Source organism: Mycobacterium sp. RTGN6 (assembly GCF_033804605.1).
Classification (GTDB): domain Bacteria; phylum Actinomycetota; class Actinomycetes; order Mycobacteriales; family Mycobacteriaceae; genus Mycobacterium.
In genome coordinates this window covers 339,269-425,402 of record NZ_JAPZKZ010000006.1, presented here as the reverse complement: position 1 = coordinate 425,402, position 86,134 = coordinate 339,269, and the positions used below count along the sequence as shown (strand labels likewise).

Annotated in this window: 100 protein-coding genes, 28 tRNA genes and 1 pseudogene (1 of these 129 only partly in view); 49 read left to right on the top strand and 80 right to left on the bottom strand. The window is 66.8% G+C overall.

The annotated features are described in order from the left end of the window. From SLQ33_RS17760 to SLQ33_RS17735, 6 genes are all read right to left on the bottom strand, one after another. Window positions 1-223: hypothetical protein (locus SLQ33_RS17760; protein WP_319455146.1), on the bottom strand; the 223-nt coding region annotated here is incomplete at its 3' end. Beyond that, window positions 220-435, bottom strand: a complete 216-nt coding sequence (locus SLQ33_RS17755; protein ID WP_319455145.1) for a hypothetical protein — start codon at window positions 433-435, stop codon at window positions 220-222. The genes SLQ33_RS17760 and SLQ33_RS17755, both read right to left, overlap by 4 nt. Next, window positions 417-767 (bottom strand): hypothetical protein, encoded by a 351-nt coding sequence (locus SLQ33_RS17750; protein WP_319455144.1) that lies wholly within the window; start codon window positions 765-767, stop codon window positions 417-419. The genes SLQ33_RS17755 and SLQ33_RS17750 overlap by 19 nt, the downstream gene beginning before the upstream one ends. Then, entirely contained in the window at window positions 742-867 is a 126-nt protein-coding gene (locus SLQ33_RS17745; RefSeq protein ID WP_319455143.1) for a hypothetical protein, read from the bottom strand. Before SLQ33_RS17745 ends, SLQ33_RS17750 begins: the two co-directional genes overlap by 26 nt. A gap of 204 nt (window positions 868-1,071) precedes the next feature. After that, entirely contained in the window at window positions 1,072-1,353 is a 282-nt protein-coding gene (locus tag SLQ33_RS17740; RefSeq protein WP_319455142.1) for a hypothetical protein, read from the bottom strand. Then, a complete protein-coding gene (locus SLQ33_RS17735; RefSeq protein WP_319455141.1) occupies window positions 1,346-1,519 on the bottom strand; it encodes a hypothetical protein in 174 nt (57 codons plus the stop codon). Before SLQ33_RS17735 ends, SLQ33_RS17740 begins: the two co-directional genes overlap by 8 nt. Window positions 1,520-1,756: 237 nt before the next feature. Between SLQ33_RS17735 and SLQ33_RS17730 the strand changes: the two genes are divergently transcribed. From SLQ33_RS17730 to SLQ33_RS17715, 4 genes are all read left to right on the top strand, one after another. Beyond that, window positions 1,757-1,987, top strand: a complete 231-nt coding sequence (locus tag SLQ33_RS17730) for a hypothetical protein (RefSeq protein ID WP_319455140.1) — start codon at window positions 1,757-1,759, stop codon at window positions 1,985-1,987. A 9-nt stretch (window positions 1,988-1,996) separates the two neighbouring features. Continuing rightward, window positions 1,997-2,281 (top strand): hypothetical protein, encoded by a 285-nt coding sequence (locus SLQ33_RS17725; protein ID WP_319455139.1) that lies wholly within the window; start codon window positions 1,997-1,999, stop codon window positions 2,279-2,281. Next, a complete protein-coding gene (locus SLQ33_RS17720) occupies window positions 2,278-2,601 on the top strand; it encodes a hypothetical protein (RefSeq protein ID WP_319455138.1) in 324 nt (107 codons plus the stop codon). The genes SLQ33_RS17725 and SLQ33_RS17720 overlap by 4 nt, the downstream gene beginning before the upstream one ends. Before the next feature lie 122 nt (window positions 2,602-2,723). Next, complete coding sequence (locus SLQ33_RS17715; protein WP_319455137.1) at window positions 2,724-3,491, top strand: class I SAM-dependent methyltransferase; 768 nt, start codon at window positions 2,724-2,726, stop codon at window positions 3,489-3,491. Here the strand turns inward: SLQ33_RS17715 and SLQ33_RS17710 are convergent. Next, the gene (locus SLQ33_RS17710) at window positions 3,462-4,058 is read right to left on the bottom strand and encodes a tyrosine-type recombinase/integrase (RefSeq protein WP_319455136.1); all 597 of its coding nucleotides are present in this window, start codon (window positions 4,056-4,058) and stop codon (window positions 3,462-3,464) included. The two genes, SLQ33_RS17715 and SLQ33_RS17710, sit on opposite strands and share 30 nt — an antisense overlap. A 632-nt stretch (window positions 4,059-4,690) precedes the next feature. Between SLQ33_RS17710 and SLQ33_RS17705 the strand changes: the two genes are divergently transcribed. The 5 genes and pseudogenes from SLQ33_RS17705 to SLQ33_RS17685 all read left to right on the top strand — a co-directional run bounded on the left by SLQ33_RS17705 (window position 4,691) and on the right by SLQ33_RS17685 (window position 8,131). Next, window positions 4,691-4,942: a DNA-binding protein gene (locus tag SLQ33_RS17705; protein WP_319455135.1), complete on the top strand. Its 252-nt coding sequence runs from the start codon at window positions 4,691-4,693 to the stop codon at window positions 4,940-4,942. Window positions 4,943-4,964: 22 nt separating this feature from the next. Further along, window positions 4,965-5,207 (top strand): annotated as a pseudogene (locus tag SLQ33_RS17700) (type II toxin-antitoxin system death-on-curing family toxin); the annotation flags it as partial. 3 nt (window positions 5,208-5,210) lie between these two features. Next, a complete protein-coding gene (locus SLQ33_RS17695) occupies window positions 5,211-5,369 on the top strand; it encodes a hypothetical protein (protein WP_319455133.1) in 159 nt (52 codons plus the stop codon). Window positions 5,370-5,868: 499 nt separating this feature from the next. Beyond that, window positions 5,869-7,173 (top strand): diiron oxygenase, encoded by a 1,305-nt coding sequence (locus SLQ33_RS17690; RefSeq protein WP_319455132.1) that lies wholly within the window; start codon window positions 5,869-5,871, stop codon window positions 7,171-7,173. 124 nt (window positions 7,174-7,297) lie between these two features. Next, entirely contained in the window at window positions 7,298-8,131 is an 834-nt protein-coding gene (locus tag SLQ33_RS17685) for a class I SAM-dependent methyltransferase (protein ID WP_319455131.1), read from the top strand. Window positions 8,132-8,146: 15 nt separating this feature from the next. On the opposite strand, the gene SLQ33_RS17680 is transcribed toward SLQ33_RS17685, so the two are convergent. Next, window positions 8,147-9,013, bottom strand: a complete 867-nt coding sequence (locus tag SLQ33_RS17680; RefSeq protein ID WP_319455130.1) for an SPFH domain-containing protein — start codon at window positions 9,011-9,013, stop codon at window positions 8,147-8,149. Window positions 9,014-9,092: 79 nt separating this feature from the next. Here SLQ33_RS17680 and SLQ33_RS17675 point away from each other — a divergent pair, with 79 nt between their 5' ends. Further along, window positions 9,093-9,443, top strand: coding sequence for a DUF2510 domain-containing protein (locus SLQ33_RS17675; protein ID WP_319455129.1), 351 nt, complete (start codon window positions 9,093-9,095; stop codon window positions 9,441-9,443). Here the strand turns inward: SLQ33_RS17675 and SLQ33_RS17670 are convergent, their stop codons facing one another. After that, window positions 9,444-10,460, bottom strand: coding sequence for an oxygenase MpaB family protein (locus tag SLQ33_RS17670; RefSeq protein ID WP_413467717.1), 1,017 nt, complete (start codon window positions 10,458-10,460; stop codon window positions 9,444-9,446). 70 nt (window positions 10,461-10,530) lie between these two features. Between SLQ33_RS17670 and SLQ33_RS17665 the strand changes: the two genes are divergently transcribed. Continuing rightward, the gene (locus SLQ33_RS17665; RefSeq protein ID WP_319455128.1) at window positions 10,531-11,115 is read left to right on the top strand and encodes a TetR/AcrR family transcriptional regulator; all 585 of its coding nucleotides are present in this window, start codon (window positions 10,531-10,533) and stop codon (window positions 11,113-11,115) included. A 4-nt stretch (window positions 11,116-11,119) separates the two neighbouring features. Here SLQ33_RS17665 and SLQ33_RS17660 read toward each other — a convergent pair whose 3' ends face one another. Then, window positions 11,120-11,662, bottom strand: coding sequence for a hypothetical protein (locus SLQ33_RS17660; protein WP_319455127.1), 543 nt, complete (start codon window positions 11,660-11,662; stop codon window positions 11,120-11,122). Between the two features lie 51 nt (window positions 11,663-11,713). Continuing rightward, on the bottom strand, window positions 11,714-12,178 hold the full coding sequence (locus tag SLQ33_RS17655) for a hypothetical protein (RefSeq protein WP_319455126.1): 465 nt from the start codon (window positions 12,176-12,178) through the stop codon (window positions 11,714-11,716). 202 nt (window positions 12,179-12,380) lie between these two features. On the opposite strand from SLQ33_RS17655, the gene SLQ33_RS17650 reads away from it, so the two are divergent. The 4 genes from SLQ33_RS17650 to phoU all read left to right on the top strand — a co-directional run bounded on the left by SLQ33_RS17650 (window position 12,381) and on the right by phoU (window position 17,540). Further along, window positions 12,381-13,385, top strand: coding sequence for an acyl-ACP desaturase (locus SLQ33_RS17650; protein ID WP_319455125.1), 1,005 nt, complete (start codon window positions 12,381-12,383; stop codon window positions 13,383-13,385). Further along, a complete protein-coding gene (gene dusB, locus SLQ33_RS17645) occupies window positions 13,370-14,548 on the top strand; it encodes a tRNA dihydrouridine synthase DusB (protein ID WP_319455180.1) in 1,179 nt (392 codons plus the stop codon). The genes SLQ33_RS17650 and dusB overlap by 16 nt, the downstream gene beginning before the upstream one ends. A gap of 209 nt (window positions 14,549-14,757) precedes the next feature. Beyond that, window positions 14,758-16,779: an LCP family protein gene (locus tag SLQ33_RS17640; protein ID WP_319455124.1), complete on the top strand. Its 2,022-nt coding sequence runs from the start codon at window positions 14,758-14,760 to the stop codon at window positions 16,777-16,779. Window positions 16,780-16,871: 92 nt separating this feature from the next. Next, the gene (gene phoU / locus SLQ33_RS17635; protein WP_319455123.1) at window positions 16,872-17,540 is read left to right on the top strand and encodes a phosphate signaling complex protein PhoU; all 669 of its coding nucleotides are present in this window, start codon (window positions 16,872-16,874) and stop codon (window positions 17,538-17,540) included. Here phoU and SLQ33_RS17630 read toward each other — a convergent pair. Next, a complete protein-coding gene (locus SLQ33_RS17630) occupies window positions 17,537-18,046 on the bottom strand; it encodes a MarR family winged helix-turn-helix transcriptional regulator (protein ID WP_319455179.1) in 510 nt (169 codons plus the stop codon). The two genes, phoU and SLQ33_RS17630, sit on opposite strands and share 4 nt — an antisense overlap. Before the next feature lie 78 nt (window positions 18,047-18,124). On the opposite strand from SLQ33_RS17630, the gene SLQ33_RS17625 reads away from it, so the two are divergent. Then, window positions 18,125-19,099 carry a zinc-binding alcohol dehydrogenase family protein gene (locus SLQ33_RS17625; RefSeq protein ID WP_319455122.1) on the top strand — a complete coding sequence of 325 codons (975 nt, stop codon included), beginning with the start codon at window positions 18,125-18,127 and terminating at the stop codon, window positions 19,097-19,099. Between the two features lie 52 nt (window positions 19,100-19,151). On the opposite strand, the gene pstB is transcribed toward SLQ33_RS17625, so the two are convergent. From pstB to SLQ33_RS17595, 6 genes are all read right to left on the bottom strand, one after another. Next, window positions 19,152-19,928 (bottom strand): phosphate ABC transporter ATP-binding protein PstB, encoded by a 777-nt coding sequence (gene pstB / locus SLQ33_RS17620; RefSeq protein ID WP_319455121.1) that lies wholly within the window; start codon window positions 19,926-19,928, stop codon window positions 19,152-19,154. A 9-nt stretch (window positions 19,929-19,937) separates the two neighbouring features. Further along, complete coding sequence (gene pstA, locus SLQ33_RS17615) at window positions 19,938-20,852, bottom strand: phosphate ABC transporter permease PstA (RefSeq protein ID WP_319455120.1); 915 nt, start codon at window positions 20,850-20,852, stop codon at window positions 19,938-19,940. Next, window positions 20,849-21,907, bottom strand: coding sequence for a phosphate ABC transporter permease subunit PstC (gene pstC / locus SLQ33_RS17610; protein ID WP_319455119.1), 1,059 nt, complete (start codon window positions 21,905-21,907; stop codon window positions 20,849-20,851). The genes pstA and pstC overlap by 4 nt, the downstream gene beginning before the upstream one ends. Window positions 21,908-21,955: 48 nt before the next feature. Further along, window positions 21,956-23,086 (bottom strand): phosphate ABC transporter substrate-binding protein PstS, encoded by a 1,131-nt coding sequence (gene pstS / locus SLQ33_RS17605; RefSeq protein ID WP_319455118.1) that lies wholly within the window; start codon window positions 23,084-23,086, stop codon window positions 21,956-21,958. 121 nt (window positions 23,087-23,207) lie between these two features. Then, entirely contained in the window at window positions 23,208-24,092 is an 885-nt protein-coding gene (gene mshD, locus SLQ33_RS17600; protein WP_319455117.1) for a mycothiol synthase, read from the bottom strand. Next, complete coding sequence (locus tag SLQ33_RS17595) at window positions 24,089-24,871, bottom strand: response regulator transcription factor (protein WP_319455116.1); 783 nt, start codon at window positions 24,869-24,871, stop codon at window positions 24,089-24,091. Before SLQ33_RS17595 ends, mshD begins: the two co-directional genes overlap by 4 nt. A 162-nt stretch (window positions 24,872-25,033) precedes the next feature. Between SLQ33_RS17595 and lmeA the strand changes: the two genes are divergently transcribed. From lmeA to SLQ33_RS17560, 8 genes are all read left to right on the top strand, one after another. Then, a complete protein-coding gene (gene lmeA, locus SLQ33_RS17590) occupies window positions 25,034-25,849 on the top strand; it encodes a mannan chain length control protein LmeA (protein ID WP_319455115.1) in 816 nt (271 codons plus the stop codon). After that, window positions 25,846-26,271 carry a thioredoxin family protein gene (locus SLQ33_RS17585; RefSeq protein WP_319455114.1) on the top strand — a complete coding sequence of 142 codons (426 nt, stop codon included), beginning with the start codon at window positions 25,846-25,848 and terminating at the stop codon, window positions 26,269-26,271. The genes lmeA and SLQ33_RS17585 overlap by 4 nt, the downstream gene beginning before the upstream one ends. 2 nt (window positions 26,272-26,273) lie before the next feature. Further along, window positions 26,274-26,390, top strand: a complete 117-nt coding sequence (locus SLQ33_RS33600) for an Ms5788A family Cys-rich leader peptide (protein ID WP_413467716.1) — start codon at window positions 26,274-26,276, stop codon at window positions 26,388-26,390. An 87-nt stretch (window positions 26,391-26,477) separates the two neighbouring features. Continuing rightward, window positions 26,478-26,942 (top strand): DUF4395 domain-containing protein, encoded by a 465-nt coding sequence (locus SLQ33_RS17580; RefSeq protein WP_319455113.1) that lies wholly within the window; start codon window positions 26,478-26,480, stop codon window positions 26,940-26,942. Window positions 26,943-26,977: 35 nt separating this feature from the next. Next, entirely contained in the window at window positions 26,978-27,811 is an 834-nt protein-coding gene (locus tag SLQ33_RS17575) for a sulfurtransferase (protein ID WP_319455112.1), read from the top strand. 2 nt (window positions 27,812-27,813) lie between these two features. Continuing rightward, window positions 27,814-28,116: a DUF1416 domain-containing protein gene (locus SLQ33_RS17570; RefSeq protein ID WP_319455111.1), complete on the top strand. Its 303-nt coding sequence runs from the start codon at window positions 27,814-27,816 to the stop codon at window positions 28,114-28,116. Window positions 28,117-28,238: 122 nt separating this feature from the next. Then, complete coding sequence (locus SLQ33_RS17565) at window positions 28,239-28,904, top strand: FABP family protein (RefSeq protein WP_319455110.1); 666 nt, start codon at window positions 28,239-28,241, stop codon at window positions 28,902-28,904. Next, window positions 28,904-29,152, top strand: a complete 249-nt coding sequence (locus tag SLQ33_RS17560) for a hypothetical protein (RefSeq protein ID WP_319455109.1) — start codon at window positions 28,904-28,906, stop codon at window positions 29,150-29,152. Before SLQ33_RS17565 ends, SLQ33_RS17560 begins: the two co-directional genes overlap by 1 nt. A gap of 265 nt (window positions 29,153-29,417) precedes the next feature. On the opposite strand, the gene SLQ33_RS17555 is transcribed toward SLQ33_RS17560, so the two are convergent. Beyond that, window positions 29,418-30,263 carry an aminodeoxychorismate lyase gene (locus SLQ33_RS17555; RefSeq protein WP_319455108.1) on the bottom strand — a complete coding sequence of 282 codons (846 nt, stop codon included), beginning with the start codon at window positions 30,261-30,263 and terminating at the stop codon, window positions 29,418-29,420. A gap of 42 nt (window positions 30,264-30,305) precedes the next feature. Between SLQ33_RS17555 and SLQ33_RS17550 the strand changes: the two genes are divergently transcribed. Then, on the top strand, window positions 30,306-31,385 hold the full coding sequence (locus SLQ33_RS17550; protein ID WP_319455107.1) for a folate-binding protein YgfZ: 1,080 nt from the start codon (window positions 30,306-30,308) through the stop codon (window positions 31,383-31,385). A gap of 142 nt (window positions 31,386-31,527) precedes the next feature. After that, on the top strand, window positions 31,528-31,710 hold the full coding sequence (locus SLQ33_RS17545) for a DUF3073 domain-containing protein (RefSeq protein ID WP_319455106.1): 183 nt from the start codon (window positions 31,528-31,530) through the stop codon (window positions 31,708-31,710). Between the two features lie 42 nt (window positions 31,711-31,752). On the opposite strand, the gene purM is transcribed toward SLQ33_RS17545, so the two are convergent. Next, entirely contained in the window at window positions 31,753-32,832 is a 1,080-nt protein-coding gene (purM, locus tag SLQ33_RS17540) for a phosphoribosylformylglycinamidine cyclo-ligase (RefSeq protein WP_319455105.1), read from the bottom strand. 107 nt (window positions 32,833-32,939) lie between these two features. Between purM and SLQ33_RS17535 the strand changes: the two genes are divergently transcribed. Beyond that, window positions 32,940-33,374 (top strand): cupin, encoded by a 435-nt coding sequence (locus SLQ33_RS17535; RefSeq protein WP_319455104.1) that lies wholly within the window; start codon window positions 32,940-32,942, stop codon window positions 33,372-33,374. Window positions 33,375-33,377: 3 nt separating this feature from the next. On the opposite strand, the gene purF is transcribed toward SLQ33_RS17535, so the two are convergent. After that, window positions 33,378-34,907: an amidophosphoribosyltransferase gene (gene purF, locus SLQ33_RS17530; RefSeq protein WP_319455103.1), complete on the bottom strand. Its 1,530-nt coding sequence runs from the start codon at window positions 34,905-34,907 to the stop codon at window positions 33,378-33,380. A 114-nt stretch (window positions 34,908-35,021) separates the two neighbouring features. Then, entirely contained in the window at window positions 35,022-35,414 is a 393-nt protein-coding gene (locus SLQ33_RS17525; protein ID WP_319455102.1) for a sterol carrier family protein, read from the bottom strand. Between the two features lie 18 nt (window positions 35,415-35,432). Between SLQ33_RS17525 and SLQ33_RS17520 the strand changes: the two genes are divergently transcribed. Further along, window positions 35,433-36,653: an MCE family protein gene (locus SLQ33_RS17520; protein WP_319455101.1), complete on the top strand. Its 1,221-nt coding sequence runs from the start codon at window positions 35,433-35,435 to the stop codon at window positions 36,651-36,653. A 41-nt stretch (window positions 36,654-36,694) separates the two neighbouring features. Next, on the top strand, window positions 36,695-37,117 hold the full coding sequence (locus SLQ33_RS17515) for a PPOX class F420-dependent oxidoreductase (protein ID WP_319455100.1): 423 nt from the start codon (window positions 36,695-36,697) through the stop codon (window positions 37,115-37,117). Here SLQ33_RS17515 and SLQ33_RS17510 read toward each other — a convergent pair. From SLQ33_RS17510 to SLQ33_RS17475, 8 genes are all read right to left on the bottom strand, one after another. After that, window positions 37,093-37,740: a CPBP family intramembrane glutamic endopeptidase gene (locus SLQ33_RS17510; protein WP_319455099.1), complete on the bottom strand. Its 648-nt coding sequence runs from the start codon at window positions 37,738-37,740 to the stop codon at window positions 37,093-37,095. The genes SLQ33_RS17515 and SLQ33_RS17510 overlap by 25 nt on opposite strands. Then, window positions 37,740-39,464, bottom strand: coding sequence for an alpha/beta hydrolase (locus SLQ33_RS17505; protein ID WP_319455098.1), 1,725 nt, complete (start codon window positions 39,462-39,464; stop codon window positions 37,740-37,742). The genes SLQ33_RS17510 and SLQ33_RS17505 overlap by 1 nt, the downstream gene beginning before the upstream one ends. Next, a complete protein-coding gene (gene purL, locus SLQ33_RS17500) occupies window positions 39,461-41,758 on the bottom strand; it encodes a phosphoribosylformylglycinamidine synthase subunit PurL (RefSeq protein ID WP_319455097.1) in 2,298 nt (765 codons plus the stop codon). Before purL ends, SLQ33_RS17505 begins: the two co-directional genes overlap by 4 nt. A gap of 63 nt (window positions 41,759-41,821) precedes the next feature. Then, a complete protein-coding gene (locus tag SLQ33_RS17495) occupies window positions 41,822-42,781 on the bottom strand; it encodes a GNAT family N-acetyltransferase (RefSeq protein ID WP_319455096.1) in 960 nt (319 codons plus the stop codon). Further along, window positions 42,778-43,389 carry a TetR/AcrR family transcriptional regulator gene (locus SLQ33_RS17490; protein ID WP_319455095.1) on the bottom strand — a complete coding sequence of 204 codons (612 nt, stop codon included), beginning with the start codon at window positions 43,387-43,389 and terminating at the stop codon, window positions 42,778-42,780. Before SLQ33_RS17490 ends, SLQ33_RS17495 begins: the two co-directional genes overlap by 4 nt. A 4-nt stretch (window positions 43,390-43,393) precedes the next feature. Further along, on the bottom strand, window positions 43,394-43,816 hold the full coding sequence (locus SLQ33_RS17485; protein ID WP_319455094.1) for an ester cyclase: 423 nt from the start codon (window positions 43,814-43,816) through the stop codon (window positions 43,394-43,396). Window positions 43,817-43,920: 104 nt separating this feature from the next. Beyond that, window positions 43,921-44,271 (bottom strand): VOC family protein, encoded by a 351-nt coding sequence (locus SLQ33_RS17480; RefSeq protein ID WP_319455093.1) that lies wholly within the window; start codon window positions 44,269-44,271, stop codon window positions 43,921-43,923. Between the two features lie 15 nt (window positions 44,272-44,286). Then, window positions 44,287-45,543 (bottom strand): M18 family aminopeptidase, encoded by a 1,257-nt coding sequence (locus SLQ33_RS17475; RefSeq protein ID WP_319455092.1) that lies wholly within the window; start codon window positions 45,541-45,543, stop codon window positions 44,287-44,289. Between the two features lie 50 nt (window positions 45,544-45,593). Here SLQ33_RS17475 and SLQ33_RS17470 point away from each other — a divergent pair, with 50 nt between their 5' ends. The 3 genes from SLQ33_RS17470 (at window position 45,594) to SLQ33_RS17460 (ending at window position 48,310) form a co-directional block, all read left to right on the top strand. Continuing rightward, a complete protein-coding gene (locus SLQ33_RS17470) occupies window positions 45,594-46,616 on the top strand; it encodes a Dyp-type peroxidase (RefSeq protein WP_319455091.1) in 1,023 nt (340 codons plus the stop codon). Then, complete coding sequence (locus SLQ33_RS17465; protein WP_319455090.1) at window positions 46,613-47,410, top strand: family 1 encapsulin nanocompartment shell protein; 798 nt, start codon at window positions 46,613-46,615, stop codon at window positions 47,408-47,410. Before SLQ33_RS17470 ends, SLQ33_RS17465 begins: the two co-directional genes overlap by 4 nt. 150 nt (window positions 47,411-47,560) lie before the next feature. Continuing rightward, window positions 47,561-48,310 (top strand): glucose 1-dehydrogenase, encoded by a 750-nt coding sequence (locus tag SLQ33_RS17460; protein ID WP_319455089.1) that lies wholly within the window; start codon window positions 47,561-47,563, stop codon window positions 48,308-48,310. Between the two features lie 5 nt (window positions 48,311-48,315). Here SLQ33_RS17460 and purQ read toward each other — a convergent pair whose 3' ends face one another. Both purQ and purS read right to left on the bottom strand, forming a co-directional pair. Continuing rightward, window positions 48,316-48,990 carry a phosphoribosylformylglycinamidine synthase subunit PurQ gene (gene purQ, locus SLQ33_RS17455; RefSeq protein ID WP_319455088.1) on the bottom strand — a complete coding sequence of 225 codons (675 nt, stop codon included), beginning with the start codon at window positions 48,988-48,990 and terminating at the stop codon, window positions 48,316-48,318. Next, complete coding sequence (purS, locus tag SLQ33_RS17450; RefSeq protein ID WP_319455087.1) at window positions 48,987-49,226, bottom strand: phosphoribosylformylglycinamidine synthase subunit PurS; 240 nt, start codon at window positions 49,224-49,226, stop codon at window positions 48,987-48,989. Before purS ends, purQ begins: the two co-directional genes overlap by 4 nt. 75 nt (window positions 49,227-49,301) lie before the next feature. Here purS and SLQ33_RS17445 point away from each other — a divergent pair, with 75 nt between their 5' ends. Further along, complete coding sequence (locus tag SLQ33_RS17445; RefSeq protein WP_319455086.1) at window positions 49,302-49,955, top strand: MBL fold metallo-hydrolase; 654 nt, start codon at window positions 49,302-49,304, stop codon at window positions 49,953-49,955. Here SLQ33_RS17445 and SLQ33_RS17440 read toward each other — a convergent pair. The 4 genes from SLQ33_RS17440 to SLQ33_RS17425 form a co-directional block, all read right to left on the bottom strand. Beyond that, window positions 49,952-51,595 carry an FAD-binding dehydrogenase gene (locus SLQ33_RS17440; RefSeq protein WP_319455085.1) on the bottom strand — a complete coding sequence of 548 codons (1,644 nt, stop codon included), beginning with the start codon at window positions 51,593-51,595 and terminating at the stop codon, window positions 49,952-49,954. The genes SLQ33_RS17445 and SLQ33_RS17440 overlap by 4 nt on opposite strands. Before the next feature lie 24 nt (window positions 51,596-51,619). Beyond that, window positions 51,620-52,321, bottom strand: coding sequence for a DUF2334 domain-containing protein (locus SLQ33_RS17435; RefSeq protein ID WP_319455084.1), 702 nt, complete (start codon window positions 52,319-52,321; stop codon window positions 51,620-51,622). A gap of 75 nt (window positions 52,322-52,396) precedes the next feature. Further along, window positions 52,397-52,885 carry a glutathione peroxidase gene (locus SLQ33_RS17430; protein ID WP_319455083.1) on the bottom strand — a complete coding sequence of 163 codons (489 nt, stop codon included), beginning with the start codon at window positions 52,883-52,885 and terminating at the stop codon, window positions 52,397-52,399. A 15-nt stretch (window positions 52,886-52,900) separates the two neighbouring features. After that, a complete protein-coding gene (locus SLQ33_RS17425) occupies window positions 52,901-53,455 on the bottom strand; it encodes a TetR/AcrR family transcriptional regulator (RefSeq protein ID WP_319455082.1) in 555 nt (184 codons plus the stop codon). 82 nt (window positions 53,456-53,537) lie between these two features. Between SLQ33_RS17425 and SLQ33_RS17420 the strand changes: the two genes are divergently transcribed. Beyond that, the gene (locus tag SLQ33_RS17420; protein ID WP_319455081.1) at window positions 53,538-53,981 is read left to right on the top strand and encodes a DoxX family protein; all 444 of its coding nucleotides are present in this window, start codon (window positions 53,538-53,540) and stop codon (window positions 53,979-53,981) included. On the opposite strand, the gene SLQ33_RS17415 is transcribed toward SLQ33_RS17420, so the two are convergent. Both SLQ33_RS17415 and SLQ33_RS17410 read right to left on the bottom strand, forming a co-directional pair. Then, complete coding sequence (locus SLQ33_RS17415; protein WP_319455080.1) at window positions 53,910-56,054, bottom strand: S9 family peptidase; 2,145 nt, start codon at window positions 56,052-56,054, stop codon at window positions 53,910-53,912. The two genes, SLQ33_RS17420 and SLQ33_RS17415, sit on opposite strands and share 72 nt — an antisense overlap. Beyond that, window positions 56,051-56,950 (bottom strand): phosphoribosylaminoimidazolesuccinocarboxamide synthase, encoded by a 900-nt coding sequence (locus tag SLQ33_RS17410; protein ID WP_319455079.1) that lies wholly within the window; start codon window positions 56,948-56,950, stop codon window positions 56,051-56,053. Before SLQ33_RS17410 ends, SLQ33_RS17415 begins: the two co-directional genes overlap by 4 nt. 30 nt (window positions 56,951-56,980) lie before the next feature. Here SLQ33_RS17410 and SLQ33_RS17405 point away from each other — a divergent pair, with 30 nt between their 5' ends. Together SLQ33_RS17405 and SLQ33_RS17400 are read left to right on the top strand one after the other, a co-directional pair. Continuing rightward, entirely contained in the window at window positions 56,981-57,598 is a 618-nt protein-coding gene (locus tag SLQ33_RS17405; RefSeq protein WP_319455078.1) for a hypothetical protein, read from the top strand. Between the two features lie 101 nt (window positions 57,599-57,699). Further along, the gene (locus SLQ33_RS17400) at window positions 57,700-58,560 is read left to right on the top strand and encodes a DUF559 domain-containing protein (RefSeq protein WP_319455077.1); all 861 of its coding nucleotides are present in this window, start codon (window positions 57,700-57,702) and stop codon (window positions 58,558-58,560) included. A 31-nt stretch (window positions 58,561-58,591) separates the two neighbouring features. Here SLQ33_RS17400 and SLQ33_RS17395 read toward each other — a convergent pair whose 3' ends face one another. Together SLQ33_RS17395 and purB are read right to left on the bottom strand one after the other, a co-directional pair. Continuing rightward, on the bottom strand, window positions 58,592-59,821 hold the full coding sequence (locus tag SLQ33_RS17395; RefSeq protein WP_319455076.1) for a cytochrome P450: 1,230 nt from the start codon (window positions 59,819-59,821) through the stop codon (window positions 58,592-58,594). Continuing rightward, window positions 59,818-61,236, bottom strand: a complete 1,419-nt coding sequence (purB, locus tag SLQ33_RS17390) for an adenylosuccinate lyase (protein WP_319455075.1) — start codon at window positions 61,234-61,236, stop codon at window positions 59,818-59,820. Before purB ends, SLQ33_RS17395 begins: the two co-directional genes overlap by 4 nt. 41 nt (window positions 61,237-61,277) lie before the next feature. Between purB and relZ the strand changes: the two genes are divergently transcribed. Next, complete coding sequence (gene relZ / locus SLQ33_RS17385) at window positions 61,278-63,023, top strand: bifunctional ribonuclease/(p)ppGpp synthase (protein ID WP_319455074.1); 1,746 nt, start codon at window positions 61,278-61,280, stop codon at window positions 63,021-63,023. A gap of 1 nt (window position 63,024) precedes the next feature. Here relZ and purU read toward each other — a convergent pair whose 3' ends face one another. Then, on the bottom strand, window positions 63,025-63,873 hold the full coding sequence (purU, locus tag SLQ33_RS17380) for a formyltetrahydrofolate deformylase (protein WP_319455073.1): 849 nt from the start codon (window positions 63,871-63,873) through the stop codon (window positions 63,025-63,027). Between the two features lie 20 nt (window positions 63,874-63,893). Beyond that, window positions 63,894-64,544 (bottom strand): TetR/AcrR family transcriptional regulator, encoded by a 651-nt coding sequence (locus tag SLQ33_RS17375; RefSeq protein WP_319455072.1) that lies wholly within the window; start codon window positions 64,542-64,544, stop codon window positions 63,894-63,896. Window positions 64,545-64,648: 104 nt separating this feature from the next. On the opposite strand from SLQ33_RS17375, the gene SLQ33_RS17370 reads away from it, so the two are divergent. Then, entirely contained in the window at window positions 64,649-65,557 is a 909-nt protein-coding gene (locus SLQ33_RS17370; protein WP_319455178.1) for an alpha/beta hydrolase, read from the top strand. Between the two features lie 3 nt (window positions 65,558-65,560). Here the strand turns inward: SLQ33_RS17370 and purD are convergent, their stop codons facing one another. Next, window positions 65,561-66,829, bottom strand: coding sequence for a phosphoribosylamine--glycine ligase (purD, locus tag SLQ33_RS17365; protein ID WP_319455071.1), 1,269 nt, complete (start codon window positions 66,827-66,829; stop codon window positions 65,561-65,563). 13 nt (window positions 66,830-66,842) lie between these two features. Then, window positions 66,843-67,613 (bottom strand): dimethylargininase, encoded by a 771-nt coding sequence (gene ddaH, locus SLQ33_RS17360; protein WP_319455070.1) that lies wholly within the window; start codon window positions 67,611-67,613, stop codon window positions 66,843-66,845. A gap of 69 nt (window positions 67,614-67,682) precedes the next feature. On the opposite strand from ddaH, the gene SLQ33_RS17355 reads away from it, so the two are divergent. Next, window positions 67,683-68,912 carry a cytochrome P450 gene (locus SLQ33_RS17355; RefSeq protein WP_319455069.1) on the top strand — a complete coding sequence of 410 codons (1,230 nt, stop codon included), beginning with the start codon at window positions 67,683-67,685 and terminating at the stop codon, window positions 68,910-68,912. 15 nt (window positions 68,913-68,927) lie between these two features. Further along, window positions 68,928-69,539, top strand: coding sequence for a TetR/AcrR family transcriptional regulator (locus SLQ33_RS17350; protein WP_319455068.1), 612 nt, complete (start codon window positions 68,928-68,930; stop codon window positions 69,537-69,539). 4 nt (window positions 69,540-69,543) lie between these two features. On the opposite strand, the gene SLQ33_RS17345 is transcribed toward SLQ33_RS17350, so the two are convergent. From SLQ33_RS17345 to SLQ33_RS17180, 34 genes are all read right to left on the bottom strand, one after another. Then, window positions 69,544-69,615, bottom strand: a tRNA-Arg gene (locus SLQ33_RS17345). A 12-nt stretch (window positions 69,616-69,627) separates the two neighbouring features. Beyond that, a tRNA-OTHER gene (locus SLQ33_RS17340) sits at window positions 69,628-69,715 on the bottom strand. Window positions 69,716-69,727: 12 nt separating this feature from the next. Next, window positions 69,728-69,805: transfer RNA gene (locus tag SLQ33_RS17335), tRNA-Thr, on the bottom strand. A 15-nt stretch (window positions 69,806-69,820) separates the two neighbouring features. Further along, window positions 69,821-69,894: transfer RNA gene (locus SLQ33_RS17330), tRNA-Ile, on the bottom strand. A gap of 33 nt (window positions 69,895-69,927) precedes the next feature. Further along, a tRNA-Arg gene (locus SLQ33_RS17325) sits at window positions 69,928-70,001 on the bottom strand. A gap of 2 nt (window positions 70,002-70,003) precedes the next feature. After that, window positions 70,004-70,075 (bottom strand) — tRNA-Arg (locus tag SLQ33_RS17320). A 16-nt stretch (window positions 70,076-70,091) separates the two neighbouring features. Beyond that, window positions 70,092-70,164 (bottom strand) — tRNA-Arg (locus SLQ33_RS17315). 1 nt (window position 70,165) lies between these two features. After that, a tRNA-His gene (locus SLQ33_RS17310) sits at window positions 70,166-70,240 on the bottom strand. Between the two features lie 70 nt (window positions 70,241-70,310). Further along, window positions 70,311-70,399: transfer RNA gene (locus SLQ33_RS17305), tRNA-Ser, on the bottom strand. Between the two features lie 16 nt (window positions 70,400-70,415). Then, window positions 70,416-70,488 (bottom strand) — tRNA-Ala (locus SLQ33_RS17300). A gap of 2 nt (window positions 70,489-70,490) precedes the next feature. Continuing rightward, window positions 70,491-70,566: transfer RNA gene (locus SLQ33_RS17295), tRNA-Asp, on the bottom strand. A gap of 12 nt (window positions 70,567-70,578) precedes the next feature. Further along, window positions 70,579-70,656, bottom strand: a tRNA-Ile gene (locus SLQ33_RS17290). 5 nt (window positions 70,657-70,661) lie between these two features. Further along, window positions 70,662-70,733 (bottom strand) — tRNA-Glu (locus SLQ33_RS17285). A 5-nt stretch (window positions 70,734-70,738) separates the two neighbouring features. Then, a tRNA-Phe gene (locus SLQ33_RS17280) sits at window positions 70,739-70,817 on the bottom strand. Between the two features lies 1 nt (window position 70,818). Further along, window positions 70,819-70,892, bottom strand: a tRNA-Glu gene (locus tag SLQ33_RS17275). 16 nt (window positions 70,893-70,908) lie between these two features. Further along, a tRNA-Gln gene (locus SLQ33_RS17270) sits at window positions 70,909-70,982 on the bottom strand. Window positions 70,983-70,997: 15 nt separating this feature from the next. Then, window positions 70,998-71,070, bottom strand: a tRNA-Gln gene (locus SLQ33_RS17265). Between the two features lie 9 nt (window positions 71,071-71,079). Continuing rightward, window positions 71,080-71,164: transfer RNA gene (locus SLQ33_RS17260), tRNA-Tyr, on the bottom strand. 12 nt (window positions 71,165-71,176) lie between these two features. Next, window positions 71,177-71,251, bottom strand: a tRNA-Asn gene (locus SLQ33_RS17255). A gap of 63 nt (window positions 71,252-71,314) precedes the next feature. Further along, window positions 71,315-71,812: an HNH endonuclease gene (locus SLQ33_RS17250; RefSeq protein ID WP_319455067.1), complete on the bottom strand. Its 498-nt coding sequence runs from the start codon at window positions 71,810-71,812 to the stop codon at window positions 71,315-71,317. 43 nt (window positions 71,813-71,855) lie between these two features. Beyond that, a tRNA-Met gene (locus SLQ33_RS17245) sits at window positions 71,856-71,932 on the bottom strand. A gap of 12 nt (window positions 71,933-71,944) precedes the next feature. Continuing rightward, window positions 71,945-72,016 (bottom strand) — tRNA-Val (locus tag SLQ33_RS17240). 13 nt (window positions 72,017-72,029) lie between these two features. Next, window positions 72,030-72,106 (bottom strand) — tRNA-Pro (locus SLQ33_RS17235). A gap of 1 nt (window position 72,107) precedes the next feature. Then, window positions 72,108-72,185: transfer RNA gene (locus SLQ33_RS17230), tRNA-Trp, on the bottom strand. 30 nt (window positions 72,186-72,215) lie between these two features. Beyond that, a tRNA-Gly gene (locus SLQ33_RS17225) sits at window positions 72,216-72,287 on the bottom strand. A 22-nt stretch (window positions 72,288-72,309) separates the two neighbouring features. Then, window positions 72,310-72,381, bottom strand: a tRNA-Lys gene (locus tag SLQ33_RS17220). 8 nt (window positions 72,382-72,389) lie between these two features. Next, a tRNA-Lys gene (locus SLQ33_RS17215) sits at window positions 72,390-72,465 on the bottom strand. Window positions 72,466-72,474: 9 nt separating this feature from the next. Next, window positions 72,475-72,564 (bottom strand) — tRNA-Leu (locus SLQ33_RS17210). A 14-nt stretch (window positions 72,565-72,578) separates the two neighbouring features. Continuing rightward, a tRNA-Leu gene (locus tag SLQ33_RS17205) sits at window positions 72,579-72,664 on the bottom strand. Window positions 72,665-73,263: 599 nt separating this feature from the next. Beyond that, a complete protein-coding gene (locus tag SLQ33_RS17200; RefSeq protein ID WP_319455066.1) occupies window positions 73,264-74,490 on the bottom strand; it encodes a hypothetical protein in 1,227 nt (408 codons plus the stop codon). Next, a complete protein-coding gene (locus SLQ33_RS17195) occupies window positions 74,480-74,923 on the bottom strand; it encodes a carboxymuconolactone decarboxylase family protein (protein ID WP_319455065.1) in 444 nt (147 codons plus the stop codon). Before SLQ33_RS17195 ends, SLQ33_RS17200 begins: the two co-directional genes overlap by 11 nt. Window positions 74,924-74,925: 2 nt before the next feature. Next, window positions 74,926-75,786 (bottom strand): NAD(P)-dependent oxidoreductase, encoded by an 861-nt coding sequence (locus SLQ33_RS17190; RefSeq protein WP_319455064.1) that lies wholly within the window; start codon window positions 75,784-75,786, stop codon window positions 74,926-74,928. Then, window positions 75,783-76,547 carry an SDR family oxidoreductase gene (locus SLQ33_RS17185; protein ID WP_319455063.1) on the bottom strand — a complete coding sequence of 255 codons (765 nt, stop codon included), beginning with the start codon at window positions 76,545-76,547 and terminating at the stop codon, window positions 75,783-75,785. Before SLQ33_RS17185 ends, SLQ33_RS17190 begins: the two co-directional genes overlap by 4 nt. Before the next feature lie 10 nt (window positions 76,548-76,557). Further along, entirely contained in the window at window positions 76,558-78,027 is a 1,470-nt protein-coding gene (locus SLQ33_RS17180) for an aldehyde dehydrogenase (protein ID WP_319455062.1), read from the bottom strand. A gap of 200 nt (window positions 78,028-78,227) precedes the next feature. Between SLQ33_RS17180 and SLQ33_RS17175 the strand changes: the two genes are divergently transcribed. The 9 genes from SLQ33_RS17175 (at window position 78,228) to SLQ33_RS17135 (ending at window position 85,509) form a co-directional block, all read left to right on the top strand. Beyond that, window positions 78,228-78,836 (top strand): TetR/AcrR family transcriptional regulator, encoded by a 609-nt coding sequence (locus SLQ33_RS17175; RefSeq protein ID WP_319455061.1) that lies wholly within the window; start codon window positions 78,228-78,230, stop codon window positions 78,834-78,836. Further along, window positions 78,833-80,038, top strand: coding sequence for a cytochrome P450 (locus tag SLQ33_RS17170; protein WP_319455060.1), 1,206 nt, complete (start codon window positions 78,833-78,835; stop codon window positions 80,036-80,038). Before SLQ33_RS17175 ends, SLQ33_RS17170 begins: the two co-directional genes overlap by 4 nt. Then, on the top strand, window positions 80,039-80,866 hold the full coding sequence (locus SLQ33_RS17165) for an SDR family oxidoreductase (RefSeq protein ID WP_319455059.1): 828 nt from the start codon (window positions 80,039-80,041) through the stop codon (window positions 80,864-80,866). It abuts the gene before it with no gap. Next, window positions 80,863-82,215 carry a cytochrome P450 gene (locus tag SLQ33_RS17160; RefSeq protein ID WP_319455058.1) on the top strand — a complete coding sequence of 451 codons (1,353 nt, stop codon included), beginning with the start codon at window positions 80,863-80,865 and terminating at the stop codon, window positions 82,213-82,215. The genes SLQ33_RS17165 and SLQ33_RS17160 overlap by 4 nt, the downstream gene beginning before the upstream one ends. Window positions 82,216-82,224: 9 nt before the next feature. After that, a complete protein-coding gene (locus tag SLQ33_RS17155) occupies window positions 82,225-82,446 on the top strand; it encodes a ferredoxin (RefSeq protein WP_319455057.1) in 222 nt (73 codons plus the stop codon). A gap of 3 nt (window positions 82,447-82,449) precedes the next feature. Next, window positions 82,450-83,004, top strand: coding sequence for a nuclear transport factor 2 family protein (locus tag SLQ33_RS17150; protein ID WP_319455056.1), 555 nt, complete (start codon window positions 82,450-82,452; stop codon window positions 83,002-83,004). Between the two features lie 93 nt (window positions 83,005-83,097). Further along, the gene (locus SLQ33_RS17145; RefSeq protein ID WP_319455055.1) at window positions 83,098-84,225 is read left to right on the top strand and encodes an NDMA-dependent alcohol dehydrogenase; all 1,128 of its coding nucleotides are present in this window, start codon (window positions 83,098-83,100) and stop codon (window positions 84,223-84,225) included. Window positions 84,226-84,235: 10 nt separating this feature from the next. Continuing rightward, window positions 84,236-84,667, top strand: coding sequence for a nuclear transport factor 2 family protein (locus SLQ33_RS17140; RefSeq protein WP_319455054.1), 432 nt, complete (start codon window positions 84,236-84,238; stop codon window positions 84,665-84,667). Then, entirely contained in the window at window positions 84,664-85,509 is an 846-nt protein-coding gene (locus SLQ33_RS17135; protein ID WP_319455177.1) for an SDR family oxidoreductase, read from the top strand. Before SLQ33_RS17140 ends, SLQ33_RS17135 begins: the two co-directional genes overlap by 4 nt. A 4-nt stretch (window positions 85,510-85,513) precedes the next feature. On the opposite strand, the gene SLQ33_RS17130 is transcribed toward SLQ33_RS17135, so the two are convergent. Beyond that, a complete protein-coding gene (locus tag SLQ33_RS17130) occupies window positions 85,514-85,942 on the bottom strand; it encodes an ester cyclase (RefSeq protein WP_319455053.1) in 429 nt (142 codons plus the stop codon). A 51-nt stretch (window positions 85,943-85,993) separates the two neighbouring features. After that, window positions 85,994-86,134, bottom strand: the 3' portion of a protein-coding gene (locus SLQ33_RS17125; RefSeq protein ID WP_319455052.1) for an FAD-dependent oxidoreductase. The gene runs 1,068 nt beyond the window's last position; the window shows 141 of its 1,209 coding nt (coding positions 1,069-1,209); its start codon lies beyond the right edge, outside the window; it ends in the stop codon at window positions 85,994-85,996.

Below are 86,134 nucleotides of genomic sequence, written 5' to 3'. Positions count from 1 at the left end.
CGAGCTCTATGTCGTCCTCGCCGCGGTCGACGATCACCCATTCGCCGACGGGTTCGCGGCGGCCCTCGACGGGCACCCGCCGGTCGGCCTCGGCCAACAGCACCGCGTCGGACGTCTCACACCACACCTGCAGCTCGCCCGCGTTGGGCCCATCGGTGTAGCGGCGACCATCGGAATAGGTGACCCGCCACCAACGCCCCGGCACCCACTCGCCCGCGGTCACGGCTCGTCCCCGTCGTCGTCCCCTTCGCCGACGATGAACAACTCGCCGGCCATGAGCAAGACGATCGCCACCCAACGATCGTCGGCGATGACGTTGAGCTCGCCGACTGGTGACCGCTCAAGTACGGCATCCGGCCACCGATCAATTACCTGTTGCAGGACTGCCGCCAGGGCAGCCGGGGTCACGCTCGGGTTCATTGCTTGCCTCTCCATCGTCGGATGGTCATGCGGTCCACGCCGAGCATCGAAGCGAGCTCGGCCTCACTGCGGGTGCGGTCCTCGGCGGTGGCCACGACGAGCGCCTTGGCCCGGTCCTCGGCGCGTTTCGCCGCAGCCTTGGCGTCGCGGAACGCGGCCGCGGCGAGCTCTATGTCGTCCTCGCCGCGGTCGACGATCACCCATTCGCCGACGGGTTCGCGGCGGCCCTCGACGGGCACCCGCCGGTCGGCCTCGGCCAACAGCACCGCGTCGGTCCCGGCCCGCAGTTCGTCGGGTACCTCGTAGACCTCGACGACCCGCTCAGTCCGTTCGGTCGTGATCTTCATAGGCGGCGTTCTCCTGCGGGTCGGGGCGGTGCGGGTTGTCGATCCAATCCGCCGGATTGAGGTGAGACCAGTCGCCTTCGGTTTCCGTCTCGGCGACCATGGCGGCCTCGTCAGCGAGCGGCTTCGGATAGAACCGAAGCTCACCGTGGCATGTCCCGCAAGTGGCGGAGCGTTGGCGTCGGTTGTAGTCGGGCACGGTGGGGCCTCTCAGATCGTCTCGTCGGTCAGGCCGACGAGGACTATCGCGGCGGGCACGAGCACCCACCATAGGAATTCGATCACGGTGTTCGTTCTCTCTTTCGGGTCAGGTGAATCGGTAGGGCTCAGCGGTCAGACAGTTGGCGAGGACTGCGGCGCGATCGCCGACGCGCACCCCGAGACCGACGTCGTTGCCGGCCGCCCAGAATCGGGTAGGCCGACCGTGCACGCCGCCGTGAGCGGACAGCACTCGATCGCCGGCGGCGTCAGTCCCGAGGTGCGCGTACTCGGGGCCACGGGCGAACCACACCGTGCCGACGTGGCGGTTGTCGGTGACGGTCCAGCCGTGCTCGCGGCCGAGCTCGACGAGCCGGTCGGTGTCAGGCATTGGGCTCGACCTCTTCGGCCGACTCGTCGGCGTCGCGTTCGTCGGCCCACCGGGACAGCACCCGCACTTGCCACCGCGCGAGGAGCACGTGGGCGGCGTCGGGGCCCCAGCTTGCGGCGATCCGCATGGCCAGTCCTCCCCGTGCCGGGTAGCGAGCGCTACTCAATGATGCTCCTCACGCTACAGGCGGATATGCGGCATACGCAACGCGATTAATGTAGCGACCCCTACCGACGAGCGTCAGGATCGAACCGTCGGCAACGGATCGACGTCGCTCTTGCGGCAGAACGAAACTCGGCGAATTACGCCCTGACCGCCGCCAATCGACGCGATAGTGGTATCTGCTACCGATCTGCTGTAGTAGGTGTTGACAGATGCGCCGCGTAAACGTACCATTTACACTATGGAGATCACGAACAGCGCCCGCAAGCACGGCATCGAAGATGCCGACATGCTGCACGCGGTCGCCAACGCGATCCGCATCATCGAGCAGGAGTACGACGCCGAGGTCCGCTCACTCGTCATCGGTGCCGACCGCGCCGCCCGCCTGCTCGAACTGGTCGTCGTCAACGATGAGCCCGCGCGCATCATCCACGCCGACGTCCTCCGTCCGAAGTTCTACGACTACCTCTGAGGTGATGCCATGAAGAATGACCAGACCACCAGCACTCCCACCGACACCGAGGCCTGGCTCGACAGCCTCGACGTCGACCCGGCCAAGGCCCGCGACGGCCGCCACATGCGCCGGATCGCCGCCGCCGCCGCCGCACTCGGCGACGCAATGCACGTCGCCGGCGAGCGCCAAGCCGAGCTCGACGCCGCGGTCGCCGCAGCGCGCGAGGCCGGCGACAGCTGGGCCATGATCGGCATGGCCCTTGGCATCAGCCGCCAGGGCGCATACCAGCGATTCGGCAAGGTCGCACCGTGAAGCGCATCGACCTGGCCGACAGCGGCGGCGAGACGGCTGCGGTGTCGGCGATCGCGCAAGGCGAAGGCACCGCAGTCGCCCGCTCTGAGGTCAACGTCTACGTCGTCGAGCTCAACCTCGTCGAGGGGGCCGGCTACATCAGCGCTCACCGCACCAAGCCCAAGGCCGAGGCCAAGCTCGTCGAGTTCGCCCGACGCGCGGGACTGATCTATGCCGCGGCGGATGACTTCGACGACAACATGGAGCAGATCGGGGAGTTCCTCGACGATCACCCCGACGTCGAGAGCTACGCCGTGATGACCCTCCCTGTCGAGGACTAGCGGCGCACCGATCCGGCGGTTTCATAGGTCGAATCAAGACCATGAGGTAAGTTGCATCAGCAAACAAAAGCTACGGGGGGAACGGTATGTTTGGGCGGTATCAACGGGGCGGCTACCGGCGCGTGAAGGGCTACACCGAGGGGCCGGTGTTCGGCCTGCTGGCAATGCTAAACCAGGCGCAGCGAGCCCGCGATATCAGCGGATCGGTGGTCGAGATCGGCGTGCACCACGGTCGCCTGTTCATCGGAATGTGCCTGTTGCAGCGCGCCGATGAGCCGTCGGTCGCCGTCGACCTGTTCGACGACCAGGAGCGCAACGTCGACAACTCGGGCCGCGGCGACCTGGCCCAGTTCCGGCGCAACGTGGCCCGCTGGGGCTGCTCGCTGCCGGTCGTGCACGCGGGCGACTCGACTCAGCTGAAGGCCGGCGACGTGCCGGAAATGTCGGGCGCGCGACTGTTCTCCGTCGACGGCGGCCACACCGCGTCGATCGTGCGCAGCGACATGAACCTCGCCACCAACTGCCTGACGCCCGGCGGCATCGTCATCGCCGACGACGTGTTCAATCCGCAGTGGCCCGACGTCTGCGTGGGCACGCTCGATTACCTGCGTGAGGGCGACCTGGTGCCGTTCGCCGTCGGGTTCAACAAGACACTGTTCGCGCATCCCGAGTACGCCGGGGCCTACCGCGCCGAGCTCATCGAGGCCTACCGACGCCGCTACCTGACGGTGCCCCTGGACGACAAGACGTTCGCCGGGCACCCGGTCGTCGTGCTGGTGTCCGTTCCGCGTACTCCGGTGATGCTGGCCCGGCGCAGCGAGACCGCCCGCCGCGTGGTCCAGGCAGCCAGGCGGGTGGCGTTACGCGGCAGCGCCGCGGAACGGGTCTAGCCGGTTGATCGCATCGACGCGGCGGTCATCGGAGACCTTCGTGTAAATCTGCGTCGTCGCCAGCGACTTGTGCCGAAGCAGCGTTTGAATCGTCCTGATGTCCGCGCCGTCGTCCAGGAGCGTGGTGCCGAACCAATGCCGCAGCTTGTGCGGCGTCCCGGCGACCCCGGCCCGGCGCATCGCGTTGCCGATGATGTCCGAGACACCCTTGCTGCGAACGTGGTGGCCCGGCCGCATCGTGTTCGACGGGAACCACCACCCTCTCGTCGGCATGGTGTGGGCGGCGTCGATAAGCAGCGGGTGCAACGGGAGCAGGTGACGGCTGCCGCCCTTGCCGTGGACGTAGAGCTGTCGCGAGCTGAGGTCGACGTCTTCGCCGCCGATCTTGGCGACCTCGTGCACACGTAGGCCAGCGAGGCTGGCGAGCAGGATCATCACGCGGGTTCGGTGGTGCATCCGCGTGAGCAGCAGACGAACGAGGCTGTCGTCGCTGACGGGCCGCGGAATCCTATCGGGGTATCGCGGTGCACCAACCTTGACCATCGGATTGTCCTCGCGGTGATCCATCAGGCACAACCATTTGAACCACGAACGGAGGTAGCTGTGATACGTTGCCGCCGTCGAATCAGACCATTCCGGATGGGTCCCTAGCCACCGAATAATTTGCATCGGCTGAGCGGTCACAGGCGAATATCCCGACTCCCGAGCGAACAGGTTCATCACTCGAACCCGTTCGGATACGGTACGTTCGGAGCGACGTATGGCCAGCTGGGATAGTTCCCAATCGATTATCAACGGGTGCGCGGTCTGTGATGGCATGGCGACCACTACAGCATTGTTAGCCAACGTACAGACCCGTTTCTGAGTCACGTTCGGGCCGCACTCATGCAACATCTCGGCCAAGATCAAAATTGAGATCCGCAATTTGCTGCGCAATCTGCTCTCTCATAATCCGCAGGTCCCAGGTTCGAGCCCTGGTGGGGGCACCACATTACGAGGCGGCTCAACGCTTATTCATCGGTTGTGGCCGTCGAGAAACTCGGCCACCGCGATGTGAGTCCGGCTGCGGCTCTTAGATCGGTCCTGCCACCCGAAAATTGCCCCTAGCCCAGCGATGTGTCATGTCATGACGGTGGACAGGCATTGATACACCATGACATCATGGTGTCACAATCACGGAGCGACCAGGAGTCACTCAAATGACCACCAACGCGAGCACCAACACCGACACCAACCAGAAGACCATCGGCGTCACGGTGCGTTTGCCTGCCGAGCTGGCAGACGCACTGAAGAACTATGCCTTTGTCACCGAAACCTCCGGGAACGATGTGATCAAGCGTGCGCTCATCGATTATCTGCGGGTAAATGGCCGTACAGACATGGTTCGTGACGCCTTCGAGAAGGTCCTCACCCGACATGCCGTGGCATTCGACAAGTTAGCGGACCTGTAGTCAGAGCCCCCATGAGGAAGCGATGACCCACTATCTGAGCACCGACGATGTACAGGCGTTCAACGAGCGGTTCGTGGGTCCGGGCCAACCGCGCGATTTCGGGCTGTTGGACTCGGCCACGACCCGCCCGCAGGCCACTGTGTTCGGCGAAGACGCGTACCCGACCGTCCATGAGAAGGCTGCCGCGGTGCTTCACAGTCTCGCGCGCAACCACCCGTTCATCGATGGCAACAAGCGCACCGCTTGGGCCGCGACCACAGTGTTCTAGATGATGAACTTCCAGATTCTCGTTGAGGATGGCCAGGTCATCGCGCTCGTCGTGGACGTCGCCGAGGGGCAGGTCGGTGTTCAGGACATCGCACATAGGTTGAAGGCTTGGGCTGAGCCGTTCCCAATAGTCGATGACTGGATGGGATTATCTGACTAGCCATTTCGGACACGGGATTCGGCCTGTACTGCGGAGTGGTGCCCCGCGGACCTTGCACCACTACTTGGTGAAGCCGCGTGCCCGCCGCCGACGTAGAGGTCACTGGCTGCTCCCGCCGAAAGGCTCACGATCGGTGCTCGGCCAGCACTGTGGCCGGCGCGACAGGCGCACGGCAGATTGCGAGCGCCCGCCCCGGCAACGCCGAGCGGGCTAGTCACATGTACATAACGTCCGCGTGGCTATCCAAGCGCGCGCGCATGACATGCCCAAAATCGAGAACGCCGCTCCCGTTCGGCGCTCAAGGAAGAGTCCGGGGCCGAGGAGCCGGGCTCGGAGATGAGGAGCGCAGTTGAACTCGTGTATCGGAGTCATCGAGCCGCAGCCCAAAGCGGTCGATCGATTCGGCGTCGCTGGATCCCGCCGTGCATGACCTGCGGCGGACCCCTGGCGCCAACGAGCAGCTGGGCGCGCAACTCGTCGTAGCTCAACGGATTGAGAAATGACAGAGGTCAGCGATGCAAATGGCGCGTCGGTGGAGCTCTACGCCGACAGGGTGCAGGCACTCTCCGATGCGACGACTCGGCTGAGTTTCGATCCGTACGTTGACATCGACTGGGACTCACCCGAGAACGCGTTGGACGAGAACGATCCGCGTTGGCAACTGGATCCAGCAACCGCTCCGCTCGCGGCTACGGATTGGTATGCCGAGCAGTCGCTACAGCGGCGCATTGACATCGGCCGCTGGATTACCGCGAACACGCTCAAGGCCACGATCCAATTCGAGACGACGTTGATCCGCGGAGTGGTGCATTACGCGGGCAAATTGCCGAATGGTTCCTCGGTGTTTCGGTATCTCCTCCACGAACTGATCGAAGAATCCAAGCACGTCCAAATGTTCCAGGAATTCATCAACCGCACCGGCGAGGATGTTCCCGGAATGAGGCGCGGCTCCCGGATAATCGCGCCGCTCCTCGGCTTCATTGGCGGATATGCCAACGTCTTCCTTTTCATCGGGGTGCTTTGTGGCGAACAGCCCCTGCACCATCAGCAGACGCTGCAGCATCGTGGCGCGGCTCAGGTGCCCCCGCTGCTGAACAAGATCACCTACATTCACTTGGCGGAAGAAGCGCGTCACATCACGTTTGCCGACGACTACCTGGCTGAGCGGATGCGAGATGCTGGGCGCTTAAGGCGAGCGACGTATGCGATTGCCTTCCCGTTCTATCTCCGTTGGTTGATCGGGGAGTCGGTCGGACCACCGCGCACTTTCGCCCGCCAGTTCGGGATTCCACGACGGGTGTTCAAGGCCGCCTACTGGAGGAGCGCCCAGTCGCGCCGGATAATGGCGGAATCGGCCGTCGACGTGCGGCGAGTTGCTGAGGACCTAGGTCTGCGAACGGTGTGGTCGCGCTGGATTTGGCGACTGTTGGGCGTCGAGGGGCGGGTACCGCGCTACCGCGGTGAGCCGGATCGCAGCCCTGCTACTGCGCGCGTGGCGAGGCTTCGAACGGTGGGGTGGAGTCGCATTGGGGCCGTCGCGATCATGGCGAGCGTCGCGCTAGCCGCGACACCGGTCGGATTGCGGATCATCGCGGTTGCCGCGGCCGGGGCGGGCGTGTGGGCGATCTACCACGTCCTCCGGGAACATCGTGGAGGCGTAGTCGGGAACCAGCCATTTGAATGGTCGCGGCTTCTCGTCTGGGTGGCGGTGTGCGTGGTCATGATTCCCGTCGGCGGGCTGATTGGGCTCGCCTTGGTGGTGTTCATGATCCTTGCGCTTGCCGAATTCATGCCCACCCTCTAAACCCGGGGCGGCAATCACACAAATCGTGGGCTCAATCGGGACCGATAGCAACGAGCCAAATTTCGGCACCGAACCGGCGGCCAGCCTCACCGGAACAAAAGCCGGATCGTGGTAACGTCCGCGAATGCTCGACCTCCCCTACTTTGACCTGCTCATCGACGAACGGCAGGACGGGGGCGAAACAGGTCAGCTGTGGGAAAACCAAGTGCACTGGGGTTATTGGGACGACCCCAAGGCTGCCGACGGCACCCGGGCCGACTACGTAGCTGCCATGGAGCAAATGAACGGCGTGCTGCTGGAGGCCGGAAAGGTCGCCAACGGGCAGAAGCTGCTGGATGTTGGCTGCGGGTTCGGCGGAACCATCCAACAGATCAATGCCGCACATTCCGATATGGACCTCACTGGCCTGAACATCGACCCGCGCCAACTCGCAGCCGCCGACGCCCAGACCAACCCCACCCACGGCAACAAGATCGGCTGGATCGAAGCCGACGCATGTCAGCTGCCGTTCGAGGACGACTCCTTCGACCGCGTCCTGGCCGTCGAATGCATTTTCCACTTCCCATCGCGTGAGAAGTTCATCGCCGAAGCAGCACGGGTACTCAAACCGGGCGGCTACCTGGCGGTGTCCGACTTCGTTCCCACCATGGCATTCTTCGGCAAGACCCCCATCTGGATGGCGATTCGCTCCCAGATCGCGAAGTCATACGGAACTCTCGGAGATGTACCCCTTCGGTCCTACAAGGTCATGGGCAAACGTGCGGGTCTCGAAGTCGTCGCGAACCGCAACATCCGGAAGAACACGTTGCCGACGTACCCGTTCCTGATCAAATTCTTCCGCGATCAAGGGTCAGCGGACGCCCAGAAAACAATGATCGTCGGAACCCGATGGATCAAGTGGCTGACCAAGACCGGACTCCTTCAGTACCGGGTCTACACGTTCCACAAATCTGCCTGACCTGGGTCACCACGTCTAACCCACCGGCACCGTCGGCACCGCAGGCGACCCGGGCCAGCACCCCAACGGGCTGAGCCCGCTCTCGCGCACCGCGTCGAGGCACTTGCTGACCAACACGTTCGGATCGTTCGAGACAGACTTCGACAGGATCTCGTTGGCCTTCGCCTCGGCCTCCGCCGTCTTAGCGCGCTGCTCGGCGATCCGGGTGTTGGCCTTCTCGACGTTCAGCGCGTTGATCCGGTCCTGCGTCGCCTGGTCGTAGTTCACCAACGGCACGATGACGTTGATGATCTCGATCTGGGTGCCGACCTTCTGGCGCAGCTTCCCGGCGACCTCGTCACCGAGCGCCTGGACGCTCGCACCGTCGGAGTTCGACGGGTTCAGCGGATCAAAGCTGGCGAACACCTCGTTGAGCGCGGCCTTCAGTTCGCGCGTGACCAGGTTGTCGCGGACGTTGTCGAAGTCGCGGTAGTCCAAGAACAGCTCGTCGGCAGCATCCGGCTGGATGCGCCACCGCACGCTGTTGTCGACGTAGGCGGTCGAATTGTTGCCCACCCGAACGGTAGTGGCGTTGTCGCCGGTGTGGTTGTCGATCTGGATGGTGCCGTTCATCTCAGTGACCGACTGCCACGGCGCCTTGAGGTGCAGCCCATTGCTCAACGTGCCGCTGGGGCGCCCGAACGTGGTGACGACGCCGACGTTGCGCGGCGACACCACCGTCGTCGAGCCCAGGATGATCACCAGGAGGGCCAGCCCACCGGCGATCACCGCGATGCGGAGGTTGCGCGTCCGGCCTGCCGGGTTCTTGGCCCACGTGCGGGCGAGCAGCGCTGCGACTGTGATCACCAGCAGCACCATCGCTACGAACACTTGCCACGTCATCTGGGTTCATCCTTCGGTCGGTCGGGACCCACAACGGATTCACAGCTTGGGACTCCGGCGAATCGTAGAATCATCAGCGATGCTTTACCACGCCCAGCTCCCGTTCTGGCGCCGTCATCCGGTCGTCACGAGCGTCGCCGTGTTCCTCGCGGGCTGGCTGCTCGTGGACGGCTGGTACCTGACAGTGGCACTCGCGGCGGGCGCCGTGCTGCTGCTCGCCATCCGTCGGACCAGACGCGCGCGACGGTTCCGGCACGCGGGGCTGCGTGCTCGCGCCGAGTTCGAGCACCGGCTCGCCCAATGGGGCGACCAGCGTGGCGTATTCGGACGGTATCCCCCGGTTCAGGCCGGCTGGTTTCCCGATCCCGCGAACCGTTGGCAGTGGCGGTACTTCGACGGTTCCATGTGGACCAACCACGCCGCTCGTTAGTCAGCCCGCCGGGCAGTAGTGCATGGGGTTGTCCCGCTCGTCGAGTGGCGGCAGATTGCGGGCCGGAGTCTCGGGCAGGGCCGAATCAGCGGGGATGCGACCCGTCGCCCTATCCCAGCCCGCCCTGGCCCGCGGATGCATGCGGGCCCGCTTGGGCAGCACGGCGAAGCCGGCGCCGACCAATCGACCGAACCGTCGGTGCAACCACTCGTCGCGCGCCGACCACGTATGGCCCATCAGTTCGCGGACGGCGGGGTCGTAGAGGCCCACGGTGAACCACACGAAGAAGCGCGACACGAACGCGCGCTGCACGCGCCAGGTCCATTCGGGCATCTTCTCGGCGAACGGCGGCCTGGGCAGCTCGCTGAGATCCAGCACCGAGCGAGCAGCGTAGTTGTTCTCGAGTACGTTGCGGCACATGTGATCCCAATACTCCTGGAAGTCCTCCCAGGTCTTCGGCACCGGTCGCATGCTCATGCCGTACATCGAGTACCACTGGACGTGTTCGTCGAACAGTTGTCGCTTCTCGGCCTCGGTGATGCCGCCGCACAGTCGCTCCGCCACGATCAACGTCCCGACGAAGAACGTCGAGTGCGCCCAGTAGAAGACGTCCGGATTCAGCGCGTGATACCGCCGGCCCTGCGCATCGACGCCCTTGATGGTGACGTGATAGTCGCGGACCTCGGCGCCGGTCCGCGGGGCCCGGTCGGTGTCGAACACGACGCCGCCGATCGGGTACAGCGACCGCAACAGCCGCGGCCACCGCTCGCGGAAGAACGTTGAGTGCTCCTCGACCGCGGCGCCCAGTTGCGGGTGCATGTTCTGCATCGAACCGGCCCACGGACCCTGGAGCATGCCGCGCCAGTCACCGAAGTACTTCCACGTGAGCGAGTCCGGGCCCAGCGGAATCGGCGGCACGTCGTAGCCGCCGGGGGCGACCGGACAACCCGCCGCTGTCACGTCGTCACCACCCGATCCGCTGGTCACCGGACACACCTCAGAAGTATCTTGAGTCACTGGTGAACTTCCCTTGAGTGTCAGAAGTTATTCTGACTACGAGCGTTGTCACTGTGAGCTTAGGAGTCATGTGTCTTCCGGTCAACGACGGGGCCGCTGGTCGGGCGTGCCACTGCAGGACCGCCAGACCCTGCGCAGGGACGAACTCGTCGCAGCGGGCGTCGACCTACTCGGCGGAGCGGCCGGGCCCGCGCTGACCGTACGCGCGGTGTGCAAGGCCGCGGGCCTCACCGAACGCTACTTCTACGAAAGCTTCACCGACCGCGACGAATTCGTGCGCGCCGTGTACGACAACGTGTGCAGCACGGCCATGTCCGCGCTCGAGACCTCGACCAATCCGCGGGACGCCGTCGAACGGTTCGTCACGCTGATGGTCGACCACCCCGCGCGTGGGCGCGTGCTGCTGATCGCGCCCCAGCGAGAGCCAGTGCTGACGCAGTCGGGCTCCGAGTGGATTCCGACCTTCATCGAACTGGTGGAGCACAAGCTCACCCGCCACACCGACCCCACCGCCCAGGCGATGGCGGCGACGGGTCTGGTCGGAGCACTGACGGCGCTGTTCACCGCCTACTTGAACGGAACGCTGGACGCGACCCGCGGGCAGTTCATCGACTATTGCGTCGACATGCTGCTCAGCAGGGTCGCGAGCAGCTAGCGAACTATCCGGTGGGGAGCTTCTCGGTCTCGCCGGGGGTGTCGCCGGCCGCAGCCAGCTCGTCCGCTTCGTTCTGCTGTGCCGCGGCCTCTTCCTCGGCCGCCTTCTCGTCTGCCGCCGCCTTGGCCGCGGCGCCTGCCGGGCTGGCCAACGAGGGGCCGGGCGTCGTTGCGGTCGCATAGCCGCCGTTGCAGTTCAAGTAGAACTGCACGGTGTCGGAGACGTGGATGCCGTCGTTCGCGCTCGCGAAGGGAGCGTTCTGCGAGCGGACGACCATGCAGTCGCCCTCGTCGACCTTGTCGCCAACCCGGGACGCCACGACCACCGACGCACCGGCGTCGCTAGCCGCCGACGACGCGTCCGAGTACGTCTGACCGGCATAGTCATCCGCCGCGGCAACGCCACCCCCAAGCAGGGTTGACAACGCCAGCGCACCAATGGCGCCGGAACCAACAACGATGAGCTTCTTCACGTATGGCCCTATCTGTCCGCGGGTCGAGAATGCCTCGCTCGCGGGGATAGTACCGCCGTCCAGACGACGGCGCATCACTCCTGTGACTCGCTCACAGGAGGAGGAAAGGTCTAGTTAATCCGCTGGTTACTCGCCAGCTTGCTGAGCGTCGGTTGCAGCAAGCGCATCTTCTTCGGCCTGGGCCTTGGCGGCGGCTGCTTCGGCTTCGCGCTGCTTCTTCGCAGCCAGGTCTGCCTGGTAGATCTTCTGGCCCTCGGGGCTGGCCATCGAGAAGCCCGGCCACACCTTCGTGGCGTACTTCGCGTAGCAGTTCAGGTTCACCAACATGTTGTTGCCGGTGGAGTTGCCCGACGAATCGTTGAACGAGGCCCTCGAGGCGCTGGTGACGATGCAGTTGTCCCAGTCCTTGCGGTCGCCGACGGTCGTGGCGACGACCACGCCCATGCCCTGCTGAGCCAACGCGGACTTCGCATCCTTGAACGTCTGGCCCACTACCTGGTCATCTGCACTCGCGGTTGCCGCACCCAGCAGGGAAAGCGCCACCGCCCCCGCGCCCATCGCACCAACACCGAGCACCAAGAGTTTCTTCACGACTGTGCGTCCTTCCCGGGCGCTAGGCGCCGACGGTTTGCTGGGCGGGCGTTTGCCTACGTGGATAGTAGCGGTAACTGGGCATGAAATTTCACTGTTGAGACGTGAATGAGACGTGACACGCTCCGTCCAGACTTGAATGTCACCGAGGTACACAGATATATTGCGTGCAACCACCAGGCACAGATAACTCGGAGGGTCCATGTCGTCCGACTTGACCGACATACAGCTCCTGCGCGAACTGGAGCCCGTCGTCGAACAGAACATCAACCGGCACTTGTCAATGCGCAAGGACTGGAATCCGCACGACTACATCCCGTGGTCCGACGGCAAGAACTTCTATGCCCTCGGCGGCCAGGACTGGGATCCCGAGCAGTCGAAGCTGTCGGAAGTCGCCCAGGTGGCCATGCTGCAGAACCTGCTCACCGAGGACAACCTGCCGTCGTATCACCGCGAGATCGCGATGAACTTCGGCATGGACGGCCCGTGGGGCTGGTGGGTCAACCGCTGGACGGCCGAGGAGAACCGGCACGGTATCGCGCTGCGCGACTATCTCCTCGTCACCCGCTCCATCGACCCCATCGAGCTCGAGGAGCTCCGCGTCGAGCAGGTGACCCGCGGCTTCTCGCCGGGTCAGAACCAGCAGGGCGACATGTTCGCCGAGAGCCTGTTCGACTCCGTCATCTACGTGACGTTCCAGGAGCTCGCCACGCGTGTCTCGCACCGCAACACCGGCAAGGCCTGCAACGAAACCGTCGCCGACCAGCTCCTCGGCCGCGTCTCGGCCGACGAGAACCTGCACATGATCTTCTACCGCGACGTCAGCGCCGCCGGCATTGACATCGCCCCCAACCAGGCGATGCAGTCGCTGCACCGCGTGCTGCGCAACTTCAAGATGCCCGGCTACACGGTGCCCGAGTTCCGCCGCAAGGCAGTCATCATCGCCGTCGGCGGCGTCTACGACCCCCGGATCCACCTCGACGACGTCGTGATGCCGGTGCTGAAGAAGTGGCGCATCTTCGAGCGCGAGGACTTCACCGGCGAGGCCGCCGAGATGCGCGACGACCTCGGCAAGCTGGTCGAGGAGCTCGAGGACACCTGCGAGAAGTTCGAGATCGCCAAGGTGCGTCGCCTCGAACGCGAGAAGAAGGTGGCCGAGAAGAAGGCCATGAAGAACCTGTTGGTGTCGTCATCGGCACCGTCCTAGCCCCAGCCCCAAGCGAGACGGCCCGATCCCTGAGGATCGGGCCGATCGCGTTGCGCAGCCCGGTCGTGCTGGCGCCCATGGCGGGCGTGACGAACGTCGCGTTCCGGACGTTGTGCCGCGAGCTCGAGCTGGCCCGCGCTGGCACCATCAGCGGGCTGTACGTCTGCGAAATGGTCACGGCCCGAGCGCTTGTCGAGCGCCACCCGGTCACCATGCACATGACCACGTTCGCGGCCGACGAGTCGCCGCGCTCGCTGCAGCTGTATACCGTCGATCCCGAGACCACGTTCGCCGCGGCTCGGATGATCGCCGACGAGGGCATGGCCGACCACATCGACATGAACTTCGGCTGCCCGGTGCCCAAGGTGACCCGGCGCGGCGGCGGTGCCGCGATCCCGTTCAAGCGGCGCCTGTTCGGCCAAATCGTGGAGGCCGCCGTGCGCGGCGTCGAGGGCACCGCGATCCCCGTGACGGTCAAGTTCCGCATCGGCATCGACGACGCCCACCACACCCACCTCGACGCGGGCCACATCGCCGAACAGGAAGGCGCCGCGGCCGTCGCATTGCACGCCCGCACCGCAGCGCAGCGGTACTCCGGCAAGGCCGACTGGGACCAGATCGCGCGCTTGAAGCAACACGTCACGACCATCCCCGTGCTCGGAAACGGCGACATCTTCGACGCCGACGACGCACGGGCCATGATGAAAGCCACCGGGTGTGACGGAGTCGTCATTGGCCGCGGCTGCCTGGGCAGGCCGTGGCTGTTCGCCGAGTTGTCGGCGGCGTTCTCCGGTAGCGAGCCCGCGACCCCCCCGACCCTGGGCGAGGTCGCCGACATCATCCGACGACACGGCGAGTTGCTCGCCGGCCACTTCGGCGAGGACAAGGGCATGCGCGAGATGCGCAAGCACGTCGCCTGGTACCTGCACGGCTTTCCTGCCGGCGCCGACCTGCGCAGGGCGTTAGCCCTGGTCAAGACACTCGCGGAGCTCGACCAGTTGCTGGTCCAGCTGGACGGCGACGTGCCCTTTCCCCGCGCCGCCGAGGGGCCGCGGGGACGTCAGGGATCGCCCGCGTCGGTGGCGTTGCCCGACGGCTGGCTGAGCGATCCGGACGACTGCACGGTCCCCGCCGGGGCCGACGTCATGCACTCCGGGGGCTAATTCGTCGCGATACCGATATGCCTCTGACGCTTCCCTGGACTGGAAGCTTCTCAGGAAGGCTCAGTACGATGAAGCTCCATCGAACGGGCTTCGAGTAGCGGAGTCACGCCGCGTGCTGCTACAAGAACAGGTAGCACGCTATCCATCCCGTGCCGGGGATGCCCATCCCCCGGTGCACGACAGCCCCTCGAGTCGGAGGCCGGTAGGAAATGAGTGACGGCGATAACGCCACTCCCGGCCGTCGACCGCCTCGTCCGCCGGGTGACGGTGACGACAATCACTGGCTTACCCGATCACCGGCGCCGATGCCAGCCGCCGCGCCGTGGGAACGGCGACCCGACCACGAACGTCCCGCACCGACCGACGCAGAGCCATCAGGCAGCCACGCCGACGGCATCACCGTCGCCGACCTGATCGCCAAGGTCTCGGGCGTCCCGCCGCAGGACAAGCGGCCCCCCGAGCCGTCGCACGAACCGGCGCAACACCGGGTTCCCCCGCCACGCCCTCCGGCCACGCCAGCCCCCTCCGCGGCCGACTACGACCACGACCCCGCCACCGACGTCATGCTGGCGCTGCCCGCGCACGCGTCCGACGTACCGGACCTTTCGGCGGCCAGGCGGCCTCCCACGCGGCCAGCCAGGATCGCGGGCGCGCCGGAGCACCATCAGGAGCCGCACCGCAGCCGCCACACCGCCGTGATCATCGGGCGGGTGGCCGCAGCCCTGCTCGCCGTGCTCGCGGTCGCCATGACCGGCTCGGCCTGGCAGTGGCAGTCGATGAAGAACCGGAGCCTGAACAAGGTCTCCGCGCTTGACCTCAACTCGCGCGACATCCTCGACCCCAACGCCCAGTTCGGCGACGAGAACTTCCTCATCGTCGGCGTCGACAGCCGGATCGGCCAGAACGCCGACATGGGTGCCGGAACCACCGACGACGCCGCGGGCGCGCGGTCGGACACCATCATGCTCGTCAACATCCCGGCGAACCGGAAACGCGTTGTGGCAGTGTCATTTCCGCGCGACCTGGCCATCACGCCCATCGAGTGCGAGCCGTGGGATCCGACGACGGGCGCGTACGGGCCCATCACCGACGAGGAGTCCGCGAGCTACGGGCTGGACGAGGTATACACCGAGACCAAGCTGAACTCCGCGTACGCCGTCGGCGGGCCGAAGTGTCTGGTGAAGGTGATCCAGAAGATGTCGGGACTTTCGATCAATCGGTTCATGGCGGTCGACTTCGCCGGTTTCGCCACGATGGTCGACGCGCTTGGCGGCGTCGAGGTCTGCAGCACGACACCGCTCGAGGACTACGAGCTGGGCACGGTGCTGCCCAACGCGGGCAGGCAGACCATCGACGGCCACACGGCATTGCAGTACGTGCGCGCCAGGCAGGTCACCACCGAGACCAACGGCGACTATGGCCGCATCAAGCGCCAGCAGCTGTTCCTCTCGTCGCTGCTGCGGTCGCTGATCTCCAAGGACACCTTCTTCTCGCTCAGCAAGCTGAACAACGTCGTCAACATGTTCATCAACGACAGCTACGTCGACAACATCCAGACGAAGGACCTCGTCGACCTCGGACAGTCCGTCCAGGGCGTCAACGCGGGCCGCATCACGTTCGTGACGGTGCCCACCGTCGGGTACGCCGACGAGTACGGCAACGAGACGCCCCGCACCGAAGACATGCGCGGGCTTTTCGACGCGATCATCAACGACGACCCGCTGCCCGAGGAGAAGAACGCGGACAACACCCCGGTCCCCGGGACGCCCGAGTCCACCACCTCCCAACCGGCTCCCGTCGACGCGAACGGCGAGTTGGTGGATGCGGTCACCACCGACCCCGGCGCCGTCACCGTGCGCGTGTCGAACTCGACGGGCGAGGACGGCTTGGCGTCGACCGCCGCGAGCGAACTGCAGAACCACGGCTTCAACGTCGTCGAGCCCGACGACTACCCCGGCCCGCTGGACTCCACGACCGTGTTCTTCACCGCGGGCAATGAGGAGGCCGCCGCCACCGTGGCGTCGGCGTTCACCAACCCGACCATCGAGCGGATCACGGGGCTGGGCGACGAGGTCCGGGTGGTGCTCGGTTCCGACTTCTACTCGGTCGGGTCACCATCGCCGAGCGGTTCGCCGATCCAGGTTCACGTGGTGAAGGGCACCAGCAGCGAGCCGACGCACCTGCCGGAGGATCTGACCGTCACCAACGCCGCCGACACCACCTGCGAGTAGCGCCTCCGACCGCCATCGTGGCAGGTGGCATTCACCTTTCGTTCACCCGTGACGTCGTGACGATCTTGATCACCACCCCGTAGGCTTGGCCCATGCGAACCGCTTACCACGAGCAACTGGCTGCTCTCAACGACCAGCTTGGCGACATGTGCGGACTCGCCGGGGTCGCCATGGAGCGCGCGACTCAGGCGCTGCTGCAGGCCGATCTGGTGCTCGCCGAACAGGTCATCACCGACCACGAGCAGATCGCGGCGGCAAGCGCCCGCGCCGAGGAGGCCGCGTTCGTCCTGCTGGCACTCCAGGCCCCGGTGGCCGGCGACCTGCGCGCCATCGTCAGCTCGATCCAGATCGTCGCCGACGTCGACCGGATGGGCGCGCTCGCGCTGCACGTCGCCAAGATCGCGCGGCGGCGTCACCCACAGCACACGCTGCCCGAGGAAGTCAACGGCTACTTCGCCGAAATGGGCCGTGTCGCAGTCGAATTGGGCAACAGCGCGCAAGAGGTGTTGCTCACCCGCGATCCCGACAAGGCCGCCCGGATTCGCGAAGAGGACGACGCGATGGACGACCTCCACCGCCACCTCTTCAGCGTGCTGATGGACCGCGAGTGGAAGCACGGCGTCACCGCGGCCGTCGACGTGACACTGCTGAGCCGCTTCTACGAGCGTTTCGCCGACCACGCCGTCGAGGTGGCGCGGCGCGTCATCTTCCAGGTGACGGGCAAGCTCCCCGACGACGAGGTGATCCCGGCGCCCAACTAGCGGTCGGGCACCAGCCGCACGCCGACCTTGCGGGCGTTCACGAGGTCGCGCAGCACCTTGACCAGCACGTCTAGCTCGGCGTTCGTGTAGCGCTGCAGGAAGTCATGTAACCCCTGCGCCATCTCGCCATGCAGTTGCCGGTGCGCTTCCACCACCAGCTCGCCATCGGACGTCAGGCTGAGTTCGACCTCCTTGCGGTTGCCGGCAAGCGGGGTGCGCGCCACCAGACCGGCCTCGACGAGTCGCTGAACGTGCTTGGAGACGGTGCCCTTCAGTTGCGCCGCCCTGGCCGCCAGCCCGACCACGCTGACCGGGCCGTCCGCCAGGTGGGCGAGCAGGTGCATCGACAGCGTGGGCAGCGACCGGATGGCGTCCTCGAGCCGCGGAGGACAGCGCTTCACCATGAAGTCGCGCTCGGCATCACCGTCCTCGTCGGCTTCGAACTTGTCGCCAACGGCGCCGACCAATTGGTTCAGGTCCGCTATCAGGGCCGACTTGGTTTTCACGGAAACCATCTTGCCATCGGCCACGCCTCGTCGTACATTGTTTCCAGAGAAACCAAATGACGAACGAAGGAATGCGCCATGAAGGCAGCAGTGGTCGACACGTGGGGTGCGACGCCGGTTTACACCGAAATCCCCGACCCGCAGGCTCGCGACGGAGCCGTGGTGGCCGAGGTCGAGGCGTCGGCACTCACCAACCTCACCCGCGGCCTGGTGTCCGGAAAACACTACGCCAGCAAGGAATTACGTCTTCCTGCCGTTCCCGGCGTCGACGGCGTGGCCCGGCTCGAGGACGGTCGCCGGGTGTACACAGGGGCGGTGGCCCCCCACGGCATGATGGCCGAGCGCACGCTGATCAGTCCGCACGGTGTGTTCGCGGTGCCCGACGACGTCGACTCCGTCACCGCGGCCGCAGTGCCGAATCCTGGTGTCTCGGCGTGGATGGCGCTCGAGCACGCCGCGGCACTGCAGCCGGGCGACCACGTGCTGGTGCTTGGCGCCACCGGGGTCACGGGCTCGATGGCGGTCCAGTTGGCCGGTTCGGTCTTCGACGCGGGGAAGGTGGTGGTGGTCGGCCGCGACGAGGCCCGGCTGGACTGGTTGCGCACGGTCGGAGCCGACGACGCGATCGCGCTGGGCCGCGACGACCTCGCCGCCTGGGTGGCCGCATTGCACGCCGAGCGCCCGTTGGACGCAGTGCTGGACTACCTATGGGGCGAACCGGCTCAAGCGGTGCTCGAGGCGTTGAGCTCCAGCCATCCGGCGGCGCACTTCCACCGCACCCGGTTCGTCCAGATCGGCTCGATGGCCGGCCCCACGATGGACCTCGCCGCGGGGATCCTGCGGGGCACCGGCATCGTCATGTCAGGCGTCGGGATCGGCAGCGTCCCGCCCGAAGTGCTGGTCCGGGCGCGCGCCGAAGCACTGCCGCGGCTGTTTGACATGGTGGCCACAGGCACACTGCAGTTGCGCACGCTGGCACGGCCCCTGGCCGACGTCGCCGCGGCGTGGACGGCCGCGGAGCCCTCGGGAACGCGAGTGGTACTGACGCCCTAGGCGATTTCGGCGCGGTTACGGACGCTGAGCGGGCGAAACCGCGCCGAAATCCCTAGCCGAAGCGGCCGGAGATGTAGTCCTCCGTGGCCTTCTGGTTCGGGTTGGAGAAGATCGTCTCGGTGTCGTCGATCTCGACCAGCTTGCCCGGCTTGCCGGTGGCCTCGAGATTGAAGAACGCCGTCTGATCGCTCACCCGCGCGGCTTGCTGCATGTTGTGCGTGACGATGACGATCGTGAAGTCCTGCTTCAGCTCCGAGATGAGGTCCTCGATGGCGAGCGTCGAGATCGGATCCAGCGCCGAGCACGGCTCGTCCATCAGCAGCACGTCCGGCTGGACGGCAATGGCCCTGGCGATGCAGAGCCGTTGCTGCTGACCACCGGAAAGCCCGCCGCCCGGCTTCTCGAGCCGGTCCTTGACCTCGTTCCAGAGGTTGGCACCCTTCAGCGACTGCTCCGCGACCTCGTCGAGCGTCTTCTTGCTCCGCACGCCCTGAAGCTTCAGCCCGGCGACCACGTTGTCGCGAATCGACATGGTGGGGAAGGGATTCGGCCGCTGGAACACCATGCCGATGGTCTTGCGGACGCCCACCGGGTCGACGCCGGCACCGTAGATGTCATCGCCGTCGAGCAGCACCGAACCCTCGACGCGCGCGCCGGGGATGACCTCGTGCATGCGGTTGAGCGTGCGCAGCACGGTCGACTTACCGCAGCCCGAAGGGCCGATGAACGCGGTGACGCTGCGCGGCTGAACCGACAGTGCAACGTCGGCCACGGCGTGGAAGGAGCCGTAGTAGATGTTGACGTCCTTGAGATCGAGGCGCTTGGCCACGGCAGACTCCTAAACCTTCTTGGGGGAAAAGATCTTTGCGACCATGCGAGCCGCGATGTTGAGGATGGCGATCAGCAGGACCAGCGTCAGTGCCGCACCCCACAACCGGTCCGTGGGCACCGGGTTCGCACCGGCACCCGCCGAGATCTGGTCGTACATCATGCCGGGCAGCGAACCCATGAAGCCGCCGAACATGTCGAAGTTCATCGCCGCGGCGTAACCAACCAGGATCAGCAGCGGCGCCGTCTCGCCCATCACTCGCGCGAGCGCGAGCATGATGCCGGTGACGATGCCCGACAACGCCGTCGGGATGACGATGCGCATGATGGTCTTCCACTTGGGCACGCCCAGCGCATAACTCGCTTCGCGCAGGTCCATCGGGACGATGCGGAGCATCTCCTCGGTGGCCCGCACGATGACCGGAATCATCAGCAGCACCAAGGCCAACGACACCGCGAAGCCCGAACGCTCGAAGCCAAGCGTGGCCACCCACAGCGCGTAGATGAACAACCCGGCGACGATGGACGGGACACCGGTGAGGATGTCCACCATGAACGTGGTGAGCTTGCCGAGCCGCGTGCCGCCGCCGTACTCGACGAGGTACACCGCCACGAAGACGCCGATCGGAATCGAGATGACCGCGCACACCAAGCCTTGCAGCAGCGTGCCGATAAGCGCGTGGTAAACGCCGCCGCCGGCCGCGAACGCCGTCATGCCGGACTGCGAGTTGGTGAACCACTCCGCCGAGGCGATGGCCGCGAAGCCCTTGGTGATCACCGAATACAGCACCCAGATCAGCGGCACCAAGGCGATCAACACGGACACCGACACCAGCACGGTGGCGGCGTTGTTGGTGATCTTGCGGCGCGCACTGACGCCCTGGAAGGTGGGCGCCTTGACCGGTTGGTCCAAGGTCGACGTCATGATTTCGCGCCCCTTCCGGCGACCGCGGCCCGGGCCAGCGAGTTCACCACGAACGTGAGGATGAACAGCACCAGGCCGGCCGCGATGTAGGCGCCCGCCTTGTACTGGTCGTTGAATTCGCTTGCCGTAGCGGCGATCTTGCTGGCGAAGGTGTAACCACCGTCGAACAGCGACCAACCGAACGCGGTCTGGGTGCCGCGCAGGATGATCAGCAGGGCGATGGTTTCACCCAACGCGCGGCCGAGGCCGAGCATCGAACCGCTGACGTAGCCCGACAGACCGAACGGCAGCACCGTGGTGCGGACGACTTCCCACCGGGTCGCGCCGAGCGCCAGCGCGGCCTCGATCTGACCCCGCGGCGTCTGCACGAAAACCTCACGGGTGACCGCGGTGATGATCGGCAGGATCATCACCGCGAGCACGATCCCAGCGGTGAAGATGGTGCCACCGCCCGCGACCGACGCGTTGCCCGTCGAGAACAGGAACAACCAGCCCAGGTTCTCGTTCAGCCAGAGCGCAACCGGCTTGAGCACAGGGGCCAGCACGTAGAGGCCCCACACGCCGTAGACGATCGACGGCACCGCAGCGAGCAGGTCGACCATGTAGGCCAACGGGCCCGCCAGCCGCCGGGGCGAGTACTGCGTCAGGAAGATCGCGATGCCCAACGCCACCGGCATCGCCAAGACCAAGGCGAACACCGAGACGAAGACCGTCACCTGGAGCAGGTCGAAGATGCCGAAGTGCATCGCCGACGTGTCGGTGGTGATCCAGTTGCCGCCGTAGGTGAAGAAGTTCTCCTCATTGCGCGCCAACGCCGGGATGGCGCGCATGAGGAGGAACACCCCGATCGCCGCGATGAGGACGACGATCAGGATGCCGGAGCCCTCCGCGAGCCCGCGGAAGATCTTGTCTCCGAGCCTGACCTTGGCACCCTTGGAGGGGTTGGTGGGTATGGGGTCCGGCTCGGGGAAGGGTGAAGCGATTACTTCACCCGACCCCGCGCCGGTTGGATTTGGTGTCGTCACTGCTATCCCGTCGGAGACCCTATCGGTCATTCGGTCCGGACCCCATCCTCACCGTTATCGTCCTGTCGCGCTAGATGACTAAGCGATTGCGTCGACGGACTTGAGCAGACGCGTCTTGAATGCGTCGGGAAGCGGCACGTAGCCCGCCGCCGACAGGTTTGCCTGGCCCTGGTTCGCCGCCACCGTCAGGAACGACTTCACGGCTGCTGCCGTGTCGGCGTCGTAGCCCTTCGAGCAAACGATCTCGTAGGTGGCCAGCATCAGAGGGTAGGAGCCGGCTTCCTTGCTGGCGTACAGCGCGTTCAGATCGAGCGTGAGGTCATTGCCCTCACCCTTGAACTTGGCGGTGTCGACGGCCTTCCCGGTGGTCTCGTCGGTCAGCTCGACGGCACCCGCGCCGCTGTCGATCTGGGCGTACTTGAGGCCGGCCTGCTGGGCGAAGCCCTTCTCGACGTAGCCGATCGAGCCCGGGGTGGCCTGAATGGCCTGCACGACGCCCGAAGACTTCTGGGCACCCTCGCCCGCACCGCCCTGGAACTCCTTGCCGGCGCCCTTGGTCCACGCCGCAGGCGCTGCGGCGCCCAGGTACTTCTGGAAGTTGTCGGTGGTGCCCGACGAGTCCGAACGGTAGATCGGCTTGATGTCCGCGTCCGGGAGGGTGGCGCCGCTGTTGAGCGCGGCGATGGCCGGGTCGTTCCACTTCTTGATCTCGCCCTGGAAGATCTTGGCTAGCACGTCGCCGTTGACGACGAGCTTGTCGACACCCTCGATGCTGTAGGCCAGCGCCACCGGACCGAAGACCAGCGGCAGGTTCCACGCCTCGTTGCCGCCGCAGCGTTCTGCGGCCTTGGTCACCTGGTCGTCCTTCAGCGCCGAGTCGGAGCCGGCGATGTCGACCTGCTTGGCGATGAACTGGTCAATGCCCGCACCCGAACCGGTCGGGTTGTACGCCAGCGTCTTGCCCGAGCAGACCTGACCCCACACCTTGTTGAACTCGGCGATGGCGTTCTGCTGGGCCGTCGAACCCTCGGCGGTGAGCGAGGTCTTGCCGCCGCAGTCCGCGGCGGACGCCGCTGCGCTGGTTCCGGAGGCGGCGCTGGACGAGGTTCCGGCGTTGTTGTCGCTGCCACACGCGGTCAGCGTCAGGGCGGCGATGGCAGTCGCAGACAGCGTCGTACCAAACACCTTGCCAAAGCGATTGAGCTTCACTTATCCCACTTTCGGTTGACTGGCTTCAGACTCTCCGGCAACGTATTCGCCCCTGGTGGACGGTTTGGGGACGAAAAGTGAACGAAAGGTGAACAGGCTCAGCGGCTTCACAGCTGAGGCGCTAACGCGTGGTGTACGCGACGTCCCTACTAGCGACGTCGAAACTCAGCGCTTTGTACGTCTTGACGGCAGCCGAGTTATTTGCCTCGACGTAAAGCATCACGGTCGCCTCGGGGCCCAGCCGCTCCGCGAGGTAGTGCAGGCCCACCAACGTCAGCAGCCGGCCGACGCCGCGGCCCTGTGCGGCCGGGTCGACACCGACGACGTACACCTCGCCAAGACCACTCCCATGGACCTTGGTCCAGTGAAAGCCGAGCAGCCTTCCGGAGCCCGCGTCGGTCGCCAGGAACAGCCCGGCGGCGTCGAACCACGCTTCGCCGCGCCGCTCGGCGAGGTCGCGCTCCGTCCAACCGCTCTGTTCGGGGTGCCACGCGAAGGCAGCGTTGTTGACCCGTAGCAGTTCGTCGTCGTCCTCGGAACCGGCGTAGGTGCGCAGCAACGTACCCGCAGCCTCCGTCACCGCGGGAAGCTCGGTCAGGTTGCGCCGCATCTGCAGCAGTTCGCGCGCGGCGACGAGCTCGAGGCTGGCGGCCGTCGCTCGCGCGGACTCGAGGTCACCGTGGGCCCAGACGCGTGCGCCTGCACCGCCTTCGGCGAGCCCCGTGCGGATCAGGGCGGCGCCGACGCCGTGGCGGCGCGTCGCTGGGTGCACCACGGCCTCGGCCATCGCGGGTGACTCCGACGTCGCGGGCACCAGGTTGAGGTAGCCGACCACCGCACCGGCGTCCTGCGCCACCAGGTGCCTGGTGCGGTCGTGGGGCAGCTCGCGAAGCACCTGGTCCCCGACGGGTGCGACGCCGTCATGGTCGGCCGCCGCGGTGATGACGTCGCGAATCACGCGCTGGTCGGCGTCCGAGAGCGCGGTCCGCCAGCCGAGCTCGGTCACTGACTGTGAAGCGGGTCGTTCAGCACGTCGGAGAGGCCTTCGGGCGCGTCGGTGTAACCGTCGTCGTCGAACTCCTCGGACACCTCGACACCCGCCGGGGACGGCCTGCCCCGCGCGGGTCGTACGGCCTTGTAGCCGACATTGCGCACGGTGCCGATCAGCGATTCGTATTCGGGTCCGAGCTTGGCCCGAAGTCGCCGCACGTGAACGTCGACGGTACGCGTGCCACCGAAGAAGTCGTAACCCCAAACCTCTTGCAGCAGTTGCGCTCTGGTGAAGACCCGCCCTGCGTGTTGCGCGAGGTACTTCAGCAGTTCGAATTCCTTGTAAGTCAGGTCGAGCGGGCGGCCACGCAGCCTCGCCGTGTAGGTGCCCTCGTCGATCACCAATTCGCCGAGGCTGACCTTGCCGACGTTCTCCTGATCGGCGACTCCCCCGCGCCGTCCGACCAGCAGCCGCAACCGGGCATCGATCTCAGCCGGGCCGGTACTGGGCAGCAGGATCTCGTCGAGTCCCCAGTCGACGTTCACGGCGACGAGGCCGCCTTCGTTGACCACGGCCACCACCGGGACCGACGTCCCCGTGGTCCCGAGCAGCCGACAGAGTCCGCGGGCGGCGGCGAGATCCGTACGTGCGTCGACGATCGCGACGTCCGCGGTACCCGCCTCCAAGAGCGACGACACCTCGGTCGGCGCAGACCGCACATTGTGGGCGAGCAGTGCCAGCGAAGGCAGTACTGACTCGGGGTGCGGATCGACGGTCAGTAGTAATAGGTCCAACGGGTCCTCCAGGACGCCCCGGGAAGAGGATCAGACGTCGACGTCGATGTCAGGTCATCTCCCAGATTCATGGCTGACACGTGGCCGTTACCGACCAACGATGGACTAACGATAGCGTGCTACCTGCTAATTAGCCGCGCTGAGCGGAGGCCCCCGAACCCAGTGCGCCAGAATGTGCAGGTGCGCAAGCTGCTGATCGGACTCGTCGCGACGGTGACGACGCTGGTGGTGGCCGCTGCGGGCGCCGACTTCGGGGCCGCCATCTACGCCGAGTACCACTGGGCGCGCAGTGCCCGCACCGCCAATGACCTGGGCTTCGACCCCTGGGTCAGCATCCTCGGCTTCCCGTTCGCCACGCAGGCCATGCGGCACGAGTACAACGAGGTCGAGCTTCGCGCGGGCGGCGTCGCCCACCCCGTCGTTGGCAAGGTCTCGCTGGAGTCCACCATGCACTCGGTCGACCTCCGGGATACGTCGTGGCTCGTCGACTACGACGCGACACTGCCCGTCGGCAAACTGGAGAGCCGCATCATCGTGGACTCGACGCATGTCGGCCGCTACATGGACATCAAGGACCTGCTCGTCGAGGCCCCGCCGAAGGAGACCAACGACCCCACGGGCGGAACCACTGAGTCGGGCATCTCTGCGAACAAGGGACTCGTCTTCACGGGCACTCCGACGTCGGCGGGCTTCGATGAGAAGGTCAGCGTGTCGGTCGACCTCGACGTCGCCGGGCCCGATCGGACCACGCTCATCGTCACCGCCACTGGGGTGCTGATGGGGGCGGGGACGGCCGACCAGGAAGTACCCGAACGACAACAGCCCGCGGTGCTGGCGGCCTTCAGCACCACCATCCCCGGCCTTAAGCTGCCGTTCGGGCTCGCGCCGACCAGCGAGGGCGCCAGGGGCTCCGACCTCATCATCGAGGGAATCACCGAGGGAGTAACCGTGCCCCTTGGGGGGTTCAGACAGTCATGAGCTCATCCGCCGTCGCCGTTCTCGCGGTGACCGTCGCCGCACTGGGCATCGCCTACATCATTGGGCGTCTCGTCACGCTCCGGTCCGGGATGCTGCGTGACGCCGCCGCAGCTGCCGACGTCGATACGACCGACCTGGGCCTGTCCACCAGCGGCCCCACCGTCCTGCACTTCAGTGCCGACTGGTGCGGTCCGTGTGCGGCGGTCCGGCGGGTCGTCGACCAGGTGTGCAAGGAGCTGCCAGGGGTGGCCCACGTCGAGCTCGACATGGATGCCCATCCGGAGCAGGCGAAGCGACTTTCGGTGCTGTCCCTGCCGACGACGATCGTCTTCGGCGCCGACGGGCGCCCGCGGTATCGCGTCAGCGGAGTGCCGAATGCCGCTGACCTGCGTTCGGCCCTCGAACCGCTATTGGCCGGATAGCCATGTCATTGGGTAAGCTGTCCGACGTGTCCGCCCGCCTCGAGCTCGTGCTCACCAAGCGCCGCACAGTCGATCTGTGCCGCGTCGCGGGTTGTTGCTGTTGTTGTCGTAGCTGCTGAGTTAGCCGCGTCCTTAAACGCCGCGCTCGGAGCAGCCCCCTGTGGCCTGCGCCACGATCTGTCGTTGACAACAACAGGAGCATTCTCATGTCGAGCAACACCACCGGACCAGACCAGGTCGACGTCCGCGGGCCGCGTTTCAGCGCATGGCTCAGCACCGGTGCCATCCTGGCGACGCTCGCCGCAGCGGCATTCAGTTCGGTCGCGGCCGCCGTCATCCTCGGATTGCAGGCCGTGGTGTTCGCCATCGGCGCGTACGGCGGTCCGCGCAAGCAGCCCTACGGCCGGATCTTCGCGACGTTCGTCGCTCCCCGACTCGGTCCGGTGACCGAGAAGGAGCCCGTTCCGCCCCTGAAGTTCGCGCAGTTCGTGGGTTTCCTCTTCGCCGTGGCCGGCACCGTCGGCTTCGCACTCGGATGGACCGCACTCGGGCTGACGGCGACGGCGTTCGCCATGGTCGCAGCCTTCCTCAACGCGGCCTTCGGCATCTGCCTTGGCTGCCAGCTTTACCCGCTCGTCGCACGCCTGCGCCGGGTTCCGTCCCCCGCCTGACTCTCAAAAACAAAGCAATCGAAAGGATTTCGTCCATGGCACGCTCCGACGTCCTGGTCACCACCGACTGGGCCGAGAGCAATCTCGACGCACCCAGCACCGTCTTCGTCGAGGTCGACGAGGACACGTCGGCCTACGAAGGCGGTCACATTTCCGGCGCCGTCAGGCTCGACTGGAAGACCGAACTGCAGGACCAGGTCAAGCGCGACTTCGTCGATGCCCAGCAGTTCTCGAAGCTGCTGTCGGACAAGGGCATCGGCAACGACGACACCGTGATCCTCTACGGCGGCAACAACAACTGGTTCGCCGCGTACGCGTACTGGTACTTCAAGCTGTACGGGCACGAGAACGTCAAGCTGCTCGACGGCGGCCGCAAGAAGTGGGAGCTCGACGGGCGCCCACTGGTCACGGACGTGCCCGACCGTGCCTCGACTTCCTACTCCGCGCAGGCGCCGGACCTCAGCATCCGCGCGTTCCGCGACGAGGTCATCGCCGCCATCGGCGCCAAGAACCTCGTCGACGTGCGCTCTCCCGACGAGTTCTCCGGCAAGATCCTCGCGCCCGCGCACCTGCCGCAGGAGCAGAGCCAGCGGCCCGGCCACATCCCCGGTGCCATCAACGTCCCGTGGAGCAAGGCCGCCAACGAGGACGGGACCTTCAAGTCCGACGACGACCTCACCAAGCTGTACGCCGAGGCCGGTCTGGACGGACAGAAGGAGACCATCGCCTACTGCCGCATCGGCGAGCGCTCCTCGCACACCTGGTTCGTGCTGCAGGAGCTGCTGGGCCACGAAAACGTCAAGAACTACGACGGCAGTTGGACCGAATACGGCTCCCTGGTGGGCGCCCCGATCGAGTTGGGAAGTTGATTATGTGCTCTGCACCGAAACAAGGAATTGCGTTGCCCGCCAACGTTGACCTCGAGAAGGAGACGGTCATCACGGGCCGCGTCGTGGACGGCTCCGGCCAGTCCGTCGGCGGGGCGTTCGTGCGGCTGCTCGACTCCAGCGACGAGTTCACCGCGGAGGTCGTTGCGTCGGCTACCGGTGACTTCCGGTTCTTCGCCGCGCCGGGCACGTGGACGCTGCGCGCGCTGTCGCCCGCGGGCAACGGCGATGCCAGCGTCGCGCCGTCGGGTGCGGGCATCCACGAGGTCGACGTCAAGGTCGCTTAAGCCGGAGCGCCGGTTAGACTCTCGGGCGTGGTGCTCTTCTTCGAGATCATGCTCGTGGCGGCCGTCGTCGTCATCACCTGGTTCGCGCTGTACGCCGTGTACCGGCTGATCACCGACGACCAGTGACGTCCGAGGACGCCGCAGCCGATCCGGCATTCCCGACCTCGGGTGACGAGGCGGTGGCAGCTGCCGCCGAACGCGCGAAGGTGACGTCGGCCCGCAATCTCCCGGCCTTCGACGACCTGCCGCTGCCCACCGACACCGCCAATCTGCGCGAGGGCGTCAACCTCAGCGACGCGCTGCTCGCGCTGCTGCCGCTCGTCGGCGTGTGGCGCGGCGAGGGCGAAGGCCGGGGCGCCCATGGCGACTACCGGTTCGGCCAGCAGATCGTGGTGTCCCACGACGGCGGCGACTACCTCAACTGGGAATCCCGGACCTGGCGGCTGAACGACTCGGGTGACTACGAGGCACCAGGGCTGCGCGAGACGGGCTTCTGGCGCTTCGTCAACGACCCGAGCGACCCGGGTGAGTCGCAGGCCATCGAACTGCTTCTTGCGCACTCCAGCGGCTACGTCGAACTCTTCTACGGTTACCCGCTGAACCTGTCGTCGTGGGAGCTGGCCACCGACGCATTGGCCCGCAGCAAGTCGGGTGCGCTCGTCGGCGGGGCCAAGCGGCTGTACGGAATCGTCGACGGCGGCGATCTGGCCTATGTCGAGGAACGCGTTGACGCCGACGGCGGCCTGGTGCCGCATCTGTCCGCGCGGCTGGCCCGGTTCGTCGGCTAGTGCGACGTCGACTTCTCGCGGCCGGTTTTGCCGCCGCGGCACTACTGAGCGCGTGCGGCTCACCCGATGACGCACCGGCACCGTCCTCCAGTCAACCCGTCACCGGGCACGGCGCGTACGCCGCGTGCCTGGCCGAGCACGGGGTGCCGACGCCACCCATGGGTCCGGTCGCGCCGCCAGGCGTCGACGAGCAGACCTGGACGCAGGCGCAGCAGGCGTGCGCGGACAAGGCGCCGGGACCCGGGTAGCCGACCTCCCCCAAACATGGAGCGGCCCCCGAGCCTTGGTACCTGGTTGGACAAACCAAGGGGCTCGGGGGCCGGGTGACTGCAGGGAATTCGCCAGCGCGCGCGGGTCATCCGCACGTAGAGCAACGAATACTCCCGGTGCTGCTAGCGGGCAGCCACCTCACATGTCCATAAGTCAATCAACTTGTCGGACCACCTCCTTCCACGTGTACGAGCGACCGTACTCCCGAAGCTGGGGCCCGACAACCGATTTTCGCTATGCGCTTCAGGGTCCGCCCGCCACGGCCGCGTCGACGAGCGAGGTCACTTCGGCGGCCATCGGTGCGGGTGGCAGCGGGGTGCCGTCGAGCGTGTGCACTCGAGCAACCAGGGTGACGCTGGACATCAGCCAAACGCCTTGGGCAGCAACGAGATCAGTGATCGACATCATCGCCTGTTCGCATCGCGTGCCGTGCCGGCGCGCCACGTCGAACAGGGCGGCCACGGTGGTGCCCGGCAGAATCGGCAGCGACGTCGGTGGCGTCACCAGCACGCCGCCGGAAGCGATGATGACCGACGAGCGCGGACCCTCGAGCACGAACCCGTCGGCGCTACGGAACACGACGTCGCCGAACCCGAGCCGCTCGGCGTGCCGCAACGCCGCGGCGTTGCGTGCATACGACGACGACTTCGCGCCCGTCAACGCCCACGGCGCGGCGCAGGTCGGTCCGCCACGGTCCAGCGTCATCGCGGACACCCCGTCGCGGCGAGCCTCTGCGACCCGTTCAGGGACCGGCGACACCGCGACGAACGCGACTGTCGCGCCCGCGCGGCCACGTCCGTGGACGAGCCGCAGCACGGCCTCACCGTCGTCGCCCCACGTCGTCGCCGCCGTCGCCACCGCACCGCGCAGCGCATGGACGTCGGGCGCGGGTAACCCGGTGAGCGCGGCGGAGTCGCTCAGCCGCGCCAGATGCGCGTCGAGCAGAGCTGGCCTGCCGTCGCGCAGCAGCAGCGTCTCGAACACCCCGTCGCCGCGGCTGAATACCGGGTCGTCGGCGCACACGAACGGCGCGTCGGGCCCGAGCACCCGCCCGTCGAGCGCGACGACGAACTCGCGTCCGCTCGCCATGGGGCAGGATCGTATCGGGCTCGGGCTCCGTAGAGTTGAGTCATGTCTGCAGTTCCCGCACCTCAACACGGTCCCGACGCCGGCGCCGTCTGGCACTACGGCGATCCATTCGGCGAGCAGCGCGCCGCCGCCGACGCCGTCGCCTTGGTCGACCGCTCGCACCGTGCGGTGCTGCAGCTGACCGGCGCCGACCGGCACAGCTGGCTGCACACCATCTCCACGCAGCACGTCAGCGAACTTCCCGACGGGGCGGTCGTCGAGAATCTGAACCTGGACGGGCAGGGCCGTGTCGAAGATCACTGGGTCCAGACGCAGCTCGACGGCGTCACCGTGCTGGACACCGAGGCGTCGCGGGGCGAGCCGTTGCTGGCCTATCTGCGCAAGATGGTGTTCCGCGCCGACGTCACCGTCGAGCCCGCCGAGCTTGCGGTGCTGTCGCTGCTCGGTCCTGGAAGCGACGACGCAGCCGTGCTCGAGGCGCTCGGGCTGGACGCACCACCAGCCGCGTGGAGTGCGGTTCCGCTGGTAGGCGGGGGTTTCGTGCGCAAGCTGGGCGGTTCGGGGCTCGACGTCGTAGTGCCGCGTGAGGCGGTCGCCGACGTGCGTGAACGGCTGATCGCCGCGGGTGTTCGACCAGCTGGGGTGTGGGCGTACGAGGCGCTGCGCGTGGAGGCACTGCGGCCACGCCTCGGCGTCGACACCGACGAACGGACCATCCCCCACGAACTGGGGTGGATCGGCGGCCCTGGCGAGGGCGCGGTGCACCTGAACAAAGGGTGTTACCGCGGGCAGGAGACCGTCGCCCGCGTCCACAACGTGGGCAAGCCGCCTCGCATGTTGGTCTTGCTGCACCTGGACGGCTCTTCGGACCGGCCCGTCACCGGCGACCCGGTGCTCAGCGACGGCAAGGCGGTCGGACGGCTCGGCACCGTCGTCGACCACGTCGACCTCGGGCCCATCGCGCTGGCCCTGCTCAAACGTGGACTGCCCGCCGACACCTCGCTGACCACGGGTGGCGAAGCGGAGGTGGCCGCCGTCATCGACGCCGATTCGCTGCCGCCGTCGGACGTGGTCGGCGCCGGACGGGTGGCCATCCAGCGCCTACGCGGCGAAAAGCGGTGAGAGACCGGGTCCGGCCGACGCTGGGCGGGCCTGCCAGCGCGAGGCTGCGGGGCACGGTAAGGTGTTGGCAGGACAATAAACACACTCAGATCGGAGCCGCCTGAACATCGGGCCGCTCCGTTATTGCGCGAGGGGGTCCCCCATGGGCCGCGGCCGAGCAAAGGCAAAGCAGACCAAGGTTGCGCGTGAGCTCAAGTACAGCTCACCGCAGACTGATTTCACGGAGTTGCAACGCGAGCTGTCGCACGCTCCCACCGATCTCAACGGCACCCATGTAGCCGATGACTCCCCGGACGACTGGACTGAAGACGACTGGCGTCGCTGACGACCTGTAGGCGGGCCCGTCCGTAGCCGTGGCGCAGCCTGATCAGAATCGCGGGTGCTGCCCGACGAGCCGGGTGCGAGGCTCGCCCTTCTTGCTCTTCTTGACGGCGCCCAGCGTCCAGCAGTCGAGATGGCGGGCGGTCAGGATCGCCAGCGCACGGTCGGTGTCTTCTTGCGCGACCACCGCGACCATGCCGATGCCCATGTTGAACGTCTTGTCCATTTCGGCGCGCTCGATGCGGCCACGCTGGCCGATCATGGCGAAAATCGGTGCTGGCGTCCATGTTCCGCGGTCCATCTCCGCGACGAGCCCGTTGGGGATGACGCGCTCGAGATTGCCTTCCAACCCGCCGCCCGTGACGTGACAGAACGTGCGGACCTGCGTCTCGGCGGTCAGCGCGAGGCAATCCTTGGCGTAGATCCTGGTGGGCTCCAGTAGCTCCTCGCCGAGGGTGCGACCGAACTCCTCGACGTGTCCGGCCAGGTTGCCGCGGTCGATCTCGAGCAGCACCTTGCGGGCCAGCGAGTACCCGTTCGAGTGCAGGCCGGTGGAGGCCATGGCGATGATCACGTCGCCGGGCTTCACGCGTTCGGGGCCAAGGACGTCGTCGGCCTCGACGACGCCGACACCCGTCGCGGAGATGTCGTAGTGATCAGGCGCCATCAGGCCGGGGTGTTCGGCCGTTTCGCCGCCGAGCAGTGCGCAGCCCGCCAGCGCGCACCCCTCGGCGATGCCCCCGACGATCTCGGCGACGCGCTCGGGCACCGTGCGGCCGACGGCGATGTAGTCCTGCAGGAACAGCGGCTCGGCTCCGCAGACGACGAGGTCGTCGACCACCATGGCGACGAGGTCAAGACCGACGGTGTCGTGCTTGTCCATGGCTTGGGCGATGGCCAGCTTGGTGCCGACGCCGTCGGTCGACGCCGCGAGCAGGGGTTCGCGGTAGCCGCTGCGCAACGCGAAGAGTCCGGCGAAGCCTCCTAGCCCGCCACGCACCTCGGGTCGCGTCGCCTTCTTGGCCAGTGGCTTGAACAGTTCGACGGCACGATCACCTGCCTCGATGTCCACGCCGGCCGATGCATAGGAGGCGCCGGCACGTTCGGTTCGCTTACCGTCGCTCATCGCGCCCAAGGGTACCGGTCTGCGCGGCGGTGTTGCACGCGCCACCGGTCAAGGAGGTTTTGCACCGTCTGCGCCCGCGGCCGCCGTCCATATGACACGCTGCGCTGATGAACGGACTTCGCGCGTTTGCCACGACCGTCGCCACCGTCATGATGCTCGCGGCGGGGTCGGTCGCGACGGCCGGTGCCACCCCCGGCATCGACGTCCAGTCCGAAATCCTGTCCCAGGCAACATCCGACGGACAGGACTTCGTCACCAAGGAGATCACCATCGCGCCGGGCGGCAGCACCGGCTGGCACTGGCACGCGGGGCGGGTCTATGGCGTGATCCGGGAGGGCGAGTTGACCCACTACGCCGCGGATTGCTCGGTCGACGGCGTCTACCCGACGGGCAGCCCGGTGACCGAGGCCACCGGGCCCAACCACGTGCACCTGGGCCGCAACCTCGGCCCGGACCCCCTGGTGATGTGGATCAGCTACATCGAGCCTGCGGGCGGACCGCTGGCCACCGACGTTCCGAACCCGGGCTGCGACTTCGAATAGGTTTCAGGGCCTGCGCAACGCGGAGGCGTTGTCGTTGTCTGCCACCGGCACTCCGGTGCGGGCCGCGTTGGCCAGCATGTGCTCGATGACGTTCTTGCCGAGCGAGCTCTCGCCGGGCAGTTCGATGGGGTAGTTGCCGTCGAAGCACGCCATGCAGAGCCGCGTCGCGGGCTGTTCGGTGGCGGCGACCATGCCCTGCAGGCTGATGTAGCCGAGCGAGTCGGCACCGATGGCCCGCCGCACGCCCTCGACCATGTCCTCCTCGTCGGCACCGATGCTGGCCGCGTTGGCGATGAGCTCGGCCGGCGTGGCGAAGTCGATGCCGTAGAAGCACGGCCACCTCACCGGCGGTGACGCGATCCGGACGTGCACCTCGAGCGCACCCGCCTCGCGCAGCATCCGGATGAGCGCGCGCTGGGTGTTGCCGCGCACGATCGAGTCGTCGACCACGATCAACCGCTTCCCGCGGATGACTTCCTTGAGCGGGTTGAGCTTCAGCCGGATGCCCAGCTGGCGGATGGTCTGCGACGGCTGAATGAACGTGCGCCCCACGTAGGCGTTCTTCATCAGGCCCTGGCCGTAAGGGATGCCGGAGCCCTGGGCGTAGCCGACGGCGGCCGGGGTGCCCGACTCCGGGACGCCGATGACGAGGTCGGCCTCGACGGGCTTCTCACTGGCAAGGCGTCGGCCGATCTCGAGGCGGGTGGCGTGTACGGACCGCCCGCCGATGATGCTGTCCGGCCGGGCAAGGTAGACGTACTCGAACACGCAGCCCTTGGGGGTGGGGTTGGCGAAGCGAGTGGACCGCACACCGTCGGCGTCGATGGCCAGCAGCTCGCCCGGTTCGATGTCGCGCACGAACGACGCGCCCACGATGTCGAGTGCGGCGGTCTCGGAGGCGACGACCCAGCCGCGGTCGAGCCGGCCGAGCGACAGCGGCCGCACGCCGTGCGGGTCGCGTGCGGCGTACAGCGTGTTCTCGTCCATCCAGGTGAGGCAGAACGCGCCACGCACCGTCGGCAGCAGGTCGAGGGCGGCCTGTTCCAGGGTGGAGTCGGCGGCGCCGTGGGCCAGCAGCGCGCCGAGGATGTCGGAGTCGGTGGTGGCCGCTGGGGCGCCACGGGTGTTGATGAGGCCCGCGTCGCGTGCCCGCGCCGCCAGTTCGGTGGCGTTGACGAGGTTGCCGTTGTGGCCGAGCGCAACGCCGGTACCGGCCGCGGTGTTGCGGAACACCGGCTGCGCGTTCTCCCACGTGGTGGAGCCGGTGGTCGAGTAGCGGCAGTGCCCGATGGCGACGTGGCCCTCCATCGCGGCCAGCGTCGGCTCGTCGAATACCTGGCTGACCAGGCCGAGATCCTTGAACACCAGCACCTGGGAGCCGTCGGCTACGGCGATGCCCGCCGCTTCCTGGCCACGGTGTTGCAGCGCATAGAGCCCGTAGTAAGTGAGCTTCGCCACCTGCTCACCGGGTGCCCAGACGCCAAAGACGCCACATTCTTCCTTCGGGTCGTCGTCAGGCGGCTCGACAGTCACAGTGGCTGCTCCCTGGGGGCGTTGGGTGACGTTGCTCAGTCTACGGGCTCGAACCTTCGTACGGGGAATCGAACGACGGTGTCGACGGAATAGTCAACGCCGGGCGGCGGGCATTCATTTCGCCAGCCCGACGACCGGCAGCCAGTCGGCGAGCTCCGCGGCACGCGCCCCCGACAGCCGCAGTGACCCGTCGGTGACTGCGTCCGACAGCGTCAGCAGGCCGGTCGCGAGCAGCAACCAGGTGCGGGGCTCCGTCTCGACGACGTTCGGAGGATTGCCCCTGGTGTGCGTCAGCCCCGAAATGCATTGCACGGCAACGAACGGCGGGACTCTCAGCTCCACCGTCGCGCCTGGTGCCTGTGCGGCCAGGGTTCGCGCGGTGAGCCTGACGGCCTCGCCGAGGCTCGCACGGTCGGGGGCGGGTGCGGTGCCGTCGCGCAGCCAATCCGCCAGTGCCGACACGACTTCGCGGGTTTTCGTCGGATCCGGACTGCCGCGCGACGCCATACCTTAGTCTGCCTGGAAATGTCCCCGAGACCGACGTTCGACCGCCACGCGCCGCCGTACAAGGTCGCCGGAGCGATTTTCCTGGTCGTCATCGCCGGGGTGGCCGCGTTGATCTATACGCAGTTCCGGGGCACGTTCACGCCGCGCGAGCTGCTGACGGTGGTGTCCTCGCGCGCGGGTCTGGTGGTCGATCCCGGGTCGAAGGTCACGTTCAACGGCGTGGAGATCGGTCGGGTCACCGGTATCGCGACCACGCCGCGCGACGACGGTCAGCAGGCCATGGTGAGCCTCGAGGTCGATCCGACCTACCTTCACCTGATCCCGTCGAACGTGCTGGCCGACATCCGCGCCAGCACCGTGTTCGGGAACAAGTACGTCGCCTTCAGTTCGCCGGAACACCCATCGCCTGAACCCATTTCGCCCGACGCGGTGATCCCGGCGCAGTCGGTCACCACGGAATTCAACACACTGTTCGAGACGGTCATGGCCCTCGCCGAGAAGGTCGACCCGGTCAAGCTCAACGCGACGCTGACGGCCGCCGCGGAGGCGCTGTCCGGGCTTGGTGACGGGTTCGGGCGGTCGCTCGAGCACGCGAACGTGATCCTCGACGACCTGAACCCGCGGATGCCGCAGCTGCGCAACGACATCGTGCAGAGCGCAGGGCTGGCCGACGTCTACGCGGACGCCTCCCCCGACCTCTGGAGCGGGCTGGAGTCCGCGGTGTCCACCGCGCGCACGCTGAACGACGAGCGCGCCAACGTGGACGCCGTGCTGATGGCGGCGGTCGGCTTCGGCAACACCGCGGCCGACAGCATCGAGCGCGGCGGGCCGTACCTGGTGCGCGGCGCCGCCGACCTCGTACCGACGACCAAACTGCTCGACGACTACCGCGGCATGATCCTCTGCACGACCCGCAACTTCCACGACGTGCAACCGCTGGTTGCCAGAACGCTGGGCGGAAACGGGTACTCGCTGAATCAGTACGGAACCATCCTCGGCTTCGGCGCGCCGAACGCGTACGTGTATCCGGACAACCTGCCTCGCGTCAACGCGCACGGCGGACCCGAGGGACGGCCCGGGTGCTGGCAGAAGGTGACCCCGGAGTTGTACCCGTTTCCGTACCTGGTGATGGACACCGGAATCAACATCGCTCCGTACAACCACGTCGAGCTCGGCTCGCCGATGTTCATCGACTACGTGTGGGGCCGCCAGGTCGGCGAGAACACCATCAACCCGTGACGGTTGACCTCAAGTTTCATTGAGGTCATAGCGTGGCGGGCATGACGTTCAAACAGCACGAGCTCGACTTCATGGCGGGCGCCGATCTCGGCCGGCTGGCCACCGTCCAGCCCAACGGCACCGTCCAGGTGAGCCCCGTCGGATTCACCTTCAACGCGGCGCTCGGCACCATCGACGTCGCGGGCTATCACATGTCCAAGAGCCAGAAGTTTCGCAACCTCGCGACCAATCCGAACGTCGCCTTCGTGGTGGACGACATCGTGTCGCGCGACCCGTGGCGGGTGCGGTGCCTGGAGATCCGCGGCACTGCCGAGCAGGCGCAAGAGGCGGCCGCGGTGGGTGCTGCCGGCGACGAACTCGACACCGCCATCATCCGGATCACGCCACGCCGCATCATCGCCTTCGGCATCGACGACCAGGACACGGAACCCCACCAGCTTCAGGCAGACGTGCGCAACGTCTGACGCAGACCGGCGCGCTGGACCGCGATGGCGGCTACCGCACCCGCCTCGTTGATCGCCAGATGGGTCAGCATCGGCGCGAGCAAGCTTCCCGACCGTTCGTAGAGCCATGCGAAGGCCCAACCCGCGGCACCCGTCACCAGCACGGTGCCCACGACGGGCTCCCCAACCGTCCTGGCGTCACGTACGTGGGACAACCCGAAGGCGGTCGCCTGCAGCACCCGACCCCACCTTGGCCCGAAGGCCTCCGCGGCGACGGCGCCAAGAGCGGCGCGGTACGCCGCCTCTTCCGACCACACGGTGCCCAGCGGGATGCGCATCGCGAGCCAACCCCCGATGGACTCGGGAAGTTGGCGGGCGGCCATGTCCGCACGCACCCGCGGGATGCGCGCCGAGACCGCGACGCCGACGGACACCACCGTTGCCGCCCCCAGCCCGAGCCGCAGGCCGTGCCACACCACCGGCGGGCGCAGCCCAAGCGGGGCACCGGTGCACACGACCAGTGCCGCGCTCAACGCGGCGTGCAGCCCTACCTGCAGGCGGGGCGGGATCCGCGGCGCGATCAGGCCACTCCACGCCACCAACCCCGCCGCGGCCGTCAACGCACGGATTTCGTTGCGGGGCACTAGTAATCTGGCCCGTTTGCGCGTTCGGACGCTTCCATGGCCGTCCGCACGCGTTCGGTGTCGGCGGGTGTCCAGCCGTCGGGCGGCACCACCGCTGCCCACCCATCCAGCACCGAGTAGCCGTAGTTGTGACCGTGCCCGCCTGGGACGCCGCTGGCGTTGGTCATGTCCGCACCCACCTGCCAGAAGGTGATGATCGGATACCACCGCATCGAACCCGTGCGATCGATTCCTGGCGCTTCGTCCAGCCAATCCGGTTGCGAGAAGAGCAGATTCGGCGACCACCAGACGATGGGATCGGACGCGTGTTGGAGGAACAGCACGCGGGTGCCGTCCCATGGCCCAGCGGCGATCCTGGCGATGTCCGCGGCATCGGCGGCCTGACTGAACCGCACGGTGCGTCCGTCGTCGTAACGCGGCTGCACCTCCGGCGTGCCCGGGTCGCGGCGCGCCACCAGCCCACTCCACAACGAGCTCTCGTGCGGCGGGCCCACCCACAGCACGGCTGAGAAGTCCATGGCCGCGATGTCGGGCAGCCACGGAAAGGCCCCCTGGCCGGCCAGCGAACCGAGGCTCTCGCCGTAGAGCACGAGCTTGGGCCGTTGGCCGACAGGCAGTTTCACCCAACTGTCGTGGACGGTGTCGACGAGCAGTCGGCCGGACTTGACCGACTTCTCCCGGTCGCCGAGGAACGAGATCCAGCTGGGCAGGTACGAATACTGCACGGCCACCAGGGCGGTGTCGCCGTTGTACATCGTCTCGATGGCGCGGGCCGCGACCGGATTGACCCAACCCGTCCCGGTGGTGGGGATGATCACGAGCAGCTTGCGGTCGAACGCGCCGGTACGTTCCAGTTCACGGACGACGACGTCCATCCGTGCCTGGTCGCTGTCGGCGGTCTGCAGGCCCGCGTAGACGCGGATGGGCTCCTTGGCTGGCCGTCCGTTGAGTCGGGTGAGTTCGGAGGCGCGAGGGCCGGATGCCACGAAGTTGCGGCCCTGAAAGCCCAGGGTGTCCCAGGGCGCCAACGACCTTGGGCTACCAGATCGTTCGGGGAACAATGGCTGGCTGATGTCCGCGCCAGTTTCGGAGTTCTGCGGCTGGAAGACGCGACTGGCGCCGGCCAGGAAACCGCGGTAGAGCACGCCGTTGATAAGCGTGACGAGCACGACGACGACGATCGCCGTGCCGATGGCCAGCGCCACCTCGTGGTGGAGGTGCCACCGTCGGATCAGCCTGCGGGCCAACAGCTTGATCGCGTCGAGCACGATGCGGGACGCGCCGAGGCAGGCCGCGCCGACGGCGATCGCGACGACCATGGTGCGCAGGTAGCCCAGCGTGGTAGGGCCCTCGATGCCCATCAGGGCGGACACCTGACGTTGCCACGCGGCGGCGGGAACGAGCACCAGCAGGCCCGCGGTGATGGCCGTCGCGATGACCGCCGCCTTCATCCAGTACAGCACCCGCTTCGACGGCGGCCACCACTCCCGATGGTGAAGTACCAAGCGGTGGAAGGCCTTTCCGATGACGACGCCGATCCCGTACCCGATCATGGCGTTGAGCCCGCCGATCAGCCCGGCGAACAGCCAGTCCCGCGGTAGCAGCGAAGGCGTCAACGACAGGCAGAAGAACAGCGCGCCGACGGCGAAGCCGGTGAAGTCGAGTCGGACCTGGCCCCAGGCCCACAGCAAGAGGGGATGTCGAGTAGTGGCCGGAGCCCTCACCCGAACAGCCTGGGCAGCACGCCCTCCGACGTGCTCCGCAGTTCGTCGAGCGGGACGGTGAACAGCCCCTGTACCTCGATGGTGTCGCTGCCTTCGTCGACGACGCCGATCCGGACGGCGGGCAGCCCGCGCGCCTCGCACATCGACGTGAACCGGCTCTCCTCGGTGCGTGGCACGGCGACGAGCGCCCTTCCCGCGGACTCGGAGAACAGCGCGACGAACGGGTCGGCACTCTCGGGGAGCACCAGGCGGACGCCGGTCTCCCCCGCGAGCGCCGCCTCGACGACTGCCTGGACCAGCCCGCCCTCGGACAGGTCGTGGGCGGCCGAGACGAGCCCGTCGCGCGAGCCAGCGGCCAGCACCTCGGCCAGCAGCTGTTCGCGAGCCAGGTCGACCTTGGGCGGCAGGCCGCCGAGGTGGTCGGCGGTGACCTGAGCCCAGATCGAGCCGTCGAACTCGTCGCGGGTGTCACCGAGCAGGATCAGCGACTCGCCGGGCTCGGTACCGAAGGCGGTAGGAATGCGCCGCTTCACGTCCTCCAAGACCCCGAGCACGCCCACCACCGGCGTCGGGTGGATGGCGGTGGTGCCGGTCTGGTTGTAAAAGCTGACGTTGCCGCCAGTGACCGGAATGCCAAGCGCCACACAGCCATCGGCGAGCCCGCGGACGGCTTGGCTGAACTGCCACATCACACTGGGGTCTTCGGGCGAACCGAAGTTCAGGCAGTTGGTGACCGCGACCGGGGTGGCCCCGGTGACCGCGACGTTGCGGTAGGCCTCGGCGAGCGCCAGCTGCGCCCCGGCGTACGGGTCCAGCGCCGTGTAGCGCCCCGACGCGTCGGTGGACACCGCGATGCCGCGGCCCGTCTCCTCGTCGATGCGCAGCACTCCGCCGTCGGCATGTTCGGCGAGCACGGTGTTGCCGCGCACGTAGCGGTCGTACTGCTCGGTGATGAAGGCGCGACTGCACAGGTGCGGACTGCCAAGCAGCGCAAGCAGAGTGGCGCGAAGCTCGTCGCCCGTCTTCGGGCGCGGCAGGTCGGCCGTGGTGTCGGCGTTGAGCGCGTCCTGGCTGTCGGGGCGGGCGACGGGGCGCTCGTATACCGGCCCTTCGTGGGCCACCGTGCGCGGCGGGACGTCGACGACGGTCTCGCCGTGCCAGGTGATCTGGAGGTGTTCGCCATCGGTCACCTCACCGATGACGGTGGCGAGCACCTCCCACTTGCGGCACACGGCCATGAACTTCTCGACGTTGTCCGGGGCGACAACCGCGCACATGCGTTCCTGGGATTCGCTGGAGAGCACCTCGGCAGGCGTCATGTACTTGGCCCGCAGCGGGACTTTGTCGAGCTCGATCGCCATGCCCCCGTCGCCGGCGGACGCGAGTTCCGAGGTGGCGCAGGACAGTCCGGCACCGCCGAGGTCCTGGATGCCGATGACGATCCCGGCGGCGTAGAGCTCGAGACAGCACTCGATGAGCACCTTCTCCATGAACGGGTCGCCGACCTGCACGCTGGGCAACTTCTTGCGCCCCGGCCCTTCGCCCTCGTCACCACCGAACGTCTCCGACGCGAGCACGGAAACGCCGCCGATGCCGTCGAGTCCGGTGCGCGCGCCGAACAGGATGATCTTGTTGCCCGTGCCGGAGGCGAACGCGAGGTGCAGGTCCTCCTTGCGCAGCGCTCCGACGCACAATGCGTTCACCAACGGATTGCCGGCGTAGCACGCGTCGAACACCGTCTCGCCGCCAATGTTGGGCAGCCCCAGGGAGTTTCCGTATCCACCGACGCCGCGCACCACGCCGTCGAGCACGCGGCGGGTGTCCGGGGCGTCGGCCGCACCGAACCTCAGCTGGTCCATGACGGCCACGGGACGCGCGCCCATCGCCATGATGTCGCGCACGATGCCACCGACCCCGGTGGCTGCGCCCTGATATGGCTCGACGTACGACGGGTGGTTGTGGGACTCGACCTTGAACGTGACGGCCCAGCCGTCGCCGATGTCGACGACGCCCGCGTTCTCGCCGATGCCGGCAAGCATCGTCGAGCGCATCGCCTCGGTGGTGGTTTCGCCGAAGTAGCGCAGGTGCACCTTGGACGACTTGTAGGAGCAGTGCTCGCTCCACATCACCGAGTACATGGCCAGTTCGGCGTCCGTGGGCCGACGCCCGAGGATCTCGCGGATGCGCTGGTACTCGTCGTCCTTCAGCCCAAGCTCGCGGAACGGCTGCGGGTGGTCTGGAGTGGTGGCCGCCCGCTCCACCGTATCGATTTCCGGGGTGAGCTCAGACGTCACGAAGACAGTCTAGTTCGAGGCGCGGCGTTGGCTCGCGCGCCACCGCCGCGCCCACCAGGTGGATCACCGCCAGTCGTCGATCACGAACACTCCAGCCCGGCTATAACCATCGGTGTTGGGCCGGTGCATGGCGATGCCCTGCATGTCGGTGCGAAAGCCGAACGCCGACATCGCGCGGTAGGCCTCGTGGCGACTCGTGTTCACGCCTGCGGTCAACCGAGGCAATGCCCGCGCTTCGGCGAAATGCTCGACCGCGTGCAGAAGGTGCTGGAAAGACCGCTCCGCGCGAGGACCTGGACGAACAGCGCCGAACTTGACGTAGCACGTTCCGCTGCCTGCCTCGGTGCCGGGTCCGCAATGACAAATGGCGACACCGACGAGCGTGGAATCGTTCCATACCAACACGGTGTCGCCAAGGTCGTAATCGGCGACTGCGCAGATCTCACGCGTGACGTCGAGCCCGTCGAAGATGGCGTCCGTCAAGCCTCGGCACACGGCCAACGCCGCCGGCCTGTCTTCGTCGGTGAGGTCGGAGAAGCGGGAGTACCTGGCCGTAGTGCTCGTCGTACCAACGGCTTTCGACATGACCGCGGTCAAGAACCTCGGCCAGAACCCGAACCGTTGATAGAGGCCAACGTGCTTTTGACTTTGCGCAAAGGTGAAGAGACCTGCGTGCGTGGTCTGCCAGCCCGCAAAGCAATCCATCACCGGTTCCATGAGCCGACGTCCCACGCCGCGATCCCACAGCTCGGGTCGAACACTCAACGGACCGAAGAACCCGACGCTCCCCCATTGGGTGGCGAAGTTCGAGCCCGCGAGCTGTCCGCCGTACTCGGCCGCGAATGCGGCGGACGGATCGGTCCGCCAACGGGTATGCACGAAGGCGGCGTCGCCCATGAACGTCGCCGGTTCCGCGAGTCCCAGGAACGTGCCGAACGCAAGTCTCACGACGTGGTCGGCCGCGCTCAGGTCGCCCTCCCGGAGCGGACGAACGTCAACGTCGAGATCGGTGGTGGGGGTCATCGGCCCGACGTCCTGGCGGCCTCGACCAGTGCGCGGATCGCCCAACGCCTGATCTCGTGCGCTTCGTCGTCGTTCATCTGCAGCACGTCCTTGAAGACCACCATCGATTCCGTCCCGACGACCAGCGCGAGCGCCTTCGTCAACGAGTCCAGCGCCGCTGGCGTGAATTGCTTGCGGGCCGGCGCCAACGCTGCCTCTATCAACGCCGTGCGGCGGTTCTGGCGGGCTGGAAACTCGGCACTTCCGTCGCCGTTGACGCTGCGCTGCACCGAGTGGGCCAGCATCAGCCGAAGTGCCGGCTCGTTCGCGGCGGTCATCTCGTGCATTGCCGTGTCGACGCGGTCCAGGCGCTCGACGGGATCGTCCGACGACACGTCGCGGAAGAGCTCCTCGGGATTCGGCGTCGCGCCGTCGAGCGGCGCCTCGACGAGCAGCATGTCCACGCTTGGGAAGTAGCGATATGCCGTCGCTCGGGACACCAGCGCCTCCTCGGCGACGTCCTCCACCGTGAACCTGCGGCCTTGCTTCATTAGCCGAGAAGCGGCCTGAAGCAAGTCCTTTCGGGTGCGCGATTTCTGGTTCGGGCGGCCCGCTTCTTCGGCGACCATCACGTCAGTCCTGTGGAAGTTGCTGGATGATCGCGGCCAAATCGATCCACACGTTCTCCCGTTGGATCTCGCCGTCGTCGGCGAACTGGACGACGTGCAACAACCGGAACTCGAGCGGACGGTTCTTCCCGGCCAGCCCGAACGGCGTACCCGGTGCGCGCCCGCGCCACAAGGATTCGTCGACGAGGAAATCCGCGCCGTACAACCGGCGGATGGTCTCGAACTCGCTGTCCGATAGGTCAGCGAAGAGACCCTCATAGAAGTCGCGGGCCCCTTCGCGTCCACGCGTCGGCCCCAACGGCGAGCCCACGATGTCGTGCTCGGCATCGGAAGCGAGCGTGGCCAGCACACCCTCGACGTCGTCACGGACTTCGAAAGCGAAGTGCTCGTCGATCTTCTTGTCCATCTCGGCGCGGCTGAGTGCCATGGTCGTTCCTCGGATAGGCGGGGCTGTACGAGTGAACCGTAATGAGATGCAAGTCTCATGTCAATACGAACTTCTCATAGCGCGCAGAGGGTCGCGTCGTGAGATCAGCCGCCAGCGGCGATGCAGAACGCGTTGCCCTCGGGGTCGGCCAGGACTACCCAGTTGAACTGGTCGCCGAAGCTGTGCCGGCCGGTCTCGGACGCGCCGAGCCCGACCAGGCGGCCGACCTCAGCCTCGACATCGGACGCCGAGAAATCGACGTGCGCCTTGTTCTTGCCCGGCGTCGGGTCGGGCACGTGCTGGAAGGCCAGGTTGGGTGCGCCCTCGCGAGCGACGAGGACGAACTCTCCCGGCACGACGGGATTCACGGTGCCGCCAGCGGCGGCGGCCCACCACGCCGCCAGGGCGTCGGGATCGGCGCAGTCGAAGGTGAAGGATTCCACGGTTATCGCCATGATCGCGACGCTAGCTCAGCCCGGTGACATGAACGCCTGCAATGCCCGTGAATAGGAGGCGACGTCGTCGGCGCCCATCAACTCGCGCGCCGAGTGCATGGCCAGCTGTGCGGCTCCGACGTCGACCGTCGGAATGCCGGTGCGGGCCGACGTCATCGGGCCGATCGTCGAGCCACACGGCAGGTCGGCGCGGTGCTCGTAGCGCTGCAGTGGCACCCCGGCCTGGTCGCAGGCCAGCTGGAACGCCGCCGCGGTGCGCCCGTCGGTCGCGTAGCGCAGGTTGGGCTGCACCTTCAGCACCGGCCCCGCGTTGACCTCGATGAGGTGGCTCGGCTCGTGCCGGTCGGGGTAGTTCGGATGGGTGGCGTGCGCCATGTCGCCAGAGGCCACCATCGACCCGGGCAACCTGCGCAGGAAGTCCTCGCGGGTGCCGCCCGCGGCAAGCGTGATGCGCTCGAGCACCGTCAGCAGCAGGTCGGACTGGGCCCCGTGAGCGGACGTCGAGCCGACCTCTTCGTGGTCGAACAGCGCCAACACCGGCACGTGGTCCCGCGCTTCGGCGGCCAGGAAGGCCTCGAGCCCGGCGTAGCAAGTGCCTTGATTGTCCAGCCGCGGCGCGCTGACCAGTTCGCGTTGGGCGCCGACGAGCGTCGCCGGGGTGAGGTCGTGGGTCATCAGGTCGGCGGCGAGCACGGCGTCCGGGTCGACGTCGGCGCGTTCGGCGACGTAGCCGATGAAGGAGCGCGCCCCGACCCCGACACCCCACACGGCGTTGACGTGACGCTGCGGGTTCAGTTCAACGGCCTTGCGGTCCTCGGCCAGGTGGATGGCCAGCTGCGGCACCCGAAGGATCGGGTCGTCGACCTTGACCAGGACGTGCTCGACGGCGTTGCCTTTGCGGATCGAGAGGCGGCCGCTGATGCCGAGGTCGCGGTCCAGCCAGGAGTTCAGCCACGCACCGCCGTAGGGCTCGAGCGCCACGACCTGCCAGCCGCTGACGAAGCGGTCGGGATTCTGCTTGACCCGCAGATTGGGGCTGTCGGTGTGGCCGCCGACGATTCGGAAGGGGGCCCCGGCGTCGGCTGCTCGCCACGCCACCAGTGAGCCGGCCCGCACGGTGAAGTAGTCCCCGGCGTCGCCCGGCCAGGCGTCGGATTCGGCGAGTTCGGTGAAGCCCGCCTCGCTCAGCCGCTGCGCAACGGTGACGCACACGTGGAAGGGCGAAGGGGACGCGTCGATGAACTCGCAGAGACTCTGGGGGCTAGCTGCCATCTTTCCATCTTGACGGGAGTTTTCGGCAGCCGTCGCGCTAGGGTCCAGTTGTGCCTGATCCATCGCCGCAGCCGGTGCTGGCGCCGTTGACTCCGGCAGCCATCTTCCTGGTCGCCAGCATCGACGAAGGCGGCGAGCAGGAGGTGCACGACGCACTGTCCGACGTCTCGGGTCTGGTGCGCGCCATCGGTTTCCGCGATCCCGCCAAGAACCTCTCGGCAGTCGTGTCGATCGGCTCCGATGCGTGGGATCGGCTGTTCTCCGGTCCCCGGCCTGCCGAATTGCACCCATTCCCCGCGCTCGACGGTCCGCGCCACCACGCCCCGTCCACTCCGGGGGATCTGCTGCTCCACCTTCGCGCGGAATCGCTCGACGTCTGCTTCGAGCTCGCGGGCAAGCTCGTCGACGCGTTCGGTGCCGTCAGCGTCGTCGACGAGGTGCACGGCTTCAAGTTCTTCGACAACCGCGACCTGCTGGGCTTCGTCGACGGCACCGAGAACCCCGACGGGCCGCCGCGGGTGCACGCCACCCAGATCGGCGACGAGGACCCCGACTTCGCCGGCGGCTGCTACGTACACGTGCAGCGCTATCTGCACGACATGACGTCGTGGAACTCGCTGTCCGTCGAGGAGCAGGAGCGCACGATCGGCCGCACGAAGCTGGACGACATCGAACTCGACGACGCCGTCAAGCCGGCCAATTCCCACGTCGCGCTCAACGTCATCGAGGACGACGACGGCAACGAGCTAAAGATCCTGCGGCACAACATGCCGTTCGGCGAGATCGGCAGGGCGGAGTTCGGCACGTACTACATCGGATACTCGCGCACCGCCGCCGTCACCGAACGGATGCTGCGCAACATGTTCATCGGCGACCCGCCGGGCAACACCGACCGCATCCTCGACTTCTCCACGGCGGTCACGGGCACCATGTTCTTCACCCCGACCGCCGACTTCCTCGACGACCCGCCGCCGCTGCCCGGCGACGAGGCCGCCGCGGCCGACTCAGCTCCCCCCGCACCTGCATACGCCGGTTCGCTGTCGATTGGCAGCCTGAAAGGACAAGCACAATGAACAATCTCTACCGCGATCTGGCGCCGATCACCGACGAGGCTTGGGACCAGATCGAGGAGGAGGCGACCCGAACCTTCAAGCGCCACATCGCCGGACGCCGCGTCGTCGACGTGAGCGAGCCGAGCGGACCCGTGACGGCGGCGATCGGCACCGGCCATCTGCTCGACGTGGCCGCGCCGGGCGATGGTGTCGTGGCACACCTGCGGGAGGCCCGGCCGCTGGTGCGGTTGCGGGTGCCGTTCACGATCGCGCGGATCGACGTCGACGACGTGGAGCGCGGCGCTCAGGACTCCGACTGGGATCCGGTGAAGGACGCGGCCAAGAAGCTGGCGTTCGCGGAGGACCGGGCGATCTTCGAGGGCTACGAGGCGGCCTCGATCGCCGGCATCCGCAAGTCGAGTTCCAACCCGGCGCTCGCGCTGCCCGCCGATCCGCGGGAAATCCCCGACGTGATCGCACAGGCGCTGTCCGAGCTGCGGCTGGCCGGCGTCGACGGCCCCTACTGCGTACTGCTGTCCGCGGACGTCTACACCAAGGTCAGCGAGACCACCGAACACGGTTATCCGATCCGCGAGCACCTCAACCGGCTCATCGACGGAGAGATCATCTGGGCGCCCGCGATCGACGGCGCGTTCGTGCTGTCGACCCGCGGCGGCGACTTCGACCTGCAGCTGGGCACCGACGTCTCGATCGGCTACCTGTCGCACGACGCCGACACCGTGCAGCTGTATCTGCAGGAGACGCTGACCTTCCTCAACTACACCGCCGAGGCGTCGGTCGCGCTGGCCCCCTAGCGCCTCTGCGATTTCGGCGCGTTTTCGGACGCTCAGCGGGCGGGAGCGCGCCGAAGTCACCCAGAGCGGTTCTGGAATAAACGGTACGTAACGGGGCTTGTGCGAGTTGAAGGAAAACTTCACTTCGACTTTCGCCTGGAGGACAGTCCCATGACCAACACACTCACCGGCAAGACCGCACTCGTCACCGGAGCGACGGCGGGCATCGGCTACGCGATCGCGCAGCAGCTCGCCGCGGAAGGCGCCGACGTGATCGTCCACGGCCGCAACGCCGAGCGTGGCGCGAAGGCCGTACAAGAGATCGAAAACGCCGGGGGCAAGGCACGTTTCATCGCCGCCGACGTCGCCAATGCCGCGGACGTACGCCAACTGGCCGACGAGGCCGGCGCCGTCGACATCCTGGTCAACAACGCGGGCATCTACCGCTTCGCGCCGACGTTCGACACCACCGACGCCGACTTCGACGACCAGCTGAACACCAACCTGCGCGCGCCGTACCTGCTCGTCCAGAAGCTGGTTCCGGGCATGGTCGAGCGTGGTCAGGGCTCCGTGATCAACGTGACGACCGTCGCGGCCTCTACCCCGGCCGCGGGCGCGGGCATCTACGGCGCAAGCAAGGCAGCGCTCGAGCTGCTCACCAAACTGTGGGCCGACGAGTTCGGCGCAGCGGGTGTCCGGGTCAACGCCGTCGCCCCCGGTCCGACGCAGACGCCGGGCACGACCGAATTTCCGGTCGAGTTGATCGAAGGGCTCGGCCGCACCACCACGCTCGGCCGCACCGCCGAGGCCGACGAGATCGCGAACGTCGTGACGTTCGTCGCCTCCCCCGCCGCGAGCTACGTGAACGGCGCGGTCCTGACCGTCGGCGGTGGCTCGAAGGCGATCAATCCCGCCGCCTGAAGAAGCTACGCAGCTAGTACGGCGTCCAGCGCCGAATAGAACAAGCCCAGCCCGTCGTCGGACGGGCCGGTCAGCGCCTCGGTCGCGTGCTCGGGATGTGGCATCAGCCCGACCACGCGGCCGTTGGCCGAAGCGACCCCCGCGATGTCGCGCAGCGATCCGTTGGGGTTGTCGCGGTACCGGAACACCACGCGGCCCTCGCCCTCGAGTTCGTCGAGCACCGCCTCTGACGCCACGTAGCGACCCTCGCCCGACTTCAACGGAACGAGGATGTCGGCGCCCTGCTCGTAGCGGGAACTCCACGCCGACGAGTTGGACGCCACCTCCAGCCAGATGTCCTTGCAGACGAAGTGCAGCCCGGCGTTGCGCGCCAGCGCGCCCGGCAGCAGTCCCGTCTCGCACAGCACCTGAAAACCGTTGCAGATCCCCAGCACTGGCATGCCACGTCCCGCCGCCGCGACCACCTCGCCCATGACGGGCGCGAACTTGGCGATGGCGCCGCAGCGCAGATAGTCGCCGTAGGAGAACCCGCCGGGCACGATCACGGCGTCGACGCCCTTCAGGTCGGCGTCGGCGTGCCACAGGTTGACGGATTCGGCGCCGACGGCCCGCGCGGCGCGCGCGGCGTCGACGTCGTCGAGGGTGCCGGGGAACGTGATGACCCCGACGCGCGCGCTCATTCCGACTCCCGGTGCACGGACCAGTCCTCGATGACGGTGTTGGCGAGCAGCGACTCGGCGATCTCCTCGAGCGTCGCGTCGGAGACGCTGTCGTCGACTTCGAGTTCAAACCGCTTGCCTTGGCGGACATCTGAGATCCCGGCATGGCCGAGCCGGCCCAGTGCGCCGACGATGGCCTGACCCTGGGGGTCGAGGATCTCGGCCTTGGGCATGACGTGGACTACGACCCGGGCCACGGGCACTCCTTGCCTGTTGACGGCGATTCGGTCGGGCATGACTCTACCGGCGCGGGCACCGAGCAGAATGGAGCCATGCAATTGACGCATTTCGGCCATTCGTGCCTGCTGGCCAGCCTCCCCGACGGTACCGGCGGCGACACCACCGTGCTGTTCGACCCTGGCACCTTCTCGCATGGCTTCGAGGGCATCACCGGACTGTCGGCGATCCTGATCACCCACCAGCACCCCGACCACGCGGACACCGCACGGCTGCCCGCGCTGCTCGACGCCAACCCGCAGGCGGCGCTGTACGCCGACCCCATGACGGCGGCGCAGCTTGGCGGGCGGTGGCAGGCGGTCCATGCCGGCGACGCGTTCGCCGTCGGTCACCTCGCGGTCCGCGGCGTCGGCGGCACGCACGCGGTGATCCACCCGGACATCCCGACGATCGACAACATCTCGTACCTCATCGGCGACGGCGACCACCCCGCGCGGCTGATGCACCCGGGCGACGCATTGTTCAACCCGGGCGAACCCGTTGACGTCCTGGCCACCCCTGCGGCGGCACCGTGGATGAAGATCTCCGAAGCCGTCGACTACCTGCGGGCCGTGGCGCCGACACGTGCGGTGCCAATCCATCAGGGCATCATCGATCCTGCCGCCCGCGGCATCTACTACGGCCGGCTCTCCGAAATGACCGATACCGACTTCCGGGTGCTCGCCGAGGAGACCGGCACGGCCTTCTAGCCGACGTCGCGCGCGGCGGCCCGGCCTGCCGCGCGTCCGGAGAACACGCACCCGCCGAGGAACGTGCCCTCGAGCGAGCGGTAGCCGTGCACCCCGCCGCCGCCGAAGCCCGCCGCCTCCCCCGCCGCGTAGAGCCCCGGCAGCGCCGCACCGTCGGCTCGCAGCACCCGGGAGTCGAGGTCGGTCTCCAAGCCGCCCAACGACTTCCGGGTCAGGATGTGCAGTTTCACCGCGATCAGCGGACCCGCCTTCGGGTCGGTGATCCGGTGCGGCGCGACGACGCGGGCCACTCGGTCGGCGAAGTAGTTGCGCGCGCCGCGAATCGCCGTGAGCTGACTGTCCTTGGAGTAGGAGTTAGCCACCTCGCGATCGCGCGCGGTGACCTCGGCTTCGACGGCGTCGTAGTCCAACGGTTCGACGTCGGGCACCGTGTTCATCTTGGCGACGAGGTCCCGCAACGTATCCGCGCTGACGAAGTCGACGCCCTGGTCCACGAAGCGTTGGACGGGCGCCGGGGCACCCGGCTTGATTCGGGCCAGCACCTGCCGCACGCTGCGACCGGTGAGGTCGGGGTTCTGCTCCTGACCGGACAGCCCGAACTCCTTGGCGATGATGCGGGCGTTGAGCACGAACCACGTGTAGTCGTATCCAGTCTTCGCGATGTACTCGAGCGTCCCGAGGGTGTCGAAGCCGGGGTAAAGCGGTGCGGGCAAACGCCTTCCGGTCGCATCCAGCCACAGTGACGACGGGCCGGGCAGGATGCGGATGCCGTGCTTGGGCCAGATGGGGTCGTAGTTGGTGATGCCCTCGGTGTAGTGCCACATGCGGTCGCCGTTGATCAGGTGGGCGCCCGCGGCTTCGCTGATCCCGAGCATCCGCCCGTCGACGTGCTCGGGCACCCCGGACAGCAGCTGGCCGGGCACCCGACCCATGCGGGCGGGCCAGTTCTTGCGCACCAGGTCGTGGTTGCCGCCGATGCCGCCACTGGCGACGACGACGGCCTGAGCGCGAAAGTCGAAGTCGCCGACGGTGGTTCGCGACGACGCCACCCCGCGAGCGGCCGACGTCGGCTCGAGCACCGCGCCGCGCACCCCGGTCACCGCGCCCTGCTCGACGACGAGTTCGTCGACGCGGTGGCGGTGGGCGAAACTGACCTTGGGATGGGTCAGGAGCCGACGCGCGAACACGTCGACGATCGCGGGCCCCGTCCCCCAGGTGATGTGAAACCGAGGCACCGAGTTGCCGTGCCCGCGGGCGTCGTACCCGCCGCGTTCGGCCCAGCCGACGAGCGCGAACGTCTGCAACCCGCGTTCGCGCAGCCAGCTGCGCTTCTCACCTGCCGCGAAGTCGACGTAGGCGGTTGCCCACTGCCGCGGCCAATGGTCTTCGGGACGGTCGAAGCCTGCGGTGCCCATCCAGTCCTGCAGGGCGAGCTCGTGACTGTCCTTGATACCGAGCCTGCGCTGTTCGGGGCTGTCGACGAAGAACAGCCCGCCGAAGGACCAGTACGCCTGTCCGCCCAGGTTGGCGGCGTTCTCCTGGTCGACGATGAGCACCGAACGACCCCCGTCGACGACCTCGCATGCGGCGACCAGCCCAGCCAATCCCGCTCCGACCACGATCACGTCAGCCTCAGCCATGGGACCGACGTTAGCCTCCGAAACTCAGGCGGCGTCTGTCAGCGCGTTGTTCGGCTCCCACCGGTACACCGTCGGCGTGCAGTTGTGCATGAGCGCCAAGTCGATGGCGTCGAGCAGCGCCTGGTGCGGACCCGGTCTGCGCAGCTGTCCCGCCGATACGGCGACGCGCACGGTGCCGGCCCGGCGCGCGGTGCGTTCGGCCGACAACACCAGGGTTCGACACCACCACGGCTCGGTCAGGAACCCCTCGCCGATGCCGAGCACCCGCGCCCGCAGCGCCGTGTCGCGGACGAGGTCGGTGATCCCGCTGAGGCCGACCAGAAGTCGGAAGCCGTTGCGCGGCAGCACCGTAACGGTGCCTTGCGAGACCGTCCAGCCCGGCGCCGCGAACAGCCGGGTGCGCAGGCCCAGGTGTTCGAGCACCCGGTCGGCGCCCATCAGGCGCAGGTTGGCTTCGTGTGCCTGCAGCGTCGCGAACTCGCTGCGGAGTTTCTTGGTGGCCGCCTCGTCGTATCCGTGCAGCACGACGGCGTCACCGGCGGCGCGTTGGCGGGTCAACCATTCGACGGTGAACGCGTCCTGGTCGAGCCGGTAGCCGCCCTTCAGGCGTGGCGCGACCAGCAGGGAGGCCGGCACGTTGCGGGCCGCGAGTTCGGCCCGAAACGCGGCGACCTCGTCGAGCGTGCGGTCCCTGATCCCGGAGATCGAGACGATCAGTGCTCCCACGCCGGCAGTATGGCAACTCCAGGTGTGCAAGAGGTTTCAGACACGTGGGCGGGAGTTGACCATCCGGTGTTGCGGCTAGCGAGGCAGCACGGCCTCGATGGCGCTGATCACCTCGGGCGCGTCGGGCTCGGTGCGCGGGCGGAACCGACTGACCACGTTGCCACCGGGCGCGACCAGGAACTTCTCGAAGTTCCATTGGATGTCGCCCGACTCCCCTTCGGCGTCGGTGGCCTTGGTGAGCTCGGCGTACAGCGGGTGCCGGTCGGCGCCGTTGACGTCGATCTTCTCCAGCAGCGGGAACGTCACCCCGTAGGTCGTCGAGCAGAACTCCTGGATCTCGTCGGCGGTGCCCGGCTCTTGGCCCATGAACTGGTTGCACGGAACGCCGACGACGGTGAGCCCGCGGTCGCCGTAGTCCTTCGCCAGCTGCTCCAACGCCGTGTACTGCGGAGTCAACCCACACTTTGAGGCGACGTTGACGACCAGCGTTGCGCCGTCGGACAATTCGGCCAGTGTGGTCGGCTTGCCGTCGAGGGTGGTCAGGGCGATGGTCCGGATGCTCATGAGCGCGACGCTACGCTAGCCGTCGAAAAGGATCAGCGCGAGGCGCTCGATGCCGGCGATCGGATCAGCCGTGGTGTCCACCGCGCCGTTGAGCCAGAGCAGCGAAAAGCCGTGCACCAGTGACCATGCCGCGAGCGCCGCGCCGTCGGGGTCGGCCTTGGCCTTGGAGTCGGCGAGCGTTCCGACGCCGCGGCTGAGCTCCGCGCCCGCAGCGGCTTCGGCAGCGCTCAGTGCCGGATCGGCGGCGTCGTAGAGCGAGCGGTCCCACATCACTTCGTAGTGACCGGGATGGTCGAGGGCGAACCGCACGTAGGCTCGCGCGGCGTCGACGAACTGGGGCCTTGCGTCGGTGAGCGCAGCGGCCAGCAGTCCAAACCCCTCGGTCGCCAACGCCGTGAACAACCCACGCCGATCGGTGAAGTGGTGCGCGGGAGCGGCGTGCGAGACGCCGGCCGCGCGGGCGAGTTCGCGCAGCGAGATCCCGTCGGCGCCGCGTTCGGCCACCAGCGTGGCGGCCTGGCTCAGGATCGCCGCCTTGAGGTCGCCGTGGTGGTAGGAGTCCCTGCTCATCGACCCAGCATAGCCAAGGAATCTTGACATCGGCTAGATTGTTGATACCGTCATCTTGTCACTGTCTAGTTAGGAGGTCATCGTGGCCGTGTTTCTCGCATTGGTCCTCGGAAGCCTCGTCGCACGCCTGGTCGGATGGCTGGGCGTCGAGTACGTCGACGGCTGGCCGCAGGCGATCGCCGTCGGCCTTGCGGTGATGTTCACGATGACGGGCGTCGCGCATTTCGTAGGCCTGCGGCGCGACATGATCGCGATCGTGCCGCCGTGGCTGCCCGCTCCCGCGCTGCTGGTGACCATCACCGGCGTGCTCGAGCTGCTCGGAGCGGTCGGGCTGCTGTACCCGCCCACCCGCGTCGCGGCCGCGGTGTGCCTGTTCCTGTTGATGTTGGCGATGTTCCCCGCCAACATCCATGCGGCGCGGATGCCCAATGCGCCGAAGTCGATGACCTCGCGGCTATCCGTTCGGACCGCGGAAGAGGTGGTCTACCTGGCCGCTGCCGTGGTGGTCGCGGTCTGCGGTGGCTAGCACCCACGCGTACTGGAACGCAGCTTCCTTCCACCGCTCGTAGCGGCCGCTGATCCCACCGTGACCGGCGACCATTTCGGTCTTGAGCAACACCGATACGTTGCCGGTCGCGGTGTGCCTAAGGGCGGCAACCCATTTCGCTGGCTCGACGTAGTACACCCTGGTGTCGTTGAGCGACGTCATCGCCAATATCGCCGGATACTGCTTGGCTTCGACGTTCTCGTACGGGGTGTACGACTTCATGTACTCGTACACCTGCTCGTCGGCGAGCGGGTTGCCCCACTCGTCCCACTCCGTGACGGTGAGCGGCAGCGACGGATCGAGGATGGTCGTCAGCGCGTCGACGAACGGAACTTGCGCCAGCACGCCAGCGAAGAGTTCCGGCGCCATGTTGCTCACCGCGCCCACCAGCAGCCCGCCCGCGCTACCACCGTACGCCACCAAGTTCTCCGCACGCGTGACGTCCGTCGCGATGAGATGCCTTGCCACGGCGATGAAGTCGGTGAAGCTGTTCTTCTTCTCCAGCAGCTTGCCGTGCTCGTACCACGGCCTGCCAAGCTCGCCGCCACCACGCACGTGGGCGATGACGAAGACGATGCCGCGGTCGAGCAGCGAGAGCCGCGCGATCGAGAAGCGCGGATCCTCACACGATTCGTAGGCGCCGTAGCCGTACAGCAGGGCGGGTGCCGGAAATTGCAGTCCCGCACGGTGAATGATCGAAATCGGAATGCGTGCGCCGTCGGGCGCCTCGGCCCAGTCGCGGCGCTCGACGTACTCCTCGGGGCGGTAGTCGCCGAGCACCGGTTGTTCGCGCAGCAGCGTGCGCTCGCCCGTCGCCAGGTCGATGTCGTAGATGCGCACCGGCACCACGAACGACGTGGTGCCGACTCGCAGCCGCGGCGCCGACCAGTTGGGGTTTGCCGACAAGCCGCACGACGTCAGTTCGGTCTCGAAGGTGATGTCCTCGGGGTGCCCGTAGTTGCCGTCCGGGTAGATCGGCCACAACTGGATGCGGGGCAGCGCCTCGCTGCGGTAGCTCACGACGATGTGGTGTTCAAACGTGTCGACGTCGTCGAGCCGGACGTCGTCGCGGTGCGGGATGAGTGTGCGAAACGCGGTGGGGTCGCTCACCGGAGCCTCGACGAGGGTGAAGTTCTCGGCGCCGTCGTTGTGCAGGATGAGGAATCGGTCCTCATCGCCGACCACCACGTGATCGACCGAGTACTCGACGAGTTCGCGGCGCGGCAGGATCGACGTGAACCCAGTCTCGGGGTCCGCTGCGTCGCCGTAGAACACCTCGCTGGTCACCGAACTGCCCGCGGCGATGAACACGTACTTGTTGCTTCGCGTGCGGCCAACCGAGATCCAGAACCGCTCGTCGGCTTCGTGATAGACCTTTGCGCCGGTCAGCCCCGCACCGATCCGGTGGCGCCACACGGTGTCGGGACGCCACGCGTCATCGACGGTGACGTAGTAGACGGTGCGATTGTCCGCCGCCCAGGTGACTCCGGCACCGATGCCTTCGATGACGTCGTCGTAGAGCGCCCCGGTGCGGAGGTCCTTGAACCGCAGCGTGTATCGCTCGTCGCCGGCGACGTCGACCGAATACGCCAGCGTGTCGCCGTCGAGGCTGATCGAGGCCGCCCCCAGCGAGAAGAAGTCGTGCCCCTCGGCCTCGACGTTCTCGTCGAGCAGCACCTGCTCGCCGGGAATCTCCGTGGTCTCGTCGAACTCTGGCGGCGTCCAGTCGTCGGGATCGCCTACCGGGCAACGACATTGCACTCCATACTGCTTGCCCTCGAAGCTGCGGCCGTAGTACCACCAGTCGCCGCGCCGGGTGGGGATCGAGAGGTCGGTCTCCTTGGTGCGCGCCTTGATTTCGTCGAAGATCGCCTGCCGCAGCGGCCCCAGCACCTCGGTCTCCTGCTCGACGTAGGCGTTCTCCGCCTCGAGGTACGCAGTGACCTCGGGGTCGGACTTGTCGCGCATCCATTCGTAGGGGTCGATGAAGACGTCGCCGTGATGTTCCCGGCGAACGTCTACGCGCTTGGCGATCGGCGGCTGAGCGGTCATGCACCGATCCAATTCTCGAAGGAGAGTCCCGAAATGCGTTCGTACGCCTCGATGTATCGAGCCCTCGTCGCGGACACGACGTCTGGCGGCAGCGCGGGTGGCAGCTCAGTACCGGCGCGGTCCCAGCCGGAGTCCGGGCCTGTCAGCCAGTTGCGCACGAATTGCTTGTCGAAGCTCGGTTGCACGACGCCTTCCTGATAATCCTCGGCGGACCAGTACCGCGACGAGTCGGGGGTGAACACCTCGTCGGCCAGCACCACGGCACCCTGTTCGTCGACGCCGAACTCGAACTTGGTGTCCGCGATGATGACTCCCTTCGAGAGCGCATGCGCGGCGGCCGCCGAGTAGAGCTCGAGGGTGCGATCGCGCAGCTGCGCCGCCAGGTCCGCGCCAATCACGCCGACGACGTGTTCGAACGAGACGTTCTCGTCGTGTTGCCCCAGTTCGGCTTTCGTCGCCGGGGTGAACAGCGGCTCGGCGAACTTGCTCGCCTCGGTGAGCCCCTCCGGCAGCGCAATGCCGCACACCTGTCCGGTCTTGCGGTAGTCGATGATCCCCGATCCGGTGAGGTAGCCGCGAGCGACGCACTCCACCGGCAGCATCTCCAGCCGGCGCACCACCAACGCACGGCCGAGCACCGCTTCGGGGATGCGTTCGTCGTCGGCCGGACCGGCGAGGTGGTTGCGCGCCTGCACCGCCTGCTCCAGGAAGTCGAAGAAGAAGACGCTCATCGCCGTGAGGATGCGGCCCTTGTCGGGGATCTCGCTGTCCAGGATGTAGTCGAAGGCGGAGATCCTGTCACTGGCCACGAACAGCAGATGGTCGTCGTCGATCCGGTAGAGCTCGCGAACCTTGCCGCTGGCCAAATGTTCGTAGTCGGTCAAAGCGGGACGCATCGCGCAAGACTATCTGCTGGGATCTCAGGCATGAGTTCTCGCTACGTCCCGTATGCCACCACGCCCGGGCGGCTGCTGGCACAACTGATCAGTGACATCGTCCTCGTGGTGTGGGCGGCGGTGTGGGTGCTGGTCGGTATGGCCGTGCACGCCGCGATCACCACCATCGCGGAGGTCGGCAGGCAAGTTCAGGGCGGAGCCACCGGCGTCGCGGGCAATCTGAACTCGGCGGGCGACAGCGTCGACGACGTCCCGCTGGTGGGCGAGGCGCTGAGCAAGCCGCTGCGCGCCGCGAGCGGGGCCGCGCTGGACATCGCCGGCGCGGGCCAGAGCCTCGATACGACGGCCAGTTGGCTGGCGTGGGTGCTGGCGTTGGCGGTCGCAGCACCGCCGATCCTGGCAGTCGCGATGCCGTGGCTGTATCTGCGGGTGCGATTCTTCCGGCGCAAGTGGACGGCGCTCGCCCTGGCCGCGACGCCAGCGGGCGAGCAGCTGCTGGCGTTGCGCGCGCTGGCCAACCGGCCGCTGGCCAGGCTCGCGGAGGTCAGCATCGACCCCGTCGGCGCCTGGCGCCGCGATGACGTCATCGCGATCCGCGGCCTGGCGAATCTCGAGCTCCGTTCGGCAGGCATCGCCCGCAAGTCCTAACCCCCAGCGATTTCGGCGCGCTTTCGCCCGGTCACCGTCCGTTAGCGCGCCGAAGTCACAGCAAGTGGAACCGTTCATCGCGACTCACCGTCCTATTCGACGTGCTCGACGATCACCTGCGCCGCCACGACGGTGTCATCACGCTCGCCCAGGCGAGACGCGTGGGCCTCAGCGGGAAAGCGGTTCAACGCCGCGTCGAATCCGGCCACTGGCGACGCTGCTCCCGCGGAGTGTTCTTCGCCGATGACCGCCCGTTCACCGATGGCGCCCGCATCCGCGCAGCGGTGTGGGCGTACGGGGATCGGGCGGCCGCAAGCGGCTTGGCGGCTGCCTGGTGGCTCAAGGTCACCAGATTTGCACCCGACGTCGTCGAAGTCACGGTGCCGCGCGACAGCCACGGGCGTTGTCATCCGGGTTGTCGCGTCAGGCGGCGCAACCTTCGCGACGCGGACATCGTCGAGCACAACGGCCTGCAGGTAACTGCGCTGCCGCTGACCGTGATCGAAGCCGCGGTCAGGCGCGGCGGAGGACCGAAGCTCATGGACGCTGCATTGCAACGTCATGTCGAGCTGCGCCCGCTATGGAACGCACACCTCCGCAACAAGGGGCGATACGGCTCACCAGCGGCACGGCGACTGCTGCAGGCAGCCGACGACGGCGCTCGCTCTGCGGCGGAGCGACTCATGGTCCAACTGTTGAAGAGTGCGGGTATCACCGGCTGGAAAGCGAACTACCCGGTTGCAGGCTACAAAGTCGACGTCGCGTTCGTCGGGCCCAAGGTGGCGATCGAGGTTGACGGCCTGGCCTTCCACAGCGACGCCGACGACTTTCATGGCGACCGTGTGCGTCAGAACGCCATCGCGCTCGCAGGCTGGCAAGTGCTCAGGTTCACGTGGATCGACCTCACCGAGTACCCCGACCGCGTGATTGCCACAATCCGCCAGGCGATTTCGGCGCGCTAACGGACGGTGAGCGGGCAAAACCGCGCCGAAATCACTGGAGGGCGACCACTAGATGGCGGATGCCGGTGTGCCGGTTGCTACGCGTCCACTCGACGGGCTTGACCAGCCGCGCCGACGAGAACCTCGTCAGCAGTTCTTCGAAGAGCACGCGAAGCTCGAGCCGCGCGAGGTTGGCGCCGAGGCAGTAGTGCACGCCCTGCCCGAACCCCAAGTGCGGGTTGGGTTTCCGTGTGACGTCGAAGACATCCGCGTCGGCGAACACCAAGGAATCGCGGTTCGCCGAGCCCTCCCATATCTGCACCTTCTGCCCAGCCTGGATCGCGCATCCGCCAAGCGAGACGTCACGGGTGGCGGTCCGCCGCTTCGACGGTGACGGCGACGTCCAGCGCACCATCTCTTCGATCGCCGTCGGCAACTTGTCGAAATCGTCACGCAGCAAGCGCATCTGGTCGGGGTGGTCGATCAGGGCCAGCAGTCCTCCTGCCACCGAGTTGCGGGTAGTCTCGGCGCCCGCGCTGAACAGCAGACTGAAGAACAGGTACATCTCGAGGTCCGACAATTCCCCGTCGGCCACGGAGGCGTTCGCGACCACGGACAACATGTCGTCGGTGGGCTCCGCACGCTTGGACGCGATCAACTCCTGGCCGTAGGTGTACATCCGGGACGCCGCATCCTCGGCCGACAACTGCCCAACCGAGGCCGTGCGCGAGCCACCGAAGTCGAATTGCGGCTCGATCGCCTCGAACAACCAATGACGTTCGGATTCCGGCACTCCCAGCAGGATGCAGATCATCTGCATCGGCAGTTCCGCGGCGACGTCGACCAAGAAGTCGAACGGAACCCCCGGCTCCACCGAGTCCAGCAGCCGACGGGCGCGCAAGCGCAGATCGTCCTCGACCAGCCCGATCATCCGCGGCGTCAACCCCGAGGACACCAGCCGACGAATCTGCGAATGCCTCGGGTCGTCCATCATGTTGAGCACTTGACCGGCGATGGACAGGTCCTGCAGCAGCGTTCCGCCGAACGGCCGCGAACCGCCCGTCACCGACGAGTACGTCTCGGGATCACGAAACACCGCAAGCGTTTCCGCATGAGTAGCGACGGACCAGAAGCCTTCGCCGTCAGGGGTGTGCTCGGTGGCTTCGTGCCAGTAGACCGGCGCCTCACGCCGATGTACCTCGAAAAGCGAGTGCGGGAACCCGGACGCGAAGTTGTCCAGGTCGGTCAAGTCGACCCCCGCCAGCACCCCCGTCGAGCTCACAGAATGGCCCCCGAGGTGTACTTCGCCGCTTCCGGGAACTGGCTGACCAACTCACTGACGGCGGCTACCACTGAATCCACCTGCGCCCCAGCGGCACCCGTGAACGCCGCCCGATCCGCCAGCGCCGCGTCCAAAGCAGCTCGGTCCAAAGGTAACCGCGGGTCGGCCGCCAGCCTGTCCAAGAGGTTTGGCTCCAAACCCTTTTCGCGCATCGCCAGCGCGACGGCCACCGCGTGCTCCTTGATGACCTCGTGCGCCGTCTCGCGCCCGACACCCGCCCGCACCGCCGCAATCAGGATCCGGGTGGTCGCCAGGAACGGCAGGTAGCGGTCCAGCTCCCGTTGGATCACCGCCGGGTAGGCACCGAACTCGTCGAGCACCGTCAGGAACGTCTCGATCTGCCCGTCAACCGCGAAGAACGCGTCCGGCAGCGCCACCCGGCGTACCACCGAGCAGAACACGTCGCCCTCATTCCATTGCGCGCCAGCGAGTTCGGCCGCCATCGACCCATACCCGCGCAACACCACCTGGAGGCCGTTCACCCGCTCGCACGAACGGGTGTTCATCTTGTGCGGCATGGCCGACGACCCGACCTGCCCCGGCGCGAAGCCCTCGGTGACGAGCTCGTGCCCCGCCATCAGCCGGATCGTGTGCGCTAGCGACGACGGCCCAGCGCCCAGCTGCACCAAGGCAGAGACGACGTCGTGGTCCAGCGACCGCGGGTAGACCTGCCCGACGCTGGTGAACACCACGTTGAAACCGAGGAAGTCGGCGACGCGACGCTCCAGTTCGTCCAACTTCGCGGCGTCGCCGTCGAACAGGTCCAGCATGTCCTGGGCGGTGCCCATCGGGCCCTTGATCCCGCGCAGCGGGTAGCGGTTGACGAGCTCCGCCAGCCGGATCAGCGCAAGCATCGTCTCCTCGGCCGCCGACGCGAACCGCTTGCCCAGCGTGGTGGCCTGCGCGGCGACGTTATGCGAACGCCCCGCCATCACCAGGTCGCGATACAGCACCGCACGCTCGGCCAGCCGCGCCACCACCGCCACGCCGTGGGAGTGCACCAGTTCCAGCGACTGCCGGATCTGGAGTTGTTCGACGTTCTCCGTGAGGTCGCGACTCGTCATGCCCTTGTGCACGTGTTCGTGGCCGGCGAGCGCGTTGAACTCCTCGATGCGCGCCTTGACGTCGTGACGGGTCACCCGTTCGCGCGCGGCGATCGACGCCAGGTCGACGTCACCCACCACCGCCTCGTAGTCGCCGACCACGCCAGAGGGCACCGGGACGCCGAGTTCGGACTGCGCGCGCAGCACGGCGAGCCACAGCCTGCGTTCGGCGACGATCTTGGCCTCGGGTGACCAGATGGCCAACATGTCGTCGCTGGCGTATCGATTGGCCAGGACATTCGGGATCGTCACGAACACACAGCTTACGGTCCCCGTGAGGCAAGCTAGCCGTTGTGTACTTCATCGGACTGGACCTCGCGTGGGGCGAACGGAACCAAACCGGTGTCGCCGTGGCGGACGCCGACGGCCGGCTGCTGCACGTCGGCATCGCGCAGGACGACGCGAGTATCGAGGCCATCGTGGCGCCCTATGTCGGCGAAGAATGCCTGGTTGCCATCGACGCGCCCCTGATCGTCAAGAACCCGACGGGCGCGCGCCCGTGCGAGGTGGCGCTCAACCGCGACTTCCAGCGGTTCGACGCGGGCGCCCGCCCCTCCAACACCAGCAAGCCCGAGTTCAAGCATCCCCGCGGCGCGCGGTTGGCGGCGGCGCTCGGTCTCGACATGGACCCGGCGTCAGGCGGCCCCCGGCGCGCGATCGAGGTCTATCCGCACCCGGCGACGGTGGTGTTGTTCCAACTGGAGAAGACGCTCAAGTACAAGAAGGGGCCGTTCGACGAACGCCAGCGCGAGCTACTGCGGTTGATGACCCTGGTGGAGGGGCTCGACGACGCGTCGCCGCGGCTACGGGTGAACCGCAGCGTCGCCTGGGTCGAGCTGCGCAAGCGGGTGGAGGCCGCCACCAAGCTGAGCCAGCTCGACCGCGACGAAGACCCCGTCGACGCCGTCGTGTGCGCCTACGTCGCCCTCTGCTGGTATCACCGGCCGGAGGACGTGACCGTCTACGGCGACTTCGAATCCGGTTACATCGTCACGCCGACACTGCCGGAAGCGCGCAAGCCGGCTGCGCCACGGGCCGGACGTCGGCCGGCGCGCGAGCCCAACACAGGCGCCGCGGCCGATCCCGCAATCAGGGCGGCCGTCACCGAGTACGACGCCAGGCGCCCGGCTCTGGTCGCGTCGACGGATCACTACCTGCAGTTGGTGACGGCGCTGCTCGACGACGCGGGCATCAACTACCTCAGCATCACCGCCCGCACCAAGACGGTCGAGTCGTTCGCAGGCAAGGCGACGCGCAGGGTGGACGACCGGCCCCTGTTCACTGACCCGCTGTCCGAGATCACCGACCAGATCGGCTTGCGCGTCATCACCTACCTGCGCGACGACGTCGCCACGGTTGCTTCGCTGCTCGGCGACGAACTGCGATTGCTCGAGGACCGCGACTGGGGTGTCGAAACCGCGCGCGAAGGCCGATGGGGCTACGCCAGCCGACACCTCTTGGTCGGGGTGGAGGGCGAGCAGCAGCCCGCCTCGATCCAGATCCGCACCGTGTTGCAGCACGCGTGGGCGGAGTTCGAGCACGACATCCGGTACAAGGGTTCGATACCCGCCGAGCACGCCCCCGATCTGGATCGCCGGTTCACCTTGGCTGCCGGCCTGCTCGAGCTTGCCGATGGCGAGTTCGCCGCGATCCGGGAACGCTTGCGCGCAGGCGTGGTCGAAGAGCAAGCGCCCGACGACGAGTCCGACCCGCGCATCACGACGCCGGTGCTGGCGACGTATCTCGGCAATCGGTACGCCGACGCCGGGTGGTCCCGGACCGACCACTACGGCTGGATCTCGGGGCTGCTGCTCGAATTGGGCATCACGTCGCTCGACGAACTCAGCGCGGTGCTCGACGGCGTCGACGGTGACGCCATCAACGTCGCGATGGGCTACCGCTACCCGGCGGGTGCCGTGCGCAGGCTCGACGACGTCCTGCTGGCCGTGTTCGGGCAACGGTATCTGGACCTGCACGGAAACGCCCACCGGCGAGACCTGTTGCAGCACAGGCTTGAACGGCTCCCCCGCGCGGAGTGAGTCAGTCTCGGAAGACGACGGTGGTGCGGCCGTTGAGCAGGACGCGCCCGGTGAGGTGGTAGTGCACTGCCGCGGCCAGGACCCGTCGCTCGATGTCGCGGCCCTTGCGGACGAGCTGTTCGGGAGTATCGCGGTGGGAGACGGGTTCGACGTCTTGGACGATGATCGGTCCCTCGTCGAGTTCGGCGGTGACGTAGTGAGCCGTGGCGCCGATGAGCTTGACGCCGCGGGCGTGGGCCTGGTGGTACGGCTTGGCGCCCTTGAACCCCGGGAGGAACGAGTGGTGGATGTTGATGGCCCTCCCGGCGAGCTCGGTGCTGAGTTCGCTGGACAGGATCTGCATGTAGCGCGCCAGCACGACGAGGTCGACGGCGTACTCCCCCATCAGTTCTCGGAGTCGATCCTCCTGACCGATCTTGGTGTCCGCGGCGACGGGCAGGTGGTGAAATGGCACGGCTCCGAAGTTGACGCGTTCGAACGCGTCGATCGGATGGTTGGACACGACTGCCACGATCTCCATGTTGAGATCGGCTGTGCGCCAACGGTAAAGCAGATCCACCAGACAATGGTCGAGTTGGGACACCAGGATCAGCACCCGCATTTGGTAGTCACTCGGCTGTAACGTCCACGCGGCACCCAGCGCGGTCAGCACCGCCTCCAACGGGCCGGAGTCGAATTCGTCGGCGAGGGACTTGAATTCGATGCGCGCGAAGAACTGACCGGAGAGCTCGTCGTTGAACTGCTGAGCATCGGTGATGTTGCAGTTCGATTCGAACAGCGACGTCGTGACGGCGCTGACGATGCCCGGGCGATCCGCGCAGTGCAGCGTCAGTATGTGCGACCGATTCATCGTGACCCGCGCCGGGCGCATCACCCAGATGCGTCGATCGTCGCCGTTAGAGGCTCGAACTCGGTCGTCGGAGCCAGCACGTCGATGACGTCGATCAAGGTGGCGCGGGCCGTCGCGCGCGGTCCCTCGCCGACGCCGACGAGCGCGGCAACCACGGCCCCGTCGACCGCGCACACCAAGGCCGTCATCAGTTCCGAGCGCACCGCCCGACCCGACCGCTCGACCACCTCGACGACGGCATCGCTGCGCTGCTTCATGATGCGGCGCTGAGCATCGCGCAGCGCCGGCTGTCGGGCGCACGCGATGTAGCGCTCGTAGCGGGAGATCAGTTGCTCCGAACTCCAAGTTCCTGGACCGTCGCCCACCAGAAGATCCACCAGGACGTCGGCGGTGGACTCGGCTCCGCGCCGTCGCCGCGAGAGCGTGTCGACGCGTTCGCGGAGCTGTTGAACCTCGCGGATGCCGACGTGTTCGACGGCCTTCGCGATGAGGTCGTCGAGGGAGGAGAAGTAGTACGTAGTGGACGCCAGCGGAAGCCCGGCGCGACGCGCCACGGCACGGTGTCGTACGGCGTCGAAGCCGCCTTCGCACAGCAAGTCAGCGGCCGCGCTGACCAGCGCGTACCGGCGCCGTTCTCCTTTGGGAGTGGCCGCTGCTGTCACGCATTGCATGCTGCCAGCAAAGGTCAGGCGGTATCGCGCTTTCGGCGAAGCTTAAGCGTCTACACAGGAAAGTCGGCTCGGTCCCCAAGGTGGGGCTGCCCGCCGCCGATGGCATGATGGCCCGCATGCCAGACGTCAGCCGTCGAGCGGTGCTCCGCCTCGGAGTTGGCGCCGCCGCAGGCGCGGCGGGTGCGTACGTCCTCGGCTCGACGCTGACCCAACCGACGGTTACCGCGCCGCCGGTGTCCATGACGGGTGTCGGCGCCCCGCTGGCGCCGCCGACGCTGCCGCTCGAGCCCGCGGCCGCCCCCGCCCCGACGTACGTGACTGGATCATTCGTGTCGGCAGCCCGCGGCGGGGTGAGTACCAATTGGGCGATCGCGCGTCCGCCGGGGCAGACCGCTGCGCTGCGGCCCGTCATCGCGCTGCACGGTAAGGGACAGGACGCGGCCGGGGTGATGGCGGGCGGCGTCGAGCAGGGCCTGGCCCAGGCCGTCGCTGCGGGCCTTCCGCCGTTTGCGGTGGTCGCCGTGGACGGGGGCGGAAGCTACTGGCACGGGCGGTCATCGGGCGAGAATTCCGGCGCCATGGTGCTCGACGAGTTGATTCCGATGCTGAGCGGTCAGGGCCTCGACACGTCGCGCGTCGGGTTCCTCGGTTGGTCGATGGGCGGTTACGGCGCGCTGCTGTTGGGCGCGCGCCTCGGGCCTGCACGGACGGCGGCGATCTGCGCGGTCAGTCCTGCACTGTGGACGTCGTCGGGTGCGACGGCGCCGGGCGCCTTCGATAGCGCGGACGACTACGCCGCGAACAGCGTGTGGGGGCTTCCGGCACTCGGCTCGATTCCGATCCGAATCGACTGCGGCAATGGCGATCCGTTCTACTCGGCGACCAAGCAGTACATCGCCCAGCTGCCCAGCCCGCCGTCGGGCGGCTTCTCCCCCGGCGGCCACGACGGTGGGTTCTGGAGTTCGCAGCTACCCGCCGAGATCAGTTGGCTGGCACCGCTGCTTGTCGCCTAGCGATTAGACGCTGATTCGACCTTCGGCTGCGGCAAGTCCGATATCGGTGCGAAAGTGGCTGCCCGGCAACCGGATCGAGCTCATCACCGCATACGCGGCGTCGCGTGCCGTCGCGAGGTCGGCACCCGTTCCGACCACGGACAACACACGACCACCGGACGAGACGATGGTTCCGTCGTCGCGGCGGGTGGTTCCGGCGTGTAGCACGCCGTCGGCGTCGGAGCCGACGATGACGTCGCCGACCCGCGGCCGACCCGGGTAGTTCTCGGCGGCGAGCACCACGGTCACCGCGGATCCGTCGCGCCAGCGCAGCGGGGGCTGGGCCGCCAGCTCACCGGTGGCAGCCGCACGCAACAGTTGGCCGAGCGGGCTGTCGAGCAGCGCCAGCACGGCCTGCGTCTCCGGATCGCCAAAGCGGCAATTGAATTCGACGACGGCAGGCCCGCGCGAGGTGATCGCGAGGCCGGCGTACAGCAGACCCTGAAAGGCACTGTCTCGCCGGACTAGTTCGGCGGCAACCGGTTTGACCACTTCGTCGACGATGGAGGTGAGCACCTCGTCGGGCAGCCACGGCAGCGGGGTGTAGGCGCCCATGCCACCGGTGTTGGGGCCGGTGTCGCCGTCGCCGACGCGCTTGAAGTCCTGCGCGGGCAGCAGCGGGACCACCGTCTCGCCATCGACGACACAGAACAACGACACCTCGGGCCCGTCGAGGAACGACTCCAGCAGCACGGGATGGCCGGAGTCCAGCAGGCTGGCGGCGTGAGCGCGCGCGATGTCTCGGTCGGTGGTGACGACGACGCCCTTGCCCGCGGCGAGTCCGTCGTCCTTGACCACCCAGGCCTGCTCGCCTGCGGCGGGCCCGAAGCGATCGAGCGCAGCGTCGAGGCGGGCGGGGTTGTCGACGATCTCGCTGGTGGCGGTGCGGACTCCGGCGGCGGCCATGACGTCCTTCGCGAACGACTTGGCGCCTTCGATGCGGGCGGCGTCCTTCGACGGTCCGAAGCACGCGATGCCCGCCGCCCTGACCGCATCGGCGACGCCGAGTACGAGGGGCACTTCGGGCCCGATTATCACCAGGTCGGCGCCGATGCGCTGCGCGAGTGCGACGACCGCCTCGCCGGAGGTGATGTCGACGTCGTGCTGGACGGCGACGGCGTTGGTGCCCGCGTTGCCGGGGGCGACGGCCAGCTCCTCCACATCGGGGTCACGGCGCAGTGCTAGCAGCAGCGCATGTTCACGAGCTCCGGATCCGATCACTAGGACGCGCACAGGCACACCCTAATCAGACGCCGCGCAGCCGTACCGAAAGGCACGTCACACATCCCTCGAGCTTCTCGAACTCGCCGATATCGACGAGCACCGGTTCGTACCCGCGTGCCTGCAGCAGGGCGGCGGTCTGTGGAGCGCGTGACGACATCAGCAGCTTTCCGTCGCCAAGCAAGACGACGTGGGCGCCAGGCTCCTCGGGCACCGCGAGGAACACCTCGAAGACCGACGGGTCGTCGACCACCGGCTGGTAACCGATGATGGTTCCGTCCGGCAGTGCGGTTACTGCGGACTTGAGGTGCAGCGCCTTGGTCAGCGGGACCGCAATCACCGTCGCACCGAACGGCGCCAGGTACTGGGCCAACTGGCGGATCCCTTCGGCGTTGGTGCGTTCGGACTGCCCCACGTAGACAGTTCCACTGTGCTTCAGAACGTCACCACCGTCGAGCACGCCGGGCGCCTCGATGTGCGCGATGCGATAACCCAACTCAGCGACTGCCTTCTCGGCACCCTGGGCCTCCGGCCTCCGTTCGACGGCACCAGAACGCGCGATGACAGCAAGGTCGCCGTAGACCACGACGGGGTCTTCGACGAACACGCTGTCGGGACAGTCGGGCGCGGGCTCGACCTCGGCCACACTCCACCCGGCATCGACGAGGGTCTGTACGTAGCCCTCCCACTGCCTCATCGCGAGGTCTGCGTCGATGGCCGACCGCTCGATGTGGGTGAGCAGCCCCTCTGCCAGGCGCGGGCTGGGCCGGCGCACTAATGCCCGTTTGGCATGCACGGTTCGATCGTACGGTCAGCCACGAATCGCGTCGGCCATACACTTGACATAGCGATGTATGGTCTAGGTATGACGCAGAGCACATGTCCGTTCGGACCCGGCTACGACTTCACTGACCCCGACGTCCTGCTCAAGGGCATCCCCGTCACCGAGTTCGCCGAGCTGCGCAAGACCGCACCGGTGTGGTGGAACGAGCAGCCCGAGTCGATCTTCGACGACGGCGGCTACTGGGTGATCAGCCGTCACGAGGACATCAAGTCGATCTCGCGCGATGGCGACCTGTGGTCGACCAATCGCAAGGGTGTCGTGATGCGGCTGCCCGAAGGCACCGAACCCGAGCAACTCGAGGTGACCAAGGCGCTGCTGATCAACCACGACGCGCCCGAGCACACCCGGTTGCGCAAGATCGTGTCGCGGCTCTTCACGCCGAGGGCCGTCGCCAAGCTCGAGGAGAAGCTCGCGGTCGCCGCCCGCGAAATCGTCGCCGCCGCAAAGGAGAAGGAGAGCGGCGACTTCGTCGACGACATCGCGATGAAGCTGCCGCTGCTGGCCATCGCCGACCTGATCGGCGTGCCCGAGGCGGACCGGGAGAAGCTGTTCCACTGGACCAACGCGATCATGAACACCGACGACCCGGACTTCGAGGCGGACTATGTCGCCGCCAACGCTGAGTTGATGGGCTACGCCTACAACATGGCCGAGGAACGTCGCCGCTGCCCGGCCGACGACATCGTCACCCGGCTGATCGAGGCCGATATCGACGGCGAGGCCATGGGTGAAGTCGAGTTCGCGTTCTTCGTGATCCTGCTCGCGGTCGCGGGCAATGAGACCACCCGCAACGCCATGACACACGGCATGAATGCGTTCTTCGACAACCCCGATCAGTGGGAGCTGTTCAAGCGCGAGCGGCCCGACACCGCCGCCGACGAGATCGTCCGCTGGGCCACGCCCGTGCACTGCTTCCAGCGCACGGCACTCGCCGACACCGAACTCGGTGGCGTTACGATCCGCGAGGGCCAGCGCGCCGGCCTGTTCTACAGTTCGGCCAACTACGACGACGCGGTCTTTGACCGGCCCTTCGAGTTCAATATCAGCCGAGACCCCAACCCGCACCTGGCATTCGGCGGCAACGGCGCGCACTTCTGCATCGGCGCCAACCTGGCGCGCATGGAGATCAAGCTGATCTTCAACGAGATCGCCGACCAGATTCCCGATATTTCCAAACTGTCCGAGCCGCAACGGCTTCGGTCGGGGTGGCTAAACGGGGTCAAGCGGTTGGCAGTCTCCTACCAGGGATAGCAGTACGATTCCGCCGTGCGTACCCACGGCTGGTCGGGCTCGGCCCCTGCGACGGATGACGAGGCCGTCGCACGGATCCTGACGGCCGCGAGCCAGGCGATCGACGAGCGCGGAGCCGACGTCAGCATCACCGACGTGGCCCGCACGCTCGGGGTGACCCGGCAGACGGTATACCGGTACTTCCCCAGCACCGACGCGCTGCTCGTGGCGGCCGCCGTGCACGCGGCCAGCGGGTTTCAGGACCGGTTGGCGACGCATCTGCGAGGGATCACCGACCCGGCCGACGCGGTCGCGGAGGCAGTGGCCACCACCCTCGAGTGGTTGCCGGAGGACAAGCATCTCGGGTTGCTCCTGATGTCTGGGCGGCCGAACCCGCATACCGAGTCGGTGACGTCGGACGTCGCGCAGGACTTCGCCCACTCGATGCTGCGCCAGTTCGACGTCGACTGGGCCGCGGTTGGCTACTCCGACGACGAGCTCGACGAGTTCGCCGAGCACCTGCTGCGGATCATTCAGTCGTTCGTCATCGACCCGGGCCGGCCCCCGCGTACGGGTCAGCAACTGCGCGACTACATGCGACGGTGGGTGGCGGGTTCGATGTTGCCCGCAGGGGAGGTCCACACGTAACACGAGCCTCCGGCGGGAGTTGAACCCGCACCCGCGAGGTAGAAGCTCGCCGCTCTGTCCGTTGAGCTACGGAGGCGCTGCAAGAAGTTGGCGGAAGGCAAAGGAATCGAACCTTCGGGACATGACGCCCGGCACGGTGTTCAAAGCCGCTTTGCCAACGCATGGCGCTGCCTTCCCAGGGTGGTGAGTGGAGCCGGATGCAGGACTCGAACCCGCGCCGCCTGTTTACAAGACAGGTGCTCTTGAACCTGTTGAGCTAATCCGGCAATGGTGAAACGCGGTGCGCCGGGCGGGAATCGAACCCGCGACCATCACGTTATAAGCGTGCCGCACCCACCAACCGTGCTCCCGGCGCCCGGACATCCTGTCGTGTATCGACGTCTTTGCGTGCCCGCGGCGGGACTCGAACCCACACAAGTCCGGTGTAGGAGACCGGCGCTCTGTCCGTTGAGCTACGCGGGCTGTGCCCCTGGAGAGAATCGAACTCCCACCCTCAGCGTCGTAGACTGGCGCTCTTTCCGTTGAGCTACAGGGGCTTTCACATTGCGGCGGCGCCCTTGGCAGGAGTCGAACCTGCAGCCTCCGGTTTCGGAAACCGGCGCGCTGTCCGTTGCGCTACAAGGGCTTGGGGCGATCGGAGGGAGTTGAACCCATCGACTGTGGAGTCACACGCCACTGTGTTGCCGTTACACCACGACCGCCATGAGGTTGGGCTGCGTTGTGCGTCGCATGGCGACGCCATACCTGTGATCGGGTCCGCAGGCTGCCCGGTGGCGGAGGCGGAGGGACTCGAACCCCCAGCCGCGTGTGACGCGGCGGCTCGTTAGCAACGAGCTGCATTACCGTTCTGCCACGCCTCCAAAGGTGCTGTTCGAGTGGAGAATAGGGGGGTCGAACCCCTGGCCTCCTGCTTGCAAGGCAGGCGCTCTTCCGGCTGAGCTAATTCCCCTTTGGCGACCATGACGGGACTTGAACCCGCGTCCTCCCGCTCGACAGGCGGGCGCTCTCACCACTGAGCTACATGGCCAACGATGAACTGTGGTCGTCCGGGGAGGGATTGAACCTCCGGCCTCCGCTGTATCAGAGCGGCGCTCTTGACCGACTGAGCTACCGGACGTCGAGCACCCCGTGCGGGACTCGAACCCGCTCCCCCGCCTTGAAAGAGCGGGAGACTAACCCATATCCGAACGGGGCCTTGGTGGTGCCGCCGACAGGAGTCGAACCTGTGATCCTTCCGGGTTTCAAGCGGACGCTCTTCCTGCACTGAGCTACAACGGCGTGGCAGTCCGTAGGAGAGTCGAACTCCTGCCGTCTGGCTGAGAACCAGGTGTGCTACCCCTACACCAACGGACCACGGGCATCACGTGTGCTGCCTCGTCAGGACTCGAACCTGAACTGTCCGGAACCAAAATCCGGTGGGCTACCCGATTACCCCACGAGGCATAGCGTTGTTCGCTGCTGACCCGCCAGGGCTCGAACCTAGATTGACTGATCCAGAATCAGCCGTGCTACCGAATTACACCACGGGTCAATGGGTGAGTGGTGCGTGCGGAGGGATTTGAACCCCCTGAGCCCGAAGGCGGCTGCTTTACGGACAGCTGCGACTAGCTATTCGCCTCGCACGCATGGCATCTCATTGGCTCCCCGAGCAGGACTCGAACCTACAGTCACGGATTAACAATCCGTTGGTTTACCGGTTAACCGACCGGGGAACAGGGCCGCCGGGCAGCGAGCGGGCGAGGGCTTTGTGGGCCTTCGCCCGCTCGCCGCCGGCGTCAAACCAGCGCCGGCGCCGGAGCGCACCGGAACCGGTCACGCTGCTTGGGTTCGAAGGGCTCACGCATCATGCTCAACCCGGCCTCGGCCGGAGTGCGGTCGCCCTTGAGGCCGTTGCACGCCTGGCAAGCCGCTACCAGGTTGAACCACGTGTCCCCGCCACCGCGACAGCGCGGCAGCACGTGGTCGACGGTGTCGGCCAGCCCGCCGCAGTAGACACAGATGTGCCGGTCGCGGCGCAGCACCCCCTCGCGAGTGACCCGATTGTCGCTGTGGGGCTTGTAGGGGATGTGCACGTACTCGTGCAGCGCCACCGATATCGGTAGCTCGAGCACCAGCGATGGACTGCGAACGTGCACCGCCGGATTGTGGACGTCGACGATGTAAACCGCGCCGCGCAGGATCAGCTGGACCGCCTCCTGCCACGGAATTCGGGACAGCACGCGGTAGTCGGCGTTGTAGACCTCAACGGTCAGATTAGGCATCAAGATCGCCATGGGGCGCGTACCTCCTTTCCGTGTCGGTGCCATGTCGGCGTTGTGGTTGCGCGGGCAGGATTTGAACCTGCGACTTCCGGGTTATGAGCCCGGCGGACTGCCGAACTGTCCTACCGCGCAGCGTGCTTGACGTGCCCCCGGAGAGATTTGAACTCCCGACAACCTGCTTGTAAGGCAGGTGCTCTCCCGCTGAGCTACGGGGGCATTGGTGCGTCGTTGGTCGGGATGACACGATTTGAACGTGCAACCTCCTGGACCCAAACCAGGTGCGCTCCCAAGTTGCGCCACATCCCGCTGGCACGGATGGAGGGACTCGAACCCCCAACTCACGCGGCTTTGGAGACCACGGCTCTACCAGTTGAGCTACATCCGTAGATCCGCCCGTTCGCAGGGCGGTGGGTTGAGCCGGTGACGAGCCTCGAACTCGCCCTTTCAGTTTGGAGGACTGATGTGCAGCCTGGTACACCTCACCGGCGTGTGCACTGCTGAAAACGATGTGCGCCGTGAGGGTTTCGATCCCCCGTCCCCAGATTAAGAATCTGGTGCTATCCCAACTCAGCTAACGGCGCTTGTGTCGTGGTGGGTCGCCCGGGACTCGAACCCGGAACGCAAGGGTAAAAGCCAAGAGTGATACGCGTTTTCACCAACGACCCGACAGGGTGTGGTACGTCCGGCAGGAGTCGAACCTGCACGCCCAATCAGGGCACCGGAGTCTGAATCCGGCACGTCTCCCACAATTCCGTCACGGACGCTCGACACCACGAAGTGCGCTCGGCAGGACTTGAACCTGCACGCCCGTTGGGCACCCGGGTTTGAGCCGGGCGCGTCTACCAAAGATTCCGCCACGAGCGCGGATGCCATCACTGTGTAGTTCTCAAAGTCCTGACACGGCACACTGATTCGCGCCGGGCCGCTGTGCACACCGGCCAACCGGGGTGCGCTGCTGGTAATCATGGTGCATCACACAACATGCGATGTCGAGCGGTTATTTCACCGGAATATGGTGGTGCGCAATGCATTTGGGTGCACCAAACGATAGGAATGTCAGGCGACGTTCCTAGCAGCGCAAACACCAAGGGTGAGATTTTTATGAGATTGTTCTTCTGGCCCTAGCTTCCGATCGGGGCGCACGCCCACTGATGGGGCGGAAGGCTGACGGAATAACCGGAAGCGACTGGGCTGGCTGAAGCCGCCGCGGCGCTCAGCTTGGATCATCCAGACCGCGACATTCCTGAGTTCCGCGCACGACAAAGCCGCCGAGGATGCCGTGTGCATCCCGGCGAGCCGGTCATAGTCGCGACGGAACATGGTCACGACATCAACGGTAGCAGCGTGGTTAGACATTCTCTAGGGATTTTTTGCCCACTGAAACGCCGCATTCAGCTCACGAACTGGCTAGATGCGTGGAATCCGCTTAGCCTAGGCGACCTAGGTGATCGCCGAGCGCGGCCCTAGACCACCGTGAGCGGCAGCGACTTCCGGTCCTCGAAGACCCAGGTCGCTCCACCGCTGAACTTGCACACCGCGACCTCGGGCAACTCCTTTGCGGCGGTGTCGGTTTCGATGACGCGTACGGTCCAGTCGGATTCGGTGCCGGTTACCTCGGCACGCAGGTGAGGATCTACCGCCTGAACGATGGCCTGAAGCGGAAGATCCGCGACGGGCGACACCAACGAGATCCAGGACCCGTCCTCGTAGGCCGGGGAGCGGCGCACGTGCACGAAGTCCGGGTCGACGTCCACGGACACGTAGGCCGCGGGGTTCAGCAGCGGATGTAGTTCCAAGACCCGCAGGGCCCCTCGCACGCCACCGGGAAGCTTGAGCGCCTTGTGGATTCGTTCGGCGGCGACCCCGGCGATCCCGATCAGCTGCTTGGTGCGGATCGACTGCTCCAGCGCCGCATCGCTGCCCGCGCGAGCCCGTACGGCCAGCGTGAACGACAGCACCAGCAGATGCATCTGAAGGCAGACTTCGTCGGCGATGCGCACCAGCGCCGAGTGCGAGAAGGCGCCGAAGTCGACGTCGGACAGCAGTGCGCCCGAATAGTCGGCCATGCCTTCGTCATTCGGGTCGATCGGGTCGAGTTCGGTGCTATGTGCACGACTAGCTCCGACGACGTCCATGGCCGGGATGAACGGCACCTCCGGGTACGACTCGTCGATGATCACCGTCCATCTGCAATGGGGGTGCTGATCGGACGGCACCCGGGGCGGGCGGTGGATGGGCCGCACCTGGGTTCTGCGGTTGGTGGCCAGTGCAGTGGCGTCGAACGTCGGGTCCTCGATGTCGTGGCACATGCCTTGGACGTAGTCCACGCCCATCGGCTCGACGTCCATCAGCGCGCCACAGTGGTTGAGGTAGAACTCGCCGTGCCAGCGGTCGTGCACGACGTACCGGAAGTCCATGAACTGCGGTGGGGCGCCGATGTCGAGCTGCAGCCCCTTGAAGATCGTGATGACGTCGACGCCTTCGTACTTCAGCGCCTTCTGCATCCGCTTGGTGTAGAGCGGGCTCGACGCGGCCCACTCCTCGATCGCAATCTGCAGCATCTCTTCGCGGCCGAACTCCGATATGCACCAGGCCATTCCGGACCGGTCGATGAGCTGGCCGATCAACAGCAGTTCGGGTACCAACGTGGCGAGCTCGTCGCGCGAGAGCGCGGCGTACCTACTTGTCATCGATCGAACCGGTCGCGTGCATGCGGACGGCGGCGTCGACGTTCGCCTTCTTGTCCTCGCCGCCACCCTTGGCCGCGGCCTTCTTCCGCTTGCCGACGACGCGTCCGACCACCCCGTTGAGTCCGGAACCCAACGGGAAGCCCACGTAGTGAGTCAAGAAGATCGCCATCTCCTTGAGCTCGTCCTCGGTGAGCTCGTCGTTGGCGAGTGCGGCATTCACCTGAACCTCGGTCAGGTCCTGCAACCCGAGCGCAGTCACCACGGCCAACGTCATGATCCGCTTGTCGCGCATCGAGAGGCCGGGGCGGGACCAGATCGTGCCAAACAGGTGATCCACCGTGAGGTCGAAGTACGCATCACCCTCGATGTTCGGCATCTCCCACGAATACACCTCGTTCATCTTGCCGAGGCCCTTCTTGCGCAGCTCGTCCATGGCTACCCCTTCGTCGTCGAAGTCGTATGCGGCACACCAAGTCCGGCCGCCAGGTCCCGCAACGCTATCTCCGCCAGCGGCAGTTCCACCCCGGCGGCCTCGCCGAGCGCGAGTGCCAACCCCAGGTCCTTCTCGGCGAGCCCGCGGGTGTGGACGAACATGTCGTGCACGAAGTGGTCGGGCTGCAGCGGTTTGGTGTCGTCGCGGACCATGATCGCGCCGGGGCCGCCACTCTGCGCGTCGCTGTGCCGCACCACCCGCCCCAGCTTCTGCAGGTCGATCCCGGACGCCTCCGCCAACTTCTGCGCCTCGCACGCGGCGGCGAAGCCAATGTAGGTCAACATGTTGCGGGCCAGCTTCATCCGGGTGCCCGCTCCCGGGTCGCCGGCGCGGACCACCATCGAGGCCCACTGCTTGAACACCGGCTTGACCACGTCGTAGGAATCGTCGTCCGCCCCCACCATGACGGCAAGCTCACCCTTGGCTGCGGCGCCGGCGCCACCGCTGACGGGAGCATCGACGATGTGAATACCCTTGGGCCGCAGCTGCTCAGCGAGTTCGCCTGCCGTACCGGGCTCGATCGTGGAGTGGATCGCGATGACGGTGCCCGGCTTGGCGTGCGCGGCGAGTTCGCCGACCACTTCACGCACCTGCGCGTCGGTGAGCACGGTGACGCTGATGACGTCGGCCTTGGCGACATCGGCCACGCTATCGGCGAGTGTCGCTCCAAGCTCGGCCAACGGGGTCATGGCCTCGGTGCGGACGTCGAAGACGACCAGACCGCCGGGCCAGTCCGCGAGCCGCTTGGCCATCGGCAAGCCCTGATTGCCCAGCCCGATGTACCCCAGCTTCGCGTCGCTCATGAGCGGAAGATCTGTCCGCCATCGACGTTGAAGATCTGACCGGTGATCCACCTGGCCTGATCCGACAACAGGAAGAGACACATTCCAACGAGATCCTCGGGTTCGCCCATCCGTGACAACGGAATCCCCTTGACGATGTCGGCGACCATCTCCTGGGGCGTGGTCGTCCGGTTGGCCTCGGTGTCGATGGGCCCCGGCGCGATCGCGTTGATGCGAATGTTCTGGCCGCCGAGTTCGGTGGCCAACTGCTGCGTCAGGCCGTTGATGCCGACCTTCGCGAGGCCATAGAAGTTGGAGTACAGCCATGCGGCAGTGGACGACTGGTTGACGATCGCGCCACCGCCCCGCTTGGCCATCTTGCGGTAGACGGCACGGGTGCACAGCAGCGCACCATCCATGTTCACGCTCATGAACTTCTTGTAGTAGTCCCAGTCGACGGAGACGAGGAAGTCCAGCTTCATGCCACCGAAGATCGCGGCGTTGTTCACCAGATAGTCGATGCCGCCGAACTCCGAAAGGGTCTGAGCAGCCATCTCCTTGGCGGAGTCGGGATCGCTCACGTCCACCCGCACTGCGAGCGCGTTGCCGCCCTCGCCCTTGATGCCGTCGGCCACCTTCTGGGCACCCTCGACGTTGATGTCAGCGACGACGACGGCCGCCCCCTCGCGCGCTAGCGCCTCGGCGTACACCTGGCCGATGCCACCACCGGCGCCGGTGACGATCGCCACCTTCTCCTTGAACTGATCCCCATAAAGTCCCACTGACGTCTCCTTAGTTCGCTGCCGTGGCAATCGCTTTGGTCTCGAGGTACTCCTCGAAGCCTGCGAGCCCCATCTCCCGGCCGATGCCGGATTGCTTGTAGCCACCGAACGGCATGTCCGACGAATACCAGACACCGCCATTCACGTTGACGGTGCCGACGCGCATGCGCGCCGCGATGCCTGCCGCACGCTCCTCGTCGGCCGAGAACACGGTGCCCGACAATCCATACGGCGAGTCGTTGGCGATGCGGACCGCGTCGTCGTCGCCGTCGTGGGCGATGACCGTCAGCACCGGACCGAAGATCTCCTCGCGTGCCACCTTCGCGTTGTTGTCGAGGCCGGCGATCACGGTGGGCTCGATGAAGAATCCCGTGTCGCGATCCGCGGGTCGCCCACCGCCGCAAGCGAACTTGCCCCCCTCGGCGATGGCCGAATCCAGGTAGCCCTGAATCCGGTCGCGCTGACGCTCCGAGATCACCGGCCCGCAGATGGTGCCCGCGTCGTTGGGGTCACCCGGCTTCAGCCCGGCCATGGTGCCCGCGGCCGCCTCGACGGCCTCGTCGTACCGTGCCCGGGGGACGACCAGCCGCGTGGTGATCGCGCAGCCCTGCCCCGCGTGCATGGACGCGGTGAACGCCGACATCGAGCATGCGCCAGCGAGATCGGCGTCGTCGAGCACCAGGAACGCCGACTTGCCGCCGAGTTCGAGGAACACCTTCTTCAGCGTCGCCGCACCGTCGGCCATCACGGCCCGCCCGGTGTTGGTCGATCCGGTGAACGACACCATGTCGACCCGCGCGTCCTTGGACAGCAGCGCGCCGACGGCGTGGTCGTTGGACGTGATGATGTTGACGACGCCCGCGGGGATGTCGGTGTGCTCGAGGATCAGTTCACCGAGTACCGCTGCGGCCCAAGGGGTGTCGGGTGCCGGCTTGAGCACGATGGTGTTGCCCGCGGCCAGTGCAGGCGCGAGCTTGGCGAGGTTGATCTGGTGCGGGAAGTTCCATGGCGTGATGGCGCCGACGACGCCGATCGCCTCGCGCGCGACGGTGCGATGGGTCTTGATGCCCATTGGCGACGCGATGCCGAAGTCGGTGGTCCACGCGTACGACTCCGCGGTGTCGGCGCAGAAGCTCAGATCCTCGACCGGGCCCTCGAGTTGCGCCATCGACGTCAGCATCCGCGGGGCGCCCACCTCCGAAATGGTCAATTCCCGCAGCTCTTCGACGTGGTCGCGCATCGCTTGTTGCAGCTGTCGGATGCACCGCACCCGCAGCTCCACGTTGGTCGCCCAGTCGGTTTCGTCGAACGCCCTGCGCGCCGCACCGATCGCGGCGTCCATGTCGTCGGCCGTGGCGTCGGCCGCGACTCCCAACGTCTCCTCGGTGGCCGGGTTGACCGTCGGGAACGTGCCCCCACTTCCGGCCACCAGCTTCCCGTCGATGAGCAGTCGACTCTCGCGATCGCCCAGTAGCGCCATTCGAACTCCTGTGTCCTAAATGCCGGTGTCACCACCTGGACAGCTGTCCGGCTGTGTTCAGTCGAACATAGCCTCAGACGAGTGCGCGTTGCAAGGGTGCGGCGCGAAGGCGCACACGTCACCCGACACATAACCCTTCTGTAGTGCCAATTCGCGGTGCACGCTTGCCTAGAGGCCGCACCGTCGGATAACTTGGACAGGTGTCCAGCGATGCAGTAGTGGCCGTCACGGCAGTGTCTGGGGCGGACGCCGACGAAACGCCGCGCAATCGGCGCCAAGAGGAGACCTTCCGCAAGGTTCTCGCAGCGGGCGTCGAGATGTTGCGCGAATCGTCGTACGCGGACCTCACCGTGCGCGCCGTCGCCGCCCGCGCCAAGGTCGCCCCTGCCACCGCATACACGTACTTCTCGTCCAAGAACCACCTGATCGCAGAGGTCTACTTCGACCTCATCAGCCAGGTGCCGTACTTCACCGACGTCAATGAACCCATGCCGGTCCGCGTCGAGCAGGCACTGCGCAGCATGGCCCTGACGGTCGCCGACGAACCCGAGGTGGCCGCAGCCTGCACGACGGCGTTGCTCACCGGCACCGATCCCCCGGTGCGCAAGGTGCGCGACCGCATCGGTGCCGAGATACACCGACGCATCCGGTCGGCCGTCGGACCCGACGCTGACTCGCGCGTAGTCGCGGCGCTGGAGATGACGTTCTTCGGCGCGCTGGTCAATGCGGGCAGCGGCGCCTTCACCTACCACCAGATCGCCGACCGGCTGTCATACGTCGTCGGCCTCATCCTCGGAGAAGAACCGTGACCGTGTCTGACGTCCTGCTCGACCCTTACGACTATGACTTCCACGAAGATCCGTACCCGTACTACAAGAGACTGCGCGACGAAGCCCCGCTGTACCACAACGAGGACCTCGGCTTCTGGGCGCTGTCACGGCACAGCGACGTCCTGGCGGGCTTCCGCAATAGCACGACGCTCTCCAACCGGGAGGGTGTCTCGCTCGACCCGATCTCGCGCGGACCGCACGCATCGAAGACCATGTCCTTCCTCGCGATGGACGATCCCGATCACCTGCGATTGCGCACACTGGTGTCCAAGGGGTTCACTCCGCGCCGGATCCGCGAATTGGAGCCCCGTGTCACCGAACTCGCGGTCAAGCACCTCGACGCGATGATGGAGCGGGCGGAGTCGGGCACCGTTGACTACGTGACCGAGTTCGCGGGCAAACTGCCAATGGACGTCATCTCCGAACTCATGGGCGTGCCAGAGGAGGACCGGGACCGCATCCGGGCCATGGCCGACGGCGTGATGCACCGCGAGGACGGCGTCAACGACGTGCCCGCCGAGGCGATCGAAGCCTCGCTCAACCTGATCGTCTACTACCAGGAGATGGTCGCCGAGCGGCGCAAGAAGCCCGCCGACGACCTCACGACGGCGCTGCTGGAAGCCGAGATCGACGGCGACCGGCTCACCGACGAAGAAGTGCTCGGCTTCATGTTCCTGATGGTGATCGCCGGCAACGAGACCACCACCAAACTGCTTGCCAACGCGGCATTCTGGGGCCACAAGAACCCCGATCAGCTGGCCCCGGTCTACGACGACGAGTCGAGGATTCCGCTGTGGGTCGAGGAGACCCTGCGCTACGACACGTCCAGCCAGATCCTGGCTCGGATGGTCTCCGGCGAGCTCAACCTCTACGACACCACCATCCCGGACGGCGACGTGCTGCTGCTGCTTCCCGGCTCGGCGCACCGCGACGAGCGCGCGTTCGAGAACCCGGACGACTTCATCATCGGTCGTGAAATCGGCGCCAAACTCCAGAGTTTCGGCAGTGGCGCGCACTTCTGCCTCGGCGCCCACCTCGCCCGCATGGAGGCCCGAGTGGCCCTCGCCGAACTGTTCAAACGCATCCGCCACTACGACGTTGACGAGGCCAACTCCGTCCGCGTCCACTCGAGCAACGTCCGCGGCTTCGCCCACCTGCCCATCACCGTGAAGGCCCGATAGATGCCCCGTTTCGCCCCGCTCCCCGACCGCCGACCGGCCATCGTCGCCGGCGCCTCGTCCGGTATCGGAGAGGCCACCGCCATCGAGCTCGCCGCCCGCGGCTTCCCCGTCGCACTCGGCGCCCGCCGCGTGGAGAAGCTCGACGACCTCGTCGGAAAGATCAACGCCGACGGCGGTGAGGCCGTCGGATTCCACCTCGACGTTACTGACCCGAACTCGGTGAAGTCCTTTGTCTCGCAATCGGTCGAGGCACTCGGCGAGATCGAGGTATTGGTCGCCGGCGCCGGGGACACCTATTTCGGCAAGCTGGCCGAGATCACCACCGACGAGTTCGAGTCGCAGCTACAGATCCACCTCGTCGGCGCCTATCGACTGGCCGGCGCGGTGCTTCCCGGGATGCTCGAGCGTCAGCGCGGCGACTTGATCTTCGTCGGCTCCGACGTCGCGCTGAGGCAGCGCCCACACATGGGGGCCTACGGTGCGGCGAAGGCGGCGCTGGTCGCGATGGTCACCAATTTCCAGATGGAACTGGAGGGCACCGGAGTTCGTGCGTCGATCGTGCACCCCGGCCCGACGAAGACCAGCATGGGCTGGAGCCTGCCCGCCGAGAAGATCGGCCCCGCGCTCGAGGACTGGGCCAAGTGGGGCCAGGCGCGCCACGACTACTTCCTGCGCGCCGCCGATCTGGCCAGGGCCATCACGTTCGTCGCCGAGACGCCCCGCGGCGGGTTCATCGCGAACATGGAACTTCAGCCGGAGGCGCCGCTGGCGAGCGCACCCGCAGAGCGTCAACAACTCAAGGTCGACGAAAAGGCACTGGACTCATGACAACAGCAATCGTTCCCCGCGTCTCCGGTGGTGAAGAGGAGCACGGGCACCTCGAGGAGTTCCGCACCGACCCAATCGGTTTGATGAACCGCATCCGCGAAGAGTGCGGTGACGTCGGATGGTTCCAACTGGTCGACAAGCACGTCATCTTCCTGTCCGGCGCGGAGGCCAACGAGTTCTTCTTCCGGTCCTCCGACGAGGATCTCGACCAGGCCGAGGCGTACCCGTTCATGACGCCGATCTTCGGCGAGGGTGTGGTGTTCGACGCCAGCCCCGAGCGGCGCGCCGAGATGCTGCACAACTCGGCACTGCGCGGGGAGCAGATGAAGGGCCACGCGGCGACCATCGAGGGCGAAGTCAAGAAGATCACCGCCGACTGGGGCGATGAAGGCGAGATCGAACTGCTCGACTTCTTTTCCGAGTTGACCATCTACACCTCCACGGCCTGCCTGATCGGACTGAAGTTCCGCGAGCAATTGGACGCCCGGTTCGCGCACTACTACCACGAACTGGAGCGCGGCACCGATCCGCTGTGCTACGTCGATCCCTACCTCCCGATCGAGAGCTTCAAGCGGCGCGACGAGGCGCGCGTGAAACTCGTTGCGCTGGTGCAGGAAATCATGGATGACCGCATCGCCAACCCGCCCAAGGACAAGGAAGACCGCGACCTGCTCGATATCCTCGTGTCGGTCAAGGACGAGGACGGCAACCCCCGCTTCTCGGCCCACGAGGTCACGGGCATGTTCATCTCGCTGATGTTCGCCGGCCACCACACCAGTTCGGGCACGTCGTCGTGGACGCTGATCGAACTGCTGCGCAACCCCGACGTCTACGCCGACATCGTGTCCGAGCTCGAGGAGCTGTACGCGGACGGCCAGGAGGTGAGCTTCCACGCGTTGCGCCAGATTCCGTTGCTCGACAACGTCGTCAAGGAGACGCTTCGCCTGCATCCACCGCTCATCATCCTGATGCGGGTCGCCAAGGGCGAGTTCGAGGTGCAGGGCTTCCCGATTCGCGACGGAGACTTCGTCGCCACGTCCCCGGCCATCTCCAACCGGATCCCCGAGCACTTCCCGGACCCCGACGCATTCAACCCGGATCGCTACAACAAGCCCGAGCAGGCCGACGTCGCCAACCGGTGGACGTGGATTCCGTTCGGCGCGGGGCGGCACCGCTGCGTCGGCGCCGCGTTCGCGACGATGCAGATCAAGGCGATCTTCTCGGTTCTGTTGCGCGAGTATGAGTTCGAGATGGCGCAACCCGCCGAGACCTACCGCAACGACCACTCCAAGATGGTGGTGCAGCTGGATCGTCCCGCCAAGGTCCGTTACCGCAAGCGCACCGGATAGGACCCCGGAATGGCCACTCCGTCCTTCCGGGTCGACGTCGACCTGGATCTGTGCCAGGGCCACGCCATGTGCGAGTTGGAGGCTCCTGACTACTTCAAGGTGCCCAAACGGGGCAAGGTCGAGATCCTCGACGCCGAACCGCCGGACGACGCCCGCGACGAGATCGAGCGAGCGGTCGACATGTGTCCTACCCAAGCCCTTTTCATCAAAAAGATAGAACCAGAGGAGTAGACAATGGCGTCGTTCGAACGTGCACAACTGGAGGACTGGGTGCAGCGGTGGCTTCAGGTCAACCGCGACGCCGAAGCGGCTGGCGACTGGAAGCCGTTGGCGGACTTCTACTCCGAGGACGCCACCTACGGCTGGAACATCGGGCCCAAGGAGGACGTGATGTGCATCGGTATCGGCGAGATCCGTGACATTGCACTGGGTCTCGAGATGGCGGGCCTCGAAGGCTGGAAGTACCCGTACCAGAAGGTCATCATTGACGACAAGCAAGGCGAGATCGTCGGCTTCTGGAAGCAGGTCGTCACCGACCCCGACGACCCGTCCGCAGAAGAGCGCGAGATCTACGGCATCGGCGGCAGCTGGTTCCGGCTCAACGCGGACGGGAAGGTCGAGTGGCAGCGCGACTTCTTCGACTTCGGCCACGTCCAGAAGCTCTACCTCGACCTGATGACCAACGGAAAGCTGTCCAAGGGCATGCAGGAGCGTATCGAGCGCAGCCTCGCTGGCGAGAAACTCCCGGGGTACTACCCACTCGGAACGGCACCCGTCCCGATCTGGTGACTCCCGGCCAAGCGGTTGCTTGGGGGTGGGTGTGACGCACCTAACTAATGGCTCTAGTCTGGGCTCACTGGCTCTAGCGGAAGGCACGTACGGATGAAGACAAAGGGTGCGCTCATCTGGGAGTTCAACCAGCCGTGGTCGATCGAGGAGATCGAGATCGGCGATCCCGTCAAGGACGAAGTCAAAATCCAGATGGAAGCGTCGGGCATGTGCCACTCCGACCATCATCTTGTAACAGGTGACATTCCGATGGCCGGCTTCCCGGTGCTCGGTGGTCACGAGGGCGCTGGCATCGTCACCGAGGTCGGCCCCGGCGTCGAGAACGTCGAGGTTGGCGACCACGTCGTGCTGTCGTTCATTCCGTCGTGCGGTGAGTGTCCGTCGTGTCAGGCCGGCCTGCGCAACCTCTGCGACCTGGGTGCCGGGCTGCTCGGAGGCCTGGCGGTCTCCGATGGCACCAACCGCATCCACGCCAAGGGCCAGCCCGTCTTCCCGATGACGCTGCTCGGCACCTTCAGCCCGTACATGGTGGTGCACAAGAGCTCGGTCGTGAAGATCGATCCGTCGATCCCGTTCGAGGTGGCCTGCCTGGTCGGCTGCGGCGTGACCACCGGCTATGGCTCCGCCGTGAAGGCCGGCGACATCCGCCCGGGCGACGACGTCCTCGTGATCGGGGTCGGCGGGGTCGGCATGTCGGCCGTCCAAGGCGCGGTCAATGCCGGAGCCCGGAACCTCTTCGTCATCGAGCCGGTGGAGTGGAAGCGCGACGCAGCCCTGAAGTTCGGTGCCACACACGCCTATCCGGACACCGACGCTGCCTTCGCGGGTATCGCCGAGGCCACTCACGGGCTGATGGCCAAACAGGTCATCGTCACCGTCGGTGAACTGCACGGCAAGGACGTCGACACCTACGTCAACCTCACCTCCAAGGGCGGCACCACCGTCCTGACCGCCATTGGCAGCCTGCTCGACAACAACGTGTCGTTGAATCTGGCCATGCTGACACTGATGCAGAAGCGCTTGCAGGGCACCATCTTCGGCGGCGGCAACCCGCACTTCGACATCCCGCAGCTGCTGTCGATGTACAAGGCGGGCAAGCTCAACCTCGACGACATGATCACCCGGCAGTACAAGCTGGAGCAGATCAACGACGGCTACACCGACATGCTCGAGGGGCGCAACATCCGCGGCGTCATCCGCTACACCGACGCCGACCGGTAGGTAGTCGGTCATGTCACAGGAGACCGTCGAGCAGACCCCGGTCGTCGCCGCTTCACAGTCGTCGTGGCGATGCGTTCAGTCGGGCGACCGAGCGGGTTGGTTGGCGCTGATGGCCGATGACGTGCTGGTCGAGGATCCGATCGGCGAGTCCGTCACGAACCCCGACGGAACCGGCGTCCGCGGCAAGGACGCCCTCGCCGCGTTCTACGACGCGAACATCGGCCCGAACACGCTGACCGTGACGTGCGAGGAGACGTTCCCGTCGAGTTCTCCGACGGAGATCGCCTACATCCTGGTGTTGCGCACGGTATTTCCGAACGGCTTCACCGCGACCGTGCGTGGCGTGTTCACCTACCGAGTCAATGACGAGGGCCTGATCACGAACCTGCGTGGCTTCTGGAACATGGACGCCATGGAGTTCGGTCAGGAAGAGCAGAACTGACCGGCGCGGTCGTCGTCGGCGGCTCCCGCGGCGTCGGCTTGGCAGTCGCCGAACTCCTTGCCGGGCAAGGGTTCGGAGTCGTGGTCAATGGACGTGACGCCGATGCCGTCGACAACGCCGTCGACGGCATCGGTGGTCGCACCGTGGGTCACGCGGGCTCCCCTGCTGATCCAGAAGTTGCCGACGCACTCATCGAAAGGTGCGTCGATGAGTTCGGCGGAATCGGCGCGCTGATCAACTGCGCGGGCACCCCAGAGCCGGCGGGCTCGTCGATCCTGAGCGTGACGTCCACCCAGTTCCGCGAACTCCTTGACGCGCACCTGAATACGACGTTCGAGACCTGCCGCGCAGCAGCCCCGCGGATGGTCGCGCAGGGCGGCGGTGCGATCGTCAACACGAGCTCGTTCGCGTTCCTAGGCGACTACGGCGGCACGGGCTACCCGGCGGGCAAGGGCGGGGTCAACGGGCTCACGCTCGCGATCGCCGCCGAACTCCGCGAGCACGGGGTGCGCGCCAATGTGGTGTGCCCGGGGGCCAAGACGCGGATATCCAGCGGCCCCGACTACGAGGCACAGATCGCGGACCTGCGCCGCCGCGGCCTGCTCGACGACGTCAGCGCCCAGGGTGCGCTCGATGCCCCGCCTCCCGAGTACGTCGCGCCGACGTATGCATATCTGGTCAGCGACCGAGCCAAGGACGTGACCGGCCAGATCTTCATCGCTGCAGGCGGTTTCGTGGGGCGGTTCGACCGGCCGACGCCCAGCATCATCGCCTATCGCGATCATCACGACGCGCCACCATGGTCACTCGACGAGCTTCACGGCTTCATCCACAGGCGCTGACGCACTACACCGCCTGCTGATCAGCACCCGTCAGCCGCTGGTGCAGTTCCCACGACGCGCGCTCGACCCAGTTCGTCAGCAGCTTCCCGTCGTCACGCACCGCCCACACTGCGGTGCCGGTCATCGCGATGTCTTGGTGGTCGGGTGCGGTGCCGAGGAAGCCGTTGTTCCTCCCGGTCAACAGCCATCGCGACGCGACGCGACTGCCGTCGGCGTTCTGGAACGACTCGACGGCTTCGAGGTGTAGGTCGTCGACATTCGCCAAGAAGCCCTCGATCCAGCGCTTGAAATTGTCGCGACCCTCGATGGTCACTCCGCCGGAGACGATGACGAAGTCGTCGACGACGAACCGGTCCACTGCCGATGCGTCGTGTGCGTTCCACACTTCGTCCCAAAACGAATGAACGATGGCTACAGAATCACGGGTGCTCATGTTTGGGTTAACGCGTCACGCCCCGCGAACAGTCCCCACTTATCCGCGCGGCTAGACGGTGTGAACGTCCGGTGTCCGAACATGCTCGGGGCGAAAGCCACGCCCGACGATGATCGGCGGAATGAACTGCAGCGGACCCCGGCCCACGATCTTCGGGATGCGAACCGGGGATAGGTCGCCGTTCAAGTTGGG

Bases quoted from the DNA above. Each gene is read 5' to 3' on its own strand.
- SLQ33_RS17755 (WP_319455145.1), bottom strand. From the start codon at position 435: ATGGAGAGGCAAGCAATGAACCCGAGCGTGACCCCGGCTGCCCTGGCG.
- SLQ33_RS17750 (WP_319455144.1), bottom strand. From the start codon at position 767: ATGAAGATCACGACCGAACGGACTGAGCGGGTCGTCGAGGTCTACGAG.
- SLQ33_RS17745 (WP_319455143.1), bottom strand. From the start codon at position 867: ATGGTCGCCGAGACGGAAACCGAAGGCGACTGGTCTCACCTCAATCCG.
- SLQ33_RS17740 (WP_319455142.1), bottom strand. From the start codon at position 1,353: ATGCCTGACACCGACCGGCTCGTCGAGCTCGGCCGCGAGCACGGCTGG.
- SLQ33_RS17730 (WP_319455140.1), top strand. From the start codon at position 1,757: ATGGAGATCACGAACAGCGCCCGCAAGCACGGCATCGAAGATGCCGAC.
- SLQ33_RS17725 (WP_319455139.1), top strand. From the start codon at position 1,997: ATGAAGAATGACCAGACCACCAGCACTCCCACCGACACCGAGGCCTGG.
- SLQ33_RS17710 (WP_319455136.1), bottom strand. From the start codon at position 4,058: ATGGATCACCGCGAGGACAATCCGATGGTCAAGGTTGGTGCACCGCGA.
- SLQ33_RS17705 (WP_319455135.1), top strand. From the start codon at position 4,691: ATGACCACCAACGCGAGCACCAACACCGACACCAACCAGAAGACCATC.
- SLQ33_RS17695 (WP_319455133.1), top strand. From the start codon at position 5,211: ATGATGAACTTCCAGATTCTCGTTGAGGATGGCCAGGTCATCGCGCTC.
- SLQ33_RS17690 (WP_319455132.1), top strand. From the start codon at position 5,869: ATGACAGAGGTCAGCGATGCAAATGGCGCGTCGGTGGAGCTCTACGCC.
- SLQ33_RS17685 (WP_319455131.1), top strand. From the start codon at position 7,298: ATGCTCGACCTCCCCTACTTTGACCTGCTCATCGACGAACGGCAGGAC.
- SLQ33_RS17680 (WP_319455130.1), bottom strand. From the start codon at position 9,013: ATGACGTGGCAAGTGTTCGTAGCGATGGTGCTGCTGGTGATCACAGTC.
- SLQ33_RS17675 (WP_319455129.1), top strand. From the start codon at position 9,093: ATGCTTTACCACGCCCAGCTCCCGTTCTGGCGCCGTCATCCGGTCGTC.
- SLQ33_RS17660 (WP_319455127.1), bottom strand. From the start codon at position 11,662: ATGCGCCGTCGTCTGGACGGCGGTACTATCCCCGCGAGCGAGGCATTC.
- SLQ33_RS17650 (WP_319455125.1), top strand. From the start codon at position 12,381: ATGTCGTCCGACTTGACCGACATACAGCTCCTGCGCGAACTGGAGCCC.
- SLQ33_RS17640 (WP_319455124.1), top strand. From the start codon at position 14,758: ATGAGTGACGGCGATAACGCCACTCCCGGCCGTCGACCGCCTCGTCCG.
- phoU (WP_319455123.1), top strand. From the start codon at position 16,872: ATGCGAACCGCTTACCACGAGCAACTGGCTGCTCTCAACGACCAGCTT.
- SLQ33_RS17625 (WP_319455122.1), top strand. From the start codon at position 18,125: ATGAAGGCAGCAGTGGTCGACACGTGGGGTGCGACGCCGGTTTACACC.
- pstA (WP_319455120.1), bottom strand. From the start codon at position 20,852: ATGACGTCGACCTTGGACCAACCGGTCAAGGCGCCCACCTTCCAGGGC.
- pstC (WP_319455119.1), bottom strand. From the start codon at position 21,907: ATGACCGATAGGGTCTCCGACGGGATAGCAGTGACGACACCAAATCCA.
- SLQ33_RS17585 (WP_319455114.1), top strand. From the start codon at position 25,846: ATGAGCTCATCCGCCGTCGCCGTTCTCGCGGTGACCGTCGCCGCACTG.
- SLQ33_RS33600 (WP_413467716.1), top strand. From the start codon at position 26,274: ATGTCATTGGGTAAGCTGTCCGACGTGTCCGCCCGCCTCGAGCTCGTG.
- SLQ33_RS17580 (WP_319455113.1), top strand. From the start codon at position 26,478: ATGTCGAGCAACACCACCGGACCAGACCAGGTCGACGTCCGCGGGCCG.
- SLQ33_RS17575 (WP_319455112.1), top strand. From the start codon at position 26,978: ATGGCACGCTCCGACGTCCTGGTCACCACCGACTGGGCCGAGAGCAAT.
- SLQ33_RS17570 (WP_319455111.1), top strand. From the start codon at position 27,814: ATGTGCTCTGCACCGAAACAAGGAATTGCGTTGCCCGCCAACGTTGAC.
- SLQ33_RS17555 (WP_319455108.1), bottom strand. From the start codon at position 30,263: ATGGCGAGCGGACGCGAGTTCGTCGTCGCGCTCGACGGGCGGGTGCTC.
- SLQ33_RS17550 (WP_319455107.1), top strand. From the start codon at position 30,306: ATGTCTGCAGTTCCCGCACCTCAACACGGTCCCGACGCCGGCGCCGTC.
- SLQ33_RS17545 (WP_319455106.1), top strand. From the start codon at position 31,528: ATGGGCCGCGGCCGAGCAAAGGCAAAGCAGACCAAGGTTGCGCGTGAG.
- purM (WP_319455105.1), bottom strand. From the start codon at position 32,832: ATGAGCGACGGTAAGCGAACCGAACGTGCCGGCGCCTCCTATGCATCG.
- SLQ33_RS17535 (WP_319455104.1), top strand. From the start codon at position 32,940: ATGAACGGACTTCGCGCGTTTGCCACGACCGTCGCCACCGTCATGATG.
- SLQ33_RS17525 (WP_319455102.1), bottom strand. From the start codon at position 35,414: ATGGCGTCGCGCGGCAGTCCGGATCCGACGAAAACCCGCGAAGTCGTG.
- SLQ33_RS17520 (WP_319455101.1), top strand. From the start codon at position 35,433: ATGTCCCCGAGACCGACGTTCGACCGCCACGCGCCGCCGTACAAGGTC.
- SLQ33_RS17515 (WP_319455100.1), top strand. From the start codon at position 36,695: ATGACGTTCAAACAGCACGAGCTCGACTTCATGGCGGGCGCCGATCTC.
- SLQ33_RS17495 (WP_319455096.1), bottom strand. From the start codon at position 42,781: ATGACCCCCACCACCGATCTCGACGTTGACGTTCGTCCGCTCCGGGAG.
- SLQ33_RS17490 (WP_319455095.1), bottom strand. From the start codon at position 43,389: ATGGTCGCCGAAGAAGCGGGCCGCCCGAACCAGAAATCGCGCACCCGA.
- SLQ33_RS17485 (WP_319455094.1), bottom strand. From the start codon at position 43,816: ATGGCACTCAGCCGCGCCGAGATGGACAAGAAGATCGACGAGCACTTC.
- SLQ33_RS17480 (WP_319455093.1), bottom strand. From the start codon at position 44,271: ATGGCGATAACCGTGGAATCCTTCACCTTCGACTGCGCCGATCCCGAC.
- SLQ33_RS17475 (WP_319455092.1), bottom strand. From the start codon at position 45,543: ATGGCAGCTAGCCCCCAGAGTCTCTGCGAGTTCATCGACGCGTCCCCT.
- SLQ33_RS17465 (WP_319455090.1), top strand. From the start codon at position 46,613: ATGAACAATCTCTACCGCGATCTGGCGCCGATCACCGACGAGGCTTGG.
- SLQ33_RS17460 (WP_319455089.1), top strand. From the start codon at position 47,561: ATGACCAACACACTCACCGGCAAGACCGCACTCGTCACCGGAGCGACG.
- purQ (WP_319455088.1), bottom strand. From the start codon at position 48,990: ATGAGCGCGCGCGTCGGGGTCATCACGTTCCCCGGCACCCTCGACGAC.
- SLQ33_RS17445 (WP_319455086.1), top strand. From the start codon at position 49,302: ATGCAATTGACGCATTTCGGCCATTCGTGCCTGCTGGCCAGCCTCCCC.
- SLQ33_RS17440 (WP_319455085.1), bottom strand. From the start codon at position 51,595: ATGGCTGAGGCTGACGTGATCGTGGTCGGAGCGGGATTGGCTGGGCTG.
- SLQ33_RS17430 (WP_319455083.1), bottom strand. From the start codon at position 52,885: ATGAGCATCCGGACCATCGCCCTGACCACCCTCGACGGCAAGCCGACC.
- SLQ33_RS17425 (WP_319455082.1), bottom strand. From the start codon at position 53,455: ATGAGCAGGGACTCCTACCACCACGGCGACCTCAAGGCGGCGATCCTG.
- SLQ33_RS17415 (WP_319455080.1), bottom strand. From the start codon at position 56,054: ATGACCGCTCAGCCGCCGATCGCCAAGCGCGTAGACGTTCGCCGGGAA.
- SLQ33_RS17410 (WP_319455079.1), bottom strand. From the start codon at position 56,950: ATGCGTCCCGCTTTGACCGACTACGAACATTTGGCCAGCGGCAAGGTT.
- SLQ33_RS17405 (WP_319455078.1), top strand. From the start codon at position 56,981: ATGAGTTCTCGCTACGTCCCGTATGCCACCACGCCCGGGCGGCTGCTG.
- purU (WP_319455073.1), bottom strand. From the start codon at position 63,873: ATGAATCGGTCGCACATACTGACGCTGCACTGCGCGGATCGCCCGGGC.
- SLQ33_RS17375 (WP_319455072.1), bottom strand. From the start codon at position 64,544: ATGCAATGCGTGACAGCAGCGGCCACTCCCAAAGGAGAACGGCGCCGG.
- SLQ33_RS17370 (WP_319455178.1), top strand. From the start codon at position 64,649: ATGATGGCCCGCATGCCAGACGTCAGCCGTCGAGCGGTGCTCCGCCTC.
- SLQ33_RS17355 (WP_319455069.1), top strand. From the start codon at position 67,683: ATGACGCAGAGCACATGTCCGTTCGGACCCGGCTACGACTTCACTGAC.
- SLQ33_RS17250 (WP_319455067.1), bottom strand. From the start codon at position 71,812: ATGGCGATCTTGATGCCTAATCTGACCGTTGAGGTCTACAACGCCGAC.
- SLQ33_RS17200 (WP_319455066.1), bottom strand. From the start codon at position 74,490: ATGACAAGTAGGTACGCCGCGCTCTCGCGCGACGAGCTCGCCACGTTG.
- SLQ33_RS17195 (WP_319455065.1), bottom strand. From the start codon at position 74,923: ATGGACGAGCTGCGCAAGAAGGGCCTCGGCAAGATGAACGAGGTGTAT.
- SLQ33_RS17190 (WP_319455064.1), bottom strand. From the start codon at position 75,786: ATGAGCGACGCGAAGCTGGGGTACATCGGGCTGGGCAATCAGGGCTTG.
- SLQ33_RS17180 (WP_319455062.1), bottom strand. From the start codon at position 78,027: ATGGCGCTACTGGGCGATCGCGAGAGTCGACTGCTCATCGACGGGAAG.
- SLQ33_RS17165 (WP_319455059.1), top strand. From the start codon at position 80,039: ATGCCCCGTTTCGCCCCGCTCCCCGACCGCCGACCGGCCATCGTCGCC.
- SLQ33_RS17160 (WP_319455058.1), top strand. From the start codon at position 80,863: ATGACAACAGCAATCGTTCCCCGCGTCTCCGGTGGTGAAGAGGAGCAC.
- SLQ33_RS17155 (WP_319455057.1), top strand. From the start codon at position 82,225: ATGGCCACTCCGTCCTTCCGGGTCGACGTCGACCTGGATCTGTGCCAG.
- SLQ33_RS17150 (WP_319455056.1), top strand. From the start codon at position 82,450: ATGGCGTCGTTCGAACGTGCACAACTGGAGGACTGGGTGCAGCGGTGG.
- SLQ33_RS17145 (WP_319455055.1), top strand. From the start codon at position 83,098: ATGAAGACAAAGGGTGCGCTCATCTGGGAGTTCAACCAGCCGTGGTCG.
- SLQ33_RS17140 (WP_319455054.1), top strand. From the start codon at position 84,236: ATGTCACAGGAGACCGTCGAGCAGACCCCGGTCGTCGCCGCTTCACAG.
- SLQ33_RS17130 (WP_319455053.1), bottom strand. From the start codon at position 85,942: ATGAGCACCCGTGATTCTGTAGCCATCGTTCATTCGTTTTGGGACGAA.